We start from the raw sequence: 109160 nt of genomic DNA on the forward strand, positions 1-109160 counted from the left end.
GAGGCGGCGCGAGATCTCGGTCTTGCCGACGCCGGTCGGTCCGATCATCAGGATGTTCTTCGGCATCACCTCTTCGCGCATGTTGCCTTCGAGCTGCTGACGGCGCCAGCGGTTGCGCAACGCGATGGCCACGGCGCGCTTGGCGTCCTTCTGGCCGATGATGTAGCGGTCGAGTTCCGACACGATTTCACGGGGAGAAAAATGGGTCATCTACTGTACGATCGAACCTTGAGGGGAGGGAGACGGTCGAGAACCGATGTGGGGAGAGTAGGGCGGACGATCAAGCGGCGTATGTGCTGCCATCCCGCGCCGAACGTGATGATGAGCGCCCCGATGACCAGCAGGATGAGAGCGAAGGGCGGAATTCCCGTGCTGTTGGCCGTCGAGTTCACCAGGTAATAGATCCCGAGCGATCCGAAATAGGCGAGCGTGGGGACGAGCAGCGACCGGCGATCGATCGCCAGGGCGACATAGACGAAGCCGATGATGAGCAGCGTCAGCATGACCGTGGCACTCTCATCCGGCTCGGCCTGACCGAACGCGACGTCCTGGCCCGTCGCGAGGATGAAGAGAGGGTGGACGAGCATCGGCGCCGAGACAACGTGAAGCCAGAATGCGCAGTCCGACCAGCTGGTCCGTCGCTCCCGGTCATGGAGGTCGAGCGCCACTGCGATACCGAAAACGACGAGGCCGCACACGAGCGGCATGTAGAGCGAGGCGCGCAGGAGGTCGGGAACGTCCTCGATCCGCGGCGCAGCAACCGTACCGGCGGCGATGCCGTCGTAGAGGATCATTGCCGTCTGCAGGAAGGCGAGCAGCGTTGCCGATACCGCCACGACACCGGCGAGAATCGGGACCCGGAACCGCCAGAAATAGACGGCGGCCGCGGCGATGATGCCGCCGAACAGGAGATAGCCCGCCGGCGCGGCCGTCTGGCGCAGCGCGAGCACCTGCCAGAGCGATTCCGGCTGGCGGATCGGATAACGCTCCTGGATGAGGAGCCAGAGCACGACCGTCGTCGCGGCCATGAAAGCGAGGCTCAGCACTGTCGACGACAGCTTCATGCGGTGCTGCCGCGTCACGATCTCTGCTATTGCCCAGGCAAATGCGGCCGCCAGCGCGGCGATCCACAAGGTACGGCCTGCCAGCAGCGTCGACAGCATGAAATAGAAGCCGGCGGACAGGAGGACGATACCGACGGTGACGAACAGGTCGTTGCCGCCGCCGATCAGGCGCAAGTTCTCTTCGGGGTTGGCCTCGTCTTCTTCCTCCGCATGGAACCGGGAGCGGTCCATGGTCAGAAGCGTGTCGCGCTGTTCGCTGGTGATGACCCCGCCGGCCACCGCGCGTTCGAGTGTCTCGTGGCTGATCATCCGGTCTCGCCGCTCGCGACATGACGCATGATCAGGCTGTCGCCTGTCTTGCCGGCAAGTTCGGCAACCGGTCGGAAGCCGGCTTTCTCGTAGGCGCGAACAGCGCGGATGTTGTTCGGGTCGGGATCGATGATGATCTGGCTGAAGCCGGTGTCCCGCAATCTCGCGACGAAGGCGATCAGAGCCTCGGTACCGAGACCTTTGGAGAGGTCGCTGGCGCTGCCTATCGAAAGATCGACCCCGATCGTCTCGGCAGGCAGGTCGGCGAGCCAGGGGTTTTCCGCGAGCCAGGTTCCGTTCTGGTGGTGGCCGACGAACCAGTACTGGATGTAGCCGATGTCACGGTCGCCTTTGTAGAAGATGAAGGGCCTCGTGGTATCGCGCTCTTCCACCATATCCTGAATGTAGCCGAGTTCGATTTCCGGATCGCCCCACCATTCACGCCAGTGCGGTTCGCGCATCCATCGTCCCAGAAGCGGCAGATCGACGGACGCTACGGGCCGAAAGGAAATCATCGGCGGTCAGGCCGCATCCAGTATTTCGACCACCACGCTCGAATTGGTATAGACGCAGATGTCGGACGCGATCTGCATCGCCTTTCGCGCGATTTCCTCGGCATCCCTGTCGGTGTCCATCAAGGCACGAGCGGCGGCGAGTGCATAATTGCCGCCTGAGCCGATCGCCATCACCCCGTGCTCCGGCTCCAGCACGTCGCCAGTGCCTGTGAGCGCCAGCGTCACGTTCTTGTCGGCCACAAGCATCATGGCTTCGAGCCGGCGGAGGTAGCGGTCGGTTCGCCAGTCCTTGGCGAGCTCCACGCAAGCCCGCGTCAGCTGGTCGGGATACTGCTCCAGCTTGGTTTCCAGCCGTTCGAGCAGAGTAAAGGCGTCCGCGGTTGCGCCCGCGAAGCCGGCGATCACGTTGCCTTTGCCCAGCCGGCGCACCTTGCGGGCATTGCCCTTCATGATGGTCTGGCCGAGGCTGACCTGTCCGTCGCCGGCGATCACCACCTTGCCGCCCTTGCGCACGGTCACGATCGTCGTGGCGTGCATCGAATTCTCGTTTGCCATTGTCACTCCGGGAACGCGGACGACCTCCGCGTGCTGGGGAAGGATTACACTGATGACGCCTTATTTATGCGCGGCCCTGCCGATTGCAAACGCGGCATCGAGCGGGCTCGATTCCGCCGTGCGAACTGGCATTCGCCCGACCATGCTGTTAGAAGGCAGCCGCCAGCCGCTCGAGAGGATCAGGAGATGGATGCAGCCGCGACCGGACGCAAGGCGTCGGTGAGCCGCAAGACGAACGAGACGTCGATCGAGGTGACCGTCGATCTTGATGGCGCCGGCCGATACGATGTCGCGACGGGCGTCGGTTTTTTCGATCACATGCTCGAACAGCTCTCGCGCCACTCCCTGATCGACATGGTCGTCAAGGCCAAGGGCGACCTGCACATCGACGATCACCACACGGTCGAGGATACCGGCATTGCCCTCGGACAGGCGATCGCGCGGGCCCTCGGCGACCGGAAAGGGATCGCGCGGTACGCCTCGATCGACCTCGCGATGGACGAGACCCTAACCAGGGCCGCGGTGGACGTCTCGGGACGGCCCTTCCTCGTCTGGAACGTGTGCTTCTGCTCGCCGAAAATCGGCATGTTCGACACCGAGCTGGTACGCGAATTCTTCCAGGCGCTTGCGCAAAATGCCGGGATCACGATGCATGTGACGAACCACTACGGAGCGAACAACCACCATATCGCGGAGACCTGCTTCAAGGCGGTCGCCCGGGTGCTGCGCACGGCGATCGAAGCCGATACGCGCCAGGCGGGAACGGTGCCGTCCACCAAGGGTACGCTGAACGGATAGGAACCCGCCAGAATGGCTATCTATGTCGTCATGGAGCCGCCGCGCAGCCGGCCTGATTCCGATCCGGTCTACGTGCGGGACGGGTACTCGTTGTTCGCTTTCCTTCTGCCACTTGTCTGGCTGCTCTGGAACAGGCTCTGGATCGAAACGCTCGTCTTCCTCGCCATCACGCTTGGTCTCGGCTACCTCGGTGAACAGGCGGGTGCGGCGGAAGTCGCGGTCGCCGGCTTCTCGATCCTGCTTGCGATCTTCATCGGGATCGAGGGTGCTGTGTTTCGATTGTGGGCGATGCGCCGGCGCGGCTGGACGGAGTGGGGCGTGGTCGAGGCGCATGACCGCGAGGATGCCGAGGCACGCTACGTGAGCGAGAGCCTTGCGCCGGCCGAAAAGCCCGTCCTCGCCGTTCCCATGCGGCCCGGCGCGCCGCAGCCGCGCGGCACCGACACCGGCGCGCCCGAACTCGGACTGTTCGGCTATCCGGGAAGGAACTGACGGTGCGTGTCGCCATCATCGATTATGGATCGGGCAACCTCCGCTCCGCGACCAAAGCCTTCGAGCGCGCCGCGCGCGAGGCAGGGATTTCCGCCGAGATCGACCTGACCGACGATACGGAGCGGGTTCGCCGCGCCGATCGCATCGTACTGCCGGGCGTCGGCGCCTATGCCGACTGCGTGGCTGGCCTCCGCGCCGTGGCCGGCATGTGGGAAGCGATCGAGGAGGCGACCGGAAAAGGCGGAAAACCCTTTCTCGGGATCTGCGTCGGCATGCAGCTGATGTCGGAACGCGGGCTGGAGAAGACCGTCAGCCGCGGCTTCGGCTGGATCGCGGGCGACGTGAAGGAGATAGAGCCGACCGATCCGTCGCTCAAGATCCCGCAGATCGGCTGGAACACGATTCACGTGAAACATCCGCATCCGCTGTTCGACGGCATCCCGACCGGAGCGGACGGGCAGCACGCCTATTTCGTCCACTCCTACCATCTGGCGGCGAAGGACCCCGATGACGTGCTCGCGGTCACCGACTACGGCGGCGAGGTGACGGCAGCGGTGTCGCGCGGTAATCTCGCGGGCACGCAGTTCCATCCCGAGAAGAGCCAGATGCTCGGCCTGGCTCTGATTGCGAACTTTCTGAGGTGGAAGCCTTGATCCTCTTTCCGGCGATCGACCTGAAGGATGGCCAGTGCGTGCGCCTGAAGCTCGGCGACATGGCGACCGCGACCGTCTACAACGCCGACCCCGCGGCGCAGGCGAAAGCCTTCGAAGAGCAGGGCTTCGAATGGCTGCACGTCGTCGATCTCAATGGCGCCTTCGAAGGCCAGAGCGTCAACGGCGCGGCGGTCGAGGCGATTCTGAAGGCGACCAAAAACCCGGTGCAGCTTGGCGGCGGCATCCGCACGCTGGCCCACATCGAAGGCTGGCTCGAAAAAGGTCTCGCCAGGGTGATCCTGGGGACGGTCGCGGTTCGCGATCCGGACCTCGTCAGGGAAGCCTGCAGGCGCTTTCCCGGCAAGGTCGCCGTCGGCATCGACGCCAAAGGCGGCAAGGTGGCGGTCGAGGGCTGGGCCGAGGCCTCTTCGCTCGGCGTGATCGAACTGGCGAGGAAATTCGAAGGCGCCGGAGTGGCGGCCATCGTCTACACCGACATCGACCGCGACGGGGTGCTGACCGGCATCAACTGGGAATCGACGATCGAGCTCGCCGACGCCGTATCGATCCCCGTCATCGCCTCGGGCGGCCTCGCCTCGATCGCCGACATCGTGCGCATGACCATGCCGGACGCCGCGAAACTCGAAGGCGCGATCTCCGGCCGCGCGCTCTACGACGGGCGGATCGATCCGGCCGAGGCGCTGGCGATCCTGTCGGGCAATTCAAAGCCGCCGCGCGGCATGCTAGACTGAGAGCATGAACATCCAGTCGAGACTGCCGACCACACCGGACGAATTCCTGCGCTGGAACGAGGGGCGCGAGGGCAAGCGGGAATTCGTCGGGGGGAGGGTCGAAGAGATGATGGTTGGGGTCTCGAAGTACCACGCGGTTGTCGTTGCGCGGCTGATCCATCAGATCAATGTTCAACTCGGTCTCAAGGAATATGTGACGAGTTCCGCCGAGTTCGGCGTCGTCACCGCCGGCGGCGTCCGATACCCGGATGTCATGGTCGATCGAATGTCCGGCGCCGGAACCGATCTCGCTGCCAATGAGCCGCTGTTGATCGCGGAGGTGCTGTCGCCGTCCTCCTACACCCGCGATTTTGGCGAGAAAGTAATTGACTACGGTACCGTGGACTCGCTGCTTCATTATCTGGTCCTCTCCCAGGACGAGGCGCGTGTATGGGTATGGTCTAGGGAAGCGGATGGCATCTGGAGCGGACCGGCGCAGTATGCCGGACCAAAGGAGCGAATTCATATGGCGCGACTTAACCTCTCTATCGACATCGGCGACATCTATTCGGGCCTGTTTGACCCTTCATGACCCTCAAATCCCGCGTCATCCCCTGCCTGGACGTCAAGGACGGCCGTGTCGTCAAGGGCGTCAACTTTGTCGACCTCGTCGATGCCGGAGATCCAGTCGAGGCCGCCAAGGCGTATGACGCGGCGGGTGCCGACGAACTCTGCTTCCTCGATATCACCGCATCCTCCGACAATCGCGAGACGATTTTCGACGTCGTCGCCCGCACGGCGGAACAATGCTTCATGCCGCTCACCGTCGGCGGCGGTGTCCGCCAGATCGCCGACGTGCGCAAGTTGCTCCTGGCCGGGGCCGACAAGGTGTCGATCAACACCGCCGCGGTGAAGGACCCGGATTTCGTCGCCGCGGCGGCCGACAAGTTCGGCAACCAGTGCATCGTGGTGGCCATCGACGCCAAGAAGGTCTCGGCCGCCGGCGAGGCGGATCGCTGGGAAATCTTCACCCATGGCGGACGCACCCCGACGGGCATCGATGCGATCGAGTTCGCCCGCAAGGTCGTCGACCTCGGCGCCGGGGAGATCCTGCTCACCTCCATGGACCGCGACGGAACCAAGGCGGGCTACGACCTGCCGCTCACCCGCGCCGTCGCCGATGCGGTCCGCGTTCCGGTGATCGCCTCGGGCGGGGTCGGAAAGCTCGATCACCTGGTCGAAGGCATCCGCGACGGGCATGCGACGGCGGTTCTCGCCGCCTCGATCTTCCATTTCGGCACTTACACCATCGCCGCGGCGAAGGCGCATATGGCGGCGGCCGGGCTCGCCATGCGACTCGACTCGCCCGCCCAACCGCACTAAACGCCCGCCATGGCCGAATTTTCGCTCGCCGACCTCGAACGGACCATCCGGGAACGCGCCCTCTCGGGCGACGCGCAATCCTGGACCGCGAAGCTTTTCGCAGCGGGGATGGAGAAGGCCGCCAAGAAGATGGGCGAGGAGGCGGTGGAGACGGTGATTGCCGCCGTCGGCCGCGACCGGGACGGTCTCGTGTCGGAAAGTGCCGATCTCCTCTACCATTGGCTGGTGGTGCTCGCCGTCGCCGACATTCCGCTGTCGCAGGTACTGCAGGAACTCGAGCGCCGCACGGGCCAGTCCGGCGTGGCCGAGAAGGCCTCGCGGTCTACGGACCGGGCATGAGGATGGAGCGGTCGGTTCTCGATGAGGCGCCGGGGGCGATGGATCAGCTTGCGCCGAACCTGAGATACTCGCCCTATCGCATCTTCACGGCGGAGAGATGGGCCGGGTTCCGTGCCGACACCCCGCTGACGCTCAGCGAGGACGAGGTCCAGCGCCTGAGCTCCCTCAACGATCCCATCGATCTCGACGAAGTCGCGCGGGTCTACCTGTCTATGTCGCGCCTGCTGTCCGCCCATGTCGAAGCCTCGCAGCTGCTGTTTCGCCAGCGCCAGGTGTTCTTCAACGCCGACGACGCGGTGAAGACCCCGTTCATCATCGGCATCGCCGGGTCGGTCGCCGTCGGAAAGTCGGCCACCGCGCGTATCCTGAAGGAGCTGCTCGCCCGCTGGCCCTCCAGCCCGAAGGTGGATCTGGTGACGACGGACGGCTTCCTCTATCCCAACGAGGTGCTGCGCCGCGAGAACCTGATGGAACGCAAGGGGTTTCCCGACAGCTACGACGTCGGCGCGTTGCTGCGGTTTTTGTCCGGTATCAAGTCCGGGGAGCGAAACGTTCCCGCGCCGCTCTATTCGCACCTCACCTATGACGTGCTGCCCGGCGAATACGCGCTGATCGACCGGCCCGACATCCTGATCTTCGAGGGCATCAACGTGCTCCAGACACGCGAACTGCCCAAGGACGGGCGCGCGGTTCCCGTGGTGTCGGACTTCTTCGACTTCTCCATCTTTCTCGACGCCGACGAGAACCTGATCCACAAATGGTACATCGACCGCTTCATGCGGCTGAGGGAAACGGCGTTCCGCAACCCCGACTCCTTCTTTCACCGGTACTCCTCGCTCTCGGCCGATTCCGCCCGCGCGATCGCCGAAGGGTTGTGGAGCAACATCAACCTGAAGAACCTGCGCGAAAACATCCTGCCGACACGCCCGCGTGCCGACCTGATCCTGCGCAAGGGCGCCAACCACCGGGTCGAGGAAGTGGCGCTGCGCAAGCTCTGAGGCGAAAAAACCATACGTTCATGCGGGGCTTTCCCTTGTTTCGGCCCCGGCTCGACGGTGATCCGGGACGGACGGGGAGCCGGGTCGCATGACGTGACGGGTCAGCCCCCGGACCCTCGCCAACCCGAGCCAGCGCCTGCGACCGCCGTCCGCAAGTCATTGCGGGGAGGCGAGCGAGGCGGCGGATTTCTCGTCAAGGTTCAGGCTTCTGGCCGTCACGACGTGTCGGGCGCGGGCATCGCCGGCACCGTGCGTCCCGAGCGCGCAGGCGTGCGCGGCAGCAGCAGGGGGCGGGTTTCGACAGTGGCGAAACGCGCCCGGCGCCGGGCCAGCGCCAGCAGCGAACGAAGCATCCGAGCCAGCACCCTGAAATCGGCGGCGAGCCGCTTGGCGCGGTCTCCCGCGGGCGACCCCGCGATGGCCGCCGGCGCACCGGCCGGCAGGCCGATGACGAAGGATCGGGCGACGGCTTCGCCTTGCGTCAGGAAGACGAGGGCGGGCAGCTGGAGACACAAGGGCAGGCCGGCCGCGCGGTCGGCGAGACCGGCGAAGGAGACGAGCAGCGCCAGGATCTGCTCCAGAACATCGCCCTCCCTTCTCCAGTCCATCCGTCACGTCCTCCGGTGTTCGCGCAGAGATTGTCGCAAGTCCGGGAAGAGCGTGGATAAAAAAACTCTCGGCGGCGATCGATTGAGAGCGAGGCAGGGCCGCATCGCGGCCGCGATGCGGCGGGGGGAGTGCGGGGACGGTCTAAATCTGTCCCCGCGTGACGCGGCGCAGGGTGAGGTTGATGCGGCCCTCGTTCTTCAAAAGCATCGAGGTGCCGGGATAGATTCGGTCGACGCCGTGGAAGGCGAGCCGCCCTTCGCCGCCGAGCACCACCAGATCGCCGCTACCGAGCCGCACCGAGGCTGTCGGCGCGTTCCGCGCAGTTCCGCCAACTCTGAAGAGGCAGTCGTCGCCGAGCGACAGCGACACGACCGGCGCGCCGAGTTCCTGCTCGTCGCGATCCTGGTGCAGCCCCATCTTCGCATCGGCCGAATAGAAGTTCACGAGGCAGGCTTGGGGCAGCAGCGGGAAATTCGCGACGTCGTCCCAGATGTCGAGCAGCATCTTGGGGATCGCCGGCCACGCCTCGCCCGTCACCGGATGCGTCGCCTGATAGCGGTATCCGCGCTCCTTGTCGGTGACCCAGCCAAGCGCCCCGCAATTGGTCATGCGCACGCTCATCGGTTTTCCGGTGCGCGGCATCGCGGGGACGTAGAGCGGCGCCTGGGCGACGACGGCGCGGATCTCTTCGAGCAGCGCCTTCTGGGCCGATGCGTCGAGGTAGCCGGGATGAAGGTGCACACCGGGTGCGAGGGCCTGCACGCTTCGCTCCGTCAAGGAACATGGATATTCGTGGGCAGATGTGGCGCCGCCGCCGGCAGCGCAATCCGAAAACGGCGTTTGCGAATAAAAAAAAGTCGGCGGTCGCCCGCCGGCCCATGATCGCGCGGAACGCAGAACCTACTTGTCCACGCCGCCCCAGATTGCTTCCGCCGTCTTTACCACCAGCTCCAGCTTGCGCTTCTGGTCGTCCGCCGTGACCTTGTTGCCTTCCTCGGTGGAGGCGAAGCCGCATTGGGGGGCGATGCCGAGCTGGTCGAGGTCGGCGTATTGCGAGGCCGCCTCGAACTTGCGCTTCAGGTCCTCGATGTCCTCGAGCTCGCCGGTCTTGGTGGTGATGAAGCCGGGGAGCACGCGCTTGCTGCCCTTGGGGAGCAGGCGCAGCGGCTCCAGCCCGCCGGCGCGCTCGCTATCGTACTCCATGAAGTAGATGTCGACGCCGGTCTTGTTGAAGATCGCGTCGGCGGCGGGATCGTAGGCGCCCTCGGCGGCATAGGTCGAGACGAAATTGCCGCGGCACATGTGCATGCCGATGACCATGTCCTCGGGGCGGTCCTTGATCGCCTCGTGCATCATCCAGGCGTAGCGGTCGATCAGCCAGTCGGGATCGAAGCCTTCGGCCTTCTTTGCCTCCCGGTGCTTGGGGTCGCACAGATAGGCGAAGAAGATGTCGTCCATCTGAAGGTAGCGGCATCCGGCGTCGTAGAAGACCTTGACGGCCTTGGCGTAGGTCTTCGCGAGGTCGGCGAACAGCGCCTCGGCATCCTCCTGGTACTCCTTCGGATGGATGTCCGCCTTCGCGGTGCGGAAGTGGCAGCAGCTGGGGCCCGGGATCGAGATCTTCGGCGTCACCTTGGTGTTGGCCGCGACGAACTTGAAGTGCTCGATCATCGGATGGTCTTCGGGAAAATCGAGCTTGCCGGTGATGGTGGGGAAAATGGGGCGCAGCTTGACGCCGTGGAACTGGACGCCTTCCTCGCGCTCCTCGAGGTCGAGCCCGGTGAGGCCGCCCATGAAGTCGTAGTGCCAGAACGAGCGGCGGATCTCGCCGTCGGTCACGGCGAGCAGCCCGACTTCCTCCTGCAGCTTGATGGCGTCGCGGATCGCCTCGTCCTCGGCGGCCTTCAACTCCGCGGCATCGATGGACCGGTCGTCATAGAACTTCTTTCGCGCGTCCTTGACGGACTGCGGGCGCAAGAGGCTCCCCACATGGTCGGCGCGGTAGGGCGGCTTGGAAACGCTGGTGGAAGGCAATGTCTTCTTCTCCCTCATGGACAGGCTGGGTCGATGTACCGCATAGGCCCCGGCAGGCGCGGACTCAAGAGCCAGCCACGGCCCGATCGTCGCGCATTCCTGCGGGCGTCAACCATATGCGCGCGTCGGACGCCGACATGCCAACATGCCCACTGGCAACGCAAATGGTTTTATCGTATAACAATGCAGGACCAAGGGAGGAATTCCAATGAAAATGCTGAAATGCTCCATAGCCGCTGCCGTCGCGTTCGGCGCGATGACCGTGTCGACCTTCGCGCAGGACGTCACCTTGCGCTTCCACCAGATGCTGCCGCCGCAGGCGACCATCCCGGCCAAGGCGATCAAGCCGTGGGCGGAAAAGGTGATGAGCGAATCGGGCGGCCGCATCAAGGTCGAGCAGTTCGACGCCATGGCGCTCGGCGGCAAGCCGCCTGAACTCTACGACCAGGCCAAGGACGGCGCCGTAGACCTGATCTGGACCGTGATCGGCTACACGCCGGGCCGCTTCCCCACCACCGAGGCCTTCGAGCTTCCGTTCATGATGACCACGGGCGAGGCCACGTCGCGCGCTTTGCAGGAATACTGCGAAAAGAACTGCATGGACGAGTTCTCGGACGTGAAGGTGATCGCCTGGCACGCCCACGGACCCGGTCTCATCCACTCCAAGGACCCGGTCAACACGCTCGAGGACATGAACGGCCTCAAGATCCGTGGCGGTTCGCGCGTCATCAACCAGATGCTCGAAAAACTGGGCGCCACGCCCGTCGGCATGCCGGTTCCCGCCGTCTCGGAAGCCCTTTCCAAGGGCGTCATCACGGCGACGACCATTCCCTGGGAAGTGACACCGGCCCTCAAGGTCAGCGAACTGGTGAAGAACCACACCACGTTCTCGGGCAAGAACGGCCTCTACACCCAGACCTTCGTGGTGGCCATGAACAAGGCATCCTACGACGCCCTGCCGGATGATCTGAAGAAGGTCATCGACGACAATTCGGGCATGGAGACCGCCGCGTTCTTCGGTCGTGTCATGGACGAAGGCGATACCGCCGGCAAGGCGATCGCCGAGAAGCTCGGCAACAACATCATCGTGCTCGACGAAGCCGAGACGCAGCGCTGGAAGGATGCCGCCGAGCCGCTGATCGAAGGCTGGGAAGCCGAGATGGACGGCAAGGGCAAGGACGGCAAGGCCCTCGTCGAGGAAGCCCGCTCGCTGGTCGACAAGTATTCCGGCAACATGTAAGCCGCGAAAATACATTCCTGAACATCGACGGCCGCGGGAAACCGCGGCCGTTTCCGTTCCAGGGTCTTTCTCCCGCCGCCCTGCTCGGTGATAATCTCGCCCTGAACGGACTGCGGGAGGGAGCATGAAGCGTTCGACCGTGAACCGGATTCTTGCCGAAGCGGACGAGTTCATCCGCTCCTTCGGATACCGCCTGCCGCCGTTCGCCTACTGGTCGCCCGCCCAGATGAAGGCGCGCCGCGACGAAATCGTGGGGATCGTCGATGCGCGGCTCGGTTGGGACATCACCGATTACGGCAAGGGCGATTTCGAGCGGCTCGGCCTGTTTCTCTTCACCGTGCGCAACGGCAACGTGGCCGACCTGCAGCGCGGCCTTGGCATGCTTTATGCGGAAAAGATCATGATCTCCCGGCGCGACCAGCTCTCGCCGATGCACCGCCACGTCATCAAGGCCGAGGACATCGTCAACCGGGGCGGCGGCACGCTGGCGCTCGAGCTTTTCGCCTCCGCCCCCGACGGTTCGATCGACCGGGCCTCCGGCGTGACGGTGCCCACCGACGGGATCCTCCGGACGCTCCCGGCGGGCGGCGTGCTGACGCTCGCACCGGGTGAGAGCGTCACGCTGCTTCCGGGCGTGTGGCACGCCTTCTGGGCGGCTGAAAAGGACGTGCTGGTCGGCGAGGTCTCGACGGTGAACGACGATCTGACCGACAATGTCTTCGCCGAACCGCTCGAGCGGTTCTCCGGGATCGAGGAGGACGTCGAGCCGCTCCATCTGCTCGTCTCCGACTACGAGCGGTGGCTCGGCTGATCCCGTGGAGGATGCAAGGGAGGTAATAGCATGTCCGACATCGCCCATCTCGCGGCCGCCATCTTTCGCAAGGGCGCGGGCTGCGAGCGCGTTCTCGTCGCTATCGCCGGACCGCCGGGCGTCGGAAAGTCGACGCTTGCCGAGGCGCTGGTTCCCCTTTTGCCGGAAGGCACTGCCTGCGTGCTGCCGATGGACGCGTTCCACCTCGACAACAGCGTACTCCAGGCGCGCGGACTGATGGCCAGCAAGGGTGCGCCGGAAACGTTCGACTTCGGCGGATTTCACGCCACGCTGCGGCGCGTTCGTGACCGCGAAGCCGACGTCGTCATTCCGCTGTTCGACCGCGCCGGGGATTTTTCGCGCGCCGGCGCGGCGGTCGTCGGCGGCGCGGTGAAGTTCGTGCTGGTCGAGGGGAACTACCTGCTGTCGGACGAGGAGCCGTGGTCGCGGCTGGCGCCGGTGTTCGACTTTGCCGTCTTCCTCGACGTGGCCGAAGCCGAACTGGAGCGGCGGCTCATCGAGCGATGGCTCTCGCACGGCCACGGCCCGGAACAGGCGCGCGAGCGTGCCTTTTCCAACGATTTGCCCAATGCGCGTCGCGTTCTGGCACGCCGACGCGCCGCGGATATGGAATTGAAGTTCTAGGCGCGTCGCCATCGGACGCCGGACGGGCAGGGAGAACACATGAAAATAGGCTTCATCGGGCTTGGCAATGTCGGCGGCAAGCTCGCCGGATCGCTTCTGCGCAACGGCTTCGATCTGACGGTGCGCGACCTCGACCGGGCCGCTGCCACCCGCTTCCTGGAGGCGGGTGCTGCATGGGGCGAGAGCCCGCGCGCGATGGCGCAGGAATGCGACATGGTGATCACCTGCCTGCCCTCGCCGGCCGCGTCCGCGAAGGTGCTGGAAGCCGACGACGGCATCCTCGCCGGCCTCGGAGAGGGAAAAATCTGGTCGGAGATGTCGACCACCGACACGGCCGAGATCACGCGGCTGGCGGCGAAGGTCGAGGCGCTCGGCGCCGCTGCCATCGATTGCCCGGTTTCGGGCGGCGTGCACCGCGCGGCGACCGGCAATATCTCGATCTTCGCCGGCTGCGACCGCGCCGTGTTCGAGCGGGTCCTGCCGGTGCTGAAGGTGCTCGGCCGCCGCATCCTGCACACGGGGCCGGTCGGCACGGCCTCGACGCTGAAGGTCATGACCAACTATCTCGCCACCGCCAACCTTCTCACGCTGTGCGAGGCGCTGGTGACCATGAAGGCGGCAGGCATGGATCTCGCCACCACCTACGAGGCGATCAAAATATCGTCCGGCACGTCCTTCGTGCACGAGACGGAGAGCCAGCTGATCCTCTCCGGCTCGCGCGACGTCGACTTCTCGATGGACCTCGTGATGAAGGACATCGGCCTGTTCCAGACGATCGCGGAACGCAACGGCATTCCGCTGGAGATATCGCCGCTGATGATCGACATTTTTCGCGACGGACAGCGCCGCTACGGCGAACGGGCGAATTCGGACGACATCATCCGGCGGCTGGAGGAGGCGACGGGTCTTTCCATACTCGCTCCGGGCTTTCCGCAGGAACTGGTCGACGACGAACCCGAAGAACCGGGATACGAGGTCTTTCCGCCCGGTCGAGCGGCAGGAGCGGAGTGAGCGGCGGGTCTCCTATTCGAAGACGATGCGCGGAAAATAGAAGGACACGACCCAGTTCGGCGCGTCGACGATCTCGCTGATCCTGAGATCGCCGCAGACCGAGCAGAGCATGTAGGCCTCCTCCGGCGCCATGCCGCGCGTGGCGGCCAGAAGATCGATCATGCCCGAGACCGCGTTGCGCGCTGCCTCCATGAGGTCAGGCCCGACGCCCGTCGTCACCTCGTAGCCCGCGCCGTCGAGATGGCGCGTCACCGGGCCGGGCGTGGTGAAGCGCGGCATGGGCGGCGCCTTGCGCTTGATCAGGTCGAAGGTGAACGCGGCGTCCATGGCGCTTTCGATCGCCGTGCCGCAGATCTCGCCGTCGCCCTGTGCGGCATGCGTGTCGCCGACCGAAAACAGCGCGCCGCGAACCTCCACTGGCAGATAGAGCACTGTGCCGGCCGAGAGATCGCGTATGTCGAGATTGCCGCCGACCCGGCGCGGCGGAACGATCGAATGCAGTCCGGGTTGCGCGGGCGCAACGCCGATCGTGCCGGCGAACGGCTTCAGCGGAATGTGGGCGTGGCGGCCGAACATCGCGGGCTTGGCGGCTCGGCTGTCGTATTCCCACAGATGCAGGCGCGGATCGCTGAACTGGTCGGCGAGCAGGCCGAAGCCGGGGATGATCGCCGTCCAGCCGAAGCCGGACGGTTCGAAATTTCCGATCGTCACCTTGAGGCAGTCGCCCGGCTCCGCCCCGTCGATGAAGACCGGGCCGGTGACCGGATTGACCCGGTCGAAATCGAGCGCCTTCACGTCGGCGTCGACCGAGGCTGGCCCGAAATGTCCGTAAGCGGCATCGCGGCACTCGAAGCGTACCGACTCGCCGGGGGCGATCGTCATCGCCGGCGGAAGGGAGTTGTCCCATCCGCAATGGCAGCTTGCCGAATGGATCGTCCTGTGCCCCATCGCCACGGCGCGGTTCCTTCTGTCGCGGAGTTCGCTCGGCAAAGTGCCATTTTGCGCTGCCGAATGCACCCCTGGCAGCGCTGATTTTCAGGAGCCGGCAGGAGCTCCCGCGGCACCCCTCCCCCTTGAGGGGGGTGGTTGGGGGTGGGGGTCCACCCGAAGGGCGGAACGAGGAACAGGTTCGGTGGAGCTTGGCTCCAAAGCCGGAACGAAAATGCTCTTTCCCTCGCGCTTCGCGCGGACCCCCACCCTGGCCCTCCCCTCAAGGGGGAGGGACGATGGCGGGGCGGTTCGCGTCACACCTTCAAAGTCCGACTTGCCGCAGTCTCAGCCGAGAACGTCCTTTACGGCGTCCGCCGTCTTGCCGACGATTTCGTCGGCTTCGGCGCGGGTGAGGCAGAGGGGTGGGGCGAAGCCAAGGATGTCGCCTTGCGGCATGGCGCGGGCGATGACGCCTTTCTTCAGCAGCGCCGCGGCAACGGCGGGGCCGATCTTGCGCGCCGGGTCAAAGAAGGTCCGCTTGTCCTTGTCGTCGACGAACTCGACCGCGCACAGCATGCCTTCGCCGCGCACGTCGCCGACATTTGCGTGGCGGCCAAGCGCATCCTTCATCGCGCCGTTCAGGTAGGCGCCCGTCTCGCCGGCGTTCTTCACCAGGCCGAGGCTGTCGATCAGCTCGAGGTTGGCGACGCCGGCCGCGGCGCCGATCGGATGCGCGGAATAGGTCCAGCCGTGGCCGATCGGGCCGTTCTCGTCTGTGCCGCGCTCCAGCACCTCCCAGACCCTCTTCGAGATGATCGAGCCCGACAGCGGCGCATAGGCGGAGGTCAACCCCTTGGCGATGGTGATAATGTCGGCCTCGATGCCGAAATGGTCGGACCCGAACATGGTGCCCAGCCGTCCGAAGCCCGTCACGACCTCGTCGGCGATGAGCAGGATGTCGTGCTTCTTCAGAACGGTCTGGATGGCTTCCCAATAGCCCGCCGGCGGCGGGACGATGCCGCCCGTGCCGAGTACGGGCTCGCCGATGAAGGCGGCGATGGTGTCGGCGCCCTCGCGCTCGATGAGCGCCTCGAGTTCCGCCACGCAATGCGCAACGAAGTCGGCTTCGCTCATCGCCAGGTCGGGTCGGCGGTAGAAGTACGGCGCCTCGGTGTGCAGGATACGATCGAGCGGCAGGTCGAACTTGTCGTGGAAGAGCTTCAGCCCCGTCAGCGACCCGGTGACCAGGCCGGAGCCGTGATAGCCGCGCCAGCGCGATACGATCTTCTTCTTCTCAGGCCGCCCCAGGATGTTGTTGTAGTACCAGACGAGCTTGACGTTGGTCTCGTTGGCGTCGGATCCGCCGAGGCCGAAATAGACCTTGGACATGTTCTTCGGCGCCCGCTCCAGCACCATCTTCGCCAGCGTGACGGAGGCTTCCGTGCCGTGGCCGACGTAAGCGTGATAGTAGGCGAGTTCCTTGGCCTGCGCGGCGATCGCCTCGGCGATCTCGGGGCGGCCATAGCCGACGTTGACGCAGTAGAGGCCGGCAAAGGCGTCGAGCAGGCGGTTGCCGTCGCGGTCCTCGATGAACACGCCCTTGCCGCCGGTGACGATGCGGTTCGGCGTCTCGCCGCGCGCATGCTGGGCGAGGTGCGTCGAGGGATGGAAGAAATGGTCCCGGTCCCATTGGTCGATCAGGTCGTTCTTCAGCATGTTTTCTCTCCTGTTCGTTCGATGGCCGGTGCGCTCAGGCGGCGTCGCGGCGGATGTATTCGATGTCCGTATAGGCTTCCATGCCGTGGCGCGACCCCTCGCGCCCGAGCCCGGCCTGCTTGACGCCGCCGAACGGCACCGGCGCGCCGGTGATCCTGGTGCGGTTTACCGCAGACCAGCCGCGCGCCTTTCGCGAGCCCGTCGGCGACCTGCGCCACCTGCATTTCGACCGCCCGTTCGCTCGCCAGCGGTCCGATGTGTGGGTTGGAAAGCCCGGGGGCGCACGTTGCCGACGGGCTTGTAGGACGCCCGGACGGCCTCGTCCGTGTGGGCTACACTATTGGCATTGTCGGCTTGTTGTGCACAACATCAATCCCGCGAGCTACGCTGTCAACGGATTGTTCTTGCGATCCCTGCGAAAGCATCTGCTAGCCGGACATACGGTGAAGTAGACGTACACATGAAGGCGACCGCGGTCAGGGCGATCCCCGCACCGCTCGAGGAGGAAGCATGCCCGCTACACAATTGCCCTTCAGCACCGCCGAATACGACCGCCGCCTCGCCAAGGTGCGCGCCGCCATGGCAGCGAAGGAGATCGACGTCCTCTTCATCGAGGACCCGTCCAACATGGCGTGGCTGACCGGCTACGACGGCTGGTCCTTCTATGTGCACCAGGGGGTGATCGTCTTCCACGACGAGGACCCGATCTGGTGGGGCAGGGCGCAGGATGCCAACGGCGCGGTCCGCACCGTGTGGATGGCCGACGAGCGGGTGGCGAGCTACACGGACAACTACATCCAGTCGCCGAAGCTGCATCCCATGGAGACGCTCGCCGCGCTGATGCGCGAGCGCGGCTACGGCGGCAAGCGCATCGGCCTTGAACTCGAGAACTATTATTTCTCCGCCAAGGCCTATCTGGTCCTCAAGGACGAGCTGCCCGACGCCAGCCTCATCGACGCCACCGCGCTGGTGAACTGGCAGCGCACGGTAAAGTCGGACGAGGAGATCGTCTTCATGCGCCGCGCGGCGCGCATCTCCGAGAAGATCGTCGACGGCATCATGGAGCGCGTCGAGCCGGGCCTGAAGAAGAACGACCTCGTCGCCGAGATCTATGGCGACGCCATCCGCGGCGTCGATGACGACTGGGGCGAGTATCCGGCGATCGTCCCGCTGCTGCCGAGCGGCTCCGATGCTGCCGCGCCCCACCTGACCTGGGACGGTCGGCGCTTCGACGAGGGGTCGGCGACCTTCTTCGAGATCGCCGGCTGCTACCGCCGCTACCACGTTCCGTTCTGCCGCACGGTCTTCCTCGGAACGCCGCCGCAATACCTGCTCGAAGCCGAAAAAGCGCTGGCCGAGGGGCTGGAGGAAGGTCTCGAAGCCGCCCGCGCCGGCAACCGGGCGGGACAGGTGGCCGATGCGCTCTACAAATCGCTGGAAAAGGCCGGCATCAAGCGCGAAGGGCGCTGCGGCTACCCGATCGGCATCTCCTACCCGCCGGACTGGGGCGAACGGACGATCTCGTTCCGCACCGAGGACGACACGATCCTGGAGCCGGGCATGACCTTCCATTTCATGCCGGGCCTCTGGATGAGCGACTGGGGTCTGGAGATCACCGAAAGCATCCTGATCCGCGACACCGGCGCCGCCGAGTGCCTGTGCAACCGGCCGCGCAAGCTGTTCGTGAAGAACTGACCCGAATGACCACGCTGGCGCAAACCCGCGCGATCCTTTCCGACCTCATCGCCTTTTCGACCGTCTCGTCCGAGAGCAATCTGGAGCTGATCACCTACGTCGCGGATCTGCTGAGCAATGCCGGCGCCACGCTTTCGCTGTCGCGCAGCGAGAGCGGCACCAAGGCCAATCTCTTCGCCACCCTCGGACCCGCGGGCGACGGCGGCGTGATCCTGTCCGGCCACACCGACGTCGTTCCGGTGGCGGGCCAGGACTGGACAAGCGATCCCTTCGTCATGGGCGAGCGCGACGGCCTGCTCTTCGGCCGCGGAAGCTGCGACATGAAGGGCTTCATCGCCGCCGCGCTCGCCATGGCACCTCGGTTCGCCGCGGTGGAGCTGAAGCGCCCGCTGCATTTCGCCTTCACCCACGACGAGGAGGTGGGCTGCATGGGTGCGCGCACGCTGGTGGGCGAGATCGAGCGCATGGGCGTGAAGCCGTCGGTCGCCATCATCGGCGAGCCGACCTCCATGCGCGTCATCGAGGGACACAAGGGCTGCTACGAATACACCACCGAGTTCACCGGGCTCGAAGGCCATGCCTCGCGCCCGGAACTCGGGGTGAACGCGGTGGAATACGCCACGCGCTACATCAGCCGCCTGCTCGACCTGCGCGAGGCGCTGCAATCGCGCGCGCCGGCCGCAAGCCGTTTCACGCCGCCATGGACCACCCTGCAAGTCGGCCGCATCGCCGGCGGCGTCGCGCACAATGTCATTGCCGGCCAGTGCAGCGTCGACTGGGAGATGCGGCCGGTGCAGGCCGGCGATGCCGATTTCGTCAAGCGCGACATTGCGGACTATGTCGACACGGTCCTGAGGCCTGCCATGCATTCGGTCTCACCGCAGGCGGACATCGTCACCCGCACGATCGGCGAGGTGGCGGGCCTCGAGGTGGTGGACGAATCCGAAGCGCGCGACATCGTCTTCGAACTCACCGGTACCACCGAGGCGGACGTCGTCGCCTTCGGCACCGAGGCGGGGCTGTTCCAGGCGCTCGGCATGTCGGTCGTCGTCTGCGGTCCGGGCTCGATCGCGCAGGCGCACAAGCCGGATGAATACATCGCGCTCGACCAGCTTTCGGCCTGTCTCGACATGCTGGAGAGATTGTGCGTCAAGATGGCGGCTTGAGGGGGGAAAGGCCGAAGCAGATGGAGATCGCCCACCGCCTTGACGGGGAAGCATCGGAAGAGGGCGCGCGCGAACGCTTCGACCGGATCTACAGGACGCTCCGGACGCGCATCTGCATGCTCGACCATCCGCCGCTGGAGCGGCTGCGCGAGGAGGACCTGGCGGCCGAGTTCAACGTCAGCCGTACCCCGATCCGCCGCGTCCTGGTGAAGCTGGAGGCGGAAGGCCTGCTGAGATCCGTGCACGGCGTCGGCACCATCGTCACGGACATCGAGATCGACAGCCTGGAGCAGGTCTACCAGCTTCGGGTGGAACTGGCGGAACTGATCGGCAAGCTCTCGCCGGTCGTGCCCGGAGAGGCGCGGATGGCCGATTTCCGCGCCCTGCTCGCGCGTTGCGACGACCTCGTCCGCCAGCCCGATCCGCGCGAATTCGCCCGCACCAACATGGATTTCTTCCACCTGCTCAACGGACTGACCGCCAACGAGCCGCTGCGGGAGATCAGCGAGCGTCTCTACTACCAGACGAGCCGCATCTGGCTGAAAACCGCGTCGAGGTTCAGCCGGTTCACGGAAATGATCGAGGAAGAGATCCGCATCTTCCAGCGGGAGGTCGCCGATATCGTTGCCGCGATCGAGATCGGGGATCTGGAGGTGGTGGGTCACATCCGGCGCTCCCACATAGCGATGAGTTTCGCGCGCCTGCGCAAGCATGCAAGCGGTATTGCGCCGGCTAACGAATAGTCCCGGGGAGGGGTGGGGCCTCAGCCGCGCCGCTCTTCCAGCCAGCGCCAGAGATAGGGACCGAAGCCGGCCTCGACGTGGATGCGAGCGCGGTCCTCGGCCATGCGGTAGAGAATGGCGTTCACGCCGGCAAAGAGCAGGGCTGCCGAGGGACTTCCGGCGTCGAGATCGGCGCCCGTCGCCTCCGCGACCACGGCCCGCATCGACGGTCCTTCGATGTCGATCACGAAAAAGGCGTCACTGGCCGGACTGGCGGCCCAGCCCTCGTTCCAGCCAAGGGCAATGGCGAGGGGCTCGCTGGAGGCGAAAAGGGCGCGGTCGCGTGCGAGACGAACGAGGTACGGGTCGCCTGTCACGATGCTCCACAATCCGGCTTCGGCGGCGTCGGGCGCGTGGATTTGGCGCGCTTCCGCTAGATCGCCGCTGACCAGCACCTGCGACAGCATCGGCACCGGTCGCGCCGACCAGCCCTCCCTCGCGATGCCGGCCTTGCTCCAGTCGGGATAGGGCGTCCACTTGTCCGCTGCGTCGTAGCCGGCGCGGAAACCCTGAGGAGCCGGCACATTTTCCGCTCGCCTAGCCATTGATGCGCGCTCCTTCGGGATCGAAGGCGCAGACCGGCGCGATCGTTGCCTTCATCGTGACGCCGAGATGGAAGAGCTCGATCTCCTCGCCCATGCGAGACAGGCCGCGTTCGACCAGCGCGAGCGCGACGGGCCTGCCGAGCGAAGGGCTTTCGTAGCTCGAGGTGACGAAGCCGATGGAGCGGCGCCTCCCCTTGGCGGTCTCGACGGCATGGGCGCCCGTGGGAAGCGGCGGCGCGCCGTCGGGCACCGTCAGCCCGACGCCCTGCGGCCGATCCTCGCGCACCGCATTCTCCGTGAACAGCGAGCGCTTGCCGACGAACTCTCCCTTGCGCCGGTCGCGCGGACCCATGACGCCGAGGTCGTGCGGCATGGTCGTGCCGTCCGTGTCCTTGCCGGCGATGATGTAGCCCTTTTCGGCGCGCAGCATGAGCAGCGCCTCCGACCCGAGCGTGACCGCCTCAAGCGTCCGCCCCGCCTCCTGCATCGCGTCGTTGAGGGCCTTCGCGCGGGACGACGGCACGGAGACCTCGTAGGATCGGTCGCCGGTGAAAGAGACGCGGGCCACGCGCGCCGGACCGCCGGCGAAGCTTCCATCGGAAAAGCTCATGTGGGGCAGTGCCTCGTCCGACAGGTCGACGCCGAGCGACAGCGATGCGACCAGATCGCGCGAGCGCGGGCCGGTGGCCGTCAACGTTGCCCACTGCGGGGTGGAGTTGTGGATGAACACGCGGGCGCGGTCGAACCTGTCCTGCCGCCATTCCTCGAGCCGGGCGACCACGCCCGGCACGTGCCCCGAGGAGCACGAGACGACGTAATGCTCGTCCGAGACCTTGGAGACCACGCCGTCGTCGTAGATCACGCCGCTTTCGGTCAGCATGAAGCCGTAGCGGATGCGCCCTGGCTTCAGGGTAGAGATCGTCTGGTAGGAATTGTAGTCGACCAGCGCGCCGGCGTCCGGGCCGATGACCTCGATCTTGCCGAGCGGCGAGCCGTCGAGGATGCCGGCCGTCGCGCGCGCCTGCCGCGCTTCGCGGGCCACCTCGTCGGCGCCGGAACTCGTGCCGTACCAGGCGGGTCTTAGCCAGCCGCCATATTCGCGGAACACCGCGCCGGCGGCGCGATGCTCGTTTTCCAGCACCAGCCGGCGCACGGGATTGAAGAACTCGCCGCGCCGCCGCCCGGCCACAACGGTGAAGGGCACCGGCACGAAGGGCGGCCGATAGGTCGTGGTTCCGGTCTCGGCGATCGTCTGCCCGGTGATCGCGGCCATCGCGGCGAGCCCGTTCATGTTGGACGTCTTGCCCTGGTCGGTGGCCATGCCGAGCGTCGTGTAGCGCTTCAGATGCTCGACGGAGCGGAAATTCTCGCGCGCGGCGAGTTCGATGTCCTTGACGGTGACGTCGTTCTGGAAGTCGACCCATTGCCGCGCCTTGCCGGCGGGCGCCGGCCACGCCGGCTCGATCCCGTAGCGTTCGTCTTCGGTATCCGTCTTCGGCGCCTCGCCGTTCCCATCACCCGCCCGGTGCCCTTCGGCGACCACCTCCGACAGGGAAAACCGCCCGTTCGCGGCGCCGGCGACCACGATGCCGGCGACAGGGTCGCCGGGAACGAAGGCGGCGATGCTCTCGTCGAACCGCAGTTTCCCGCCGGCCTGGCAGAAGAGGTGCACCGTCGGCGTGAAGCCGCCCGAGACGAGGAGGCAGTCGGCCTCGATGCGCTCGCCGCCGACGGTCACGGCCTCCACGCCGCCGGTCCCGTGCACGGCTTCGATCCGCCCGCCCACCCGCACATCGGCTCCGGTCTCCGCCGACTGCCTCGTGTCTGCGACGATCACCGACGCGCCGGCCTCGCGCAGCGCGGCCGCCGCCGCATAGGCCATGTCGTTGTTTGTCGCGAGCACGATCCGTCCACCGACGAGCACGCCGTGGCGCCTCAGATAGACCAGGGCGGCTTCCGCCGACATGACCCCGGGGCGGTCGTTGTCGGGAAACACCAGCGGTCGCTCGATGGCCCCGGCGGCAAGCACGATCCGTTTCGCCCGCACGTGCCACAGCGCGTCAGGCGCCCCGGACCGGTGCTGCCACAGCGCGACGAGGTTGTGGTCGTAGACGCCGAAGGCGGTCGTGCTTGTAAGGACACTGTGGCCGGCAGCCGTCAGGTCTTTCGCCACCGCCTGTGCCCACTCCGTGCCGGAAAGTCCGTCGATCACGCCCCCGCGATGGTGCAGCGATCCGCCGAGCCGGTCCTGGTCGTCCACGAGCATCACGCGCTTCCCGGCCGCGGCAGCCGAACGGGCCGCCGCCAGCCCGGCCGGGCCGGCGCCGACGACGAGCAGGTCGCAATGGGCGCTGATCAGGGGACAGTCGGCCGGCGGCTCTGTCGCCGGGTCGAGCCGGCCGAGCCCCGCCATAGCGCGGATGCGCGGCTCGAACATGTGCCAGTCGGGCCACAGGAAAGTCTTGTAGTAGAAACCGGCAGGCAGGAATTGTCCGAACCGGTCGATCAGCGCGTTGCGGTCCCGCTCCGCGCCCGCTCCGGTGTTGACGGAGCGGACTTCCATTCCCTCGGCGAGAGTGTGTGTCGTGGCGCGCACATTCGGCGTGTGCACGCCGTCCAGCGCGACATCGACGACGGCATTGGGCTCCTCGCTCCAGGCACCAAAAATGCCGCGCGGGCGGTGATACTTGAAGCTACGCCCGACGACCCGCACCCCGTTGGCCAGCAGCGCCGAAGCGATCGTGTCGCCTTCGATGCCGGTCAGGGCCTTGTCGTCGAAGCTGAACCGCAGTTCGCGTGGCGGCGCGCCGGAAACGGCGATGCGCTTGCTGCTCACGATTCTGCTCCCAGCGCCGACGAACCGACCACTTCGTGCGTGACCGTATTCCGCTCCATCAGGAAAAACTCGCCGCAGGTCGTGTGCACCCAGATCTCCCGCGTCGGGCCCTTCGGGTTCTTCTTCAGGTGGAGATATTCGGCCCAGCGTTCCGCGCCGACCTCGCCCGCCGGCTCGGGCCGGGTCTTGCCGGCCTCGGCGGCGAAGTGGAACTCCGTCTCGTCGCGCGGGCCGCAGAAGGGACAGGGAAAACGCTGCATGACCCGCCCCTCAGTGCGCGATGCCGGAGCCGGCCGCCTCGTCGACCAGGCGCCCGGTGGCGAAGCGGTCGAGGTCGAAGGGGCGGCTGATCTCGTGATGCGAGCCGGTGGCGATCAGGTGCGCCATCAGCCAGCCACCGGCGGGAATGGACTTGAAGCCGCCGGTGCCCCAGCCGCAGTTGAGAAAGAGCCCCGGCAGCGGGGAGGGCCCGATGATCGGCGAGGAGTCCGGCACCACGTCGACGTTTCCGGCCCATTGCCTGAGCATCTTCAGTTGCCCGAAGGAAGGAAACATCTCCAGCATGCCCGACAGCACGGTGCGCTGCATCGGCGGGTTGCCCCGCTGGGCGTAGGAGGGCACGCGGTCGAGCCCGCCGCCGACCACGATCTCGCCCTTGTCGGATTGGAAGAGATAGGTGCCGGTGCCGAGATAGAGCACCACCGTGTCGAGGCATGGCTTCACCGGTTCCGACACCATCGCCTGCAGCGAATAGGACTGGATCGGCAGCGCGAAGCCGGCCTTGGCGGCCAGCACGCCGGAATGCCCGGCGACGGCGAGCCCAACCGCGCCGGCACGGATCGATCCACGGCTCGTCTCGACGCCGGCGCAGCGGCCGTTCTCGACGATGAAGCCGGTCACCTCGCAATTCTGGACGATGTCGACGCCAAAACCGTCGGCGGCGCGCGCATAGCCCCAGGCGACGGCGTCGTGGCGGGCGACGCCCGCGCGACCCTGCCACACGCCGCCGAAGACGGGATAGCGCGCCTTCGGTCCTCGGTTAAGCAGCGGCGCCTTGTCGAACACGGCGTCCGGGCCGAGCAGTTCGGCATCCGTGCCGTTGATCTGCATGGCGTTGACGATGCGCGCGGCGATTTCCATCTCGGCTTCGGAATGCGCCACGGTGACCACGCCGCGCTGTGAGAACATGATGTTGTAGTTCAGCTCCCGCCCCAGCCCCTCGTAGAGCTTCAGCGCGAAGTCGTAGAGCGCCACGCTTTCGGGATAGAAGTAGTTGGAGCGGATGGTGGTGGTGTTGCGGCCGGTGTTGCCGCCGCCGAGCCAGCCCTTCTCGATGACCGCGACGTTTCGCATGCCGTGGTTCTTCGCGAGATAATACGCGGTCGCCAGGCCGTGCCCGCCGCCGCCGATGATGACGGCATCGTATGCCGGCTTCGGATCGGGCGAGCGCCAGGCCGGCTGCCAGCCGGTATGGCCGCGCAGTCCTTCCCGGAACAGGTTGAAAGCCGAGTAGCGGCGCGTCAAGCAATGTCTCCCGTCGGCGACTTCGAAGAGCTCTCTGTCTACACGGCCTGCCGGCGCGGGCAAGCAGGGCGGCGCCGCGTCCTGCCGCTGGAACGACATGGCAAGCGGCCGGCAAACGCTGTAGATGAAAGGAAACGGCCGCACGATGGATGGCCGACGAAGGATCGCGGTTCAGGGAGGAACGAAGCCGATGAGCGCCACGCAGACCCTCGCACGCACGCTGCGCCTCGCCGACGAGGACAACATCGTCGTCGCGGCTGGCAGGATCGAGCCGGACACCGACATCGCGCCGGGGGTCGTCGCGCGCCAGCGCGTTCCCTTCGGCCACAAGATCGCCGCGCGGCCGATCGCCCTCGGCGAACCGGTGATGAAGTTCGGACAGATCATCGGCTTCGCCTCGAAGCCGATCGAGCCGGGCGACTGGGTGCACGAGCACAATGTCGAGATGCACGATTTCGCCCGCGACTACCGCTTCGCCGAGGCCGCGCGGCCCGAGAACATCTTGCCGGTCGAGGAACAGGCGACCTTCGAAGGCTTCCGCCGTGCCAACGGCCGGGCCGGCACGCGCAACTATGTCGGCATCCTGACCTCCGTGAACTGCTCGGCCTCCGTCGCCCGCTTCATGGCCGAGGCGGCGACGCGATCGGGCATGCTGGACGAATTCGAGAATGTCGACGGTGTCGTCTCCTTCACCCATGGCACCGGCTGCGGCATGGCGGGTTCCGGCGAGGGCTTCGAACTCCTCAAGCGCACGCAGTGGGGCTATTCCGCCAACCCTAATCTCGGCGGCGTGCTGCTCGTCGGGCTCGGCTGCGAGGTGTTCCAGATCGGCCGGATGAAGCAGCTTTATGGCATCGAGGAGAGCGAGACCTTCCGCACCATGACCATCCAGGAGAGCGGCGGCACGAGGAAGACTATCGAGCAGGGTCTGGAGCGCATCCGCGAGATGGTCGCCGCCGCAAACGCGGCGACGCGGGAGACGATCCCGGTTTCGGAACTGACGCTGGCGCTGCAATGCGGCGGGTCCGACGGTTACTCCGGCATCACGGCCAACCCGGCGCTCGGCGTCGCGGCCGACATTCTCGTGCACAATGGCGGCACCGCCATTCTTTCCGAGACCCCGGAGATCTATGGCGCCGAGCACCTTTTGACCCGGCGGGCGAAGAACCGTGAGGTCGGCGAGAAGCTGGTCGAGCGCATAAAGTGGTGGGAAGACTACACCGCGCGCAACGGCGGCGAGATGAACAACAATCCCTCGCCGGGCAACAAGGCTGGCGGGCTGACGACCATCCTCGAAAAATCGCTCGGCGCGGCCGCCAAGGGCGGCTCCACCACGCTCAATGCCGTCTACGAATATGCCGAGCCGGTGACGGAGAAGGGTTTCGTCTTCATGGACACGCCGGGTTACGATCCGGTCTCGGCGACGGGCCAGGTCGCGGGCGGTGCCAACATGCTTTGTTTCACGACGGGGCGCGGTTCCGCTTATGGCTGCAAGCCGGTGCCGTCGATCAAGCTCGCCACCAACACGCCGATGTACGAGCGCATGGTCGACGACATGGACATCAACTGCGGCGACATCCTGGAAGGGGTGTCGGTGCGCGAGAAGGGCGAGGCGATCTTCGCCGAAATCCTCGCCGTCGCCTCGGGCAAGCGGACGAAATCCGAAGAGCTCGGCTATGGCGATTCCGAGTTCGTGCCGTGGCAGATCGGCGCGGTGATGTAGAAGCCGGCTATCGCTTCCGGATGGCCTCGACGAGCGCGACGGCGGGCATGTAATCGTCCGGTGATACCCGCACGAAGCCGCCCTGCCGCTCCGCCTCGAGATATTCGTAGAGATCGGGCTCCGACGGCCTGAGCTCGACCAGGAAGTTGCGGAGCCTGGTCTTCAGGTCGCCCGGCAGGTCCTTGCGAACTGCGTGGGGGCCGAAGCGCAGCGTGTCGGACCTCCACGCGATCTCGACTTCCTGCGGATCCAGTCCCGCCGCCGTCAGGCGGCCGAGCGTGCCACTCGCGAGATCCGGCCCGCCCACGGCGCGGTCCACGACCCAGCCGACCAGTTCCTGCGTTTCGCCCGCGAGGAAGGCCTTTTCGGCTTCCGACGTGCTGGCGCCGCTCGTCGGAGCACTGGCCTCTTCGGCTCCCCAAAGGGACAGGACCCCCACATCGTCGCGCGGTCCGGAGGAGACTGTCGATGTCCCGGGTCCGCTCGCCCCCTTGCGCCTGATCAGGACCGCCTTCACCCCGCTCGCGCCGTCGCGCCCGGACGGCGCCACCAGCGGTTCGATGCATCCGCAGAGCTTCCAGGCGACCGCGTAGGCGCTGGCGGAGTAGATCGCGTAGTCGATGTCGGACCGGACCTGCGCCTCGATCAGCGTCGGAAAATCCGGCGCCGCGAAGACCGTCACCGGCATGCCGAGCGCCTGCGCATAGGCGCGCTCGATGGCCGAGGCACCTTCGATGGCCGGGCCGGCGCCCAGCATGCCGATCCGCAGGCCGGCGGGACGGGCGGTATCCTGCGCCCAGGTGGCCGAACACGCGCCGGCCGCGAAGGCCAGCGTTCCAGCCACGAGCGCGAACATCGCGCGAATCATGATCGCTCCTGCCTTGCCGGGTTTCGGCCGGACTATGCAGCCGCGGGCTTGCCGTTTGGTTTACGAATTGCCAATTGCCGGCTTCATTCCTATCTGTGCAGTCGTTTTTCCCTCCGGAAGCGGATTTTTCCCGATGGCCCGCGCCTTTCTTTTCGTCCTCGATTCCTTCGGCATCGGCGGTGCGCCCGATGCCAAGGCATTCGGCGATTTCGGCTCCGACACGCTCGGCCACATCGCCCGAGCCGCGGCGCGGGGCGAGGCGGATCGGCCGGGCCTGCGCGGCGGACCACTGAACCTTCCCAACATGCTGGCACTCGGCCTGGGCGAAGCCGCCGAACTCGCGTCCGGGTCCTATCCGGACGGCGTCGAGCGGACCGAGCCGAGAGGCTTCTTCGGAGCGGCGCAGGAGGTTTCAAGCGGCAAGGACACACCTTCCGGCCATTGGGAGATCGCTGGCGTGCCCGTGCCCTTCGACTGGGGCTATTTCCCCGACGAGACGCCGTCGTTTCCGAAGGACCTGACCGATACGATCATCGCGCAGGCGAAACTTCCCGGCATTCTGGGCAATTGTCATGCCTCCGGGACGGAAATCATCGCCAGGCTCGGCGAGGAACATGTCCGTACCGGCAAGCCGATCTGCTACACCTCGGCGGACTCGGTGTTCCAGATCGCCGCGCACGAGGAGCACTTCGGGCTCGAACGGCTCTACGAGCTGTGCGAGATCGTGCGGAAGCTCGTCGATCCGCTCAACATCGGGCGGGTGATCGCGCGGCCCTTCCTGGGCGAGACGGCGGCCGACTTCGAGCGCACTGCCAATCGACGCGACTATGCCGTGCCGCCCGCCGAGCCGACGCTGCTCGACCGGGTGACGGACGCCGGCCACAAAGTCATCGCGGTGGGCAAGATCGGCGACATCTTCGCTCACCAAGGTGTGTCGGAGGTGCGCAAGGCGGCGGGCAACATGGGGCTGTTCGACAAGGCGCTCGGCGCCATGGAAGACGCCAGCGACGGCGATCTCGTCTTCGCCAACTTCGTCGATTTCGATTCCCTGTTCGGTCACCGGCGCGACGTGGCTGGCTACGCGGCGGCACTGGAGGATTTCGACCGGCGGCTTCCCGAGGCGCTGGCGAAGCTGAAGGATGGCGACCTGCTGGTTCTGACCGCCGACCACGGCTGCGATCCGACCTGGAAGGGCACCGACCACACGCGCGAGCGCGTGCCGGTCCTCTGCTTCGGGCCGGGCTATGCGGACGGTCCGATCGGCGTGCGCCAGACCTTCGCCGACATCGGCGAAACCGTCGCCGCGCATCTCGGGCTGGCGCCCGGACCTCACGGTACCTCCTTCCTGCCCGAAACCCCTCGGCATGCCTGAGCTTCCCGAGGTCGAAACGGTCCGGCGCGGGCTCGCCCCGACGCTGGAAGGCGCGCGCATCCTTTCCGTCGAGCAACGCCGCCCGGACCTGCGCTTTCCCTTTCCGCCGGATTTCGTCGGCCGCCTCACGGGCCGCCGTGTGGAGGCGCTGTCGCGGCGGGCGAAATACCTCATCGCCCAACTCGACGACGGGCTGGGCCTCATCAGCCATCTCGGCATGTCCGGTTCCTGGCGCATCGAGGCGGGCGACACGGCCGTGGTTCCCGGCGAGTTCCTGTACGAGCGCTCCAAGGCGGCGGCGCACGACCACGTCGTGTTACACCTCGAGGAGCGAACGGGCGGGCTGAGCCGCATCGTCTTCAACGATCCGCGCCGCTTCGGCTTCATGCTGTTCGCCGAACCTGGTCATCTCCAGGACCACCCGCTGCTTGCGGATCTGGGCGTGGAGCCGACCGGCAACGAACTGAGCGGAGATCTGCTCGCCCGCCTCTTCCGCGACAAGCGCGCGCCGCTGAAGGCGGCGCTGCTCGACCAGCGGCTGATCGCAGGGCTCGGCAACATCTACGTCTGCGAGGCGCTCTGGCGCGCCGCGCTCTCGCCGCGCCGCCTGGCGGGCACGCTGGTGACGAAGAGCGGCGCGCCGACGAAGGCGGCGGATCGGCTGGCGACGGCGGTGCGGGAGGTGATCGCCGACGCGATCGAAGCCGGTGGCTCGTCGCTGCGCGACTACGTCCACGCCGACGGATCGCTGGGCTATTTCCAGCACTCCTTCGCCGTCTACGGGCGCGAGGGCGAGTCATGTCCCAAGCTCACCTGCAACGGCGTGATCCAGCGGATCGTGCAGTCCGGACGCTCGACCTTCTATTGCCCGGTCTGCCAGCGGTAGCTCACCACCACAGCCCGCCGCGGCGGATGCGCAGGCGCGGCGGGCCGTCGGGCTCGGCCAGCGGTCCGTCATGAGACGGGCTGTCGTGGCGCTCGGTCGGGACAGGATGATCCGCCGCCATGAGCGAGGCGATGCGATGATAATCGACCGGGCGGCGCGCCCGTCCCGCATCGGGTATGAAGCTGCGGCGCGGCCGGGGCGGCTGCGAGACCGCCTCCGCCAGATGCGACGGTTCCCGCAGGCCGCGCGCGGACTTCAGCGCCATCAGGCGCCGGATGCGCTCTTCGGTGATCGGGTGGCTGCGCAGCACGGAGGCGTCCGGCATTCGGCTGCCCGGCAGCACCAGGCCTTCCCAGATGCGGCGCTGCGCCCGCTCCAGCTTCAGGAGGGCGGAAGCGAGGCCGTCCGGATCGCCTGTGAGGATCGCGGCGTTGAGGTCGGCATCATACTCGCGCGTGCGCGACAGGGCGAGTTGCAGCAGCCCGCCGATCGTCGGCGACGCAATCAGGATCAGGACCGCTGGCCACGGCACCTGCGCCTCGTACCCGCCAGCGAAGCCGAGCACGTTCAGCACCAGGGTGAAAATGCCGACCGTCGACATGATCGAGGTGAAGCGCGACACCATGTCGGCGAAGGCCATGACCTTCACGTCCTCGTTGGCGATGTGGCTGATCTCGTGGGCCAGCACGCCGGCCAGTTCGCGCGCCGTCATGCGGCGTACCAGAGCGTCGGTCACCGCGATGGCGGATTCCTCGCGCCGGCCGACGGCGAAGGCGTTCATCAGTTTCGACGGCACGACGTGAAGCACGGGGACGGAAGGCAGATCGGCGCGGCGGGCCAGTTCCTCCACAAGCGCCACGCCTTCCGGAAACTCGCGGCGCGTGAGCGGACGCGCATTGTACATCGACAGCACCATTTTGGGGCTGACGCGGCGCACCATCCACATCGACACGGCGCCGAACACGAGCGCGTAGACCACGCCGGTGCCGCCGGCGAACACGAAGGCGGTGACGGCGAGCAGAAGCAGGCTCCCCGCGCCGAGCAGCCAGGTGTGCAGCGTGTTCATCGCGCGGTGGCGGCGCTGCTCGAAGAGGTCGAGATCGGGTGTCGCGTTCATGGAAGGGATATGGGGAGCAGGAACCGCTTTGCCGAGTGGGCGCCGGGCTGCCGGATATCGGAAGTGCGCGAGCCGCCGTTCTCTCTGCGTCGAAAACGCTGACAAAGCATTCCAAAGGCGCGCTTGCGCGACAAAAAACCTGTTCTTATATACGCCGCAACGCTTCTGAGCCGTGCCGGAATCGCATGGGGAGGGGGCGAAATCCTGAAGACAGGGGCTGCCGCATGGAACGCCGGTACGGGTCCTGACAGCCTGCTTAGCGGAGAGAAGAACATGGCTAAAGTAATCGGTATCGATCTCGGAACGACCAATTCCTGCGTCGCCGTCATGGACGGCAAGGACGCCAAGGTGATCGAGAATGCGGAAGGCGCGCGCACGACGCCCTCGATCGTCGCGTTCAGCGACAGCGACGAGCGCCTCGTCGGCCAGCCGGCCAAGCGCCAGGCGGTCACCAATCCCGAAGGCACCATCTTCGCGGTGAAGCGCCTCATCGGCCGCCGCTACGACGATCCGGTGACCGAGAAGGACAAGAAGCTGGTCCCCTACAAGATCGTCAAGGCGGACAACGGCGACGCGTGGGTCGAGGCCGCCGGCAGCAAGTATTCGCCCTCGCAGATTTCGGCGATGACGCTCCAGAAGATGAAGGAGACGGCTGAATCCTATCTCGGCGAGAAGGTCGAGAAGGCGGTCATCACCGTTCCCGCGTACTTCAACGACGCCCAGCGCCAAGCCACCAAGGACGCCGGCAAGATCGCCGGCCTCGAAGTGCTGCGCATCATCAACGAGCCGACCGCGGCCGCGCTCGCCTACGGCCTCGACAAGAAGAAGGCCGGCACCATCGCGGTCTACGACCTCGGCGGCGGCACCTTCGACATCTCCATCCTGGAGATCGGCGACGGCGTGTTCGAGGTGAAGTCGACCAATGGCGACACCTTCCTCGGCGGCGAGGACTTCGACATGCGGCTGGTCGGCTATCTCGCCGATGAGTTCAAGAAGGACCAGGGCATCGACCTGCGTTCCGACAAGCTCGCGCTGCAGCGCCTGAAGGAAGCGGCCGAAAAAGCCAAGATCGAGCTCTCCTCGTCCTCGCAGACCGAGATCAACCTGCCCTTCATCACGGCCGACCAGTCGGGTCCGAAGCACCTGACCATGAAGCTCACGCGCGCCAAGTTCGAGCAGCTCGTCGACGACCTGGTGCAGCGCACGATCGAGCCCTGCAAGGCGGCGCTGAAGGACGCGGGCGTCAAGGCCGCGGAGATCGACGAGGTCGTGCTCGTCGGCGGCATGACCCGCATGCCCAAGGTGCATGAGATCGTGAAGCAGTTCTTCGGCAAGGAGCCGCACAAGGGCGTGAACCCGGACGAAGTCGTGGCCATGGGCGCCGCGATCCAGGCCGGCGTGCTTCAGGGCGACGTCAAGGACGTCCTGCTGCTCGACGTCACCCCGCTGTCGCTCGGCATCGAGACGCTCGGCGGCGTGTTCACCCGCCTGATCGACCGCAACACGACGATCCCGACCAAGAAGTCGCAGACCTTCTCGACCGCCGAGGACAACCAGTCGGCGGTGACGATCCGCGTCTTCCAGGGCGAGCGCGAAATGGCGCAGGACAACAAGATGCTCGGCCAGTTCGACCTGGTGGGCATCCCGCCCGCGCCGCGCGGCGTGCCGCAGATCGAGGTCACCTTCGACATCGACGCCAACGGCATCGTCAACGTCTCGGCTAAGGACAAGGGCACCGGCAAGGAGCACCAGATCCGCATCCAGGCGTCCGGGGGTCTCTCGGACGACGAGATCGAGAAGATGGTCAAGGACGCCGAGGCCAATGCCGAGGGCGACAAGAAGCGCCGCGCGCTCGTCGAGGCGAAGAACCAGGGCGAGGCTCTGGTCCACTCCGCCGAGAAGTCGCTCAAGGACTATGGCGACAAAGTCTCCGAGGATGACCGAAACGCGATCTCCGAGGCCATTACCGCGCTGAAGACGGCGCTCGAGGGCGACGACCTGGAAGACATCCAGGCCAAGAGCACCGCGCTCGGCGAAGCGTCGATGAAGCTCGGCCAGGCGATGTACGAGGCCAGCCAGGCCGAGGCCGCGGAAGCCGACGCCAAGGCCGACGCTTCCAAGTCCGGCGAGGACGTGGTCGATGCGGACTTCGAGGAGATCGACGACGACGACAAGAAGAAGTCGGCCTGATCGCGATCAGCCTCGCCATTCGTTCAGAAAAGCCCGGCCGACGCCGGGCTTTTCGCGTTTCGGGCGCGGCTGTCCGTTAAGCTTAACGGAAGCTTAAGGTCGACCGCTGGCCGCTCCTTTCCTACACATCTCCCTGAGCTTACGAGTCGTGAAGCGAGGGGCCGAAACACATGCATTATCGCATCTTCGAGACATGGCGGCTGACCGCTGCGATCTTGATCATGCTGTGGCACTTCATGCGCTTCGCGCCTCCGGGAACGGAGGACATCAGCGCCTTCCTCTATCGGCTGATGCCGCTGATGGAGATGTTCTTCATGATCTCGGGTTTCCTGATCATGGAGCGCTACGGCGACGTGCTGCTGACGGAACCCGGCTCGTTCCGGCGCTATCTCATCCGCCGCATCGCGCGCTTCTATCCGCTCTATCTCGTGACGCTGGCCTTCTTCGTCGCCATTGCCTTCGCGGTCGATCTCGGCCTGGTGCATTCGGACAGCCCGGAGCGCTATGCCTGGAGCGCGCTGCCCGCCAACATCCTCCTCATGCATGCCTGGGGCTTAACCGACCTTTTGACCTTCAACTACGTGTCCTGGTCGATGTCGGCCGAGTGGTTCTGCTACCTGCTGCTGCCGGTGATCGTGCTCGCCTTCCGCTTCGGCGGCAAGCGGGGTCTGGCCGCGGTGGCGCTGGTCTCGATCGTGGCGCTGGAGGCGGCGACGGCGGCGGGCGTGATACCCTTCGAAAGCTGGCTCCGGGCCGACACCTGGGGTGCCTACAGGGCCTTCGCCGATTTCGCGCTGGGCGCGCTGGTCGCCATGGCGGTACGCGACAGCCGCTGGCGGCTGCGCAGCCACGTGCCGGGCTGGACCCTGTTTGCGATCTCGATCGTGGCGATGGCCACGTTGCAGCCGGCCTACGTCGTCGTGGCGCTGCTCGGCGCCGCGATGTACCTCGCGGCGCTGGCCGAGCGCTCGGAACCGGAAAACTCGAACTATCTCCGGTTCCTGCATCCGGTCGGCAAGGTGTCGCTCGGCATCTATCTCATCCACCCGGTGATCGAATCCCTCTTCATCGCGCTGCTGTGGAAGAAGCTGCTCGAACCGCTCGGGTTCGTGGATTTCTACGTCTACTGGTTCTTTCCGGCGCTGCTGGTGATTGCCGTCTCGATCCTGTCTGACCGCTACTTCGAAAGGCCGATGGCGAAGGTCATCAACAACCTGGCCGGCGGAGGCACCACCGCCCGCGTGGCCGAGACGTCTCCCGCGCGTGTGGTCTAGAACCGTCGAAACAGACCGCGGGAGATAAAAAAGCGGCGAAACGGAGGAAAAATTCCGTATCTGCGCCGCGCTGCTATGGCGCGACGTGCAAGCTGTCACTAAATCGTGGCCTGCGGGTCGCGACGCCGCGCATCCGATCTTTCTCTCGATTGCCAGGACACTCCGAGCACCATGAAGGCCGACTTTTACGAGACCTTGGGCGTACAGAAGGGCGCCGACGAAAAGGAACTCAAGGCGGCATTCCGCAAGCTGGCCATGCAGTGCCATCCGGACCGTAATCCCGGTGATGCGGATGCCGAGCGCAAGTTCAAGGAAATCAACGAGGCCTACGAGTTCCTCAAGGACCCGCAGAAACGCGCCGCTTACGACCGGTTCGGCCACGCGGCCTTCGAGCAGGGCGGCATGGGTGGTGGCGCGGGCTTCGCCGGCGCGGGCGGTTTCTCCGATATCTTCGAGGACATCTTCGGCGAGATGATGGGCGGCGGCCGACGCCGCTCCAGCGGCGGGCGCGAACGCGGCGCCGACCTCCGCTACAACATGGAAATCACGCTGGAGGAAGCCTTCTCCGGCAAGACGGCACAGATCCACGTGCCGAGTTCGGTGACCTGCACCGAGTGCTCCGGCTCCGGCGCGAAACCCGGCACGCAGCCCGTCACCTGCGCCATGTGCTCGGGCTCCGGCCGGGTGCGCGCCGCGCAGGGCTTCTTCTCCATCGAGAGGACCTGCCCGACCTGCCACGGTCGCGGCCAGATCATCAAGGATCCGTGCGAGAAGTGCGCCGGCCAGGGCCGCGTCACCGAGGAACGCTCGCTTTCGGTCAACATTCCGGCAGGCATCGAGGACGGCACGCGCATCAGGCTTACGGGCGAGGGCGAGGCGGGCATGCGCGGCGGCCCGTCCGGCGATCTCTACATCTTCCTCTCCGTCGCGCCGCACGAATTCTTCCAGCGCGAAGGCGAGAACCTCTACTGCACGGCGCCGATTTCCATGACCTCGGCGGCACTGGGCGGTTCCTTCGAGGTGGCGACGCTCGACGGCACCCAGACGCGCGTCAAGGTGCCGGAAGGCACGCAGAACGGCCGCAAGTTCCGCGTGAAGGGCAAGGGCATGCCCGTGCTGCGCCAGAATGCCGTGGGCGACCTCATCATCCAGGTTGCGGTGGAAACGCCTCAGAACCTGTCCAAGCGCCAGCGCGAACTGCTGCAGGAGTTCGAGGAGCTGTCGTCGAAGGAGAACAGCCCGCAGTCGAACGGGTTCTTCAACCGCATGAAGGACTTTTTCGAGTCGTTCGGAAACTGAACCGCCGGTGCACTCGCGCGTTCCTGAAATCGAAGAACGAAGGGAAGCCCGGGCGGTGTAAAAGCCCGAACCGGCTCCCTATATCCTGGCAGCAGGGGCAGCGCACAGGAGAACGCCAATGGCGCGCGAAAATGCAGTGCTGAAAGGCCTCGCCGGACGTTTCGACGACGAACTCCGGTTTTTCCGGGGCTGGCTGGACAAGCCGAAAGCCGTCGGGTCGATCATTCCAACGAGTTCCGTGACCGCCCGGCGCATGGCGTCGGTGATAGACCTTTCCTCCGGTCTCCCGGTGCTGGAACTGGGCCCCGGCACGGGCGTCATCACCAAAGCCATCCTGGATCGCGGCGTTGCGCCGGAGAACCTCTACTCGGTCGAATTCTCGCAGGATTTCGCCGCGCATGTGCGCAGGCTGTTTCCGAAGGTCAACGTCATCCAGGGCGACGCCTTCAACCTCAACGAGACGCTGGGCGACAAGAGGGACCTCGTCTTCGATGCCGTCGTCTCCGGTGTTCCGCTGCTGAATTTCCCCGTCCCCCAGCGCATTGCCTATCTGGAAGATCTGCTGTCCCGCATTCCCCTTGGAAGGCCGGTCGTCCAGCTGACCTATGGACCGCGCTCGCCCATCCCTCCGGGGCGCGGCAGCTACACGGTGGAGCATTTCGATTTCGTCATGCGCAACATTCCGCCGACGCGGCTGTGGATCTACCGCAGGCGGCCGCACGCATAGAGCGCGCCGCCTTTTCCGACCCTGCCCGGTCGGTGATCAGTTCTGCATCCAGTCGAGATAGTCGGCGAGCTCGTTGGCCCGCCGCGCGGTCGCCTGGTTGATGCAGGACGAGCCGATCGGGCTCGCGATCGTCCCGCCCTCGAAGAAGATACGCGGCCAGGCGCAGTTCGCGTCGCGGTAGGCGATCCACTTGCGCTGGGTCTCGCGCAAGGCGTCGAAGGCGGGTGTTTCGAGGCCGTCCTTCAGCGCGGCGTAGTGCGAATTGAGAAGCCCGTCCCAGACCGCGATCTCGCGGGCGTAGCAACCGACCATTCCGGCCGTTGCCTGGCCCTGCGGTTCCTCGAGGCAGGGGTCCGCCACCGTGCCGATACATTCGTCGCGGCTCGCAGGATCGTCCTGGCTCGAGGCATTGTAGTCCCGCACGCCTTCCAGGCAGGACTGGATCGCGATCTGGTCCTCCGGTAGGGGGTCGTCGGCGGCAGAGAGGCTGCCTGTCCCTGCGAGGAAGAGGCAGGCGGCCGCGACCGTAACCAATCTATGCATATCCGTTCTCCCGCTCGCGAATGCGGTTTCCTTGCCGGCCGCGAATCCCTATACACCGAAGCAGTTTCGCAAAGCGGACGGCCGATGACACCAAGAATTCTCGTCTTCGCTGGATCGAACCGGAGCGGCGCCTATTCCGGCAGGACCGCCGAAGCGGCGACCAGGGAACTGGCGATGCAGGGCGCCGAGGTGACCCGCATCTCGCTCGCCGACTATCCGCTGCCGATCATGGACGAGGATCTCGAGGAGGAGAAGGGCATCCCGGAGAACGCGGTGAAGCTCGCCCGGCTCTTCGCGGCGCACGACGCTCTCCTGATCTGCACGCCCGAATACAACGGCTCGATGCCGCCGCTGCTCAAGAACACGATCGACTGGGTGAGCCGCGTGAGCAAGGATGCGGGCAAGCCGCTGAAGCCCTACCCCGGCAGGGTGGTCGGCATCTGCTCGTCGTCGGCCGGTCATTTCGCCGGCATTCGGTCGGCAAACCACCTCCGGGCGGTGCTCTCGCACATCGGCATGGAGGTGATCGCGCCGCAGGTCTCCGTGCCGAACGGCGGCGACGCCTTCGACGAGGATGGTGAATTCCGGGACGAACGGCTGAGGAAGGGCATGGCGCGGCTCTGTAGCACCCTGATGCAGCACGCCAGGCTGCTTTCCACCAGGGTCGAGCCTTGATCGCCTACTATCTGACGCATCCGCAGGTGGATATGGAAACGGCGCGACCCGTGCCGCTGTGGCGCCTTTCTGCCATCGGCCGCGGTCGCGTGGAAGCCATGCGCGCGAAGCCCTGGCTCGGCACGCTGAGCCGCATCGTGGCAAGCGCGGAGACGAAGGCGGTCGAGGCGGCCGCGATCCTCGCCGCCCATCTCGGCATTCCGATGAATGTGGTGGAAGAGATGGGCGAGAACGACCGTTCCTCGACCGGCTTTCTCGAGCCCGCCGCCTTCGAGGCCGCGGCCGACCGGTTCTTCGCCGAGCCCGAAGCGAGCTGGAACGGCTGGGAACGCGCGGTCGATGCTTCCCGGCGCATCGTCAGGGCGGTGGACGGCGCGCTGCGGGATCATGATCCGGAACGGCCCATCTTGTTCGTCGGCCATGGAGCGGTGGGGTCGCTCCTGAAAGCGAGCCTGGCGGGGCGTCCGATCTCCCGCGTCGAGGACCAGCCTGCCGGCGGGGGCAACATCTTCGCCTTCCGGCTTTCCAATCGCCAGCTCCTGTGCGACTGGACGCCGATGGAAGAATTCGAGGGAGTACGCGGATGACGGAGCCAGGCAAAGCCAGCGACCGGCTGATCGTCGGCCTCGATCTGCCGAGCGTCGATGCGGCGCAAAAGATCGTTCGTGACCTGGACGGCGTCTGCACCTTCTACAAGGTCGGGTACCGCCTCGCCTTCGCCGGCGGGCTGGAATTCGCGCGCGATCTCGCGGCCGAGGGCAAGAAGGTCTTCCTCGACCTGAAACTCCTCGACATCGACAACACGGTGGCCGAGGGGGTGGAGAGCATCGTCAAGCTCGGCGTGACGATGCTGACGCTGCATGCCTATCCAAAGGCGATGCGCGCGGCGGTGGAAGCGGCCAGGGGCAGCGACCTTTGCCTGCTCGGTGTGACGGTGCTCACCTCCATGGACCAGCAGGATCTCGTCGAGGCCGGCTACCAGTACGAACCCCACGCGCTCGTGATGCGCCGCGCCGAGCAGGCGCGCGCAGCCGGCATGGGTGGCGTCGTCTGTGCCGCGAGCGAAGCCCATGCCGTTCGCGGCATCGTCGGTTCCGACATGGCCGTGGTCACGCCGGGCATCCGGCCGGCAGGTGCGGCCCATGGCGACCAGAAGCGCGTGATGACGCCCGCCGCGGCGATCCGCGCGGGATCGAGTCATCTCGTCGTCGCCCGCCCCATCGTGGCCGCGCCCGACCCGCGCGCCGCCGCGCAATCGATACTGGATGAAATGGCAACGGCCGCCTGAGGCCGGGAGGAGGAAGAATGCCCAAAGCCTACTGGATTGCCCATGTCGACGTGCGCGACCCCGAGCGGTACAAGGATTACGTGGCGACCGCCAAGCCGGCCTTCGAGAAGTACGGCGCGAATTTCCTGGCGCGTGGCGGCACCTACGAAGCCATGGAAGGCCGCGGGCGCGGCCGCAACGTGGTGATCGAGTTTCCCTCGCTGCAGGCGGCGCGCGACTGCTACAACTCGGCCGAATACCAGGCGGCCAAGGCGATCCGCCAGACGGTGGCCGACGCCGAGATGGTCATCGTGGAGGGCTACGAAGGCTGACCCATCCGGTAGCCTGCCGGCTGCGCCCCGCGCGGCCGGACGACATCGAGGCGCTGATCGAAGCCGAGACGGCGGCTGCGAAGCTCTTCGGCGAGCACGGCTACCCGCAACTCGCGGAGGAGGCGCCGCCGTCGCCGGCAGCTTTAGAGGAGTCTCTCGATCGGCACGACGTCATCGTCGCCGCCGATGATGCCGACCGCGCGATCGGCTATGCGATGGCGCTCGTGATCGGCGACACCTACTGGCTGTGCGAGCTCTCCGTTCACCCGGCGCATGGGCGCCGTGGCGTCGGGACGGCGCTGCTGTCGGCATTCCTGGACGCAGCCCGCCGGTGCGGCTGCCGCCGGGCGGGGCTGTCGACCTTTCGGCGCGTTCCCTTCAATGCGCCTTTTTATGCGCGGCACGGGTTCGTCGAATCCGGCGCCGATGAAGCGGATTCGGCCCTGCGGGATCGGTTCCAGCGGGAGGTTCCCGATGGCATCGACCCTTCCGAGCGCGTCATGATGCTTCGAGTGCTTTGATAATCCTGCGCAATTGCTCGCTCCCGGGCAACGAATCCTCTTCTATTGCATTGCAGCAGAATACCGGTACCGTACCGTTCACAACTCATTAGCCGAACGGCGCGAAGCTGGGCGGTCCGGGCGGGAAGGGTAAGACATGTTCTATCAGCTCTACGCGTTGAGTCATGCTGCGGCGCAGCCCTACCGCGCCTTCGCCGACGCAGCGCGGCTGTTCTATTCGAACCCGCTCAATCCCCTCTCGCACACGCCTTTCGGTCGCACCGCCGCGGCGATGGCGGAACTGTTCGAGCGGACGACCCGCCGCTATGGGAAGCCGGAATTCGGTCTGACGTCGACGGTAGTGGACTGGAAGCAGGTGAAGGTCTCCGAGGAAATCGTCTGGAGCCGTCCCTTCTGCGACCTGATCCACTTCGAACGGGCCATACCGGCCGGCCGGCGCCCCGACCCCAAGCTCCTGATCGTGGCACCCATGTCGGGGCACTACGCCACGCTGTTGCGCGGCACGGTGGAAGCCATGCTTCCCCATGCGGACGTCTACATCACCGACTGGGCGGATGCCCGCATGGTGCCGCTGTCGGAGGGTCGCTTCGACCTCGACGACTATATCGACTACGTCATCGACATGCTGCACGAGCTTGGCCCGAACGTGCACGTCATGGGCGTGTGCCAGCCGGCGGTGCCCGTCATCGCGGCGGTGGCGCTGATGGAAGCGCGCGGCGATCCGATGTCGCCCTCGACCATGACGCTGATGGGCGGTCCGATCGACACGCGCAAGAACCCAACCGCGGTCAATTTGCTGGCCGAGGAGAAGGGCATCGAGTGGTTCCGAAAGAACGTCATCATGCAGGTGCCGTGGCCGGAACCCGGTTTCATGCGCGACGTCTATCCAGGCTTCCTGCAGCTTTCCGGGTTCATGAGCATGAACCTCGACCGGCACATCATCGCCCACAAGGACTTCTTCATGCACTTGGTCAAGCATGACGGGGACTCGGCCGAGAAGCACCGCGACTTCTACGACGAGTATCTTGCCGTGATGGACCTGACGGCGGAGTTCTATCTCCAGACGGTGGAAACTGTCTTCGTCAACCACGATCTGCCGAAAGGCACGATGAAGCACCGGGGAGAGCCGGTCGACCTGACCGCGATTCGCTCGGTCGCCCTGATGACCGTCGAGGGCGAAAACGACGACATTTCGGGCCTCGGGCAGACGAAGGCCGCCCAGACCCTGTGCGTCAACATCCCGGCCGACTATCGCGTGCACTACATGCAGCCCGCGGTCGGGCACTACGGCGTCTTCAACGGCTCCCGCTTCCGTTCCGAGATCGTGCCGCGCATCGCCGACTTCATCACCAGCTACGGCAAGGAAAGCCGCACGGCCATCCGTCCCCGGCTCGTGAAATCGGACAAAGCCAAGGCGCAGAACTGATTCTTGATTTCGGATGGAAGCGATCTGCGTCCATCCGAAACGAGACAGGCCGGGTAGTCTATGTCAGGCGATGACGCGCCGGCTGCGCCGGAACGCCTGAAATCCCGCGATCACGAACAGCAGGAGAACCACCGCCTGAACCGCTGCGAAGGGCGGTTCGGAGCCGGTCGGTGCCAGCAAGTGGAGCGGGCCGATCTTCAGGAACGACTGAACGACCAGCACGAAAACGTTGAGATAGAGCGCGAATAGCGCCGTGACGATGAAGACCGGGCGCCAGACTCCGGCGAGATGGTACCGGTAGTATGCGGCGAGCGCCACGGCGAGGAGCGCGGTCGATAGGAGACCGAAGGCAACGGCAGGCGTGATGGTGCTGAATGGCAGGAGAAAGCCGGTCAGCGTGGTCAGGGTTGTGGTGGCGAGGAAGACGTGCGTCCAGCGGACGTTCGCCGGGCGGCCAAGCAAGCCCGCCAGCCAGACGAGCCCGCTGACGATAGCGACGAGGCTCAGCGCGACGTGAGCGACCGTGAATGCGAAAAGGCCAATGTTCATTGCAACCTCCGCGTCGAGACCCCTTAGTGGGACCTCCAACGGGGAAGAAAACGCCTGCTTCGCAGAATTGTAAATCCCGATTTCGCACCGCAGCGAAGATTCGCGCCAGCGAACCTTCGCGGCCGGTGAAAACCGTCAGTGCGTCGCGTTCGCGGCCGAAGGCGCGGGACGCATGCCCGGACGGGGAGCGCGCGGCTTCTTCTTGGGGCTTGCGATGATCCCTTCGCGCTGAGCCAGCTTGCGGGCCGCCTTGCGCGACCGCCGGACAGCTTCCGCCTTTTCGCGGGCACGCTTCTCGGATGGCTTCTCATAGGATCTGCGGGCTTTCATTTCTCGGAAGACGCCTTCCCGCTGCATCTTCTTCTTGAGCACCTTGAGTGCCTGGTCGACGTTGTTGTCTCTCACATGTACTTGCAATGTTCTTCCTTCATCTGTGCGCCGGCTCCATGCCGGCGGCGTGAGGCGGGAACGAAAGGCCCATTCCCGAAACGGCGGTAGTATCCCAACCGGATCGGGAATGACACCCTGCGCGGCGATTTTGTTTCCTTAACGGATGGCGCGCCCGTTGGATGCACGGCCTCCAGTGACCGAAAGTTGCGTGCCGCGCCTTATTCTCACGTATTTAATTCAAATTTTACCCTGTTCAACGGAGGCTTCTGAAGTTCCTCGCGGAAGCCGGAACCATGCCGGGACAGACTGGTTGTCCTCGCAACAGTAAGATCGAGACCTGGAGAAGAAACATGGCTTCACGAGAAAGCCACGACAAAGAGGAGGCGGCCCGCTTGCTGACGCGCGAACTGCGTTCCAAGCAAAATGCACGCTTTCTGCGGGGATTGCCCGCGTTCCAACTTCGCGACGGCCTGCCAGACAAGATGCAGGGTCTTCTCGACCAGCTCGAGCAGACGGAGCGGACGTATGGCGGCGGCAATCAGGCCGGCGCGCTCGGCGCCGCCCATTTCCCTGAACGCTGACACCCGTGTCGTTGCGCGAGACACCGAGACGATCATGCGGCGCGCCGAACGGCGCTTCAGAGGCTCGCCTCGGGTATCGGACCGAGCGGCACAAGCGGCGCGGGGATTGCGTTCGTCTTCTCGGCGGCCTTGCAAAGATCGGCGATGACGCAGCTTTGGCACTCCGGCTTGCGCGCCTTGCAAACGTAGCGTCCGTGCAGAATCAGCCAGTGATGCGCGTGGCGCATATATTCGACCGGGATCACCGCCAGTAACCCGGCCTCGACCTCCTCCGGGGTCTTGCCCGGCGCCAGCCCCAAGCGATTTCCGATCCTGAAGATATGCGTGTCGACGGCCATGGTCGGTTGTCCGAACGCCATGTTGAGCACGACGTTCGCCGTCTTCCGTCCGACGCCTGGAAGTTTGACGAGGAGGTCCCGGTCGCCGGGCACCTCGCCTGCGTGGTCGCGGATCAGCGCCTGCGACAACGCGATGACGTTTTTCGCCTTGTTGCGCCAGAGCCCGATGGTGCGGATGTGCTCGCCCACCCTCTCCTCGCCCAGTTCCAGCATCCGTTCCGGCGTGTCGGCGACGGAAAAGAGCGCGCGCGTCGCCTTGTTGACGCCGGCATCCGTCGACTGTGCCGAAAGCACGACGGCGACGAGCAGGGTGAACGGGTTCACGTGCTCCAGTTCGCCCTGCGGCTCCGGCCGCTGGACGGCGAAGCGGCGGAAAATCTCGCGGACTTCATCGGGCGAATAGGCGCACTTTCGCCGTCTCTTCGCGGAGGGTCGTTTCGCCGTGCGGGGTGCGGCGTTTTTGGTCTTGGGCTTTTGCATCCGCCCTCTATAATTCCCTGTCATGCACGAAACAAACGCCGCGGACGAGCCGATTTTCAGCGCGCTGCTGACGCCGCACCGTTCGCTCGGCCCCAGGGGTTTCGCCATCCTCATGGGCATCATCGGCACCATCTCGTTCTCGATCGGCCTTCTTTTCTGGTCCATCGGCGCCTGGCCGATCGTCGGCTTCTTCGGGCTCGACGTGCTCCTCATCTACGGCGCGTTCCGGATGAACTATCGCGCTGCGCGTGCCCGCGAGGAGGTAAGTGTTTCGCGCACGCGGCTCGACATCCGCAAGTTCGCGCCGTCGGGGCGCAGCGAGTCGCATCAGTTCAACCCGTTCTGGGCGAAATTCGCGGTGTCGCGCCATGAGGAAATCGGCATCACGCGGATGGCCGTCGAGGGTCAGGGCCGCAATGTCACGATCGGCAGCTTCCTCAATCCGGACGACCGCGAAAGCTTCGCGACCGCCTTCGGCCGCGCGCTCGCGACGGCGAAGGCCGGCTGATCTCTGATCCGGCAAGTTTCGGGTGGAGAGGGTTTCCGGTTCGCGCGATAGTCGCGGCCAAGGAGACACCGCCATGAACGCCCAGACCGCAATCCTCCAGAAAGACGTCACGCCCGCTCCGCACGCCGCCGATTTCGGCGACTACGAGGTCGTGCGCAAGGTGATCGAGAAGATCAGCCGCGACTACCGCGACCAGCCGTCGCTGGAAGAGCTCGCCGATGCCGTCGGCGAAACGCCCACGGGCTTGCAAAAGCTGTTCACGCGCTGGGCGGGGTTGTCACCGAAGGCCTTCCTCCAGGCGGTCACGCTCGACCACGCGCGGCGGCTTCTCGACGAAGGCCTGCCGCTGCTCGAAACCTCGTTCGAACTCGGCATGTCCGGTCCCGGGCGCCTGCACGACCTCTTCGTCACGCACGAGGCCATGTCGCCGGGGGACTACAAGTCGCGCGGCGCGGGGCTGACGATCCGCTACGGCTACCACGTCTCGCCCTTCGGCATCGCGCTGGTCATGGCCACCGACCGGGGCCTGGCCGGGCTCGCCTTCTGCGACGCGGGCGAGGAGAAGGCCGCCTTCGCCGACATGTCGGGACGCTGGCCGAACGCCACCTATGTCGAGGACCTGTCGGCCACGGCGCCCTATGCCGCCCGCATCTTCGAACCGTCCCGCTGGCGTGGCGAGGAACCGCTAAGGGTGGTGCTGATCGGCACCGATTTCCAGGTACGGGTCTGGGAGGCGCTGCTCGACATTCCCATGGGGCGGGCCAAGCCCTATTCGCGCATCGCCGCCGAGATCGGCGCGCCGAAGGCGAGCCGCGCCGTGGGCGCCGCGATCGGCGCCAATCCCGTGTCCTTCGTCGTGCCATGCCATCGGGCGGTCGGAAAATCCGGCGCGCTGACCGGCTACCATTGGGGCCTGACGCGCAAGCGCGCCATTCTGGGATGGGAAGCGGGCCGGATCGCGGGATAGCGCCACGACAGCGTTCAATCCGCCGTGCAAATCGTCTAGCGTACCTACCGAACCATCGGGAGGACGTTCGTGGTCATCGTCATCGGCTCCATCAATCTCGACCTCATCACCACCGTCGACCGGCTTCCCAATCCGGGAGAGACGGTCGGCGGCGACCGATTCTCGACCGCTCCGGGCGGCAAGGGGGCCAACCAGGCACTCGCCGCCGCGCGCGCCGGCGCGGAGGTCCGCATGATCGGCTCGGTCGGAAGCGACGCCTTCGCCGAGGAGGCGCTGGCGCTGCTTCGCGCCGGCGGCGTCGACCTGTCCAGCGTCCACGTCTCCCATGCGGCCACCGGCGTGGCGCTCATCCTGGTCGGCGCCGACGGTGAGAACATGATTGCCGTCGCGCCCGGCGCCAATGCCGCCGTGCTGCCGGGCGACGTCGGCAAGGCTATGATGGAGAAGGGCGACGTCGTGCTCCTCCAGCACGAGATTCCGCTCTCTACCGTCGAAGCCGCGCTTCGGGCTGCCCGCAAGGCCGGCGCCGTGTCGATCCTGAACACGGCCCCCTTCCGCGCCGAGGCGGTTCCCCTGCTCGCCGAGGCCGACATCGTCGTCGCCAACGAGACGGAGTTTGACCGCTATGCCGAGGCGCTCGGACTTTCCGGCGCCGACCGCGTGGCGAAAATGCGCGCGTTTGCCGGCACCACCGAGAGGACGATCGTGGTGACGCTGGGCGGCGAGGGCGCCGTCGCCGCCTCGCCGGGTGCCGAGCTTTCGGTGCCCTCGATCACCATCGAGCCCGTCGACACCGTCGGGGCGGGCGACACGTTCTGCGGCTATCTCGGCGCGGGTCTGGACGAAGGGATCGGCTTGAACGCCGCGCTGCAGCGCGCCGCGGTCGCCGGAGCGCTCGCCTGCCTCAAACCCGGCGCCCAGCCGGCAATCCCGGTGCGAGCCGATGTGCTGGAGGCCTTGAAGGGCGCGGAGTAGAGATCCGGAGGCGGCGCCGGACTCAGAGACGCCCGAGCCGCTCCGTCAAAAGCGCGAAGAAGCCGTCGGAATCGACGTCGCGCATCACCGTGGCGTTCTTCTCTCGTCCGGTGACGCCCCACCAGTCGACCACCGTCATGCCCATGGTGAGTTCGGAAGCGGTCTCGATCGCGACATTGCAGTGGCGGCCGCCGAAGAGTTCGGGACGGATCAGATAGGCGATCACGCATGGGTCGTGCAGCGGTCCGCCGTCGCTGCCGTACTTCTCCTCGTCGTAGCGCTCGAAGAACTCCAGCAGCTCCGCCGTTGCGGTGCCGACCCGCGTGCCGAGCGCGCGGAAGGCTTCCACCCTCTTTGCGGTGGTCAGCGCCTTGTGGGTGACGTCGAGCGGCATCACGACCAGCGGTATTCCGGCGTTGAAGACGACCTCCGCCGCGTGGGGGTCGACATGGATGTTGAATTCCGCCGCCGGCGTGACATTGCCGCCTTCGAAGAAGCCGCCCCCCATCAGGACGAGCTCGCGGACGCGCGGCGCGATCTGTGGCGCGCGATTGAGAGCTGCGGCGATGTTGGTGAGCGGCCCGAGCGTGCAGAGCGTGACGGCCTTCTCGTCCTCGGCAAGCAGCGTCTCGACGATGAAGTCGACCGCGTGCTTCTCCTGGAGCGGCATTGCAGGCTCGGGAAGCTCCGGACCGTCGAGGCCAGTGCGCCCGTGGATGTGCTCGGCCGTGACGAGCCCGCGCACCAGCGGCCGCACGCAGCCGGCGAAGACCCTGGTCTCCGGCCTGCCGGCAAGTTCGCAGATCTTGCGCGCGTTCTTCTCCGTCAACGCTAGCGGAACGTTGCCCGCGACAGCGGTGATGCCGAGCACGTCCAGCTCGGGACTGGCCAGCGCGAGCAGGATCGCGACGGCGTCGTCCTGGCCGGGATCGGTGTCGATGATGATCTTGCGCGGGGTACCCATGGCCTGCTCCTGCAACCGCTTGAACTTAACGAAGCGCCGGACCATATCAGTGGCACGCGGGAGAATGCCATCCGGGTTTTCCCGCTTTCCACGTCGCTCTTAGGAGGACTGACAGACCATGTCGCGCATGACGCCTTTTTCGAGCCCGCTTCTGCTCGGGTTCGATGCAATGGAAAAGACGCTCGAACGCGTCGCCAAGTCCGGGGACGGTTATCCACCCTACAACATCGAACGGCTGCGCGGGACCAACGCCGATGGTGAGCGGTTGCGCATCACGCTGGCCGTGGCCGGTTTCTCCGAAGACGACCTCGAGGTCACGACCGAGGAGAACCAGCTCGTGATCCGCGGCAAGCAGACGGACGACGCCGAGCGGGAGTACCTGCACCGGGGCATCGCCGCGCGGCAGTTCCAGCGCTCCTTCGTGCTCGCCGATGGCATGCGCGTGGTGGGAGCGGAACTGAAGAACGGGCTCCTTTCCGTCGATCTGGACCGTCCGCAGCCCGAAAGGCTGGTACGGAAAATAAACATATCGGTGAAAGACTGATCGGAACCCTTAGCTCGAACGCGGGTTGGCATCCTGGCAGCCCTCGGCAAGGAGGCTTGAAATGACTGAACAAGAACGGAATTCCACGATGACGGCGGACCAGTTCGCCCACCTCGGAGAAGGCGCTCTCGCCTATCTCAAGAAGGTGAAGAGCGAGGAACTGAAGGGCCGCTTCCCTGGCATGCCCGAGATCGCTCCGGGCCTGGAACTCTGGGCGCTCTTCGCGGCCAATGGCCAGCCGATCCTCCTGACGGACGAGCGCGACAGCGCGCTGGGAGCCGCCATGCAGAACGATCTCACCGCCGTCAGCATTCACTGACGCCGACGATCCCTCTACCGCCCCCCGCTCAGGCTGCGTGCGAAGCGGGGGTCGACGCGAGGAAGGTGTGGATCGCCGCCGCATCCTTTGTGCCGCGGATTTTCGCCACCATTTCGGAATCCCTCAAGACCCGCGCGATGCGCGACAGGGCCTTGAGGTGGTCGGCGCCCGCGCCTTCCGGCGCAAGCAGCAGAAACACGATATCGACCGGCTGATCGTCGAGCGCCTCGAACTCCACCGGATGGTCCAGCCTCGCGAAGACGCCGGTGATCTCCTTCACACCTGGCAGCTTGCCGTGCGGGATGGCGATGCCGTTGCCGACCCCGGTCGATCCGAGCCGCTCGCGCTGCAGGATGGTGTCGAAGATCTCGCGCTCGGCAATCCCGGTGATCTCGCTCGCCTTCTCGGCCATCAGCTGCAGGAGCTGTTTCTTGGAATTGGCCTTCAAGGCCGGCATGATCGCCGGAACCTCGATCAGATCGCTCAGATCCATTGCTTCGCGTCCTTGATTTGTGCCACCGCGGGGCCGTCCCCAACAGGCCGGGCAATGCGATGAGGCTCTAGGATCAGTTCGATGCCACGGCGGATGGATCGATCCAGCCGATGTTCCCGTCGGCGCGCCGGTAGACGATGTTGACCGTGTCCGTCGCTGCGTTGCGGAAAACGTAGACCGGGCTGTCCTTGGTGTCGAGTTCGATGACGGCGGAGGCCACGCTCATGGTCTTGAGCACGAGCGAGGTCTCGGCGACGACGGTCGGCGCGTAGTCTTCCGCGACTTCGTCCTCCTCATCGGCCACCGCGGCGACGATCCTGTAGGGGATATCGGTCCAGACCGCCTCTTCCGGCGATGCGGCCTGGTGCGACTTGAGGCGGCGCTTGTAGCGGCGCAGGCGCTTCTCGATGCGTTCGGCCGCGGCGTCGAAGGCAAGCTGGGGATCCAGCGCCTGTCCCTCGGCCTGGAGCGCCATTCCGGTATCCAGGTGAATCATGCAGTCGGCCGAGAAGCGCGATCCGGACTTTTCCACCGTAACGTGGCCGGAGAACCCTCCATCGAAATATTTCGAGATCGCTTCCTCGATCCTCTGATCGATTCGGGTGCGGAACGCCTCACCCATTTCCATCTGCTTGCCGGATATGCGCAGGCCCATCTCGAAACCGACCTTTCCTGCCGTGGTGTGTGACGCTACCGAGTTTATACCTGCGATCGCACGGCACAAGCAGGTGCGGCGACGTAACGCCAGGTACCGGCGCGAGTTCCGATGTGATCGGACGGCGCAGCACGCCGGTCCGCGGGTGGGCGGCTTCTAGGAACTTCGATTTGCTTTGTCAACGCGAAGCCGGCGCCGCGTGGATTTCCGCTGCGGCATGGGCGCGGCCGCCCACGCGACAACGGGAGCATCTCTCCCGAAAGTGGGAACCGGTTTGGCCAGAAAGACATGCGCCGGGATGCATCAGGCGCAGGAGCGGATCGGAGATCGCGAGGCGTTTCTAGATCGCGCCGGCCATCGCGCGCTTTTCCCGCCGCCGCTGCACCGAGGACGGAATGTTCATGCCCTCCCGGTACTTGGCGACCGTTCGGCGGGCGATGTCGATCCCGCTTTTCTTCAGGATGTCGACGATCGCGTCGTCGGAGAGCACGTCGGAAGCTCTTTCCTCGTCGATCATCTGGCGTATGCGGTGGCGGACGGACTGGGCGGAATGCGCGTCGCCGCCTTCCGCGGACGCGATCGCAGCGGTGAAGAAGAAGCGCAGTTCGAAGACGCCGCGTGGCGTCTGCATGTATTTGTTTGCGGTCACGCGGCTGACCGTCGATTCGTGCATCTGGATGGCCTCGGCCACCGTCTTCAGGTTGAGCGGACGCAGATGCCTTATGCCGTTCATCAGGAAGGCGTCCTGCTGCCTAACGATCTCCGAGGCGACCTTGACGATCGTGCGGGCGCGCTGGTCGAGGCTGCGCGTCAGCCAGCTGGCGCTCTGCACGCAGTCGGACAGGAACTCCTTGTCGGCCGAAGACCGCGCCCCTGCGGAGACCCGCGCCAGATAGGTCTGGTCGACGAGAACTCGCGGCAGGGTCTCCGGATTGAGCTCCACGGCCCATGTGCCGTCCGGAGCCGCACGGACGATCACGTCGGGAACGATCGTCTCGGCCCCCTGTCCGGCGAAGCCCGCTCCGGGCTTCGGATCGAGTGCCCTGATCTCGCCCAGCATATCGATCAGGTCGCCCTCGTCGACTCCGCAAAGCCGCCGGAGCGCGGCGAAATCGCGCCGCGCCAGGAGATCGAGGTTGTCGAGGAGCGCCCGCATGGCGGGGTCGAGCCGGTTCAGGCGCTTCAGCTGGATCGCCAGGCATTCCGAGAGGCTGCGCGCGAACAGGCCGGGCGGATCGAAGTTCTGGCAGGCGGCGAGCACCGTTTCCAGGATGGAAGCCTCCACCCCGAGACGGGCCGCCAGTTCCGCCGGATCGTCTCGGAGATAGCCGGAATCGTCCAGGGAATCGGCCAGTTCGGATGCGATGATACGGTGCAACGGTTCGGTGAAGCCGAAGGCGATCTGCTCGGTCAGTGAATCGCGCAGCGTGACCGCCGCGGCAGCGATGTCCTCCAGATCGAAGCCCTCGCCGGCGGACCCGCCCGATCCCATGGCTGATTTCCATGTCAGGGAAAGGTCGGGGCTGAGCCGGTCGCGGATGCCCGGATCGTCCGGGTAGAGATTTTCGAGGGACGAATCCAGGCGGTCGGAGAGCCGTTCGGCATTGTGGTCGAGATCGGAGGCGAACCACTCGGTCTCGCCGTCCGCCTCGCGCTCGGGGGTCGGTTCTGCCTCGGGCTCCGGCCGGTCGTCCTCGTCGGCGCGACGTTCGAGAAGCGGATTGCGTTCGATCTCGTCGTCGATGAAGCGCTCGAGTTCGGCATGCGTGAACTGGAGCAGTCGGATCGACTGCATCAGCTGCGGCGTCATTACGAGCGCCTGCGATTGCCGCAGTTGAAGTTTCGCTGCGAGCGCCATACTGATTTACCCTGTACCCCACACCCGGTCCTTGCGGACCAACCGTCCAGCCGCATTAGAAACTGGCCCGGCTTTTGCTTGTCAAGGCCAAGCTATCAGGCGGCGCTTACCGAACGGTTTCAGGGGACGATCAAAAGGCAGGTGACGGAGGCGGAGGAGGGCCCGTCAGAGCGAGAAGGCCTCGCCGAGATACAGGCGCCGCACGTCCGGATTGCTGATGATGTCGTGGGCCCGGCCATGCGTGAGCACCTGGCCGGCATGCAGGATGTAGGCCCGGTCGATAAGCCCCAGCGTCTCGCGAACGTTGTGGTCGGTGATCAGGACGCCGATGCCGCGCGCGGTCAGGTGGCGCACGAGCTGCTGGATGTCGGACACCGCGATGGGGTCGATGCCGGCGAAGGGCTCGTCGAGCAGCATGAAGCTCGGGTTGGATGCCAGCGCCCTGGCGATCTCGAGACGCCGCCTCTCGCCGCCCGACAACGCGATGGCCGGAGACTTGCGCAGGTGCGAGATGTGGAACTCCTCCATCAGCTCGTCCAGCTTCTCCTCGCGCCGCTTGCGGTTCTTCTCGACGACCTCGAGTACCGCGCGGATGTTCTGCTCGACCGTCAGGCCGCGGAAGATCGAGGCCTCCTGCGGCAGATAGCCGATGCCGAGGCGCGCGCGCCGGTACATCGGCATCGTGGTGACGTCGAAACCGTCAATTTCGATCGTCCCCTCGTCGACCGGCACGAGCCCGGTGACCATGTAGAAGCAGGTGGTCTTGCCGGCGCCGTTGGGTCCGAGAAGGCCCACTGCCTCGCCGGCGCGCACGCCGATGGAGACACCACTCACCACCGCGCGGCCGCGATAGCTCTTGGACAGCCCGCGCGCGATCAGCGTGCCCTTCAACTTGTCGCGGTCGGGCTTCGCCGGCGAAGCCGGCGCGGCGGCAGCGGCGCTGACGGTCTTGCGCGAGAAGAACGACACTCCGGGCCGCCCTACTGCGACCGCGAGCTCGGCTGCAGGAGCATCTTGACCCGGCCCGAGCCTTCCTTCTTGCCGCACCCGTCGAGAGTGGCCTCTCCGGTGCTCATCAGCACTGTCAGCTTGCAACCGACGATGACGTTTGGGCCATCGGAAAGAACGACTTCCTTGCCGGACATGGTCAGGGTATCGGTCGCCATGTCGAAAGCCGCCTGGTCGGAGGTCGCCACCTGGGTCTGGGTCTTGACGTAGACTTTCCCGTCCACCTCGATCCGCTCGATGCTCTGCATGGAGTCGCCGGGAGCCGCCTGCTCGTTCCCATCGCCGGACTTGGCGTAGAAGACCTTCATCCGCGTCGACTTGAGCAGCGTCTCCCCCTGCATCACGTTGACGTTGCCGGTGAAGATCGCGAGGCCGTCGGCGTCGCGAACCTCCAGCTTGTCGCTCTCGATCTGGATCGGCTGATCGCCGGAGAGCTTCAGTCCCGTAAAGCGGCTCTCGCCCTGGGCCATGGCGGCCGAGCAGCCGATCGCGACCGCGAAGAGCGCGGCAAGGGCGCAGAAAAGGCGCGTCATCCTAGTTCCCCGATTTCCCGGCGCCGTCCGCCGTCTCTTCACTCTTGGCTTCGCGCGGTTCGATCTTCATCCGGACCCTATCCTCAAAGAGGAAAACATCGCCTCTTTCAAGCACCTGGAACCTGTCCGAGGTGATGCGCGAGCCCCCCTGGACGATTTCCACCGGATCGGAGGTCTTTAGCTCCCCCGCCTCCATGTCGATGAAGGCGGACTTGAACTTCGCCGTCAGGCCGTCGGAGGTGGTGAACGTCGCGGGCGTGTCGATGTCCAGCGTCTGACCCGCATCGTCGTAGAGCCCGCCATCGGCACTGATGACCGCCCAGGTGTCCGAAGAGAGCGGCACCTTGGCGTCGATCCCCTCGAGCTTGATGGCGCCCGTGAGGGAGAGATCCTGGATGGCCCGCTTGGCCTTCATCGAATAAGGAAGATTTTCCTTCGTGTAGCCGTTCATGGTCGGATTGGCCATGACCAGCTTGCCGTCCGAAATGCCCGACCCGACGAAGTCGACCGAGATGCCCGTGGGGGACAGGACGTAGGAATAGATCGCGAAGGCCGAGGCGAGCAGGATCGCAAGGGCGGGCAGCAGGATCTTGAACAGCCGCACCCTGCGCGAGTGGCGCAGAGCTCCGGCGAAGGCGGTTTCGCGGCCTTGCGACGACGTATCCGCGGCTCCGCCATGCGGGCTCGGTCGATACTGAGCGTAGTGGGCCGTGTCGGTTGCCATGTCGTGCCGGGCGAGCCTCATGGTTCCGTTGCCGCGGCAACGGTCGAATTGTCGGACGCATTCGGTCCGGCTACAGGCCCCATTGCACTGCAATATGGTGATTTTTGGATTAATCGCAATCCTGAGCGGCCCCTGAGCGAGATAGGCGCAATCGAAGACAGGCGGGTGGTGGGCGCCAGCGGCGTTTCCAATCGTCTCGGGAAGCGCTAGAAGCGGCAGACCACTCCATTGTTCCCCGCGAGGAAACCCATGGCGCTTCGTGCCGACGACATCATCGACCGCCGCCGTCTCCGGCGCAAGCTCACCTTCTGGCGCGTGGCGACGCTGCTCGTCGCCGCGATCGCCATTGCCGTCTTCGCCTATTGGGCTTTCGGCGACACGGTGCCGGGAACAGGCCGCAACCACATCGCCCAAGTGAGCATCGAGGGCACGATCGTCGAGGACGAGGAGCTGATCGACCGGCTGGAAAGCATCGGGAAGTCCGAGGCCGTCAAGGGTGTCATCCTGACCATCGATTCCCCGGGCGGCACCACCGCCGGCGGCGAGGCGATCTTCGAAGCGGTCCGGAGCCTGGCGGAAAAGAAACCGGTGACGGCCCAGGTCGGCACGCTGGCCGCGTCGGCCGGCTACATGATCGCCAGCGCGACCGATCATATCGTGGCGCGCAAGTCCTCCATCGTCGGGTCGATCGGCGTCCTCGTCCAGTATCCCGATCTGACGGGACTGATGGAAAAGCTCGGCATCGGCCTCGAATCCATCAAGTCCTCGCCGCTCAAGGCCGAACCGTCGCCGTTCAATCCGACGACCGAGCCGGAGCGCCAGATGATCCGCGCCATGATCCTCGATTCCTACGACTGGTTCGTCGGGCTGGTGACCGAACGGCGTCCGCTGTCGCGCGAGGAGGTGCTGGCGCTGGCCGACGGCTCCGTCTTCACCGGCCGGCAGGCGCTGAAGCTGAAACTGGTGGATGCGGTCGGAGGTGAGGACGTCGCGATCGAGTGGCTCAAGGAGCAGGGGGTCGATCCCGGCCTCGAAGTCATCGAATGGAAGAAGAAGGGAAGCGGAAACTTCCTCCTGGCGCAGTCGATGATGCGCGCGATCGCCGGCGCGATCGGCCTGCCGTCCTCCGGCGGCGACCTCATCCGCGACCTCGGTGGCGATCGTATCTTCCTTGACGGTCTGCTGTCGCTCTGGCAACCTGAAACGGCTGCCGGGCGCGATTGATAATGCCAGCGGAAACAAGGATTTCGCGGCACGAGAGGAATCCTGCCAATGATAAAATCGGAGCTGGTCCAGAGCATCGCCAACCGCAATCCGCATCTTTTCCTGCGTGACGTGGAAAACATCGTCAACGCGATCTTCGAGGAGATCACGGAAGCACTCGCGGAGGGCAACCGGGTGGAACTGCGCGGCTTCGGCGCCTTCTCGGTCAAGAACCGTCCGGCCAGGACCGGGCGCAACCCGAGGACCGGCGAGTCCGTTGAGGTCGAGGAAAAGTGGATCCCCTTTTTCAAGACGGGGAAAGAACTTCGCGAACGGCTCAACATGAAGTAGCCGAGGCTGCGTCCTCGGCAGGAAGATACGGATAGCGAATGCTCAATCGGGTCGTTCTCATCGTCATCGTCGTCCCCATCGCGGTCATCCTGATCGCGCTGGCCGTCGCAAATCGGCAGATGACCGCCTTCACCCTCGATCCGTTCAATCCGGGCAACATGGCGCTGACGATCCAGTTGCCGCTGTTCGTCATGCTGTTCCTGGCGTTGATCGCCGGGATGGTCATCGGCGGCCTCGCCACATGGATGCGGCAGGGTCGTTACCGCAAGGAAGCGCGCGTGCAGCGTCGCGAGGTGAAGAACCTCCTGAACCAGCAGCGCGTGACCCCGACCGGCGAGGCGCAGCGCACGACCGCTTCCGGAACCGCCGTGGCGCCCGTGCCGCGTGCCTGAGCGCGCGTCACGCATCGGGGGCTTTCCATGCGCATGATCGACACCGGCGCGGTCGACCGCGCTCTTGATTTTTCTTCTCTCGTCGAGACCCTTCGCGACACCTTCCGGGATGGCGCGATCCAGCCGGTGCGCCACCACCACACGATCGAACGGCCAGACGGCGCCGCCTCCACACTGCTGCTCATGCCCGCCTGGAGCGACTTCGAGCGTGCCGGCACGTCTGACGGCGGCTTCGTCGGGGTGAAGATCGTCACCGTCTCCCCCGACAACAACGCGATCGGCAAGCCCGCGGTGATGGGGCTCTATCTGCTGCTCGACGGCAGGACCGGCGAACCGCGTGCGCTCATCGACGGCCAGCGGCTAACGCAATGGCGCACGGCTTGCGCGTCGGCGCTCGCCGCGAGCTACCTTGCGCGCCAGGACGCCTCGCGGCTGCTCGTGATCGGCGCGGGCGCGCTCGCCCCTTTCCTGGCGAAGGCGCATTCGGCGGTCAGGCCGATCCGGGAAATCCGCATCTGGAACCGGACGCCGGCCAACGCGGCGAAGGTCGCGGAGGCGCTGGCGGCCGACGGATTGAACGCCGCCGTGGCCACCGATCTCGCCGGAGAGATCGGCAGCGCCGACATCGTCTCGTCCGCCACCATTTCGACCGACCCCCTGATCGAGGGTCGTTTTCTCAGACCCGGCACGCATGTCGACCTCGTCGGCGGCTTCACGCCGGCGATGCGCGAGGCGGACGACGAGGCGATCCGGCGCGCACGCGTCTTCGTCGACACGATGGCCGGCGCCACCAAGGAAGCGGGAGACATCGTCCAGCCGCTCGCCTCGGGCGCCCTGCTGAAGGAGGCGATCGCCGCGGACCTCTTCGGCCTGACGCGGGGCGAGAAGAATGGCCGGGAGAACCGCGACGAGATTACGCTCTTCAAGTCCGTCGGCGCCGCGCTGGAGGACCTCGCAGCTGGCATAGCGGTCTACCGGGCGGTCGATGGACCGGCGGGACCGGATCGCTGAACACACACCGCGTTGCGCCGGTTGCGGCGCTATGGCAGAAGCCAGCGATGTTTCCAGTCGAGGCAATGCCGTGAAGCCCCCGCGCGAAAAGCGCCGCGACGCGCGGCCCCGGCCGCATGCCGCCGGCCGGGATCGCCGTCCGCCGCGCGATCCGTCGCAACAGAAGGGTCCGGCCGGTGCCCCGGCCACCACGCCACCCGTGTCCCAAGCGGCGCGGAATCCCACCCCGCGTCCAAGACGCTCCGGTGCGCTGCCTGCCGAGACGGTTCCGCTCATTCTCGAAGTCACCCCGAACGAGGACTACGCGCTGCTTGATTCCGGCGGCGGCGAGAAGCTGGAGCAGTACGGCCCCTACCGCATCGTGCGGCCGGAGGGGCAGGCGATCTGGTCCCGCGCGCTTCCGGACGCCGACTGGAACGACGTCGACGCGATTTTCACCGGCGATACCGACGAGGAAGGCATGGGCCGCTGGCGCTTCCCCAAGGAAGCCCTCGGCGAGACCTGGCCGATGCGGCATGACGGCATCGACTATCTCGGCCGCTTCACTTCGTTCCGGCATGTCGGCGTCTTCCCCGAGCAGGCCTCGCACTGGCGCCAGATGGAAGCGCTGATCCGGGGCGCCGGACGGCCGGTCAAGGTGCTGAATCTCTTCGGCTATACCGGCATCGCCTCCCTGGTGGCCGCGCGCGCGGGTGCGGAGGTCACCCATGTCGATGCCTCGAAGAAGGCGATCGGCTGGGCGCGCGAGAATCAGGAGGTCGCCCGGCTGGGCGACAGGCCGATCCGCTGGATCTGCGAGGACGCCAAGAAGTTCGCCGAGCGCGAGGAACGTCGCGGCAGCCGCTACGACATCGTGCTCCTCGATCCCCCGGCTTACGGGCGTGGGCCGAAGGGCGAGGTCTGGCAGCTCTTCGAGGACCTGCCCGACATGGTGGCGCTCGCCCGCTCCATCCTGACCGACCGGCCGCTGGCGGTGGTGCTGACGGCCTACTCGATCCGGGCATCCTTCTTCGCCATCCACGCCCTGATGCGTGACGGCTTCGCCGGCATGGGCGGACGTGTGGAATCGGGCGAACTCGTCATCCGCGAGAAAGCGGCGGGACGCGCGCTCTCCACGTCACTGTTTTCGCGTTGGGTGGCCGCATGAGTTCCGGGCATCACGGCGGGCATCGCGTCGGACAGGTGAAGGAGGTCACCAGCCTCGCCAATCCGATCGTGAAGGACATCAAGGCGCTGGCGCTGAAAAAGTTTCGCGACCAGCAGAACGCCTTCGTCGCCGAGGGCCTGAAGCTCGTCATCGACGCGCTCGATCTCGGCTGGACCATCCGCACCCTCGTCTTTTCGAAGTCCGGCATCGGCAATCCGGCGGTCGAGAAGATCGCCGCGCGCACCGTGGCGTCGGGCGGGCTGGTGCTCGAGGTCAACGACAAGGTGATCTCCGCCATCACCCGCCGCGACAATCCGCAGATGGTGGTCGGCGTCTTCGAGCAGCGCTGGATGGCGCTGGCGGAGGTGAAACCCTCGGGGCAGGACGTCTGGGTGGCGCTCGACCGGGTCCGCGATCCCGGCAATCTCGGCACGGTCATCCGCACCGTGGATGCTGTCGGCGCAAAGGGCGTGATCCTCGTCGGCGAAACTACCGACCCCTATGCCATCGAGACCGTCCGGGCGACGATGGGCTCGATCTTCGCGGTACCCGTCGCGCGGACATCCCTGCAAGGGTTCCTGGCCTGGCGTCAGGGCTTCAAGGGCATAGTCGCCGGGACCCACCTCAAGGGCTCCGTCGACTACCGCAGCGTGGACTATTCCGGCCGGCCCGTGGCGCTTCTCATGGGCAACGAGCAGCAGGGACTGCCGGAGGAACTCGCCGCCGCCTGCGACCGCCTGCTGCGCATCCCCCAGGCCGGACGCGCCGATTCGCTCAATCTCGCCGTCGCGACCGGCGTGATGCTATACGAGGTGCGCCGTTCGGCCATGTCGCTCGAGGCGGACGGCACATGAGACGACCTTTCCTGCTCGTGGGGATCGCGATCGTGCCGGTGGGGCTCGACCAGCTGATCAAGTATCTGGTCGAGACGGGCATGGAGATGCACGAGCGGATCGAGCTCTTGCCGGTACTGTCGCTCTTCCGCATCCACAACACCGGCATCGCCTTTTCGATGTTCTCCGGGTCGGGCAACCTGTTCCTGGTCGTTATGGCCGCCGCCGTGATGGGCTTCGTGACATGGCTCGCGTCGCGCACGGAGCCGCACCAGACCATCGCCCGGATCGGGTTCGCGCTGGTTCTGGCGGGCGCGGCCGGAAACCTGATCGACCGCGCGGTGCTCGGCTATGTGGTGGACTACATCCTCTTCCATGTCGGGACCTGGTCGTTCGCGGTCTTCAACCTGGCCGACGCTTTCATCACGGTCGGCGCCATCCTGGTCGTGATCGAGGAACTGCTCGCCTGGTGGCGGCCGGCGGAACGAAGCCCAGACGACCTGCCTCCGGGCGGTTGACGGCGTTCCGCCACGGAAGCACAGTCGACCTTAGGAAACGAAATTGGGAAACGACATGCCGGAAACGTTCAGGGCTCTCCTCGTCTCGCGCGACGAAAACAAGAAGCAGTCGGTCGCCGTTGCCGAGATGACGGAAGCCGATCTGATGGAGGGCGACGTCACGGTCGCCGTCGAGGCGACGACGGTGAACTACAAGGACGGACTGGCGATTACCGGCATGGCGCCCGTGGTCCGGCGTTTTCCGCTCGTGCCTGGCATCGATTTCGCCGGCACGGTGGTCAAATCCTCGCATGCCGACTGGCGCGAGGGCGACCAGGTGATCCTCAACGGATGGGGCGTCGGCGAGACGCATCATGGCGCCTATGCAGGGCTCGCGCGGGTCAAGGGCGACTGGCTGGTGCGGCTTCCGCCGCAGATCACGCCCTTCGAGGCCATGGCGATCGGCACTGCGGGCTATACGGCGATGCTCTGCGTCATGGCGCTCGAACGGCACGGCATCGTGCCGGAGCGCGGTCCGGTCATCGTAACCGGCGCCGCCGGCGGCGTCGGATCGGTGGCGATCGCCATCCTGTCCCGGCTCGGTTTCCACGTCATCGCGTCGACGGGGCGCACGTCGGAGGAAGACTACCTTCTGGACCTCGGTGCGGCGGAAGTGATCGCGCGTGACGAACTGTCGGGACCGGCCCGACCGCTCGGCCGCGAGCGCTGGGCCGGCGGGGTGGATGCCGTCGGCAGCCATACGCTCGCCAATGTCCTGTCGATGACGTCCTATGGCGGCGCGGTTGCGGCCTGCGGGCTCGCCGGCGGCATGGACCTTCCGGCGAGCGTGGCACCCTTCATCCTGCGCGGGGTCTCGCTTCTCGGCATCGATTCCGTCATGGCGCCTCACAGCCTGCGCCAGGAGGCCTGGGGCCGGCTCGCGCGGGACCTCGACCGCGCCCGGCTGGCGGCGCTCTCGACCACCATCGGTTTCGGCGGCATCGTCGATGCCGCGCATGCCATCGTCGAGGGCAGGATACGAGGTCGCGTGGTCGTCGACATGGCGAAATGACCGTTATCGCTAAAGTTTTAGCGGGCTCCCCAAAGCTTCTCTAATCCGTTTTTGCCTAGGGTCCGGACATGACGTCGGACCCGGAGACCGTGAGATTCAGGGCGAACCGTCCCGCAGCCACGATCGGCGCGGGAGCGACCGCCCCTGCGCGCTCGCCGGCCTCCTTGCAGCGGCTGCGCGACCGCTTCGCGATCGGCGATCTCGTCATGCTGATCGCGATCCTCGTCCTGACGGGCTACTCCTTTCTCAGTGGCGCGCCGGGTCTCCTGAGCTACGGCCTGCTGCTGACCGGGCTCGCCGGCCTCGTCCTGCTCATGCGCATCCTGATCGAGGACCGGCGCGAGATGCGCCTGTCCGTGAAGGCGGCCGAGCGCAACCGCGAGGAGATCGAAAGCCTCGCCGACCGTATGTGGGAACTGCGCGAGAGCGAGGAGCGCTTCCGCGGGCTCATCGACGCGCTGGGCGACCTGGTGGTGCATCGCGACCGCGACGGCCGGATCGTCGATACAAATCGCGTCTTCGCCGAGATGTTCGACCGGCACCCCCGCGATCTCGCCGGGCGGACGCTGGAGGAGCTCGGTGTCGAGGTGGGCGTTGTTCCGGATGCGGCCTTCGCCGACGGAGAGCACCTGACCTCGGCCGACGTATCGATCCAGACCGCGTCGGGCGTGCGCTGGTTCTCCTGGATCGAACTGTCCGTGCGCGATGAGGCGACCGGCACCGTGTCGCACCGGACCATCGCGCGCGACATCACGGGACGCAAGCGCGCCGAGGCCGCCCTGATCGCCGCGCGCGAACGGGCCGAATTCGCCAGCCAGGCGAAATCCCGGTTCCTGGCGACCGTCAGCCACGAGATCCGGACGCCCATGAACGGCATCATGGGGATGGCGAAGCTGCTCGCAGACACGGAACTGACCCCCGAGCAGCGCACCTATGTCGGCGCCGTCTCGACCTCCGCCAACGCGCTGCTTGCCCTGATCGAAGATCTGCTCGACTTCTCCAAGATCGAGGCCGGACGTTTCGAGCTCGAGCCGCAGTCCATCTCGCCTCGCGAGCTGGTCGAGAACGTGGTCGAACTGATGGCAGCGCGCGCCTTCTCCAAGAACATCGGACTGGGCTGCCATATCGATCCGGACGTGCCCGCGATGATCGAGGCCGATCCGGGACGCTTGCGGCAGATCATGCTGAACCTCGTGGGCAATGCCGTGAAGTTCACCGAGGAAGGCGGCGTGCTGGTCACCGTCACCGCCAGCCGCGACGACGAGTCGCCGGCCCTGCGCTTCGGCATCGTCGACAGCGGCCCCGGCCTCACTCCCGGCGAGATCGGCCGCATTTTTCGCGAGTTCGAACAGGCCGACGGAACCTCCACCCGCAAACATGGCGGGGCCGGGCTGGGACTGGCGATCTCCAAGCGCATAGCCGACGCCATGAAGGGCCGCATCGTCGTCGAGAGCGAAATCGGCAAGGGATCCCAGTTCACCTTCGAACTGCCATTGCCGGAGCAGACGCCGGTATCGACGGAAAGACGTGCCGCGCTGCGCGGGAACTCGATCCTCATCGTCTCCGAGAACGTCGTGGAGGCGGAAGCCATGGCCATGACGCTGCGCGGCAATGGCGGCGTGGTGCGGGTCTCGCGTTCGCTGGGAGACGCGGAACTCCTCGTTTCGGAAGGCAGGACCGAGTTCGCCGCGATCCTGATCGACGCCGCCCTGGAGACCGTGGATGGCTCGGCGCTCTCGCGCCTGCGCAAGCACGCGCATGGTGAGTTCCAGGCCGTCATCCTCATCGCGCCGACCGACCGCGGCAAGCTGTTCCAGTATCGCAGCGCAGGCTACTCCACCTTCCTCGCGCGGCCGGTGCGTGGTGCGACCATGCTGCGCATCCTCACCAAGGGGTTCGTCGAACCGCCGGCGCATGGATCGGTACACAGCCTGCGCACGCGCCGCCCCAGCGGCCACCTCGCGCGCGACAAGGCCATGAGCGTGCTCATTGCCGAGGACAACGAGATCAATGCCCTGATGACCCGTGCGGTGCTGGAAAAGAGGGGTTACCGGGTGACCCATGTCGCCGACGGCAAGTCCGCCGTCGACGCTGTGATCGCCTCGCGTAACGGGGCCACGATCGATGTCGTTCTGATGGACCTCCACATGCCGATCATGGACGGGCTCGACGCCATCGCCCTGATCCGCAAGCACGAGGAGGAGAAAGGCCTGCCGGCCATCCCCATCATGGTGCTTTCGGCCGACAGCCAGGAAAGCACGCGGCACACCGTGCTCGCCCACGGCGCTACCGGATTCGTGACGAAACCGCTCGATCCGCACGCGCTCGTGGAAGCCGTCCAGCACCAGGCTGCCGCCTGAGCCGGCAAGTTCGGCCCGGGCCGAACGTTGCGGCCAACCCCCTGTCATCCTATTGTAGCACTGAGGTCGTATCGCCCGCGAACTCTGGCGACGAGGGAGAATCACATGTCGGCAGCCATGTTTCCGCAGTGCGTCCCGTCTTCCTCCAACCCCTTAGCAGTCGACGAAGTATCGGGAAGGTCGGCACTTCTCGGACGGCTTGGCTCGATGGAGGTGAGGCTTGCGCGCAACGCCTCCGAAATCGCCGCCGCTCAGGAAATCCGTTTCCGCGTGTTCTATGACGAGCTCGGCGCCAAGCGCCAGTACGTGCATGCGCTGGAACAGCGCGACGCCGACCGCTTCGACGCGATCTGCGACCATCTCCTGGTCTTCGACACTGCAATCGGCGGACCGGACCACCGCCAGATCGTCGGCACCTACCGCCTGCTGCGCCAGGACGGCGTGTCGCGGGCCGGCGGCTTCTATTCCGACGGGGAGTTCGAACTCGAGGCGCTGATGGCGCGCCATGCCGACCGGCGCTTCCTCGAACTCGGCCGCTCCTGCGTCCTGCCCGAATACCGGTCAAAGCGGACGGTGGAACTGCTGTGGCAGGGCATCTGGGCCTACTGCCGCAGGCACGATGTCGACGTGATGACCGGCTGCGCCTCCTTCCCAGGCACCATTCCGGCGAGCCACGCCGAGGCGCTCACCTTCCTCGCCCACAATGCCCGCGCCGACCGCGAGTGGGACGTGCGCGCGGTCGCAACCCGCTACCGGTCGATGGACCTGATGCCCATCGAGGCAGTGGACATGCGATCCGCGCTCGCGGCGATGCCGCCGCTGATCAAGGGCTATCTGAGGCTGGGGGCGCGCTTCGGCGACGGATGCGTGGTCGACCAGGATTTCGGTACGACCGACGTTTTCGTGGTGCTTCCCACCGAGTGGATATCCGGCCGCTACCTCAACTATTACGGCGCCGACGCCCAGCGCTTCGCGGCCTGACCGGCTACCGCCCCGGGCGGCTGTTGATCCAGGTCAAGGCGGCGAGGACCACGCTCCGCCATCGATGAGGACATCATCGATGGAGGATCATGACATGCCTACCGAAACACTGTTCGTCGTCACCGGCGTGCTCGCCGCATTTGCCTTTTTCAGCGCCATCGTGATCTTCGGCGACCTGACGTGGAACCGCACCACCAAAGGCGCGGGCGGGAAGAAACTGGGCTAGCACAAGGGCTGCGGCGCCGGCTAATCGGCGACCGGCCGCCCGAGCGTGTCGGCTACGGTCGCGCCGCGTTCACCCATGGGCTTGGGATCGCCCGTGGTCGAATCCCGCGCCGTCTGGTGTTCCATCTCGGCGTTGATCTCGGCGCCGACGATGAGGATCACCACCGAAATCCACGCCCAAAGCATGAAGCCGATCACCGCGCCGAGCGAACCGTAGGTGGCGTTGTAGTTGGCGAAGTTCTGCAGGTAGTAGGAAAATCCGATGGAGGCGACGATCCAGACGACCGTCGCCAGGCCGCTTCCCCATGAGATCCAGCGCCATTTGGCGGTCTCCCTGCTCGGGCCGTAGCGGTAGAGCAGCGAGACGCCGAACACGATCAGCACCAGCATGAGCGCCCAGCGCCCGACGGCGATCAGCTGCTCGGAAAACTGGCTGAGATTGACGATGGACAGTATCGCCGGGATGACGCCGACGACGGCGATCATGAGAATCCCCATGACCATGGCCCCGAGGGTGAAGGTGAAGGCGACGAGGTTGAGCCAGACGAAGGAGCGCTTTTCGTTCTCCTCGTAAGCGACGTTGAGAGCCTCGAAGAGCGTCTTGACCCCGTTGTTGGCGCTCCAGAACGAAATCAGGAAGGCGAAGATGAAGCTGAAGCTCAGCGCGCTGCTGTCCTGGGTCACCAGGCTCTCCAACTGGTTCTGGATCAGCTCCATGCCCCCGGAAGGAAGCACCCCTCCGAGGAACGCGACCTGCTCGGCAATGTTGGATGGATCGGCCACGAAGCCATAGAGTGACACGAACGCGGCCATCGCCGGAAACAGGGCCAGGAGCAGATAGAAAGCGGCGCCGGCGGCGATCAGCGTCACCCGGTCTTCCGTGATCTCGCTCCATACGCGCCAGAGGATATCCTTCCAGCCCTTGGAGGGAATCTGGGACGGCCACTCTGCTTCGCGTCCACGCCCTGCTTCATTGTCGGCGTCAGCCTTCGACATGCCTTTGCTCCCTCAAGCCCTCGACTTGGAGGAAACAACCGTTCGCGGGTGAGGTTCCGTAGGGTGCGACGGGTCAGCCCCGCTTGCGATCCGGCTTCCCGGCTCGGTCAGAGGTGACGTCCCCCTGCCAATCCGTCTCGCCATTCGAGCGTGGCTCCAGATCGACGGACTTGATGTCGTCCTCGTCGAGCGCGCCGACATCCGGCAAAGAACCCGTCGCGGGTGCGGTCGGCTTTCGCTGTCCCCGCTCGGCTTCCTTAGAAACCTGGTTTTTCTCGTTCGTCATTCGCATTCTCCGGCGATTGCCTCGGTTCGAAGGGGAACCCTCGCGCGCAAGAGTTTGTTCCCCCGACAGGCGAAGGCGAACCTGCCCTTGCCGGAAGGCAACGGAGGCCATGATGAGTTCCTATCTGAAGAGCCTGGCGGCCGAGTTCCTGCCCGAGTGGTTGAAGGCCAGGCGGGAAGGCAAGGACGCGGCGCCGGTGGCCGTCGTCGCGCCGGAGCCTGCTCCCTCGCGGGCTGCCGACGACGCACACAAAAAACCGCGCCAGGAGTAGGTTTTTCGCTGCAATGCCAGCGTGGAACCTTCCGCGCGCAAGTCGAGTTGGTTTCCCAACCCCCAATTTCGTGGAGCGGCTCCAATGGAATTCTCGAATTATCTGTGGCTGTTTACGGTCGGGCTCGGCCCGTTCATCCTGGCGGCCTTCTTCATCTGGGCGTTGCTGCGCAGGCGCCGTCTTTCGGCCAGCGAGAAGGCGCGGAGCCATCGCGGGACCGAAGAGGTCTATCGCGAACAATCGTAACCGCGAATGAAAGAGGCGGCTCGCTGGAGCCGCCTCGTCGTCATTCACGGTACTTTGCCGATCAGTCGATCGTGTGCTCGGCATCGGAGACTGGCTGTTCGGGCGCGATGGCGACACCGTAGATTTCGGCAATCCACCATGCGCCCATCGCCAGAATGATACCCGCGATGAGCACGATCAGCACCGGCACGCCCTTGCGTCCCTGACGTGCCTTCGTTTCCGGAACCTTCGGTGCGGCCATGGTTTTTCCTTTCGTGATGATGGTCTCGGGCGAATCTTCCGATCCATCCCCTTCGGCGCGATCACGCAGCCGGCGATAGAACGCTGCGATACTTCCGAAAGGCAACGTGCGGAATGGCGACCTTGTTCCAACGAGGCTCCGCGGCACGCGAAATCCGACGCCCCGGCGGATCGCCAGGGCAGATAGGAATTCATCTCTCGCTGCACAAACGGACCAACCCATGGGCAGCCAAATCATTGAGCCGGGGGATGGAGCGACACTTTCGTCGCTCGCCCCAAGTGCCCCGCTAACCGGACCGGCATTACCAATCCCCGCGCTCGGCGCGGGGGCAATCTCGATCAGACGGACGTAGACAGCAGGCTGGTCGTCGACGCCTCGCCGAGCTCCGCCAGAAGTGCGGTGCGCGAGCGGCTGAGCCGGCTTTTCACCGTGCCGATGTCGCAATTGCAGATCCGGGCGGCATCCTTGTAGCTTGTGCCCATGAGACCGACGAGGAGGACGACTTCCTTCTGCGGCTCCGGCAAGCGCTCGATGGCGCGGCGCATTTCGCCTGCGCGCACGGTCCATTCCTGGCTCGGAGCGCAGGCAGGCGCGGCAGACACGCAATCCTCGGAGCCCGGCGCCTCCCGGGTGGTCACGACGACCCGATTGTAGAACGAGTTGCGCATGATCGTGAACAGCCAGGATTTCAGCCGCGTGCCGGGCTGGAAACTGTCGAGCTTGGCGATGGCCTTGGTGAGGGTTTCCTGGACGAGATCGTCGGCGTCGTTCTGATCCCTGCAGAAGGTTCGGGCAAAGGCGCGAAGCGCCGGGATGAGATCGACCACTTCCTGCGGATCCGTCGTCGTTCTTGCCTCCGGTTGAATGTCCATTTTCGACTCCGGCAATAGAAGGTTCTCGCAGAGGTGGAACTTCGAAATCCGCTGCGGGTTCCACCCGTTCTCACGCTTCCGTGATTCGTGCCGCTACATGGTGGTGGAACCTCTCCCTTTTCCAAACAGGGCCTCGGCGATCTCATGCAGCTTGAGCGGCTTGCGACACAGCACGAAACCGGGATAGCGGCGCGCTTCCAGACCGGGGTCGAACCCTGAGGCGAAGACGAAGGGCACGCCCTGATCCATCAGCAGATCGGCGACGGGGAAGACGGTTTCGCCCTTAATATTGACGTCGAGGATGGCGCCGTCGATGGGCGCGTCCACGTCGATCATCCGGATGGCGCTGGAGACGTCGCTGGCGGGGCCGACAACCTCTACCCCGAAGCGCTCCAGTTCTTCCCGGATGTCCTCCGCGAGAAAGTATTCGTCTTCGACGATGAGGATGCGGCGGCCCGCGAACAGGCTCGCTGTCTTCGCAGCCATGATCTCGCTCATTTTTCCGACGGGCAGGGTCCGCAACTCGTTCGCGTCGAAACCGAAACCGGAACTGTTTGTTCCGCTTAAAAAAGCTCCTTCCGAAGCGGTCGAAGCCGGCAGTGCCCAGGATGGAAGTTCCGCCGGTGAGCAGAATCCCGCGAGAATGACCCCATCCCTACGAAGGTTTCGCGATGGTAAGTGCAGGTTCATTTTTCCTTGCAATCGCTCTCGGATACGCCCAGATGCGCATCAGGGACGGTTAACAAATGTTAAGGCAAGGGAATGGGCACTTACCGGCCAAATGATTCCGACGAGGCGTTGCCTGTAGAGATCGGAAAGATCCTCGATGACATCGAGCGGGAGCCTGTTCCCGACAGGTTGCTCGACCTCGCCCTTCAGCTTCAGTCCGCGTTGCAGACGAAGCGAACGATGGGTGCCCGGAAGAAGGCGGCGCAACACGCCTGATCGCGCATCTGCGGTTACTCTTCGAACCGACTTTTTTGCCGGACCATGTCTCCGGTCATCTGCGCCTCTGCCGCGTCGTCGGGCAGCGCTTCGTCGGGGTTCTGGTACGGGTTGTCCTGATCCTCCTCCAGCGATTCCAGCCCTTCGGAGGGATCGGGCGCCATGTCGTCCTGCAACAGAATGACGGGTTCCTGAGCCGCGCGGTCTTCCGTCTGGGTCGCGGCGGCGTGGAGGAGCATGACCCGGGCCTTGGCCACGAGTTCGCCCTCGCGCCCCGTCACGCTCTCGGTGTTTCCGGCGATCGTCACCGTGATGTCGTCACCGTCGGCGCCGATGAACTTCACCTCCGACGAGGCATCCCCTTCGGAAGCCGGCCGGATCCTTATGTCGAGTACCTGCATGTCGCTTCTCCTTGTCGGCGGGGAAACGCCGGGCTCGGCGATTCGTTCTCCCGGTGGCGCGGCGGAACAAAGGATTCGTACGGCTGTTGGTCAACTGAAGGAGACAGTTCGATGATGCGACGCGTGTTTCGTCTGGTGCCCAATGCCGAGGCCGACGATCCGAACTGGGACCGTGCCCCCTCCCACGGCATCGTCGTGGTGCGGGCCGATTCCGTGGCGGATGCGCGCATCGTCGCCAGCCAGGCCGAGGCCGATTTCCCCGACGACGAGGCAAAGCCGGAGCACGGGGTTACCACCGGCTTCGCCAGCGCGTTCCGCGACGAAAAGCTCTACAACGTCTTCGAGGACGACAGCGGCCGTTTCGCCGCGGCGGGCGAGCGGTGCGTGCTCGACGGCAGGATATCGCCGAAGTTCATCAAGCCCATCGATTCGCGCTGATAGGAACGGCTGACCAGATCACACATGCGAAAAAGCCGGCCCCGCGTGGGCCGGCCCGTTTCATTTCTTCAGTGGGCTGCTGACGAGCCCTGGCTTGTCGCCGGCTCAGGGTTTCCCGCGGGTCGCGCCCTTGTTGAGGTCGGTGCGTGCACGCACGTCCTTGTCCATCTTGCGGAAGCTTTCCTCGATGTCCTGATCGGGCTCCCGCTTGCCCCCAGGCATGTCCTGCCGCTCGTTGCGCACGTTGGCCTGATCGTTCCCCTGGAGCTTGTTACGACCCATCTTGTCCTGCGCCAGATCGGTTTCGCGAAGATCCTCCGGCTTGATGTTGCGATCGTCGGCCATGATCGGACTCCTTTCCTTTGAAGGTCGAACGGCGGAGGACTGCGAGAGTTCCGGGGCAGCCCGAGGCGCTTTCGACGATCAGGTGCCGAGGAGGACGACCGGCACATTCCGCAGCAACTCGCCTGCCTCCAAAGACTTGCCTGCCTCGCAGGATTGCCCGGAGAGAAGGTTGCGCAACGGCTTGCCGGAGAGGGATTCCGGCAGGTCCACCACGGTCTCCCGCCACCATTCCGGATCGAAGGCGAGACCGTTCCTCGGCGCGTCGAGGATCAGTCGCGGAACGGCCCCGACGAGCGCATCGCCGCCATCCTGCCGCGCGAAGGCGACGAGATTTTCGCCGCGAGGGCCGCTCGTCCGAAGGGGCACGTAACTTCCCTTCTCGAACAGGGCTCCTCGCTCGGCGCGGATCGCCAGGACGCGCGCGATCAGCTTCTGCTTGGCGTGCGCCAGGTTCCGGGGAAGGGTCTCGAAGGTGTCGGCGCCGCCGCCGAGGCTGCGCTGCAGCGCTTCGAAATCGATCGGTCGCCGGTTATCGGGATCGACCAGGCTGAGGTCGACCCCCTCGGATCCCTGGTAGATGTCGGGCACGCCGGGCGCAGTCAGCTTCAACAGGGTCTGCGCGAGACTGTAGACCCGGCCGGCTGCGACGAATGGTTCAAGCGTTTCGGCGAAGTCGTCCAGGAACACGCCATTGTCCGGCGACAGGAGCCGGCTAGCGTAGTCCTTCACCGCGCTTTCGTATGGCTCGTCGATCTGCGTCCAGTTCGTCCGGAGCTTCGCTTCTCGCAGCGATTTTTCCAGGTAAGGCATGACGCGGTCGGCCAGCGACCGCAGCATCCCGGCATCCGGGCGGGTAGCATCCTTGGGCCAGATGCCGGCCAGCGCCTGATAGACCAGCCATTCCACCGTCGGCTCCGGCGCCGGACCGCCTTCGGACGCACGGATCATCGAGGCGTGTTGCCGGCGCCACCGCGCCACCCCGTCGCTCCAGCGTTGCGGCGCTTCGCCGAGCGCATAGAGCCGGGCGCGGGCGTCCTCGCCGCGCTTGGTGTCGTGCGTGGCCGTGCCGAGCAGGCTGTGGTCGCCCCGCTGTGCCGCGGCTTCCATGCGTGCATGAAACCGCTCCGGACCGCCGGGCGGATGCAGCGGGTCGCCGCCGACCTCGTTGAGCGCGATCATCGGGTTGTAGCGATAGAAGAAGGTGTCCTCGACCGCCTTGGCCATCACGGGACCAGTAAGCTGCTGGAACTTCGCGCGGAACACCGACGCCTCGCCGTCCATATCGCTGTCGCCGTTCAGGATCGCCACGACCGTTTCCAGCGCCGCGGCCTCGCCGCCGGCATCGACGGTGGCCTTCTTCGCGGCCTCCTCGAGGATCTTTCGGTCGGTCTCGCCGAGACCTCCGGTGCCGCCATAGGTGCGATAGACGGGGAAGGCGACGACCAGTTCGCCGATCGCCCGCTTGAAATCGGCTTCCGCCGGCCCGCCGCCGCCCGTTCCGGCGATCGCCGCCGCGCGCCGCGCGAGCGAATCCAGTTCTCCCTCGAAATTTCGGTAGATCATCTCCGAGCGCGCCTTGCGGACCATCTCGTCGGGCGCGACCGGTTTCTGTGCAAGGTCGCGGTAGGCGTCGGACAACGCATCGCTGCCGCCGGCATCGGCGAAGAGGTCGGCGACCGATGCGATGAACTCGTAGCCGGTCGTCCCGTCGACCGGCCATTCGGGCGGCAGAACCTCCTCGCCTTCGAGGATCTTTTCGACCACGAGATACCTGTCCGGCCCGATTTCGCGGCGCAGGCGCTGGAGGTAGCCGGTCGGATCGGCGAGCCCGTCGATATGGTCGATGCGCAGGCCGTCCACGGCGCCGTCGCGCACGAGCTGGAGCGTGAGCCGGTGCACGTCGTCGAACACCGCGTCGACCTCGACCCGCACCCCGGCGAGCCCGGTGATCTCGAAGAAGCGGCGATAGCTCAGGCGACGCCGCGCTTCCTGCCAGTGAATGAGCTCCCAGGGCTGCTCGGCATGCACCTGCTCGATAAAGCCGGGGTCCTTCGACGCACGCGCGAGCTCCGCAACGAAGTCGCCGTCCTCGAGACAACGCCGAACCTCGGCATGAAAGTCCTCATCGGCATCCGGCGCGGCACGGCCGGCGATCTCCACGATCTTGCGCGCCGCCGGGGTCTCGAAGCGCGACAGGACCTCCTCGTAGGAGCAAGGGTGGATGGGCAGCACCATGTCGCCGAGGGCAAGCCCGAGCCAGCCGCGCTGGCGATCGACATCGAGCCGGACGTCTCCACCGGCGATTGCCTCCTCGTAGGGCCGGCCGAGCAGCGGCAGGGTGAGCTTGGTGCTCCAGTCGATGTCGAAATGCGCCGCGAACGGGCTCTGCTCGCCCCACTCAACCACGCTGCGCCACCACGGGTTCTCGACCGCGGCGGCCATGTGGTTGGGCACGATGTCGAGGAGGAGTTTCAGGCCCTCGGCCTTCAGAGCCGCGACCAGCCGGTCGAATCCCGCGCGCCCGCCCAGACCGGGATCGATCTCGTTGTGATCGGCAACGTCGTAGCCATGCGTCGAGCCGCGCGCCGCTGTGAAGATCGGCGAGGCATAGAGGTGGGAGACGCCGAGCCGCCGCAGGTACGGCGCGAGCGCGGCAGCCCCGTCGAAATCCATGCCTTCGCGGAACTGGATGCGGTAGGTGGCGCGCGGAATGCTCATGCGTGTCTCGGCCTGGTCTGCGAAACCGCTTCGGTGATGGTGCGGAAGAGGTCGCTGCGTGAAAGGTCCTCGAGCGGGACCGGGGCCTTGAAGCGCCAGTTCGGGTAGCTCTCCACGGTGCCGGGAACGTTGGTCGGCCGGTCCTCGCCGGTCAGGTCGGCCAGCCGCACGGCGGTCAGATGGCTCGGCGTGAGCGCGAGGAAGCGGTGCATCGCCGCCCAGAAGGCGAGCGGCAGGTCGGCCTCGGGGTTCTCGATGGAGCGGGCGAATAGCGCGATCTCGTCGTCGCTCGCCGCGCCCGCGTCCCGCAGGGCCTCCATGATCGCTGTCCGCTCGATCGCGCGCTCGCGGGCCTGGTCGTGCGCCATCTGCTCATCGATCGCGCCGATGCCCTGGCGCAGCCGGATGTCGTCGCCACGCCACCAGGCGCGGAGCGGCGGCAGGTCGTGCGTCGACAGGCAGGCGATGGAGAGCGGCGGATAGTCCTTCGGGCGTATGAAATCCCGGTCCTTCTTCTCGAAATAGGCGATGCGGTAGGAAAGGACGTTCCATTCCTCCATCTTGTCGCGGAAGCCGGGCGGCACGACGCCGAGATCCTCGCCGATGACGATGGTGCGCCGCTCGTGCGAGAGGTTGGCAAGCGTGCGCATCAACTGCTCGAACGGAAAGTCGACATATTCGCCTTCGGCCGGAGGGCGACCTTCGGGGATGAAGAAGAGGCGCTGCAGCGCCATGGCATGGTCGATCCTGACGGCACCCGCATGGCGCATCGAAGCCTCGATCGATGCAGCGAAGGCCGCGCATCCCGTCTCGGCTAGGACGTGCGGCGACAACGGCGTCAGCCCCCAGTCCTGGCCATAGGCGCTGAACCAGTCCGGCGGCGCGCCGACCGACTTGCCGATGACGTAGGCGTTCTGGTCCGTCCATGTCGCCGACCCGTCGGGCGCTTCGCCGACGGCGAAGTCCAGATAGAGGCCGACGCGCATGCCGGCCCGACGCGCGATGCCGGCCGCCTGCGCGAGCTGCTCTTCGCACAGCCATTGCAGCCAGCAGTGAAAGTCGATCTCGTCGGCGTGATCGCGCGCGTAGTCGTCCACCGCGCCAGTCTCGGGATGGCGATACTCCTGCGGCCATTGGAGCCAGCCGCTGGCGAAGCCGCGCGAGGCCATCTCCATGGACAGCGCCTCGAACAGGGCGTGAAGCCTGAGCGGCTCGCCGTTCTCCTCGCAATAGAGGCGGAAAGCCTCGCGGGACTTCGGGGACTGCGTTTCCGCCCGGTCGGTCCAGATCCGGCGCAGCACCGCCATCTTCAGTGCGGCGACCTCGCGATAATCGACGATGTCGGTCTCGCGCAGGTTTCGCGTCTTGGCCGAGACGGCATCGGAGGGAACGTAGCCCTCCACCTCGTCCACGGCGATGTAGATGGGATTGAGGAAGCGCCGGCTGGAGGGCGAAAAGGGGCTGCACCTGTCCGGATCGGCCATGAACAGCGCGTGGAGCGGGTTCAGTCCGACGAAGTCGGCGCCTGCTTCCGCCGCTATGTCGCAGGCCGTCATCAGGTCGCAGAAATCGCCGATACCCCAGTTGCGGTTCGATCTCACCTCGTAGAGCTGGAGCGCCATGCCCCAGATCGGCTGGGCATCCAGCCAGGACGGCAGGAAACATCGAGACGCGCCACCCCGAACCTGTTCGGAGACCGTCGTGACCTTGTCGATTGTCATGCGGGAGAGGTTCTTCTGTTGCGGGTTCAGCCGTGCGGGTTCGACAACAGACTCGCTGAAAACCGCCCGTTCTTCAACTTGGGACGGGCACGAATGTTCCGGGCCGCCAAAAAGGCACTCGAAATCGTCTCGTTGGACATTTGAGTTCTAGAGAGCATTCCCACTGATGCGGCTACCGCCGCGAACGCGATTGTCCTTTTCGCGCCGGCATCTGTCCCCGTGAGGCGGGTACAACGCTGCTCTACCAATGTTCGCGAAACGGTGCGCCGCGGTCAGCGACGTGTGCAGTGCAAAATCGACCGGTGATCCTTGCGGCAGGATCGTGTAGGGTTTCCGGACCAGACGGAGAAACAGAGGGGGCTCGACGGGAAAGCGATCCCGACGCCGTTCGCATCGCGGTGGTCGCGGCAGGCCGGACGGCCGGTTGCAGTTCCCGGCAATCGCAACATGGATTCTTTTTATCCCCTTCCCGCATGGGCCGTCGTTGCCGGCCTCGTCGTCATCGCGATCGGGCTCACCTGGGCGTTCCGGGTCTTCATCCTGCGCTGGATCCTGCGCCTCTTTCAGCCCAAAAGCCTCTTCCTGAACCGCTTGATCACGAGCCTCCGCGGCCCGCTCAGCCTGGCGCTCGTTATCATCGTTCTGTCGATCGCCTCGAACCTCGCGCCCATCTCCGACCGCGAGGTGGCGATCATCCGCCACATCCTCCTGGTCGGTTTCATCCTGCTCGCGGCATGGACCATACGGGTCGCGCTCGACCTCTGGCTGCGCCTCCATCTGAGGCGCTTCAAGCTGGACACGGCGGACAATCTGCTGGCGCGCAAGCATGTCACGCAGATGCGTATCCTGCTGCGTGTCGCCGATACGCTGATCGTGGTGATCGCGCTCGCCGCCGTGCTCATGACCTTCGAGGGGGTACGGCAGTACGGCGTCAGCCTGCTCGCCTCGGCGGGCGCGGCCGGCATCGTCGTCGGCCTGGCGCTGCAGCCGCTGCTGAAGAACATCTTCGCCGGTATCCAGCTCGCCATCACGCAGCCTATACGGATCGACGACGCGGTGATCGTCGAGGGTGAATGGGGAAACATCGAGGAAATCTCGTCGACCTATGTCGTGGTGCGGATATGGGACAAGCGCCGCCTCATCGTGCCGCTCTCCTATTTCATCGAGAAGCCCTTCCAGAACTGGACGCGCGAGGAATCGACGCTGCTGGGTACCGTTCTGATCTACTTGGATTACTCGACCCCGGTCGACGAACTGCGCACGGAGGTGGAGCGGATCGTACGGAACTCCCGCCACTGGGACGGCGACACGATCGTCGTCCAGGTCACCGATTTCCGCGAGCAGGTGATGGAGGTGCGGGTGCTGGCCAGCGCGAGAAACGCCGGCATCGCCTTCGATCTGCGCTGCGAGATCCGCGAGAATCTGGTGTCATGGATGCAGAAGACGCATCCGAACGCGCTCCCGCAGTTCCGCATCAGGGATCTGTCCCCAAAGGGGAGCGACGCTCCCGAGAAGGACGAACGGCAGGTGTCCGCAACGGATCAGGTTACGAAATGAAGTCGACTTATCTTTAGATGGGCAACTGCTTCAGGCGGTCGGATCCAAGCGTGTGCCTTGGTGGAGTGGATTCCACACCTCGCCCACATGCCGGCCTACAACACCTCCGCCGAGGAGACCGCCAGGGTTCTCGATACAAAATACGGGCGCTGATACCAGCGCCCGTATTTCGCAAAATCACATATTGACCTTGGCGTGATCGCCCATGGCGGGGCGGGTGTTCGATATCGCGGCGGCGGCCATCTTGATGTAGCTGACGGCCGTACCCGGGCTGTCCCAGTACTGCGCGTCCTTCGGGTTAACCTTCAGGACGCGGATGGACGGGTCTTCCGCATTGTCCCACCATGCCTTGGCGGGCGTCGACCACAGTTCCTTGATCTTGGCGCGGTCGTTGCTGACGACCGCGGCGCCGCTGACCGAGACGTAGTTCTGGCCGCTCGAATCGGCGAATGCCAGGCATACGTTGGGTCGGCGCGCGATCTCCTCGTCCTTGTGGCTGTCCACGTCCGTCAGGAAATAGACCGAGTGCTCGTTTCGATCGACATAGGCGGCCATGGGGCGGGAGCGGATCTCCTGGCCGTCATGGGTGGCGAGCATGCAGAACCCGATTTTCTCCATCAGGTCCCAGACCCGCTTGACGTCGTCTTCGTGCGCCATTTTGCAAACTCCATTGGGTTGGCTTGAGAGTGTCGTCCAACCCGGCGAAGGCACGAAAGTTCCGTAGAGCCGGACGCAACTCCGGCCACACGAGCGAAGATTTTGAGGGACGAGAGCCGCGCCCGAATCAACTCAGGCGGCGGTGCGGGTTTCGATTTCGTCCTTCGGCTTCCTCTGTTCGTTCTCGAACTCGAAATCGAAGCTGACGTTGCAGTTCTTCGCAATGGCCGCCCAGGCGATGCGGTTTGCAAGCTCCTGATCGCTCACGCGCGCCTCCGGCGCAAACAAGCGCACGAGAGCGACGGCGTCGCGGATCGACACGAGCGATCCGATCTTCGCTCCTGCGAGATGCTGTTCTATGGCAATGTCGATGGTCAGGGGCGTGTAAGTGGACATCAGCGGCCCTCCTGTATCCATCCTCGATCCATGCGCCTCCACCCGCATTAACTTTTGGTACATATCCGGAGATATTTCGTGCATCCCGGCTCCGGCTTGTCCCCGAAACCGGGACGCCGCGGCGACGGCATCAGGAACAATGGGCCGCATGCCTTCGTTCGGTGATCAAAGCCAAGGAGGCAAGCATGCACGCCGACAACAAGAGCCCGCACGAGGCAGCCAGACCCGAATTCCAGGAAACCACGAAGGTCGACACGCGTCACGAGCGCACCGGCGCGGAACCGGATGCAGCGGAGCTACGCGATCCGGAAGAAGTCTGGAAGGACGACGAGCGGACGCCGCGACAGGATGGCGCCAAAAGCACCGGTGCACCCGGAAGGGTCGCCGATGCCGGCGACATCGGATTGGGCGCGACGACCCCCTACTCGACCGAAGTCCAGGCCGACTCGCTTGCGCGTCAGACGGTGCGTGGCGGTGGGGCACAGAAGCCCGAAAAGCCGGAGCGCTGAGGATGTTCGCGAGGATGAAGACGGTCAGGCCGTCCGGAAGGGCGGCCGCCGTCATCTTCGCCGCAACCCTGCTTTCTGTCGGTAGTGGTTATTCTCAGGAAAACGGCGATCTCTCCTCGCTGAGAGAACGGGCACTCGAATTGGTCAACGAGACTCGGCAGGAGCAGGGGCTTGAGGCACTCGACCTGACGCCTCCCCTGAACGAAGCCGCGATCGCGCATGCCCGGGACATGCTGGACCGGGACTACTACTCCCACGTCTCCCCCGAGGGCGAAACCGTGAGGGACCGGTTCATGGAGCATGACGGCAGCCGCTGGAAGCTGGTGGCCGAAAACATCGCCCGCTGCAGCGGCTGCATGGCGCCAGCCGATCTCGAGAGGGTGGAGCAGTTCCAGGAAGGCTGGATGAACAGCCCCGGCCATCGCGAGAACATCCTGACCGAAGGCCTGGACGGTTTCGGCTTCGGCATCGCCGGCGAGGGCGACCAGATCTATGCCGTACAGACGTTTTCCGGTGCCGGCTCTTCGCGTGGCACCGGTCCGGACGAAGAGGCGGTCGAGATTCCCGATGGCGAACAGGTGAGCATCGCCGTTGCCGCGATCAACAGGGCACGGAAACGCGCAGAGGTCGACGAGGTGTCGTCTTCCGCGGCGCTCGATGCTGTCGCCGGGGAACTGCTCGTGCGTGACGGTGGCGGCGAACGGCTGGTGCGCGAAACGAACGATCTCTTCGGCCTGCTTCCAGAGGATTCCTCGGGCGACTGGCGCTCCCTGCGCATCGTGGCGGCCGGCTGCGGCGGCTGCGGAACTCTCGAGACGGCGGCGGACGTGCGCAGCTTCGTCCAGCAGTGGCTGGACAACCCGCAATACGAGCAGACGCTGCTGGCCCAGACCACCGATGCCCTGGGCTTCGCAATGTATGCCGGCGGAGACGGGCGCAAGGTGGCGATCGCGGTGGCCGGCTCCCACCGCTGACAATTTGCCGCTTGCGGTTGGCCAGCCTCGTCTGCCCCCACGAACCTTCGTACTGGAGATACCAAAAATGGCTGACCTCAAAGCCTTCGCGCTGAACTGCTCGCTGAAATCGGGCGCCGAACAGGAAAGCTCGTCCACGGACAAGATGATCGACGACATCTTCGCCGCGCTCGCGAAACACGGCGTCGTAGGGGAGACGGTGCGGGCGGTGGACCAGAACATCCTGCCGGGTGTGCTTTCCGACATGGGACAGGGCGACGACTGGCCGCGCCTGCGAGAGAAGATCGTGCAGAGCGACATCTTCATCCTCGGGACGCCGATCTGGCTCGGGCAACCCTCGTCGGTCGCCAAGCGCGTTCTGGAACGGATGGACGCCTTCCTCGGCGAGACCGACGACAAGGGCCGCATGCCGGCCGCCGGCAAGGTGGCGATCGTCGCTGTCGTGGGCAACGAGGACGGGGCGCATCATTGCCATGCCGCCTGTTTCCAGGCGCTGAACGACGTCGGCTTCACCATCCCGGCCAATGCCGGCTGCTACTGGGTGGGCGAGGCCATGCAGTCGAAGGACTACAAGGATCTCGACGAGATCCCGGAAAGCATCGATCAGACGATCAAGATGGCCGCCTCCGACGCGGCGCACCTGGCGCGGCTCCTGAAGGATAGCAACTACCCCGGCCTCTGAGGCCGGAGCCTTCCGGCACCTCGCCGTACCCTTTCGGGTTTCATCCGGTCAGATGAACAGCAGGACGATCGAGACACCGTAGAGAATGAGGACGCCGGTGCTCTCGAAGCCGATGCCGCCGACGCCGCTCTTCTCCCGGCGGATCATGCCCAGCAACAGCACCGCCGTCATCAGCATGGCGATGAGCGCGGTGGTGCGGTCGCCGCCGCTCATCTCCGCATAGATCGAACCGTCGTAGAAGAAGTCGGCGGCGGAGAGGAACATCACCTCGAAGGAATTGCCGCCGATCACGTCGCCGACCGCGAGGCTGACCGCGCCGATGCGCACGGCGGCGATTGCCGTCACCAGTTCCGGCAGCGAGTTGGCGACGGCGGCGAAGACGGTTCCCACCGCGTTTTCCGACAGGCCGGTCTTGTCGACCAGCGCGATGCTCGATTCGCCGATCAGGTAGCCGGCCGCAGCGGTCGCGGCGGCGAGCCCGATGAACTGGAGCCACAGCGAGCGGTCGGAGTGTTTCCGGTTTTCCTCGGCTTCCGGTTCCGACACCGGATCGCGCGTCTCGTCCGTCTGAACCGGCTCCCACATCGGCTCGTCCTTGATCCGGGTGAGCAGCCGCAGGCCGGCGGCATAGCCGAGCAGGATTGCGATCGAAGCGGGATGGACACCCCAGATGGTGAAGGGCGGCTGGGCGTTCGCCAGAAGTGGGATCGAGAGCAGTGCGACGAGCAGGACGCCCTGGCCGAGGCCGGTGACGCTCGCCGCGGCGTGCTCCAGATTCGCCCGCCGGTAGAAGATGTCTGCGACCGCTATGAAGGCTGTCTGCGCGGTGAGGCCGCCCAGCGCATTGCCGATCGCCAGTTCCGGCGCATCCTGCGCGGCGGTCGAGATGGAGGTGATTGCGCCGGGAAGCGAGGTGGCCGCGCCGACGAAGAGCGCTCCCGCGATCACCTCGCCCATTCCGGTGCGGTCTGCGAGCTTGTCGGCGACACCCGAAAGCCGCACACCCGCCAGCCCGATCACCGCCGCCGATCCGGCAAAGACCGCGATGACGATCCAGAGCGAATATTGTGCGAGATCGATCACAAGGCCGGCTTCCGCCGACGCTTGCTGTTCCATACCTGTCCCGGCCGATCGGGATCTGCTGTCATGGTCCGGCTACCCCTCGGGTTCCGATCGCGGGAAAGATGCATCGAGGACCAGAACAGAGGCATGCGGCCTGTGTTCCCGCCGAAGGCCGGGACCGGCGAAGCATCGCGGTGCCGACACCGCGCCTTCCGCGCGCGGCGTGCCCGTGACGGACCCGTCAGCTGCGCGAGGCGAAACTCACGTTCACGCGGAAAGTGAACGAAATTTCATGAGCATAGCCGGAACGATGCCCCCTACGCCCCGTTGATGCGGACGAAGCGAGGCTTCGACCGTAAGGGACAACGATAACTCCCGAAAGAGGAGATGAATTCATGAATAAGATCCTTACCACGTTCTCCGCTGCACTATTGTCCGTATCGATGGCGGCACCGCTCGCGGCTGCCCCGATCGCCAAGCCGGCGGCACCCGAAGCTGGGACTCTGCTGCAGGACGTCCAGTACCGGAACTGGCGTGACTCGTCCGAGTACCGGCCGCGCGGCGGTAAAAACTACGGCCGCCATGATCGCGGGCGGTTCGAGCGTCGCGGAAACTCGGCCTACTATCATGGCCATCGCGGCTATCGCCAGCAGCGTCCGGGCTACCGCGAGTACAACGGCTTCTGGTTCCCGGCTGCCGCCTTCCTGGCGGGCTCGCTGATCACCGGCGCAATTACGGCTGACCGTAACCGAGGCGGTAACGCGCATGTCGAATGGTGCCACGACCGCTACCGGTCCTATCGCGCCTCGGACAACACGTTCCAGCCGTACAACGGTCCGCGCCAGCAGTGTTACTCGCCTTACAGCTGATCGGCGACATAAGAAGACCTCCAGGGAACCCCGCTTCGGCGGGGTTTTCTTTTGCGTGTCTTCAACTGACAGGCGACAGGGAGGAATGGCGTCGCGGTTCGGCCTGATCGCAGTTCCGCAACGCCAAGGCGTTCGCGAGAAAGCCCGATGCCGGAGGTGGAGTGAAGCCCCGCCCGACGAGCGCTGCCGCGAGCGGAGCCTGTTCCACGGCGCTCCCCACGCCAATCTCTCGAGAAAACCTATCGCCCCTGCGTGCAGGCGGTGACCACCAAGGCCGTCACGCCGGACCACACGATGGCGAACTCAGAAAGCAGGGCGGTGACCCAGGCGATCCGGTCGTACGCCCGGCGGTCCTCCATCGCGCGTGTCAGGCCCAGCATCCGGGCAAAAGGCGACTGGACGACGAGGAATGCCAGCACGACCACGCCGGGTACGATTGAGGCGGCATAGACGAGCCACTCGCCCGTGGCCGGCGTGCCGCCCTGGCTGCAGGCCAACGTGTGGCCGCCATAGATCACCGCAAGCTGCAGCGCCCACAGGATCGGGCCGAAGAGGATGTAGACCAGCGTGCCGACCGTGGACGGCTTCGGGTTGGGCGTGAGGAGTTCGTCCAGCCTGTCCATGTCAAATCACCATCCGCGGGAAGCCATGGATCAGCACGAGCCCGAACAGCGCCTGCCCGGCCGCGTAGTAGTAGAGCAGGGCGCCGTTGTCGAAGCTGACGCGCCGCTCGCGGTCCAGCCTGCCGGCGAAGTAGCGCGCCACCGCGAAGCCGCCCATGATCAGCAGCGCAAGGGCGAGCTGCGCGTTGACGACGCTCTGCATGTAGACCATCGCGCCATACGAGTTCGCGGTCGGTGTCAGACCGGTCTGCCAGTGGGCGTAGATCTCCAGCGCCACGGCGGCGGCAAGCAACAGTGGACCGAGCGCATTGAGGACCGGCATCAGGAGTTGGCGCTCGCCGGGCTTCGGCAGGAGTCTGCCGGCCCCCCACATGCACAGCGTGCCGAGGACGATCAGCGCGGCATCGGCGAGCGGCCACAACCAGTCCGGTACTTCGGGAGAGGCGCGGCCCGCCCAGAACTCGGGCGAAACGACCCAGAGGTAGAGATAGGAGAAGACGTAGGCGATGTAGAGCGAGGAGGCGACCAGCATCAGCACGATCATCGCCCACCAGGAATGCGAACTCGGACCCGACATGTAGGTCGGGACCTTGAGCCCGGCGCCGATCTCGACCTCGCCCTTGCCCGGGCCCGGATCGAGGCCCCAGGTCCAGTAGATCATCGCACCGACGGCGATCACGGCACAGATCGCCGCCGGGATGACCAGCTTGATGGTCAGGAGGAGAAAGAAGCTGGCCGTGAACACCGCCGCGACGAAGGGCGACCAGCCGGGACCCGGCATCTGGATGATGTATTGCGGCTTGCCCTCGATCGCCGAGGTGACGATGGTCTCGCGCCCCCCGGTCGGCGCGTTCGGCAGGAAGTGGCGGCCTTCCTGCACTTCCTGCGGCAGCGTCGGATGATCCCACAACGGTTCGCGGCTGTCGATCAGCGGCACGCTGCGCGCCGAATACACGTCGTTGGGCAGCCATTCCAGCGTGCCGGCGTTCCACGGATTGTCCGGGCCGCCCTCGCCGGCGCGGAAATTGCGGAAGAGGTCGATCACGAAGATCGCGACGCCGGCGGCGAAGATGTAGGCGCCCACGGTTGAGATCATGTTCAGCCAGTCCCAGCCGAGACCGGACTCGTATGTCCAGACCCGTCGCGGCATGCCGCGCAGGCCGGTGATGTGCATGGGGAAGAACGCGACGTTGAAGCCGACGAACATCAGCCAGAACACCCAGCGCCCGAGCCGTTCGGACAGCTGGCGCTTCGCCACCATCGGCGTCCAGTAGTAGAAGGTGGCAAACAGCGGGAAGACCATCCCGCCGATCAGCACGTAGTGGAAATGCGCGACCACGAAGTAGGTGTCGTGCACTTGGAAGTCGAGCGGCACCAGCGCGACCATGATGCCGGTGAGGCCGCCGACCGTGAAGATGAAGATGAAGCCCAGCACGAAGAGCGAGGGCGTGTTGATGCGGAACCGCCCCTTGCTCCCCGCGATCGTGGCGATCCAGGAGAATATCTGGATCCCCGACGGGACCGCGACCGCCATGCTCGCCGCCGAGAAGAAGGCGAGGCTGAGCGACGGAATGCCCGTCGTGAACATGTGGTGGACCCACAGGCCGAAGGAAAAGAAGCCGGTGGCGATGAGCGCGACGACGATCAGATTGTAGCCGATCAGCGGACGCTGGGCCATCGTCGGCACGATCATGGAGACCAGCCCCGCCGCCGGCAGGAAGATGATGTAGACCTCCGGGTGGCCGAAGAACCAGAAGAGATGCTGCCACAGCACCGGGTCGCCGCCCTTGTCCGCGGTGAAGAACGGCCAGCCGAAGGAGCGCTCGATCTCGAGCAGCATGGTACCGAGGATGACGGCCGGGAAGGCGAACATGATCATCGCGGCGAAGATCAGCATCGCCCAGCCGAAGATCGGCATCTTGGAGAGCGACATGCCGGGTGGCCGTGTGCGCAGCGCACCGACGACGATCTCGATCGCGCCGGCGATCGCCGAGATCTCGATGAAGCCGATGCCGAGCAGCCAGAAGTCGGCATTGTCGCCGGGCGAGTATTCCTTCAGCGTCAGCGGCGTGTACATGAACCAGCCGCCCTTGGGGGCGAGGTCGTAGAGCACGGTTGAGAAGAAGACGGTGCCGCCAACGACATAGGCCCAGATGGCGAAGGCGCTGAGCCGCGGGAACGGCAGGTCGCGCGCCGCCAGCATCTGCGGCAGCAGCATCACGCCGAGCGCCTCCACCGCCGGCACCGCGAAGAGGAACATCATCGTGGTGCCGTGGACGGTGAAGATCTGGTTGTAGAGGTCCTGGCTCAGGAAGTCGTTTTCGGGAACGGCGAGTTGCGTTCGCATCAGCAGCGCGAGAATACCGGCGGCGATAAAGAAGGCGAAGGCCGCGCCGATATAGAGCAGGCCGATGACGGTGTTGTTGACCGCCGTGACCAGCCTGAAACCCTTGGGCATGGCCCAGATTCGCAGGAGCTCGTCGACCTCCTCCTTGGGCCGGTTTCCCTCGTTCGGGAGCTTTCTTTCGGTGGTCTCGGTCATGTGTCCGGCCGCAATGTAAAGAGGATGGCGACGCCGCCCGCGTAGGCAATCATGACGAGCAGCGAATCGTAACCCATGCGCAGGATCGTCTTGTCCCGGCGCTCGGCGATCCCGGCCATGAAGATGGCGGTGAGCACCACGGCCAGCAGCGCGCCGAAGACCGCGAAATCGCCGACGCGGTTCAGCACCGGCTCGGGATCGGTGTCGAGCAGGTCGACCGCGAACAGCAGCGCGACGTTGATGATGTTGGTGCCGAGAATGTCGGAGATCGCCATGGTGTAGAGCCGGCGCCGGGCGGCCGTGATGGCCGTGCTGAGCTCGGGCAGCGAGGTGGCGAAGGCGACGAGCACGAAGCCGACGAAACTCTGCCCCAGTCCGCTCTGCTGTGCGATCGCGTCGCCGCTCCTGGCCAGCACGAAGCCGGCCACGAGGATGATCGACGCCACCGCGGCGGTCTTGAGCAGCAGTGTCCTGAGGCTGTCGTCCTCGGCATCGGACGCCTCCTCGCGTTCGGATTGCTCGCGGATCAGCGGCGTATCGACCTCGCCGCCGCGGGCCGCGAGCCATGGCCGCTTTCCCTGCGCCTTCGACAGCATCCAGACGCCGGCAATGTACCCCAACAGGCATCCCCAGGCCCAAAGGCCGATGCCGAAGAACGGCACGTCGCCCGCGACCATCGCACCGGCCGCGAAGCTGATCAGGATGACGTTCAGCGTGCCTTCGAGCAGGACGGTCGGATCGGGGACGACCGACGTCAGCGCGTCGCGGCCGGTGAAGAGATCGACGACCGCCAGAAGCGCCACCTGGAGCGCGATGCTGCCGAACAGGTTGTTGACGGCAAGCTGCGCATCGCCGGAGATCGATGCGGTCGCGGTGACGCCGATCTCCGGCAGCGAAGTGACCCCAGCCAGCAGGATGATGCCCATGACCGCCTGTCCGGCACCGGTGATGCGGCTGATCGCGTCCGCATAGCCCGTGAGCCTCGCGCCCGCGAACCACACCGCGACCGCGGCGGCGGAGAACAGCCCGATGTTGATGGGGAGGCTGAACTGGGCGAAATCGAGCATGGTCTACTCCAGGCTCTCGAGATAGGCAGCCACCGCGTTGAGTTCCTCCGGCTCGAAGATGCGGTATTCGGGCATCAGATTGTCTGGCTTGATGTGCTGGTTCTCCACGATCCAGGCGGCGATGGCCGCCTTGCCGTTGGGCAGGGCCGCCGCCGCGAGCGAGTGGCGGCTGCCGAGATGCGTCAGGTCGGGACCGATGACGCCGTTCGCCTTGGTGCCGCGGATCGAATGGCAGGCGCCGCAGCCGTTTCGCATGAAGACCTCCTGCCCGCGGATCTCCTGCTCGCTCTCCGGGGGACGGGCGTCGGATGCCTCGTGCGCCAGCCAGTCGTCATATTCCTCCTCCGGCAGCACCTCGACGTAGAAGGCCATGAGCGCGTGCGCGCCTCCGCAATATTCGGCGCACTGGCCCCGGCTGAGGCCCGGCTCCGTCGCCTCCAGCGTCAGGACGTTGCTGCGGCCGGGGATCATGTCCAGCTTGCCGGCAAGCCGCGGTACCCAGAAACTGTGGATCACATTGTCGGATTCCAGTCGTATCGCGATCGGGCGCCCGGCGGGGATCCGCAGTTCGTTGGCGGTGGTCACCGGCTCGCCATCGGGGCCGGTGTAGACGACCTCCCACCACCAGCGCTTGCCGACGACCGTGATGCCCGGCGCTTCCGCTTCCCGGGCGCGCAAGTCTCCCGAGCGCAAGACGATCAGCCCGTAGATGAAGACGCCGGTCAGCACGGCGACCGGAAAGACGATGCCGCCGCCCCAGACGATCCAGTCACGGTCGAGGCGCGCCCGCCAGCGGGGCGTGCCGTACATCGCCACGGCAACCAGAACCACCACCAGCCCGGTGACAAAGGCGCTGATGCCGGTGATCGTCCAGAACAGGAGATCGACCTCGATCGCTTCCTCGCCGCTCGGCATCAGCGCTGACTGGACGCCGGCGCAGCCGCTCGTCGCCATCGCCATGGCTAGGAGGAGAAGGCGTGCGGCGAAATTCTTCATCGGCCTTCTCCCGCCAGGACGCCTTTCGCGCCGATCGCCGCTCCCGCCGGCAGAGAAGCGATGTAGGCGGCGACGTCCTCCATCTGCGCCTCGTCCATGTGGCGGGCGACGTTGTGCATGATCTCGGCATAAGGCGACTGGGCTCGAACACCGTCATGGAAGAGCTGCAACTGGACCTTGATGTATCTCGCGGACAGCCCGGTCAGACGCGGAAACTGGTCGGATCTGTCGCCCGAATGGCAGGAGGCGCAGGGTGGGACGCGTTCCTTCGGTACGCCGTGCAGGGCAATCTCGCGCCCGCGTTCGATGCTTTCCGCGTCCGGTGTCCTCTGGACGGGACGGTCGGCCGGTCGGGCTTGAGAAAAATGCGCTGCAAGTTCGGCGATGGTCTCGGCGTCGAGACCCGTGGCGACCGTCTCCATCATGCCGCTCTGGCGCTGGTTCAGCCGGTACTCCTCCATCGTCCGGCGCAGATAGGCGGCGTTCTGGCCCGCGAGCGCCGGTACGAGACCGTCGACGGGGCGTGCGCCAGCCTCGCCGTGGCAGGTCGCACAGTAGCGCAGGAGACCTTCGCGAGTTGGCTCGAAGCCGACACCGAAATCGAGACCATGCTGCGGGCCGAAGGTCCCTCCGGTCTGGCCGGTCATCGCCGCGAACTCCGCCGGGCTGGTTTCAGGAAGGTGTTCCAGATAGGCGACGAGCGGCCATACCTCGTCTTCACGACCCTCGCCCGGCCAGGCCGGCATTCCGGTGAACTTGAACCCGTTCTGGACGATCCAGAAGAGTTCCGACGTGTCGAAGTCGTCGCGCACGTGATCGAGCGGCGGCGGCGTCGGGTACATCCGTTGCACTGCCGCCGAGCCGTCCCGCACGGGGCTTCCATGGCAAGGCGCGCAGCCGGTCGCGAAGTGGTTCGCTCCCAACCGGATGAGGTCTGGATCGGTGAGGTCGGGAGCCTCGGGTCCGCCGCGGCTGTGAAAGGCGATCGAGCGCCACAGGACCACCTTGATGACGTACTCCGTGATGGAGAAATGTCTCACGGATGCCGCGACGTTGTAGACGCCGGAGAGCACGAACCCCGCGGCGCCCATAATGCCGATGGCCGTGAAGACGATCAGGTAGAATGCTGTCCGTTGCGCCTTGAATTTCTTCGGTCGCCACATGGTCAGGCCGGACCGTCATGCCAGGCGGGGGCTTTTTCGGTCTCGGACAGCCATCGCGCCACGATCACCACCGCCGCGCCGATGTAGCTGAACGTGTATGCGGTGAGCATCAACAGGCCTGCGAGATGCTGGTCTTCCAGCGCCGAGCCGTCGGGCTGGATGCTGCTCGATGCGATATAGCCGGCGTAAAGCGGCCGCGGCGCAAAGGTGAACAGCGCGCCGAGAAGGCAGGACAGCTTGGCGGTGACGAGAAGCCCGCTCAGCGCGCCCCAGGGGCGCGTGCCGATCGCGCCCACCACGGCGGCCCAGAACAGAACGGAAGCGGCGAAGAGCGAGAAATGCATGGCGAGCAGGGCGGATGGGATTTCCGCGGCGAATGCCAGGCCCGCCGGGAGGTGCCAGACCCACATAAGAACGATCTGAAGCACGACGGCCACGCCGAGAAACCTCGACGGCGAGACCCGATGCATGAACGAGACCCGGTGCATGAAAAAGCCGCGCCCCGCGAGAACCGCGGCGGGCGCGACGACGTTCATCGCCAAGATGTGCTTCAGCATGTGTTCGGTCAACATGCCGCCTGTTCCCTCATCGCTCGTGGAACAGGCCGCGGCGCGGTTTGTTCCGGGTGCAGAGACATTCTCGAACCAACGAGGGATCGAGCCGGTTTGGAGCGAACAAATCCCGCCCTGAAGGGTTGTCCCCACAAGGGGCTGTCGCTGCAGCATACGCAAAAAGAAGTGCGGGGCCTACCGAGACAGTCCCACCCCGCCACCACAGATACGGGAGAGTAGAATGAAACGTCTTTTGATGGCCGGCGCCAGTATTCTGGCAATCGGCATGACGCCAGCGATGGCCCAGAAAGCCGCCGGCGACCACAAGGGCACGACCGCCCAGTTGCAGATGAACTGCCCTGACTATACGGCCGAAGCGACCGGTCTGCGAAGCGAGGACATTCTCGACGCGATCGACGATGCCGGCCGCAAGGATGGATCGGTCCGCGATGCGATGGGCGATCCGCCCGTCAATCCGGGTGCGAGTGCCGATGTCGCACGGGCGAACGATGACGACCGGCAGCCTTCGGAGTGGCATCGCACGGGCGACAGGAACTGGAATGCCCAGGCTTCGCAGGAACGCAGCTTCAAGGATCTCGCGGAACTGCTTCCGATCCCCGACGTGTCCGACGAGGAGGTCGAGACCCGCGACCGGATGAATGACGGTCAGGATCGCACCGCCAGCACCGGCGGAATGCAGGAAGATTTCAGCGACATCATCGAAGAGGGCGAACAGGTCCCCGATGACATCGAGAAGTTCCAGGACAACAGGAAATGGAACCTCGGGGCAGGTCCCGGACAGGAGACGGTGAACCGCCAGGATCGAACCGACCGCAATGGCCGCTCCGCCGCCCGCGACCGCGACGAAGACACCGGCCGGCAGGCACGTGATCGCGACGCGATGCAGGGCGACAGTCAGGCCTCGCGCGACGAGACCTCGGATCGCCAGACCGCACGCGAGGAGCGCCGCGCCGAACTCGCGAGGCGTGCCCTGCGTACGGCGCGCTACGCGGTTCCGGATGCGCGTTTCAGCACCTACGAGTTCGAGATCGAGGACGGCAGGCGCGTGATCGAGATCGCCGGACGGAATCTCGAGAACGGGCGCCGCGTCGAGGTCGACGTGCTGCCGAACGGCCGCATCCATTCGATCGACCAGGCGGTTCCGCTCGATGCCGTTCCGGAATCGGTGCGCAGCGTCGTACGCAGCGAACTCGGTCGTTTCCGCGTCGCCCATACGACCCGCAGCCTGACGCGTGACCTCGACATCTACTACGAGTTCGCCGGCTTCTCGCAGGCCGGACGGCCGCTCGCGGTCAAGATCAGGGCGGATGGCCAGGACATGTCGGTTCGGTACATCGACCAGAGCTAGTCGCGCCACAAGCGACACCTTTCCGAACGCGGCCCGGCCTCGATAGCCGGGCCGCTTTCGTTTCCGGGGGTTGGAGGATGACGGATCGCCGAAACTTGCCTTCGGTGCCGTCATTGGCTACCCGAACCGGGATGTCGAACTCGTTCCGCCTCGTCCTTGCAATCTTTCTGTCGGCGATCCTCACCTTCGGCTCGTGGTCGCTCGCGGGCGCCCAGGTTCTGCCGGGCACCGCAGCCCCCGCAGAGGAGGGCGCGGCCGGTACCGGCATCGACCCGGCTCTTGCCGAAGCCCTCGTCCAGGCGTTGGAGGATCCGGCAACGCGGGCAGCGCTGATCGAGTACTTGCGCGGCGCGGCCGGGGCGTCGAGACCCGCCGACACCGAACCAGCGCCCGCCGCGCCGACCCTTTCGCTGGCACAGCGCATCGGCGCCTACACGCAGGGTGCGGCCGAAGCGGCGTCGGCGGTCGGCATCCAGATCGTCCGTTCCGTCTACGGCCTCGCCGGGCTCCTGGAAGGCACGACCACGATCGGCTGGGAAGCCTTCGGTTCACTCGTGCTGCGGGTGATCCTCGTCGCGGCGGCGGCCTTTGCGATCTTCTATCTGCTGCGGCTCCTTGCCCGGCGACCCTTCGCATCGCTGGAGCGGCGTTCGGCAAGGGTCGGGACCGTCGGACGACTGGTCTATCGTCTGGCCGGCGGACTGATCGATCTCGCCATCATTCTCGTCTCATGGGCCGCGGGCTACGGCATCGCGCTCTTCACCGGCGCCGAGATGGGTCGCATGCAGGTCCAGATTGCCTATTTCCTCAATGCCTTCCTCGTCGTGGAGGCCACCAAGGTTGCGCTGCGTTTCCTGCTTGCGCCGCGGTATGGCGGGCTGCGCGTCCTGCCGATCAGCGACACCGAGGCGAACTTCTGGTATTTCTGGTGCGCGCGGCTGATCGGCTTCCTCGGCTACGGCATCCTTTTCTTCGTTTCCTTCACCAATTCCACCCTGTCCTTCGCGGCGGGCCGCGGCCTGCGCATGGTGATCCAGATCACCGCGGCCGTGATGGCGATCGTCATCATCCTGCAGAAGAAGAACAAGGTCGGCGAAGCCATCCGCGACTACGGCGAGGGCCTTCCCGGCATTTCTTCGCGCCGCGCCCTCCAACTCGTGGGGGGTGTCTGGCACATCTTTGCCATCTTCTACGTCGTGGCTCTGTTCCTCGTCTCCGTCACCCGGCCCGACCGCGCGATGGAATACATGCTCGTCTCGACAGCGCAGACGCTTGTCGCGATCGCGGCTGCGGCGCTGGTCATGGCGGTCATTCGCCGCGCGATCACCGGGGGCATGCGATTGCCGGAAGACCTGAAGGCGCGCCTGCCGTTGCTCGAGCGCCAGCTGAATCACTACGTGCCGACGATCCTGAAGATCGTCCGGTTCATCATCCTCATGATCCTGCTGCTCGCTGTGGTCGACATCTGGGAGTTGGTGGACGTCGTGGAATGGGCTGCCAGCGATACCGGATCATCGGTCATCGGCGGGTTGTTCGGTGCGTTCCTGACGATCCTGATCGCTCTGGTGCTGTGGCTGGCCGTCTCGTCGTGGATCGATTACCGCCTCAACCCATCCTTCGGAACGGTGCCGACGGCGCGGGAGCGCACGCTGCTGGCGCTGTTCCGCAACGCGGCGCTGGTCACCTTGATCGTGCTCGGACTGATGCTCGCCCTGTCGCAGATCGGCGTCAACATCGGACCGCTGATCGCCGGCGCGGGCGTCGCCGGCCTCGCCATCGGCTTCGGCGCCCAGAAGCTGGTGCAGGACATCATCACCGGCGTGTTCATCCAGTTCGAGAACGCCATGAACGAGGGCGACGTCGTCACCGTGGGCAGCACGACGGGCGTCGTCGAGAAGCTCACCGTCCGCTCCGTCGGCCTGCGCAGCGTCGACGGCAATTATCATATCGTGCCGTTCTCGTCGGTCGACACCGTCACCAACTTCATGCGCGGCTTCTCCTACCACGTGGCCGACATCGGGGTGGCCTATCGCGAGGACATCAAGGAGGTTAAGCGCCTGCTCGGCGTCGCCTTCGAACGCCTGCGGGAGGGCGAGCACAAGGACGTCATCATCGGAGATCTGGAGATGTTCGGCGTCAACGAACTCGGCGATTCCGCCGTCGTCGTGCGCGTGCGCATCAAGACGCTGCCGGGCTCGCAATGGGCCGTCGGTCGCGCCTACAACGAGGTGGTGAAGGAAGTGCTCGACGAGGCCGGCGTCGAGATCCCCTTCCCGCACCTCACCGTCTACATGGGCGAAGGAAAGGACGGCACAGCGCCGCCCTTGCGCGTCCGCTCCTCGCCGGGCGCGAAGAGCGAGCCGGAACGGCTGGTGGAAGCGATCGAGGATCCCGACCCGCAGGCCTGACCGGTCAGCTTCCCGCGTTGTAGGCGGCGATCGCGGCCATGTTGACGATATCGCTGTCCTTGGCGTTCAGGCTGACGATCTGGACCGGTTTGTTGAGCCCCACCAGCAGCGGACCGAGCACCATCGAGCCGCCGAGTTCCTGAAGCATCTTCGTCGCGATCGATGCGGAGTGGAAGGCCGGCATGACCAGCACGTTCGCGGGACCCGACAGCCGGCAGAACGGATACTGTCGCATCAGCTTGGCGTTCAGCGCCACGTCCGCCGCCATCTCGCCGTCGTATTCGAAGTCGACCCGGCGCTTGTCGAGGATCTTGACCGCTTCCATGACCCGCTCGGACCGTTCGCCGGGCGGATGCCCGAAGGTCGAATAGGCGAGCATCGCCACGCGCGGCTCGTAGCCCATGCGCCGCGCGAAGTTCGCCGCCTCTTCCGCGATGTCGGCGATCTGCTCCGAATTCGGCATGTCGTGCACCGCCGTGTCCGCCACGATGACGGTTCGCCCGCGCGCGAGCACGATCGAGGCACCGATCACCCGATGGCCGGGCTTGGCGTCGATGACGCGGCGGATGTCGTCGAGCGCGGTCGAATAGTTGCGCGTGACGCCGGTCACCATGGCGTCGGCGTCGCCGAGCGCCACCATGGTGGCGGCGAAATGGTTGCGGTCGTTGTTGATCAGACGCTGACAGTCGCGGAAGAGGTAGCCCTTGCGCTGCATCCGCTCGTAGAGATGGTCGGCATAGACGGCGTTGCGCCGCGACAGGCGGGCATTGATGATCTCGATGCCCGGCTTGTTCAGGTCGACGCCGGCATTGCGCGCGGTCTCCTTGATCTGCTCCTCGCGGCCGAGAAGGATCGCGGTGCCGAGCCGCTGGTTCACGTAGGAGACGGCGGCGCGCATGACCTGCTCCTCCTCGCCCTCGGCGAAGACGACGCGCCGCGGCTGGCGCCGCACGCGGTCGTAGATGCGCTGCAGCGTCGACGCGATCGGGTCGCGGCGGGCCGACAGTTCCTGCGCGTACTTCTCCATGTCGAGGATCGGCCGGCGCGCCACGCCGGTGTCCATCGCGGCCTTCGCCACCGCCACCGGAATGGCGGAGATCAGGCGCGGGTCGAAGGGAACCGGGATGATGTAGTTGCGGCCGAACTTGGGTCGGTTGCCCTGGTAGGCGGCGGCGACGTCGTCCGGCACGTCCTGGCGCGCAAGTGCCGCCAGAGCTTCGGCCGCTGCCACCTTCATGGCGTCGTTGATGGTGGTGGCGCGCACGTCCAGCGCGCCCCGGAAGATGTAGGGGAAGCCCAGAACGTTGTTGACCTGGTTGGGATAGTCGGAGCGGCCCGTCGCCATGATGGCGTCGGTTCGGATCTCCGCGACTTCCTCCGGCGTGATCTCGGGATCGGGATTGGCCATGGCGAAGATGACCGGGTCCTTGGCCATGGACTGGACCATGGCGGGCGTCAACGCGCCCTTCGCCGAAAGCCCGAAGAAGATGTCGGCCCCGTCGAGCGCATCGGCCAGCGTGCGCTTGTCGGTCTTCACCGCATGCGCCGACTTCCACTGGTTCATGCCCTCTTCACGGCCTTGGTAGACGACGCCCTTGGTGTCGCACAGGATGACGTTCTGGGGCGAGAAGCCCATCGCCTTGACGAGCTCGATGCAGGCGATGCCGGCGGCGCCCGCGCCGTTGCACACGAGCTTCGCCGTTTTCATGTCGCGCCCGGTGATCTCCAGCGCGTTGATCAGGCCGGCGGCGGAGATGATGGCCGTGCCATGCTGGTCGTCGTGGAAGACCGGGATGTCCATCAATTCGCGCAGCCGCTGCTCGATGATGAAGCACTCCGGCGCCTTGATGTCCTCGAGATTGATGCCGCCGAAGGAAGGCCCGAGGAAGCGCACGCAGTTGACGAACTCGTCCGCGTCCTCGGTGTCGACCTCGAGGTCGATGGAGTCCACATCCGCGAAGCGCTTGAACAGCACCGCCTTGCCTTCCATTACCGGCTTGGAGGCGAGCGCGCCGAGATTGCCGAGGCCGAGGATCGCCGTGCCGTTGGAGATGACCGCCACCATGTTGCCGCGCGTGGTGTAGTCGAAGGCGCGGCTGGGGTCCTCCGCGATCGCCTTGACCGGCACGGCCACGCCCGGGGAATAGGCGAGTGACAGGTCGCGCTGGGTCGCCATCGGCTTGGTCGGGTTGATCTCCAGCTTGCCGGGCCGGCCCATGGAATGGAATTCCAGCGCCTCCTGAGCGCTGACCGACGGTCCCTGTTCGCTGGTGTCCTTGACCGGCATAGGCTTGTCCCCTCCCAGGCCGCGCCATTGCGGCGCGTGCATGCTTCTTTTGTGGAGCACCCCGATTAAGGCTACACTTCGCCTCTGTAAATCGCCAAGCAGGAACGAGCGCACGCTTTCGTGCCAACCGCTCACAGCCGACGGCCCGCCCCTTGAACCAGGAACGCCCGATCCGACCCGACCCCGCCTCGGCCCCGACGCCGATGATGGAGCAGTTCATCGAGATCAAGTCGGCCAACCCGGACTCGCTTCTGTTCTACCGCATGGGCGACTTCTACGAGCTGTTCTTCGAGGATGCGGAGGTGGCGAGCCGGGCGCTCGGCATCACGCTCACCAAGCGTGGCAAGCATCTCGGCCAGGACATCCCGATGTGCGGCGTGCCGGTGCATTCGGCCGACGACTACCTGCAGAAGCTGATCGGGCTCGGCCACCGCGTCGCCGTCTGCGAGCAGATCGAAGACCCCGCCGAGGCGAAGAAGCGCGGCGCCAAGTCGGTGGTGAAGCGCGACGTGGTGCGGCTCGTCACCCCGGGCACCATTACCGAGGAGAAGCTGCTCGCGCCGTCCGAATCCAACTACCTGATGGCGCTCGGCCGCGTTCGCGGCGAGGAGGATCTGGCGCTCGCCTGGATCGACATCTCGACAGGGTCCTTCCTCGTCGCCGGCACGACGCGCGATCGGCTGCTCGCCGACATCATGCGCATCGACCCGCGCGAGCTGATTACGGCGGAACCGGTCTTCCACGATCCCGAATTCCGCGCGGTGTTCGACGTACTCGGCCGCGCCGTCACACCGCTGCCGCCGAGCCTGTTCGATTCCGCCGCCTGTGCGGAGCGGGCCGGCCGGTTCTACGGCGTCTCGACGCTCGACGGCTTCGGGCTTTTCTCGCGCGCCGAGCTCTCGGCGATCGGCGCGGCGATCGGCTATGTCGAGCGCACGCAGAAAGCCGAGCGCCCGCCGCTCACGCCGCCAACCCGCCAGGACGGCGCGGCCACGCTCTTCATCGACCCCGCCACGCGCGCCCATCTCGAGTTGGTGAAGACGCTCTCGGGCAGCCGCAGCGGTACGCTCTTCGAGGCCATCGACCGGACGCTGACGGGCGGCGGCGCGCGGCTGCTCGCCGAGCGCCTCACCTCGCCCTCCACCGATCCGGACGAAATCGGCCGACGCCTGGACTCGGTCTCCTTCTTCCGCGCCGAACGGTCGCTCGGCGACGGCGTGCGCGCCGCGCTGAAGGGCACGCCCGACATGCTGCGCGCGCTCTCCCGGCTGGCGCTCAACCGCGGCGGCCCGCGCGATCTCGGCGCGCTGCGCGCGGGAATGGAGGCGGCGGCCGACGTCGCCGCTCTCTTCGAAGGCCTGGCCCTTCCCGAGGAGACAGCGGACGCGGTGGCGGGGCTCCGCTCCCTCCCACGATCGTTTGCGGAGCATCTGGGCGCCGCGCTTGCCGACGACATACCGCTTCTCAAGCGCGACGGCGGTTTCGTGCGCGCCGGCTATAATGCCGAACTCGACGAAATGCGCGGCCTCCGCGACCAGGCCCGGCGGGTCATCGCGGAGATGGAAGCCGCGCTGATCTCGGAGACCGGCATTCGGTCTCTGAAGATCCGCCACAACAACGTGCTCGGCTACTACATCGAGGTGACGTCGAACCACCAGGCGATAATGATGGGCTCGGACTCGGCGAAAGCGCGCTTCATCCATCGCCAGACCATGGCCAACGCCATGCGCTTCACCACGACGGAACTCGCAGGGCTGGAAACGAAGATCGCCAACGCCGCCGAACGCGCCCTGGCGATCGAACTCGAGATATTCGATGCGCTCGTCGCCGAAGCGGTCGCGTCTGCCGAGGCGTTGCGAACCGCCGCGGCGGCGCTTGCCACGCTCGACGTGTCGGCCGCTCTCGCGGTGCTCGCCGAAGAGGAGGACTACTGCCGCCCGGGCGTCGACCGGAGCCTCGAATTCCGGGTCGTCTGCGGCCGCCATCCGGTGGTGGAGCAGGCGCTGCGGCGGCAGGCTGCCGAACCTTTCGTCGCCAACGACTGCGATCTCTCTCCCGCGGAGGGATCGAAGCATGGCGCCATCTGGCTCCTGACCGGCCCGAACATGGGCGGCAAGTCGACCTTCCTGCGCCAGAACGCACTGATCGCGGTGATGGCCCAGATGGGCAGCCATGTGCCGGCGGAGAGCGCGCACATCGGCATCGTCGACCGGCTGTTCTCGCGCGTCGGCGCGTCGGACGACCTGGCACGCGGGCGCTCGACCTTCATGGTCGAGATGGTCGAGACGGCGGCGATCCTCAACCAGGCCAGCGAGCGCTCGCTGGTTATCCTCGACGAGATCGGCCGCGGTACCGCAACCTTCGACGGCCTGTCGATCGCCTGGGCGGCGGTCGAATACCTACACGAGCAAAACCTCTGCCGCGCCATCTTCGCCACCCACTTCCACGAGATGACGGCGCTGGCGGAGAAGCTGCCGCGCCTTTCGAACGTCACCATGCGGGTGAAGGAATGGGAAGGCGACGTCGTCTTCCTGCACGAGGTGGGCAAGGGCGCCGCCGACCGCTCCTACGGCGTGCAGGTGGCGCGCCTCGCCGGCCTGCCCGACGCGGTGGTGGCGCGGGCGCGCGAGGTGCTGGAACAGCTCGAGCAGGAACAGGTTTCCGGCAAGACGAGCCGCCTGATCGACGACCTGCCGCTCTTCTCAGCCGCCGTCCGGCGCGAGGAAAAAAAGCCGGCTAAGAACGACGCTTTGACGGAGGCCCTTACCGCACTTCATCCAGACGAGATGACGCCCAGGGAGGCGCTGGAGGCGATCTACCGGCTCAAGGTACTCGCCGGCGGAAAGCCGTAGCCGGAAGCTGAACGACAGCGGCGCGAAGCCGCTACTCCGCCTTCGCGGCCTCGAACGCCTCGACCAGCACCTCGCGGTCGCCGATATGGTTGGCGAGGATCAGGATCAGCCGGGCATTGATGGCGTCGCTCTCGTCCTTCGACCGGCCTTCGTGCAACGCCAGCAGGTCGGCGTAGAAGTCGTCCGGCCGCGGAATGTTCGGTGTGGTCACTAGCTTTGCCATTCGAACCCCTCAGCCCCTTCCGAGCGACTTGAGCAGAGCGGCGGCTACTTCGGCTTCGTCGAATGTCGTCCACCGGGCAACAACGTGCTGGTCCGGCCGCAACAGGTAGACTGCGCCGGATGCCTCGCCCAGGAAGCGCTCTTTCAGCATTCCCTCCGGATCGTCCTCTGGCGAGAGTGCGAGGCATTCCACCGCGATGCCGTCCGCCTCCAGCCCTTTCGGCGCGTCGATGTCGATGGTGAGCAGCTGGAACCGGCCGCCGACTCGGTCCATCAGCCATCCGCCTGCAACGGGCGCATCCGGCAGCGGCGTTCCGGGGCGGGTGCGGGCGGGAAGGCCGTCTGCATCGGGTCCGTTAAGCGCCGAACCGTCATAGGCGCAAGGCACCGAAAGCCGGCCGGAATTGACGAGCGGCCGCGCGAAGGCGAACTTTTCCGAGAGATCGAGCACCGCATTGCGGAACAGCCGGCTGGTGTCCGACTTGGGCGTGATGAAGTCCGTCGAGCGGGACGAGTTCAGGATGTTCTCGTCGGCCCCGTGTAGGCGCTCGGCATCGTAGGTGTCGAGCAGGCTCTCGGGTGCTGTGCCGTCCATCACCAGCTTCAGCTTCCAGACCAGATTGTCGGCGTCCTGGATGCCCGAGTTCGCCCCGCGCGCACCGAAGGGCGACACCTGGTGCGCGGAATCGCCGGCAAAGAGAACGCGGCCATGGCGAAAACTCTCCATGCGTCGGCACTGGAAGGTATAGATGGAGACCCACTCCAGCTCGAAAGAGACGTCCTCGCCGAGCATCGCCTTCAGGCGCGGGACGACGTTTTCCGGCTGCTTCTCCTTCTCCTTGTCGATGTTCCAGCCGAGCTGGAGATCGATGCGCCAGACTCCGTCCGGCTGCTTGTGGAGCAGGGCGGATTGTCCCTTGTTGAAGGGAGGATCGAACCAGAACCAGCGCTCGGTCGGAAAATCCGCATCCATGCGCACGTCGGCGATCAGGAAATTGTCCTCGAAGACGCGGCCGACGAAATCGAGGCCCAGCCTGGCCCGGATTGGCGAGTTGGCGCCGTCGCAGGCGATCAGCCAGTCGGCTTCCAGAGCATAGGGTCCGTCCGGCGTATCGACGGTGAGCGCGACATGATCATTTGCCGGCGAAACATCGATGACGCGACTGCGGCCGCGAATCTCGATCGGCTTCCCCTCGGCGGCGAGTTTGTTCACGCGCTCGACGAGGTATTGCTCCAGATAATACTGCTGGAGATTGATGAAGGCGGGGCGCTTGTGGCCTGCCTCGGGCAGAAGGTTGAATTCGTAGACCTGCCGCTCGCCGAAGAACACCTTGCCGAGGTTCCAGGTGACGCCCTTCGCCACCAGCGAGGGATCGACGCCGAGCCGGTCGAGAATCTCGAGCGTGCGCTTGGAAAAGCAGATGGCGCGCGAGCCGAACGAGACCTTGTCGTTCTCGTCGAGCACGACGACCGGAACGCCCTGCATGGCGAGATCGATCGCGGCGGCGAGCCCCACAGGTCCCGCCCCGACGACAATCGCCGGATGGCGCACCGTCGTCGCCGCATCCTGATCGGCGGAGCGCCTGTAGGGATAGAGCGGCGTTTCGAAGATGCGTGTCATCGGAATGCTGCTGGCAAGGCGGCGGCCCGTTTGTAGCGGAACCGGGAATGACGTAGATTGGAGGACCACAGGATGCGCGCGATGAACGAGCACACACGGTCCGGCAAGGCGATCAGGGTGACGGTGGAAGAGGCGGAGGCCCGGATTGCCGAACTGTTGCGCCGCGCCGAAGCCGGCGAGCGTGTCGAGGTCGTGCGTGACGGAAAGCCGGTGGTAGAACTGGCGGCGGCCGAAGAGGCGCCTGCGCGATGCAGTATCCGTGGTGCGATGAAGGACGAAATTTGGATAGCGCCCGATTTTGACGACCTCGGTCCCGAATGGGATGAGTATTTGAGTTGAGCGCGAACGGCCTTCTCATCGATACGCACGTGCTGCTTTGGGAACTGATGGACAGTCCGCGTCTGTCGCCCGACCACAGACGGGCGTTGGATAGCGATGTTCCAAAGTTCGTCAGCGCTGCCACCATATGGGAAATTGCGATCAAATCCGCGATCGGCAAGCTCAGAATGCCCAACCGGCTTCTGGAAGTCCTCGCGGAGAGCGATATCGAAGGGCTCCTGATCCGGGCCGAACACGCCATGCAATGCGCGCTTCTGCCGCGCCACCACGGCGATCCGTTCGACCGCATGCTGATCGCCCAGGCGCGCCTCGAAGGCCTGACGATCCTCACCATCGATCGCGCCTTCCGCGATTATGACGTCGCCGTTGTCTGACAGCCGACCCAACTCCCATCTCCTCCCCGAAACCCCTAGTCCTGCAGCCGCTCCCACATCTCCCTGTCGCGCTCCGCCGTCCAGATGCGCGGCGTGTCGATGCCGAGTGCCTCGTCGTAGGCGCGGGCGACGTTGAACGGCAGGCAGTGCTCGTAGATGGCGTAGGAGGAGAATTTCGGATCGCAGACGGCGCGGCATGCGTCCCAGGCTTCCTTCAGCGAGCCGCCGCCCTGGGCAACGCGCGCGATCGGGCGATAAGTCGATTCCAGGAAGTCGGACGTCTTGTCCAGCGCGTCGTTGACCTTGTCCTCGCCCACCAGCGCGTCGCCGCGGCCGGGCGCGATGGCGTCCAACCCGTAGGAGCGGATCATATCCAGCGTTTCGGGCCAGTCCGAGAAATGCGCGTCGCCGCAGTAGCAGGCCGAGTGGTACTCCACGAGATCGCCGGTGAACATCACGTTCGCGTCCGGCACGTGGGCGACGATGTCGCCGGCCGTATGGCCTCGCCCGAGGAATTCCAGGTCGACGCGGCGCTTGCCGAGATAGAGCGTCATGGAATCGCCGAAGGTCAGCGTCGGCCAGGTAAGCCCCGGGATCGACTCGTGCCCTTGGAAGAGGCGCGGAAAGCGGGCGAACTCCGAATCCCAGTCCTCCTGCCCGCGCTCGACGACCATCGAGCGAGCGGTCTGGGACATGATCGTCTCGGATGCGCCATAGGCCGAGGCGCCTAGCACCCGCACCGCATGATAGTGCGTCAGAACGACGTACTTCACCGGCTTGTCGGTGACGCCGCGGATCTTCTCGATCACCTTGTTGGCGAGCCGCGGCGTCGCCTGCGCGTCGACGATCATGACCGAGTCGTCGCCAATGATCACGCCGGTGTTGGGATCGCCCTCCGCCGTAAAGGCCCACAGGTCGCGGCCGACTTCGGTGAAGGTGATCTTTTTTTCGGTCATGTCACCGGCTGATGCGAAGCTCTTGGCCATGTTTATTCCTTGTGTTCAATCCGGTCGGGCCTCCTTCGAGGCTCGCCCTTCGATTTCTATGCCTGATAACACAGGCCCCGGGCAGGCTCGCACTCGAGGATGAGGAAGCCAACGCCCTCGTTTCGTGCGTTTCCAGCCATAAGCATCGGTCGAAGCGCCCACCCGCGGCCCTCATCCTGAGGCACGAGGGAAAGGAGCCTCGAAGGATCAGCTCCAGTCGCCCTCGGGCGTCCCGTTGAAGCGCTTTTTCAGCCCGCTCCAGCAGTCGATGTAGTTGTCCTGCAAGGTATCGAGTTCGGCGGCGTATCGCGTCAGGAGCTGCGGGAAGCGCGTCTCGAACATGAAGGCCATGGTGTTCTCGAGCTTCACCGGCTTCAGGTCCGCGCGCGACGCCTTCTCGAAGCCGTCCGCGTCCGGCCCGTGCGCCAGCATCATGTTGTGCAGGCTCATGCCGCCCGGCACGAAACCCTCCTCCTTGGCGTCGTACTTGCCGTGGATCAGCCCCATGAACTCGCTCATGATGTTTCGGTGGTACCAGGGCGGGCGAAACGTGTTCTCGGCCACCATCCAGCGCGGCGGGAAGATCACGAAGTCGATGTTGGCGGTGCCCTCCTCGCCCGAGGGCGCCGTCAGAACCGTGAAGATCGACGGATCGGGATGGTCGAACAGGATGGCGCCGACCGGCGAGAAGGTGGAGAGATCGTATTTGTAGGGCGCGTAGTTGCCGTGCCAGGCCACCACGTCGAGCGGCGAATGATCGATTTCGGTGACGTGGAAGCCGCCGCACCATTTCACGGTCAGGCGGCAGGGCGTCTCCTTCTCCTCGAACCAGGCGACCGGCGTCTTGAAGTCGCGCGGGTTCGCCAGGCAGTTGGCGCCGATCGGTCCGCGGTCCGGCAGCGTGAATTTCGCGCCGTAGTTCTCGCAGACGTAGCCGCGCGCCTCGCCGTCCATCAGCTCGACCTTGAAGGTGAGGCCGCGCGGCAGGAGGCAGACCTCGCCCGGCGCGACCTCCATCACCCCCATTTCGGTGAGGAAGCGCAGTCCGCCGACCTGCGGCACCACCAGCATCTCGCCGTCTGAGTTGAAGAAATGGTCGTCCACCATGTCGGTATTGGCCACGTAGACATGCGCGGCCATGCCCGCCTGCCCGAACACGTCTCCGGCGGTGGTGACCGTCCGCATGCCGGCGATGAAATCCGTCGGCTCCGAGGCGATCGGCACCGGGTTCCAGCGGAGCTGCCCGAGCGGCAGGTCATGATCGCCCGGATTGGGTGCCGATTTCCAGTGCGGATAGCTCGCCGCCGAGAAGCGGCCGTGATGTTTCACGCTGGGGCGGATACGGTAGAGCCACGAGCGCTCGTTGGTGCCGCGCGGCGCGGTGAAGGGCGAGCCCGAGAGCTGTTCAGCATAGAGCCCGTAGGCCGGACGCTGCGGCGAGTTCATGCCTTGCGGCAGCGCGCCGGGCAGGGATTCCGTCTCGAAATCATTGCCGAAGCCCGGCATGTAGGAATAGGCCAAAGGTCGCCTCCCTTCTGGATGGTCGCGGCGAATTCGTTGCGTTCGTAACCATTGAAAATGTAACTATCAACGGCTCCGGCAAGTACGGACCCTCTACCGGCCCCGTCAGGCGCCGTCGATCTCCGCCTGCAGCGCCTCCATGTGCAGCGCGGCTGCCTTGCCGGCGGCCTCCTCGATCGCGCGGTAACGCCGCACCACCGCCGTTCCGGCCGGCGTCAGCTCCGCGCCGCCGCCGCGCCTGCCGCCGGCCTGGGTGGAGACCAGCGGCTTTCCGAAGATCCTGTTGCTCTCCTCCACGAGGTCCCAGGCGCGTTTGTAGGACATGCCGACGGCTCGGGCGGCGGCCGAGATCGATCCCATGGCCTCGATCTGCTCGAGCAGGGCGATCTTGCCGGGCCCGACTCGCCCGTCGGGATCGAGGTCGATGCGAAGGCTGAGTGACGGCATGTCCGATATTCGTCCGGTTCGGGGTCATTGTATCGTTCGGGCAGCGATCGGGCAAAACGATCCCGTTCAGCCCTCGGCGACGCGCCGGGTGCTGGCGGTGTCGAAGCTGACCGTCTTCACCACCGCGAAGACCGGCTGACCGACCGTGAGGCCGAGCACGTGGACCGACTGCCGCGTGATGCGGGCCAGGATGGACTGTCCGCCGCAGTCGACCGAAACGTCGAAGAGCGAGGCGCCGGAAGCGTTAAGCGCCGTGACGGTGCCGGGGATGACGTTCAGCGCGCTCAGTCCCCTCGGCGGTTCCGTCGCGATCATCACGTCGCGCGCCCTGATCCGCACGCGCACGACGTCGCCGGGACGAATCGCGTCGGTTCGCGGTATGCGGATTTCGCCGGCGGGCGAGCGCAGAAGGGTCATGGCGAAGCTCTCGTCGTGCCCGGCCACCGTCATCTCCAGCACGCTGCCGCCCTCGCCGCGCTGGTCTTCGGGCAAAAGGTCGAGCCGCTGGAGGACGTCGTTCAGCGGCCCGGCGGCGGCAACCCTGCCGTTCTCCAGCACCACCATGTCGGTCGCGAGCCGCGCCACTTCGGCCACCGAGTGGCTCACCAGCACGATCGGGATCCGCAGTTCGTCGCGCAGGCGTTCGATGTAGGGCATGATCTCGGCCTTGCGCGCCTCGTCGAGCGAAGCCAACGGCTCGTCCATGAGGATCAGGCGCGGGCTGGCGAGCAGCGCCCGGCCGATGGCGACGCGCTGCTTTTCGCCGCCCGAAAGCCCGTCCGGCTTGCGGTCGAGCAGATGACCGATGCCCAGGAGGTCGACCACCTTGCCGAACTCCGCGTAGCGATCCTTCGGCGGTGTGAGGCGGCGTCCATAGTCGAGATTGCGCCGCACGCTCATGTGCGGAAACAGCCGCGCATCCTGGAAGACGTAGCCGATGCGCCGCTTGTGGACCGGCACGTAGACATTCGCCGCCGTATCGACCAGAACCCGCCCGTCGACCACGATCCGCCCCTCGTTAGGCCGGATTAGCCCAGCGACGATGTTGACCAGTGACGTCTTGCCCGAACCCGAAGGGCCGAACAGCGCCGTCAGCCGGCCTTCGCTCTCGAAGGCCGCATCGATCCCGAAACCGCCGAGACGGTGCCGGACGTCGACCGAGATCGTCACGCGCCGCCCGTTGCGCGCGCCGCGCGTCTGGCGAGCCATTCGGAGAGGATCAGCGCGCCCATCGCGATGGCGATCGAGACGATGGTCAGGCGCATCGCGCCCGCCTCGCCGCCGGGAATCTGCAGGAAGGTGTAGATCGCCGAAGGCAGCGTCTGCGTCTCGCCGGGAATGTTCAAGACGAAGGTGATGGTGGCGCCGAACTCGCCCATGGCCTTGGCGAAGGAGAGGATCATGCCGGCGATGATGCCCGGCAGGCTGAGCGGCAGCGTGATGGTGGCGAGCACCCTCAACCGGCTGGCGCCGAGCGTTCCCGCGGCCTGCTCCAAGCGCCGGTCCACCGCTTCGATGGAAAGCCGGATCGCGCGCACCATCAGCGGAAAGCCCATGATCGCGCAGGCCAGCGCGGCACCGGTCCAGCGGAAGGCGAAGACGATGCCGAACTGCTCCTCCAGGAAGCCGCCGATCGGGCCGCGCCTGCCGAAGCCCAGCAAGAGCAGGTATCCGGTGACCACCGGTGGCAGGATCAGCGGCAGGTGGACGATGCCGTCGACGAGCGACTTGCCCCGGAAGTCGCGCCGCGCCAGCAAGAGCGCGACGGCGATGCCGAAGGGCAGGCTTGCCAGCATCGCCCAGGTCGCGACCTTGAGGGACAGCCGCACCGCGCTCCACTCGTCGGGACTGAGGTTCAGCCAATCCATGAGGGCCGGGTTCAGTTCGATTCCACCGGGCCGAGCCAGGTGAATCCCTGCTCTTCGAAGGAAGCGTGGGCGGCGGGCGAGGAAAGAAATTCCATCAGGTCCGCGGCGGCCGGGTTTTCCATCCCGGCGACCCTGGCGACCGGATAGCGGATCGGCGGATGCGAATCCTCGGGGAACCTGTCGAGGATGCGTACGTCCGCTTCGGCCGCGGCATCGGTCTCATAGACGATGCCGAGCGGCGCTTCGCCGGCCGCCACCAGCGCCAGAGCGGCGCGGACATTGTCGGCTTGCGCGACGCGGCCGGACACCGAGCCCCAGACACCCAGTGTCTCCAGCGACGCCTTGCCGTATTTCCCGGCCGGCACGGCGTCGACGTTCGCCATGGCGAGTCGGCCGTCGCCGAGGACGCCCGCGAGGTCGAACCCGGGCGCAATCTTTGCCTCGGCCGTGGAACCGACGGGAGCGACGAGCACGAGCCGGTTTCCCAGAAGCACGCGCTCGCTCTCCTTCACCGTCAGCCCCTTGGCCGAAAGATATCCCATCCAGTCGAGATCGGCGGAGATGAAGATATCGGCCGGCGCTCCCTGCTCGATCTGCTTCGCCAGCGTGGACGAGCCGGCATAGGAAACCGCCGCCGTCTTCCCGGTCCGGGCCTCCCACTCCTCGACGATCTCGTCGACCGCGTTCTTCAGGCTCGCCGCCGCGAACACCACCACCTTTTCCTGCGCCATGGAGATCGCCGGCATCGCGATCGACAGCGAAGCCGTCGCCAGGACGAGCGCGGCCAATGCGCGAAGGGCAGACGACAGGAAAGCGGGCAAGGCGCATCTCCGACAAGACGTGCGGCGCGAGGCGCAGCGATATGTTCATACAAACATAACGCTCGGCTGCTGACAAGCCGGGCGGCAACCGACGATTCTTAGGGAAACGAGAAGTTCCGGAAGTCGCGTTCGCGCTGGAATCAGCAGCTCACCGCGATCGTGCAGCGCCAGGCATCCTTGGTGGCGACAGTATAGGGGCGAGGGGTTGTGCCGCGATCCTGGCACTGGAGCGTCTTGGCCTGGGAGACGGGGACGCCGACGCGCAGCGGCACCGCGAACTTGCCGTTCGCCAGGACGTAGATGACGCCGTGTTTTTCGTAGTAGGCGACGGCCTGGTCGCAGGTCATCTGGTCGGCCAGCGCCTGGGCCGAGGCGGGCGCGGTGGCGATCGGAAGGGCAAGCAGGGCGAGCAGGAGTCCAAGCGATTTCATTGCGGGTGCCTGTATGTTCCCGGCCGGGACCGTATCGCGCCACGCACGGCGATCAAGCACAATCTCGCGCCTTGCACGCTCCGGACGACATGCCAGGCACCGGCGGATTGAGGCGCGCGGGATTGCCTACTGCTCCTCCAGACGGAGCCCCAGATAGGTCTCGTCGAAGCCCGCGAAGGCCACGAGCGAGGGCCAGTTGCTGATCCGGATTTCGGCGCCCTGCCAGCTCATCAGCCCGGTGGCGCGCAGTTCCTGGAGGGCGCGGTTGGTGTGGACCACGGACAGGCCCGCGAGGTCGGCGATCTCCGCCTGCGTGACGGGAAACTCGAACTGGAAGTCGCGGGCGCCGCCGGCGCGCTCCAGGCGCCGGTACATCTCGCAAACGAGGTGGGCGATGCGCCGCACCGGATCCTTGCGCCCCATGCACACGATCCACGTCCTCTGCAGCGCGCCCTCCCGCGCGATCGAGGCCGCGAAGACCGCGCCCAGGTGCGGGTGGTCCGCCGTCACCCGCTTCAGGTGCTCGTGCTTGACCAGCGCGACCTGGCACTCGGTCAGCGCCACCACGCCGTGATCCAGCACCTTCAGGAAGAGCCCGTGGAGGTCGAAGAAGTCGCCCGGAACGTGGATCGCGGTGAGCTGGCGGTCGCCATTGGCAAGGTAGCGCACGTTGGCCGTGAAGCCCCGGAGGAGAACGCAGCTCTCGGTCGGCCGGTGCCCTTCGGGAATGATCTCGGCGCCGTCCTGGAAGGATTGCTGCCGCCAGGGGAGACCGGCGAGAGCCTGACGCTCGGGCTCGGACATCGTATCGAGTCGATCCAGCACCGCCAGCAACGATGCAGGAATTGCACTTTCCATCTTGCCTCCACCCGGAAGGGGCTCAGTCCGACCGGGTCGGATTGAACCGCGTCTAGGCGGATTCGAAAGCGCGTGCGTTCAAAAATGATAAGGCGCGCGAAAGTACCGCTGCGAAAGGAGTTGACGCGATGTCAATCCTCCGGCGAACGGCCGATGGAGAGAGCAGCGGAGCCTCAGCCCCGCAGCACGCCGCCGGTCTGCTTCCTGACGTTCTCGACGATGCGCCCGGCCAGCGCCTCGAAATCCTCGTCCGTCAGCGTCTTGTCGACGGGCTGGATCGAGACCTCGATGGCGACCGATTTCTTGCCTTCGCCGAGCGCGGTTCCCTCGAAGATGTCGAACACCGAAACGCCGGTGATCAGCTTCTTGTCGGCCCCGAGCGCTGCGCGCGTCACCGTCCCGGCTTCGACGCCGCGGTCGACCACGAAGGCGAAATCGCGCCGCACCGCCTGGAAGGGCGAAAGGTCGAGCCGGGGCTTGGTGCGCGTCGGCTTCGCCTTTGGCTCGGGAACGGCATCGACGAAGACCTCGAAGCCGCAGAGCGGACCCGAAACGTCGAGCGCCTCCAGCGTCCGGGGGTGGAACTCGCCGAATGTGCCAAGCACGACCTTCGGTCCGAGCTTGATGGTTCCGGACCGTCCCGGATGGTACCAGGCCGGGCCCCCGGCCTCGACCTGCAGCTTGTCCACCGGCGCGCCGCAGGCTTCCAGCGCCGCGAGGGCGTCGGCCTTGGCATCGAACACGCCGACGGATGGCGCATTGCCGGACCAGGCGCGGCCGGAGCCTTCCATGCGCGCGGTTCCCCGGCGCACGCCGGCCGCCACGCGCCGCTGATCGTTAGGGCCGGCGCCCTCGTAGGTTCCGGACACCTCGAACAACGCCACGTCGGCGAAGCCGCGGTCGGTATTGCGTTGCGCCGCGGCCAGAAGCCCGGGCAGCAGCGACGGCCGCATGTCCGACATGTCGGCCGCGATCGGGTTTGCGAGCTTCAGCGATGCCTGACCACCGCCGAACAGCTCGGCATGTTTCGCCGGTATGAACGACCAGGTGACCGCTTCCATCATGTCGCGCACGGCAAGTGCCCGGCGCGCCGAGCGGGTGCGCAGCTGCAGCGTGGTCAGGATCTTGCCGCTCACAGCCTCGTCGCTCGCCAAAGGCTGCGGCGCGATCTTCTCCACCCCATGGATGCGCATGACCTCCTCGACGAGATCCGCCTTACCCTCCACGTCAGGACGCCAGGACGGCACCGTCACGTCTAAAACCTCTCCCTCGCCCCGTGTCGCGAAGCCGAGGCGGTTCAGGATTTCGATGCTGGCTTCGCGCGGAACGTCCAGCCCGGTCAGGCGCCTCACCTCGGGAACCGGGAAGGAAATCGTCTTCCCCTCGTGCCCGGCATAGCCCACGACTTCCTCCCGGGAGGCTTCGCCGCCGCAGATTTCGAGCACCATGCGGGTGGCGAGTTCCAGTCCGGCAACCATGAATTCCGGATCGACGCCGCGCTCGAAACGGTAGCGCGCATCGGTGACGATGCCGAGTTCGCGGCCGGTGCGCGCGATGTTGAGCGGGTTCCACAGTGCCGATTCGATCAGCACGTCCGTCGTGGTCTCATCGCAGCCCGAATGCTCGCCGCCCATGATGCCGGCGATCGACTCCACGCCGTTCTCGTCGGCGATGACGCACATTTCCGGGGAGAGTTCGTATTCGAACGTGTCGAGCGCCAGCACCTTCTCGCCTTCGCGGGCACGCCGAACGGTAAGGTCGCCCTTCACCTTCGCCGCGTCGAAGACGTGCAGCGGGCGCCCGCGATCGAAGGTGATGTAGTTGGTGATGTCGACCAGCGCGTTGATGGGCCGAAGGCCGATCGCCATCAGCCGCTGCTGCATCCACTTCGGCGACGCACCGTTGCTGACACCGCGCACGAGGCGCAGCGCGAAGCCGGGGCACAGATCCGGCGCCTCGATCGTCACCTTGACGGGACATTCGCCCGCGCCCCCGACCGGCTCCACCGCGCCGGACTTGAGCGTGCCGAGTCCCGCGGCCGCGAGGTCGCGCGCAATGCCGTACACGCCGGTGGCGTCCGGCCGGTTCGGCGTCAGGTTGATCTCGATCACCGGGTCGTCGAGCTTCGCCCACGAAGCGAAGGACTGGCCGACCGGCGCGTCCTGCGGCAGGTCGATGATGCCGTCATGCTCGTCCGACAGCATAAGCTCGCGCTCCGAGCACATCATGCCGTGGCTCTCCACGCCGCGGATCTTGCCGACCGACAGCGTCACGTCGATCCCGGGCACATAGGTGCCGGGCGCGGCGAAAGCCCCGACGAGGCCGGCGCGCGCATTGGGCGCGCCGCAGACCACCTGGATCGGCTTGCCGTCGCCGGTGTCGACCGAAAGCACCCGCAGCTTGTCGGCATCGGGATGCTTTTCGGCTGTCAGCACTTTCGCGATGACGAACGGCTTCAGCGCGCTCTTGTCGTCGACATGCTCGACCTCGAGCCCGATCATCGTCAGCCGCTCGCAGATCTCGTCGAGCGATGCCTCGGTTTCGAGGTGGTCCTTCAGCCAGGAGAGGGTGAGTTTCATTTTCGTGGTTTCCAACTGGTCGCGCGAGGCGACCGATACAGATCGGCCGGACGCGAGTCTACCGTCAGGAGCGTGTCAGTTCGGGAAGCTCAAGCTGCCCGCCGAGGCTGCCGGGCGCCGGGCGCTTTCCGCCCGAGCAGGAGAGCCTTGACGGAAACGCCTTCGTCCATCGCCGGCCACCAGATGCCGCTGTATTCCAGTTCGACGCGGTCTCGCGCGGTCACCGATGCTGCGAGCAGGAATGGGTACCACCAGAGCGTCGTCCGGATCTGACGCCCATCCGCTAGCGTGACGTAGAGAAACTCGTCGTCGCAGCGTGCAGCAACCGGCCTAGCCTCGTCGGTCTCAAACTCCGGAGAACTCATTCCACGCTCCGATCCAGGCGTCCCTGTGGTCGGACACGACAGTCATCAAGTCCCGTATCTAGCGGTCATTGTAACCGCGCCGATACTCGATCTCCAAGCTCCGAAGCTTTCGCAGCCTTGCCGTCCTTCATGATGTGCATATGCGGCGGCTCCGGCATGTCAGAGGCATTAAACCGGAACTTGTGATCCTGACACACGAGCAATGTCTGCTGCATGCCAGAACCATCCCGGGCTTCCGTTCCCGCCCCCTAAGAGTCGGCAGGCCTCTCCACACTCGATCCGACATGGCGCGGCAAGCCGTCGGGCATGTGGACGTAGCGGAGCTGTTCGCGCACGTAGGCGTGCAGGGTGGGCTTGTAGTTCGCGGGTTCGTCCATGGCGCCCAGCATGAACCAGACCTGGTTCTCCAGCCGTTCGTCGACATAGGCGATCGGCGTGCCGCAATTGCCGCAGAAGCTGCGGCTGGCCGCTCCGTTCTCGAAAACCTTCGGCGCCTCGCCGGAAAACGACACCGCGTCGGCGCGAAAGCCGACGAAGGCCGAGACCGGCGCACCGCTCGCGCGGCGGCAGTCGTCGCAATGGCAATAGCTGACGTGATGCGGCTCGGCAGAGGCTTCGAAGCGCACGGCGCCGCAGCGGCACCCGCCGGTATGGGAAACGGTCATGATCGATCCACCAAGTGATCAACTCGGTTGCGTGTGCGCCGGCTGGCGCAGAGGCCGGTCACTTCGACCGCGCGATATCGCCTCCCGCACCTCGTTACCCGACCGGATTCGCGGCCTTGTAGCGGATCGGTACTCTGGCTTCAAGAATGGCGCGGCTGGCCGGGTCCGTTCGCGGTAGCGAGCAGGAGAGTGGGCACCTGAGTTACGATTACGGAAGTGCGGCGTGCACCTTTCCGACCCGGTCGCAGGATGTTCGCCTTCTCGAAGGACGCTGTCGCTTCGCGCCGCCGGGTGCAGGCGTATCGTGCCTTCTCAGCAGTCCCCGCAGGGGATCTCCTGGCTCATGCGCGGGCGCAGGTGGTAGGTCTCGTCCATCTGGATGTCGTCGAAGGCCGACGCCAGGCCCAGGGTCTTCTGCTCCGACGAACTCCAGGTGAGAACGGGTTTGTAGTCCAGTTTC

119 protein-coding genes and 1 pseudogene (2 of these 120 only partly in view) are annotated in these 109160 nt (G+C 65.8%); 59 read left to right on the top strand and 61 right to left on the bottom strand.

The annotated features are described in order from the left end of the window. The 4 genes in view from hslU to hslV are tightly spaced (at most 60 nt apart) and all read right to left on the bottom strand, a layout consistent with a single transcriptional unit that may run on beyond the window. A protein-coding gene (hslU, locus tag BSQ44_RS01985; RefSeq protein WP_072601699.1) for an ATP-dependent protease ATPase subunit HslU crosses the window boundary here: on the bottom strand, positions 1–210 show its 5' end (the start). Its footprint begins 1092 nt before the window's first position; only the first 210 of its 1302 coding nucleotides appear in the window; it begins with the start codon at positions 208–210; its stop codon lies beyond the left edge, outside the window. Continuing rightward, positions 207–1373: a hypothetical protein gene (locus tag BSQ44_RS01990; RefSeq protein ID WP_072601700.1), complete on the bottom strand. Its 1167-nt coding sequence runs from the start codon at positions 1371–1373 to the stop codon at positions 207–209. Before BSQ44_RS01990 ends, hslU begins: the two co-directional genes overlap by 4 nt. Continuing rightward, positions 1370–1834 carry a GNAT family N-acetyltransferase gene (locus BSQ44_RS01995; protein ID WP_235633324.1) on the bottom strand — a complete coding sequence of 155 codons (465 nt, stop codon included), beginning with the start codon at positions 1832–1834 and terminating at the stop codon, positions 1370–1372. The genes BSQ44_RS01990 and BSQ44_RS01995 overlap by 4 nt, the downstream gene beginning before the upstream one ends. A 60-nt stretch (positions 1835–1894) precedes the next feature. Further along, positions 1895–2443 carry an ATP-dependent protease subunit HslV gene (gene hslV / locus BSQ44_RS02000; protein WP_072601702.1) on the bottom strand — a complete coding sequence of 183 codons (549 nt, stop codon included), beginning with the start codon at positions 2441–2443 and terminating at the stop codon, positions 1895–1897. A 186-nt stretch (positions 2444–2629) separates the two neighbouring features. Between hslV and hisB the strand changes: the two genes are divergently transcribed. Genes hisB through coaA form a run of 8 tightly spaced genes read left to right on the top strand, consistent with a single transcriptional unit; the run spans position 2630 to position 7837 of the window. Continuing rightward, positions 2630–3241, top strand: coding sequence for an imidazoleglycerol-phosphate dehydratase HisB (gene hisB / locus BSQ44_RS02005; RefSeq protein WP_072601703.1), 612 nt, complete (start codon positions 2630–2632; stop codon positions 3239–3241). A 12-nt stretch (positions 3242–3253) separates the two neighbouring features. Beyond that, complete coding sequence (locus BSQ44_RS02010; RefSeq protein WP_072601704.1) at positions 3254–3733, top strand: DUF2628 domain-containing protein; 480 nt, start codon at positions 3254–3256, stop codon at positions 3731–3733. A gap of 2 nt (positions 3734–3735) precedes the next feature. After that, positions 3736–4386, top strand: coding sequence for an imidazole glycerol phosphate synthase subunit HisH (gene hisH / locus BSQ44_RS02015; protein ID WP_072601705.1), 651 nt, complete (start codon positions 3736–3738; stop codon positions 4384–4386). Further along, on the top strand, positions 4383–5138 hold the full coding sequence (gene hisA, locus BSQ44_RS02020; protein ID WP_072601706.1) for a 1-(5-phosphoribosyl)-5-[(5-phosphoribosylamino)methylideneamino]imidazole-4-carboxamide isomerase: 756 nt from the start codon (positions 4383–4385) through the stop codon (positions 5136–5138). Before hisH ends, hisA begins: the two co-directional genes overlap by 4 nt. Positions 5139–5142: 4 nt before the next feature. Then, positions 5143–5709 carry a Uma2 family endonuclease gene (locus BSQ44_RS02025; protein WP_072601707.1) on the top strand — a complete coding sequence of 189 codons (567 nt, stop codon included), beginning with the start codon at positions 5143–5145 and terminating at the stop codon, positions 5707–5709. Then, positions 5706–6500 carry an imidazole glycerol phosphate synthase subunit HisF gene (hisF, locus tag BSQ44_RS02030; protein ID WP_072601708.1) on the top strand — a complete coding sequence of 265 codons (795 nt, stop codon included), beginning with the start codon at positions 5706–5708 and terminating at the stop codon, positions 6498–6500. Before BSQ44_RS02025 ends, hisF begins: the two co-directional genes overlap by 4 nt. A 9-nt stretch (positions 6501–6509) precedes the next feature. Beyond that, positions 6510–6839, top strand: coding sequence for a phosphoribosyl-ATP diphosphatase (locus tag BSQ44_RS02035; RefSeq protein WP_072601709.1), 330 nt, complete (start codon positions 6510–6512; stop codon positions 6837–6839). A gap of 38 nt (positions 6840–6877) precedes the next feature. After that, the gene (gene coaA, locus BSQ44_RS02040; protein ID WP_072607797.1) at positions 6878–7837 is read left to right on the top strand and encodes a type I pantothenate kinase; all 960 of its coding nucleotides are present in this window, start codon (positions 6878–6880) and stop codon (positions 7835–7837) included. 215 nt (positions 7838–8052) lie between these two features. Here the strand turns inward: coaA and BSQ44_RS02045 are convergent, their stop codons facing one another. The 3 genes from BSQ44_RS02045 to BSQ44_RS02055 all read right to left on the bottom strand — a co-directional run bounded on the left by BSQ44_RS02045 (position 8053) and on the right by BSQ44_RS02055 (position 10480). Continuing rightward, positions 8053–8445, bottom strand: a complete 393-nt coding sequence (locus tag BSQ44_RS02045) for a hypothetical protein (RefSeq protein ID WP_072601710.1) — start codon at positions 8443–8445, stop codon at positions 8053–8055. 142 nt (positions 8446–8587) lie between these two features. Then, entirely contained in the window at positions 8588–9208 is a 621-nt protein-coding gene (locus tag BSQ44_RS02050) for an alpha-ketoglutarate-dependent dioxygenase AlkB family protein (RefSeq protein ID WP_072601711.1), read from the bottom strand. Positions 9209–9346: 138 nt separating this feature from the next. Continuing rightward, complete coding sequence (locus BSQ44_RS02055; RefSeq protein WP_235633325.1) at positions 9347–10480, bottom strand: 5-methyltetrahydropteroyltriglutamate--homocysteine S-methyltransferase; 1134 nt, start codon at positions 10478–10480, stop codon at positions 9347–9349. 208 nt (positions 10481–10688) lie between these two features. Here BSQ44_RS02055 and BSQ44_RS02060 point away from each other — a divergent pair, with 208 nt between their 5' ends. From BSQ44_RS02060 to BSQ44_RS02075, 4 genes are all read left to right on the top strand, one after another. Then, entirely contained in the window at positions 10689–11720 is a 1032-nt protein-coding gene (locus BSQ44_RS02060) for a TRAP transporter substrate-binding protein (RefSeq protein ID WP_072601713.1), read from the top strand. Positions 11721–11844: 124 nt separating this feature from the next. Beyond that, positions 11845–12531 carry a D-lyxose/D-mannose family sugar isomerase gene (locus BSQ44_RS02065; protein ID WP_072601714.1) on the top strand — a complete coding sequence of 229 codons (687 nt, stop codon included), beginning with the start codon at positions 11845–11847 and terminating at the stop codon, positions 12529–12531. Between the two features lie 30 nt (positions 12532–12561). After that, complete coding sequence (locus tag BSQ44_RS02070) at positions 12562–13176, top strand: nucleoside/nucleotide kinase family protein (protein WP_072601715.1); 615 nt, start codon at positions 12562–12564, stop codon at positions 13174–13176. Positions 13177–13215: 39 nt separating this feature from the next. Then, complete coding sequence (locus BSQ44_RS02075; protein ID WP_072601716.1) at positions 13216–14187, top strand: NAD(P)-dependent oxidoreductase; 972 nt, start codon at positions 13216–13218, stop codon at positions 14185–14187. 12 nt (positions 14188–14199) lie between these two features. On the opposite strand, the gene BSQ44_RS02080 is transcribed toward BSQ44_RS02075, so the two are convergent. The 3 genes and pseudogenes from BSQ44_RS02080 to BSQ44_RS26470 form a co-directional block, all read right to left on the bottom strand. Then, positions 14200–15135, bottom strand: a complete 936-nt coding sequence (locus BSQ44_RS02080) for an acetamidase/formamidase family protein (RefSeq protein ID WP_072601717.1) — start codon at positions 15133–15135, stop codon at positions 14200–14202. A 327-nt stretch (positions 15136–15462) separates the two neighbouring features. Beyond that, positions 15463–16833: an aspartate aminotransferase family protein gene (locus BSQ44_RS02085; RefSeq protein ID WP_072601718.1), complete on the bottom strand. Its 1371-nt coding sequence runs from the start codon at positions 16831–16833 to the stop codon at positions 15463–15465. Between the two features lie 34 nt (positions 16834–16867). Further along, a pseudogene (locus BSQ44_RS26470) lies at positions 16868–17014 on the bottom strand (aldehyde dehydrogenase family protein); the annotation flags it as partial. Between the two features lie 329 nt (positions 17015–17343). On the opposite strand from BSQ44_RS26470, the gene BSQ44_RS02095 reads away from it, so the two are divergent. From BSQ44_RS02095 to BSQ44_RS02105, 3 genes are read left to right on the top strand one after another with little or no spacing between them, the layout of a single operon-like run. Continuing rightward, positions 17344–18528 (top strand): M24 family metallopeptidase, encoded by a 1185-nt coding sequence (locus BSQ44_RS02095; protein WP_072601719.1) that lies wholly within the window; start codon positions 17344–17346, stop codon positions 18526–18528. Between the two features lie 5 nt (positions 18529–18533). Then, positions 18534–19694, top strand: coding sequence for an acetylornithine deacetylase (gene argE, locus BSQ44_RS02100; protein WP_072601720.1), 1161 nt, complete (start codon positions 18534–18536; stop codon positions 19692–19694). A gap of 20 nt (positions 19695–19714) precedes the next feature. After that, positions 19715–20437 carry a GntR family transcriptional regulator gene (locus BSQ44_RS02105; RefSeq protein WP_072601721.1) on the top strand — a complete coding sequence of 241 codons (723 nt, stop codon included), beginning with the start codon at positions 19715–19717 and terminating at the stop codon, positions 20435–20437. A gap of 20 nt (positions 20438–20457) precedes the next feature. Here the strand turns inward: BSQ44_RS02105 and BSQ44_RS02110 are convergent, their stop codons facing one another. From BSQ44_RS02110 to BSQ44_RS02125, 4 genes are read right to left on the bottom strand one after another with little or no spacing between them, the layout of a single operon-like run. Next, complete coding sequence (locus BSQ44_RS02110; protein WP_072601722.1) at positions 20458–21021, bottom strand: aminomethyltransferase family protein; 564 nt, start codon at positions 21019–21021, stop codon at positions 20458–20460. Beyond that, the gene (locus tag BSQ44_RS02115) at positions 21014–23857 is read right to left on the bottom strand and encodes a sarcosine oxidase subunit alpha family protein (RefSeq protein ID WP_072601723.1); all 2844 of its coding nucleotides are present in this window, start codon (positions 23855–23857) and stop codon (positions 21014–21016) included. The genes BSQ44_RS02110 and BSQ44_RS02115 overlap by 8 nt, the downstream gene beginning before the upstream one ends. Next, positions 23854–24117, bottom strand: coding sequence for a sarcosine oxidase subunit delta (locus BSQ44_RS02120; RefSeq protein WP_072601724.1), 264 nt, complete (start codon positions 24115–24117; stop codon positions 23854–23856). Before BSQ44_RS02120 ends, BSQ44_RS02115 begins: the two co-directional genes overlap by 4 nt. Before the next feature lie 10 nt (positions 24118–24127). Continuing rightward, positions 24128–25381: a sarcosine oxidase subunit beta family protein gene (locus tag BSQ44_RS02125; protein WP_072601725.1), complete on the bottom strand. Its 1254-nt coding sequence runs from the start codon at positions 25379–25381 to the stop codon at positions 24128–24130. Positions 25382–25571: 190 nt separating this feature from the next. Here BSQ44_RS02125 and BSQ44_RS02130 point away from each other — a divergent pair, with 190 nt between their 5' ends. After that, positions 25572–27104, top strand: coding sequence for a UxaA family hydrolase (locus BSQ44_RS02130; protein WP_072601726.1), 1533 nt, complete (start codon positions 25572–25574; stop codon positions 27102–27104). Between the two features lie 7 nt (positions 27105–27111). Here the strand turns inward: BSQ44_RS02130 and BSQ44_RS02135 are convergent, their stop codons facing one another. Beyond that, positions 27112–27972, bottom strand: a complete 861-nt coding sequence (locus tag BSQ44_RS02135) for a PhnD/SsuA/transferrin family substrate-binding protein (RefSeq protein ID WP_072601727.1) — start codon at positions 27970–27972, stop codon at positions 27112–27114. Between the two features lie 133 nt (positions 27973–28105). Here BSQ44_RS02135 and BSQ44_RS02140 point away from each other — a divergent pair, with 133 nt between their 5' ends. Both BSQ44_RS02140 and mutM read left to right on the top strand, forming a co-directional pair. Next, positions 28106–29344 carry a phosphopentomutase gene (locus tag BSQ44_RS02140; protein ID WP_072601728.1) on the top strand — a complete coding sequence of 413 codons (1239 nt, stop codon included), beginning with the start codon at positions 28106–28108 and terminating at the stop codon, positions 29342–29344. After that, the gene (mutM, locus tag BSQ44_RS02145; RefSeq protein WP_072601729.1) at positions 29337–30230 is read left to right on the top strand and encodes a bifunctional DNA-formamidopyrimidine glycosylase/DNA-(apurinic or apyrimidinic site) lyase; all 894 of its coding nucleotides are present in this window, start codon (positions 29337–29339) and stop codon (positions 30228–30230) included. The genes BSQ44_RS02140 and mutM overlap by 8 nt, the downstream gene beginning before the upstream one ends. 1 nt (position 30231) lies before the next feature. Here mutM and BSQ44_RS02150 read toward each other — a convergent pair whose 3' ends face one another. Beyond that, a complete protein-coding gene (locus BSQ44_RS02150; protein WP_072601730.1) occupies positions 30232–31347 on the bottom strand; it encodes a zinc metalloprotease HtpX in 1116 nt (371 codons plus the stop codon). Positions 31348–31620: 273 nt separating this feature from the next. Between BSQ44_RS02150 and dnaK the strand changes: the two genes are divergently transcribed. The 4 genes from dnaK to pmtA all read left to right on the top strand — a co-directional run bounded on the left by dnaK (position 31621) and on the right by pmtA (position 36837). Further along, complete coding sequence (dnaK, locus tag BSQ44_RS02155; RefSeq protein ID WP_072601731.1) at positions 31621–33537, top strand: molecular chaperone DnaK; 1917 nt, start codon at positions 31621–31623, stop codon at positions 33535–33537. Between the two features lie 170 nt (positions 33538–33707). Further along, positions 33708–34811 (top strand): acyltransferase family protein, encoded by a 1104-nt coding sequence (locus BSQ44_RS02160; protein WP_072601732.1) that lies wholly within the window; start codon positions 33708–33710, stop codon positions 34809–34811. 171 nt (positions 34812–34982) lie between these two features. Further along, complete coding sequence (gene dnaJ, locus BSQ44_RS02165) at positions 34983–36110, top strand: molecular chaperone DnaJ (RefSeq protein ID WP_072601733.1); 1128 nt, start codon at positions 34983–34985, stop codon at positions 36108–36110. A 118-nt stretch (positions 36111–36228) separates the two neighbouring features. Then, positions 36229–36837: a phospholipid N-methyltransferase PmtA gene (gene pmtA, locus BSQ44_RS02170; RefSeq protein ID WP_072601734.1), complete on the top strand. Its 609-nt coding sequence runs from the start codon at positions 36229–36231 to the stop codon at positions 36835–36837. Between the two features lie 36 nt (positions 36838–36873). On the opposite strand, the gene BSQ44_RS02175 is transcribed toward pmtA, so the two are convergent. Further along, entirely contained in the window at positions 36874–37380 is a 507-nt protein-coding gene (locus tag BSQ44_RS02175) for a lysozyme inhibitor LprI family protein (protein ID WP_083534358.1), read from the bottom strand. Between the two features lie 84 nt (positions 37381–37464). Here BSQ44_RS02175 and BSQ44_RS02180 point away from each other — a divergent pair, with 84 nt between their 5' ends. The 6 genes from BSQ44_RS02180 to BSQ44_RS02205 all read left to right on the top strand — a co-directional run bounded on the left by BSQ44_RS02180 (position 37465) and on the right by BSQ44_RS02205 (position 41601). Then, entirely contained in the window at positions 37465–38055 is a 591-nt protein-coding gene (locus BSQ44_RS02180; protein ID WP_072601736.1) for an NADPH-dependent FMN reductase, read from the top strand. Beyond that, positions 38052–38642, top strand: a complete 591-nt coding sequence (locus BSQ44_RS02185; RefSeq protein WP_114579910.1) for a histidine phosphatase family protein — start codon at positions 38052–38054, stop codon at positions 38640–38642. The genes BSQ44_RS02180 and BSQ44_RS02185 overlap by 4 nt, the downstream gene beginning before the upstream one ends. Beyond that, entirely contained in the window at positions 38639–39343 is a 705-nt protein-coding gene (gene pyrF / locus BSQ44_RS02190) for an orotidine-5'-phosphate decarboxylase (RefSeq protein WP_072601737.1), read from the top strand. The genes BSQ44_RS02185 and pyrF overlap by 4 nt, the downstream gene beginning before the upstream one ends. 17 nt (positions 39344–39360) lie before the next feature. Continuing rightward, on the top strand, positions 39361–39654 hold the full coding sequence (locus BSQ44_RS27385) for a DUF1330 domain-containing protein (RefSeq protein ID WP_072601738.1): 294 nt from the start codon (positions 39361–39363) through the stop codon (positions 39652–39654). A 20-nt stretch (positions 39655–39674) separates the two neighbouring features. Continuing rightward, the gene (locus BSQ44_RS27390) at positions 39675–40175 is read left to right on the top strand and encodes a GNAT family N-acetyltransferase (protein ID WP_235633399.1); all 501 of its coding nucleotides are present in this window, start codon (positions 39675–39677) and stop codon (positions 40173–40175) included. Positions 40176–40311: 136 nt separating this feature from the next. Beyond that, positions 40312–41601: a polyhydroxyalkanoate depolymerase gene (locus BSQ44_RS02205; protein WP_072601739.1), complete on the top strand. Its 1290-nt coding sequence runs from the start codon at positions 40312–40314 to the stop codon at positions 41599–41601. A 63-nt stretch (positions 41602–41664) separates the two neighbouring features. On the opposite strand, the gene BSQ44_RS02210 is transcribed toward BSQ44_RS02205, so the two are convergent. Then, a complete protein-coding gene (locus BSQ44_RS02210) occupies positions 41665–42150 on the bottom strand; it encodes a hypothetical protein (RefSeq protein WP_072601740.1) in 486 nt (161 codons plus the stop codon). 135 nt (positions 42151–42285) lie between these two features. Then, positions 42286–42567, bottom strand: a complete 282-nt coding sequence (rpsU, locus tag BSQ44_RS02215; RefSeq protein WP_072601741.1) for a 30S ribosomal protein S21 — start codon at positions 42565–42567, stop codon at positions 42286–42288. A gap of 323 nt (positions 42568–42890) precedes the next feature. On the opposite strand from rpsU, the gene BSQ44_RS02220 reads away from it, so the two are divergent. Next, on the top strand, positions 42891–43121 hold the full coding sequence (locus tag BSQ44_RS02220; protein WP_072601742.1) for a hypothetical protein: 231 nt from the start codon (positions 42891–42893) through the stop codon (positions 43119–43121). A 56-nt stretch (positions 43122–43177) separates the two neighbouring features. Here the strand turns inward: BSQ44_RS02220 and nth are convergent, their stop codons facing one another. Further along, complete coding sequence (gene nth / locus BSQ44_RS02225) at positions 43178–43939, bottom strand: endonuclease III (RefSeq protein WP_072601743.1); 762 nt, start codon at positions 43937–43939, stop codon at positions 43178–43180. Positions 43940–43961: 22 nt separating this feature from the next. On the opposite strand from nth, the gene BSQ44_RS02230 reads away from it, so the two are divergent. From BSQ44_RS02230 to BSQ44_RS02240, 3 genes are all read left to right on the top strand, one after another. Then, on the top strand, positions 43962–44447 hold the full coding sequence (locus tag BSQ44_RS02230; RefSeq protein ID WP_072601744.1) for a DUF2244 domain-containing protein: 486 nt from the start codon (positions 43962–43964) through the stop codon (positions 44445–44447). A gap of 73 nt (positions 44448–44520) precedes the next feature. Next, entirely contained in the window at positions 44521–45414 is an 894-nt protein-coding gene (locus BSQ44_RS02235) for a methylated-DNA--[protein]-cysteine S-methyltransferase (protein ID WP_072601745.1), read from the top strand. 69 nt (positions 45415–45483) lie between these two features. After that, entirely contained in the window at positions 45484–46389 is a 906-nt protein-coding gene (locus BSQ44_RS02240; RefSeq protein ID WP_072601746.1) for a ribokinase, read from the top strand. A 22-nt stretch (positions 46390–46411) separates the two neighbouring features. Here the strand turns inward: BSQ44_RS02240 and BSQ44_RS02245 are convergent, their stop codons facing one another. Further along, the gene (locus BSQ44_RS02245; protein ID WP_072607800.1) at positions 46412–47353 is read right to left on the bottom strand and encodes a nucleoside hydrolase; all 942 of its coding nucleotides are present in this window, start codon (positions 47351–47353) and stop codon (positions 46412–46414) included. 118 nt (positions 47354–47471) lie between these two features. Here BSQ44_RS02245 and BSQ44_RS02250 point away from each other — a divergent pair, with 118 nt between their 5' ends. Both BSQ44_RS02250 and BSQ44_RS02255 read left to right on the top strand, forming a co-directional pair. Next, complete coding sequence (locus tag BSQ44_RS02250) at positions 47472–47897, top strand: Hsp20 family protein (protein WP_072601747.1); 426 nt, start codon at positions 47472–47474, stop codon at positions 47895–47897. A gap of 61 nt (positions 47898–47958) precedes the next feature. After that, positions 47959–48216, top strand: coding sequence for a BQ00720 family protein (locus BSQ44_RS02255; RefSeq protein ID WP_072601748.1), 258 nt, complete (start codon positions 47959–47961; stop codon positions 48214–48216). A gap of 28 nt (positions 48217–48244) precedes the next feature. Here BSQ44_RS02255 and ptsN read toward each other — a convergent pair whose 3' ends face one another. From ptsN to lptC, 6 genes are all read right to left on the bottom strand, one after another. After that, positions 48245–48709, bottom strand: coding sequence for a PTS IIA-like nitrogen regulatory protein PtsN (gene ptsN, locus BSQ44_RS02260; protein WP_072601749.1), 465 nt, complete (start codon positions 48707–48709; stop codon positions 48245–48247). Between the two features lie 73 nt (positions 48710–48782). Beyond that, positions 48783–49364 (bottom strand): ribosome hibernation-promoting factor, HPF/YfiA family, encoded by a 582-nt coding sequence (gene hpf / locus BSQ44_RS02265; protein ID WP_072601750.1) that lies wholly within the window; start codon positions 49362–49364, stop codon positions 48783–48785. Positions 49365–49704: 340 nt separating this feature from the next. Continuing rightward, a complete protein-coding gene (rpoN, locus tag BSQ44_RS02270; RefSeq protein ID WP_072601751.1) occupies positions 49705–51222 on the bottom strand; it encodes an RNA polymerase factor sigma-54 in 1518 nt (505 codons plus the stop codon). Between the two features lie 165 nt (positions 51223–51387). Next, positions 51388–52191: an LPS export ABC transporter ATP-binding protein gene (lptB, locus tag BSQ44_RS02275; protein WP_072601752.1), complete on the bottom strand. Its 804-nt coding sequence runs from the start codon at positions 52189–52191 to the stop codon at positions 51388–51390. An 11-nt stretch (positions 52192–52202) separates the two neighbouring features. Continuing rightward, positions 52203–52763, bottom strand: coding sequence for an LptA/OstA family protein (locus tag BSQ44_RS02280; RefSeq protein WP_072601753.1), 561 nt, complete (start codon positions 52761–52763; stop codon positions 52203–52205). 1 nt (position 52764) lies between these two features. Next, on the bottom strand, positions 52765–53508 hold the full coding sequence (gene lptC / locus BSQ44_RS02285; protein ID WP_083534364.1) for an LPS export ABC transporter periplasmic protein LptC: 744 nt from the start codon (positions 53506–53508) through the stop codon (positions 52765–52767). Between the two features lie 228 nt (positions 53509–53736). Here lptC and sppA point away from each other — a divergent pair, with 228 nt between their 5' ends. From sppA to BSQ44_RS27745, 11 genes are all read left to right on the top strand, one after another. Then, positions 53737–54711 (top strand): signal peptide peptidase SppA, encoded by a 975-nt coding sequence (sppA, locus tag BSQ44_RS02290; RefSeq protein WP_072601754.1) that lies wholly within the window; start codon positions 53737–53739, stop codon positions 54709–54711. Between the two features lie 48 nt (positions 54712–54759). Further along, the gene (locus BSQ44_RS02295) at positions 54760–55041 is read left to right on the top strand and encodes an integration host factor subunit beta (protein ID WP_072601755.1); all 282 of its coding nucleotides are present in this window, start codon (positions 54760–54762) and stop codon (positions 55039–55041) included. A 38-nt stretch (positions 55042–55079) separates the two neighbouring features. Next, positions 55080–55433, top strand: coding sequence for a LapA family protein (locus tag BSQ44_RS02300; RefSeq protein ID WP_072601756.1), 354 nt, complete (start codon positions 55080–55082; stop codon positions 55431–55433). Positions 55434–55460: 27 nt separating this feature from the next. Further along, positions 55461–56444: a bifunctional Delta(1)-pyrroline-2-carboxylate/Delta(1)-piperideine-2-carboxylate reductase gene (gene lhpI, locus BSQ44_RS02305; protein WP_072601757.1), complete on the top strand. Its 984-nt coding sequence runs from the start codon at positions 55461–55463 to the stop codon at positions 56442–56444. Between the two features lie 70 nt (positions 56445–56514). Further along, positions 56515–57591 carry a class I SAM-dependent rRNA methyltransferase gene (locus tag BSQ44_RS02310; RefSeq protein WP_072601758.1) on the top strand — a complete coding sequence of 359 codons (1077 nt, stop codon included), beginning with the start codon at positions 56515–56517 and terminating at the stop codon, positions 57589–57591. Beyond that, complete coding sequence (locus BSQ44_RS02315; RefSeq protein WP_072607802.1) at positions 57588–58445, top strand: TrmH family RNA methyltransferase; 858 nt, start codon at positions 57588–57590, stop codon at positions 58443–58445. The genes BSQ44_RS02310 and BSQ44_RS02315 overlap by 4 nt, the downstream gene beginning before the upstream one ends. Next, positions 58442–58942 (top strand): signal peptidase II, encoded by a 501-nt coding sequence (lspA, locus tag BSQ44_RS02320; protein WP_072601759.1) that lies wholly within the window; start codon positions 58442–58444, stop codon positions 58940–58942. Before BSQ44_RS02315 ends, lspA begins: the two co-directional genes overlap by 4 nt. Before the next feature lie 55 nt (positions 58943–58997). Continuing rightward, positions 58998–59993 (top strand): acrylyl-CoA reductase (NADPH), encoded by a 996-nt coding sequence (gene acuI / locus BSQ44_RS02325; protein ID WP_072607803.1) that lies wholly within the window; start codon positions 58998–59000, stop codon positions 59991–59993. Between the two features lie 68 nt (positions 59994–60061). After that, the gene (locus BSQ44_RS02330; RefSeq protein WP_083534368.1) at positions 60062–62353 is read left to right on the top strand and encodes a response regulator; all 2292 of its coding nucleotides are present in this window, start codon (positions 60062–60064) and stop codon (positions 62351–62353) included. A 117-nt stretch (positions 62354–62470) separates the two neighbouring features. After that, positions 62471–63334, top strand: a complete 864-nt coding sequence (gene olsB, locus BSQ44_RS02335) for a l-ornithine N(alpha)-acyltransferase (protein ID WP_072607805.1) — start codon at positions 62471–62473, stop codon at positions 63332–63334. Between the two features lie 94 nt (positions 63335–63428). Next, entirely contained in the window at positions 63429–63560 is a 132-nt protein-coding gene (locus BSQ44_RS27745; RefSeq protein ID WP_256381707.1) for a hypothetical protein, read from the top strand. A gap of 20 nt (positions 63561–63580) precedes the next feature. Here the strand turns inward: BSQ44_RS27745 and BSQ44_RS02340 are convergent, their stop codons facing one another. Together BSQ44_RS02340 and BSQ44_RS02345 are read right to left on the bottom strand one after the other, a co-directional pair. Then, on the bottom strand, positions 63581–64555 hold the full coding sequence (locus tag BSQ44_RS02340; RefSeq protein WP_072601760.1) for a YihY/virulence factor BrkB family protein: 975 nt from the start codon (positions 64553–64555) through the stop codon (positions 63581–63583). Positions 64556–64628: 73 nt separating this feature from the next. After that, on the bottom strand, positions 64629–64841 hold the full coding sequence (locus tag BSQ44_RS02345) for a hypothetical protein (protein WP_072601761.1): 213 nt from the start codon (positions 64839–64841) through the stop codon (positions 64629–64631). Between the two features lie 109 nt (positions 64842–64950). Here BSQ44_RS02345 and BSQ44_RS26730 point away from each other — a divergent pair, with 109 nt between their 5' ends. Then, positions 64951–65112, top strand: coding sequence for a hypothetical protein (locus BSQ44_RS26730; RefSeq protein WP_157894488.1), 162 nt, complete (start codon positions 64951–64953; stop codon positions 65110–65112). Positions 65113–65196: 84 nt separating this feature from the next. Further along, positions 65197–65358 carry a hypothetical protein gene (locus BSQ44_RS26735; RefSeq protein ID WP_157894489.1) on the top strand — a complete coding sequence of 54 codons (162 nt, stop codon included), beginning with the start codon at positions 65197–65199 and terminating at the stop codon, positions 65356–65358. A 61-nt stretch (positions 65359–65419) separates the two neighbouring features. On the opposite strand, the gene BSQ44_RS02350 is transcribed toward BSQ44_RS26735, so the two are convergent. The 3 genes from BSQ44_RS02350 to BSQ44_RS02360 form a co-directional block, all read right to left on the bottom strand. Then, complete coding sequence (locus BSQ44_RS02350; RefSeq protein WP_072607806.1) at positions 65420–65599, bottom strand: hypothetical protein; 180 nt, start codon at positions 65597–65599, stop codon at positions 65420–65422. Between the two features lie 338 nt (positions 65600–65937). Beyond that, entirely contained in the window at positions 65938–66471 is a 534-nt protein-coding gene (locus BSQ44_RS02355; RefSeq protein ID WP_072601762.1) for a sigma-70 family RNA polymerase sigma factor, read from the bottom strand. A 93-nt stretch (positions 66472–66564) separates the two neighbouring features. Further along, entirely contained in the window at positions 66565–67161 is a 597-nt protein-coding gene (locus tag BSQ44_RS02360) for a response regulator (protein WP_235633326.1), read from the bottom strand. Positions 67162–67233: 72 nt separating this feature from the next. Between BSQ44_RS02360 and BSQ44_RS27135 the strand changes: the two genes are divergently transcribed. After that, complete coding sequence (locus BSQ44_RS27135) at positions 67234–67416, top strand: hypothetical protein (RefSeq protein WP_072601763.1); 183 nt, start codon at positions 67234–67236, stop codon at positions 67414–67416. Between the two features lie 14 nt (positions 67417–67430). On the opposite strand, the gene BSQ44_RS02370 is transcribed toward BSQ44_RS27135, so the two are convergent. Further along, a complete protein-coding gene (locus BSQ44_RS02370) occupies positions 67431–67817 on the bottom strand; it encodes a hypothetical protein (protein ID WP_072601764.1) in 387 nt (128 codons plus the stop codon). Positions 67818–67928: 111 nt separating this feature from the next. On the opposite strand from BSQ44_RS02370, the gene BSQ44_RS02375 reads away from it, so the two are divergent. After that, complete coding sequence (locus BSQ44_RS02375; protein WP_072601765.1) at positions 67929–68255, top strand: hypothetical protein; 327 nt, start codon at positions 67929–67931, stop codon at positions 68253–68255. Between the two features lie 105 nt (positions 68256–68360). On the opposite strand, the gene BSQ44_RS02380 is transcribed toward BSQ44_RS02375, so the two are convergent. The 3 genes from BSQ44_RS02380 to malQ all read right to left on the bottom strand — a co-directional run bounded on the left by BSQ44_RS02380 (position 68361) and on the right by malQ (position 73039). Next, complete coding sequence (locus BSQ44_RS02380; protein ID WP_072601766.1) at positions 68361–68600, bottom strand: hypothetical protein; 240 nt, start codon at positions 68598–68600, stop codon at positions 68361–68363. Positions 68601–68678: 78 nt separating this feature from the next. After that, entirely contained in the window at positions 68679–71318 is a 2640-nt protein-coding gene (gene treY, locus BSQ44_RS02385; protein WP_072601767.1) for a malto-oligosyltrehalose synthase, read from the bottom strand. Beyond that, positions 71315–73039 (bottom strand): 4-alpha-glucanotransferase, encoded by a 1725-nt coding sequence (gene malQ, locus BSQ44_RS02390; RefSeq protein WP_072601768.1) that lies wholly within the window; start codon positions 73037–73039, stop codon positions 71315–71317. Before malQ ends, treY begins: the two co-directional genes overlap by 4 nt. A 447-nt stretch (positions 73040–73486) precedes the next feature. Between malQ and BSQ44_RS02395 the strand changes: the two genes are divergently transcribed. Then, positions 73487–74596, top strand: a complete 1110-nt coding sequence (locus BSQ44_RS02395; RefSeq protein WP_072601769.1) for a mechanosensitive ion channel family protein — start codon at positions 73487–73489, stop codon at positions 74594–74596. A gap of 177 nt (positions 74597–74773) precedes the next feature. Here BSQ44_RS02395 and BSQ44_RS02400 read toward each other — a convergent pair whose 3' ends face one another. Together BSQ44_RS02400 and BSQ44_RS02405 are read right to left on the bottom strand one after the other, a co-directional pair. Then, a complete protein-coding gene (locus tag BSQ44_RS02400; RefSeq protein WP_072601770.1) occupies positions 74774–75253 on the bottom strand; it encodes a pyridoxamine 5'-phosphate oxidase family protein in 480 nt (159 codons plus the stop codon). A 132-nt stretch (positions 75254–75385) separates the two neighbouring features. Further along, positions 75386–75649: a hypothetical protein gene (locus BSQ44_RS02405; RefSeq protein ID WP_072601771.1), complete on the bottom strand. Its 264-nt coding sequence runs from the start codon at positions 75647–75649 to the stop codon at positions 75386–75388. 185 nt (positions 75650–75834) lie between these two features. Between BSQ44_RS02405 and BSQ44_RS26740 the strand changes: the two genes are divergently transcribed. The 3 genes from BSQ44_RS26740 (at position 75835) to BSQ44_RS02420 (ending at position 77814) form a co-directional block, all read left to right on the top strand. Beyond that, the gene (locus tag BSQ44_RS26740) at positions 75835–76158 is read left to right on the top strand and encodes a hypothetical protein (RefSeq protein ID WP_157894490.1); all 324 of its coding nucleotides are present in this window, start codon (positions 75835–75837) and stop codon (positions 76156–76158) included. Positions 76159–76172: 14 nt separating this feature from the next. After that, complete coding sequence (locus BSQ44_RS02415) at positions 76173–77132, top strand: CAP domain-containing protein (protein ID WP_157894491.1); 960 nt, start codon at positions 76173–76175, stop codon at positions 77130–77132. A gap of 67 nt (positions 77133–77199) precedes the next feature. Continuing rightward, complete coding sequence (locus BSQ44_RS02420) at positions 77200–77814, top strand: flavodoxin family protein (protein WP_072601774.1); 615 nt, start codon at positions 77200–77202, stop codon at positions 77812–77814. A gap of 48 nt (positions 77815–77862) precedes the next feature. Here BSQ44_RS02420 and BSQ44_RS02425 read toward each other — a convergent pair whose 3' ends face one another. Further along, positions 77863–78930: a sodium:calcium antiporter gene (locus BSQ44_RS02425; protein WP_114579911.1), complete on the bottom strand. Its 1068-nt coding sequence runs from the start codon at positions 78928–78930 to the stop codon at positions 77863–77865. Positions 78931–79271: 341 nt separating this feature from the next. Between BSQ44_RS02425 and BSQ44_RS02430 the strand changes: the two genes are divergently transcribed. Then, entirely contained in the window at positions 79272–79745 is a 474-nt protein-coding gene (locus BSQ44_RS02430) for a BA14K family protein (protein ID WP_072601775.1), read from the top strand. A gap of 239 nt (positions 79746–79984) precedes the next feature. Here the strand turns inward: BSQ44_RS02430 and BSQ44_RS02435 are convergent, their stop codons facing one another. Genes BSQ44_RS02435 through BSQ44_RS02460 form a run of 6 tightly spaced genes read right to left on the bottom strand, consistent with a single transcriptional unit; the run spans position 79985 to position 86708 of the window. Continuing rightward, on the bottom strand, positions 79985–80368 hold the full coding sequence (locus BSQ44_RS02435; RefSeq protein ID WP_072601776.1) for a hypothetical protein: 384 nt from the start codon (positions 80366–80368) through the stop codon (positions 79985–79987). A 1-nt stretch (position 80369) separates the two neighbouring features. After that, the gene (gene ctaD, locus BSQ44_RS02440) at positions 80370–82910 is read right to left on the bottom strand and encodes a cytochrome c oxidase subunit I (RefSeq protein WP_072601777.1); all 2541 of its coding nucleotides are present in this window, start codon (positions 82908–82910) and stop codon (positions 80370–80372) included. Then, positions 82907–83977 carry a sodium:calcium antiporter gene (locus tag BSQ44_RS02445; RefSeq protein ID WP_072601778.1) on the bottom strand — a complete coding sequence of 357 codons (1071 nt, stop codon included), beginning with the start codon at positions 83975–83977 and terminating at the stop codon, positions 82907–82909. Before BSQ44_RS02445 ends, ctaD begins: the two co-directional genes overlap by 4 nt. Before the next feature lie 3 nt (positions 83978–83980). Then, a complete protein-coding gene (locus BSQ44_RS02450) occupies positions 83981–84973 on the bottom strand; it encodes a cytochrome c oxidase subunit II (RefSeq protein ID WP_072601779.1) in 993 nt (330 codons plus the stop codon). Further along, complete coding sequence (locus BSQ44_RS02455) at positions 84970–86136, bottom strand: c-type cytochrome (RefSeq protein ID WP_083534373.1); 1167 nt, start codon at positions 86134–86136, stop codon at positions 84970–84972. The genes BSQ44_RS02450 and BSQ44_RS02455 overlap by 4 nt, the downstream gene beginning before the upstream one ends. A 2-nt stretch (positions 86137–86138) precedes the next feature. Further along, positions 86139–86708 (bottom strand): cytochrome c oxidase assembly protein, encoded by a 570-nt coding sequence (locus BSQ44_RS02460; protein WP_072601780.1) that lies wholly within the window; start codon positions 86706–86708, stop codon positions 86139–86141. Positions 86709–86928: 220 nt separating this feature from the next. Here BSQ44_RS02460 and BSQ44_RS02465 point away from each other — a divergent pair, with 220 nt between their 5' ends. Together BSQ44_RS02465 and BSQ44_RS02470 are read left to right on the top strand one after the other, a co-directional pair. Beyond that, positions 86929–88056: a hypothetical protein gene (locus BSQ44_RS02465; protein ID WP_072601781.1), complete on the top strand. Its 1128-nt coding sequence runs from the start codon at positions 86929–86931 to the stop codon at positions 88054–88056. A gap of 113 nt (positions 88057–88169) precedes the next feature. Continuing rightward, positions 88170–90464, top strand: coding sequence for a mechanosensitive ion channel domain-containing protein (locus BSQ44_RS02470; protein WP_157894492.1), 2295 nt, complete (start codon positions 88170–88172; stop codon positions 90462–90464). A 4-nt stretch (positions 90465–90468) separates the two neighbouring features. On the opposite strand, the gene BSQ44_RS02475 is transcribed toward BSQ44_RS02470, so the two are convergent. Beyond that, on the bottom strand, positions 90469–92751 hold the full coding sequence (locus BSQ44_RS02475) for an NADP-dependent malic enzyme (RefSeq protein WP_072601783.1): 2283 nt from the start codon (positions 92749–92751) through the stop codon (positions 90469–90471). Positions 92752–92954: 203 nt separating this feature from the next. Here BSQ44_RS02475 and mutS point away from each other — a divergent pair, with 203 nt between their 5' ends. Next, positions 92955–95603 carry a DNA mismatch repair protein MutS gene (gene mutS / locus BSQ44_RS02480; RefSeq protein WP_083534937.1) on the top strand — a complete coding sequence of 883 codons (2649 nt, stop codon included), beginning with the start codon at positions 92955–92957 and terminating at the stop codon, positions 95601–95603. 31 nt (positions 95604–95634) lie between these two features. Here mutS and BSQ44_RS02485 read toward each other — a convergent pair whose 3' ends face one another. Together BSQ44_RS02485 and BSQ44_RS02490 are read right to left on the bottom strand one after the other, a co-directional pair. Beyond that, positions 95635–95826 carry a DUF2783 domain-containing protein gene (locus tag BSQ44_RS02485; protein ID WP_072601785.1) on the bottom strand — a complete coding sequence of 64 codons (192 nt, stop codon included), beginning with the start codon at positions 95824–95826 and terminating at the stop codon, positions 95635–95637. Positions 95827–95835: 9 nt separating this feature from the next. Continuing rightward, complete coding sequence (locus BSQ44_RS02490; RefSeq protein WP_072601786.1) at positions 95836–97446, bottom strand: FAD-dependent oxidoreductase; 1611 nt, start codon at positions 97444–97446, stop codon at positions 95836–95838. 72 nt (positions 97447–97518) lie between these two features. Between BSQ44_RS02490 and BSQ44_RS02495 the strand changes: the two genes are divergently transcribed. Together BSQ44_RS02495 and BSQ44_RS02500 are read left to right on the top strand one after the other, a co-directional pair. Then, the gene (locus BSQ44_RS02495; RefSeq protein ID WP_235633327.1) at positions 97519–97785 is read left to right on the top strand and encodes a type II toxin-antitoxin system Phd/YefM family antitoxin; all 267 of its coding nucleotides are present in this window, start codon (positions 97519–97521) and stop codon (positions 97783–97785) included. Beyond that, positions 97782–98159 (top strand): type II toxin-antitoxin system VapC family toxin, encoded by a 378-nt coding sequence (locus BSQ44_RS02500; protein WP_072601787.1) that lies wholly within the window; start codon positions 97782–97784, stop codon positions 98157–98159. Before BSQ44_RS02495 ends, BSQ44_RS02500 begins: the two co-directional genes overlap by 4 nt. Positions 98160–98194: 35 nt before the next feature. Here BSQ44_RS02500 and BSQ44_RS02505 read toward each other — a convergent pair whose 3' ends face one another. From BSQ44_RS02505 to BSQ44_RS02565, 13 genes are all read right to left on the bottom strand, one after another. After that, positions 98195–99145 (bottom strand): MBL fold metallo-hydrolase, encoded by a 951-nt coding sequence (locus tag BSQ44_RS02505; protein WP_072601788.1) that lies wholly within the window; start codon positions 99143–99145, stop codon positions 98195–98197. Between the two features lie 207 nt (positions 99146–99352). Further along, the gene (hmgA, locus tag BSQ44_RS02510; protein ID WP_072601789.1) at positions 99353–100666 is read right to left on the bottom strand and encodes a homogentisate 1,2-dioxygenase; all 1314 of its coding nucleotides are present in this window, start codon (positions 100664–100666) and stop codon (positions 99353–99355) included. A 105-nt stretch (positions 100667–100771) separates the two neighbouring features. After that, positions 100772–101113 (bottom strand): winged helix-turn-helix domain-containing protein, encoded by a 342-nt coding sequence (locus tag BSQ44_RS02515; protein ID WP_072601790.1) that lies wholly within the window; start codon positions 101111–101113, stop codon positions 100772–100774. A gap of 66 nt (positions 101114–101179) precedes the next feature. Beyond that, entirely contained in the window at positions 101180–102283 is a 1104-nt protein-coding gene (gene modC, locus BSQ44_RS02520; RefSeq protein WP_072607811.1) for a molybdenum ABC transporter ATP-binding protein, read from the bottom strand. Then, complete coding sequence (modB, locus tag BSQ44_RS02525) at positions 102280–102981, bottom strand: molybdate ABC transporter permease subunit (RefSeq protein WP_072601791.1); 702 nt, start codon at positions 102979–102981, stop codon at positions 102280–102282. Before modB ends, modC begins: the two co-directional genes overlap by 4 nt. Before the next feature lie 11 nt (positions 102982–102992). Continuing rightward, a complete protein-coding gene (gene modA, locus BSQ44_RS02530; RefSeq protein ID WP_083534938.1) occupies positions 102993–103727 on the bottom strand; it encodes a molybdate ABC transporter substrate-binding protein in 735 nt (244 codons plus the stop codon). Between the two features lie 215 nt (positions 103728–103942). Beyond that, positions 103943–104233 (bottom strand): hypothetical protein, encoded by a 291-nt coding sequence (locus BSQ44_RS02535; RefSeq protein ID WP_072601792.1) that lies wholly within the window; start codon positions 104231–104233, stop codon positions 103943–103945. 126 nt (positions 104234–104359) lie between these two features. Further along, positions 104360–105091: a Crp/Fnr family transcriptional regulator gene (locus BSQ44_RS02540; protein WP_072601793.1), complete on the bottom strand. Its 732-nt coding sequence runs from the start codon at positions 105089–105091 to the stop codon at positions 104360–104362. 173 nt (positions 105092–105264) lie between these two features. Beyond that, complete coding sequence (pheT, locus tag BSQ44_RS02545; RefSeq protein WP_072601794.1) at positions 105265–107670, bottom strand: phenylalanine--tRNA ligase subunit beta; 2406 nt, start codon at positions 107668–107670, stop codon at positions 105265–105267. Between the two features lie 89 nt (positions 107671–107759). Then, positions 107760–108035, bottom strand: coding sequence for a DUF2442 domain-containing protein (locus BSQ44_RS02550; protein WP_072601795.1), 276 nt, complete (start codon positions 108033–108035; stop codon positions 107760–107762). A gap of 65 nt (positions 108036–108100) precedes the next feature. Further along, the gene (locus BSQ44_RS26745) at positions 108101–108250 is read right to left on the bottom strand and encodes a DUF4160 domain-containing protein (protein WP_157894493.1); all 150 of its coding nucleotides are present in this window, start codon (positions 108248–108250) and stop codon (positions 108101–108103) included. Positions 108251–108283: 33 nt separating this feature from the next. Continuing rightward, positions 108284–108700 (bottom strand): GFA family protein, encoded by a 417-nt coding sequence (locus BSQ44_RS02560; RefSeq protein ID WP_072601796.1) that lies wholly within the window; start codon positions 108698–108700, stop codon positions 108284–108286. Positions 108701–109012: 312 nt separating this feature from the next. After that, on the bottom strand, positions 109013–109160 hold the end of the coding sequence (locus BSQ44_RS02565; protein WP_072601797.1) for a TadE/TadG family type IV pilus assembly protein. It continues 479 nt past the right edge of the window; only the last 148 of its 627 coding nucleotides appear in the window; the start codon falls outside the window, past its right edge; the stop codon is at positions 109013–109015.

It is taken from the genome of Aquibium oceanicum (genome assembly GCF_001889605.1).
Taxonomy (GTDB): domain Bacteria; phylum Pseudomonadota; class Alphaproteobacteria; order Rhizobiales; family Rhizobiaceae; genus Aquibium; species Aquibium oceanicum.

Bases quoted from the DNA above. Each gene is read 5' to 3' on its own strand.
- sppA (WP_072601754.1), top strand. From the start codon at position 53,737: ATGGCGCTTCGTGCCGACGACATCATCGACCGCCGCCGTCTCCGGCGC.
- BSQ44_RS02450 (WP_072601779.1), bottom strand. From the start codon at position 84,973: ATGAAGAATTTCGCCGCACGCCTTCTCCTCCTAGCCATGGCGATGGCG.
- BSQ44_RS02375 (WP_072601765.1), top strand. From the start codon at position 67,929: ATGATGCGACGCGTGTTTCGTCTGGTGCCCAATGCCGAGGCCGACGAT.
- BSQ44_RS02110 (WP_072601722.1), bottom strand. From the start codon at position 21,021: ATGGCTAGGCGAGCGGAAAATGTGCCGGCTCCTCAGGGTTTCCGCGCC.
- BSQ44_RS02080 (WP_072601717.1), bottom strand. From the start codon at position 15,135: ATGGGGCACAGGACGATCCATTCGGCAAGCTGCCATTGCGGATGGGAC.
- lhpI (WP_072601757.1), top strand. From the start codon at position 55,461: ATGCGCATGATCGACACCGGCGCGGTCGACCGCGCTCTTGATTTTTCT.
- BSQ44_RS02245 (WP_072607800.1), bottom strand. From the start codon at position 47,353: ATGGGTACCCCGCGCAAGATCATCATCGACACCGATCCCGGCCAGGAC.
- BSQ44_RS02230 (WP_072601744.1), top strand. From the start codon at position 43,962: ATGCACGAAACAAACGCCGCGGACGAGCCGATTTTCAGCGCGCTGCTG.
- BSQ44_RS02355 (WP_072601762.1), bottom strand. From the start codon at position 66,471: ATGGACATTCAACCGGAGGCAAGAACGACGACGGATCCGCAGGAAGTG.
- BSQ44_RS02150 (WP_072601730.1), bottom strand. From the start codon at position 31,347: ATGAACGCGACACCCGATCTCGACCTCTTCGAGCAGCGCCGCCACCGC.
- malQ (WP_072601768.1), bottom strand. From the start codon at position 73,039: ATGACAATCGACAAGGTCACGACGGTCTCCGAACAGGTTCGGGGTGGC.
- BSQ44_RS26730 (WP_157894488.1), top strand. From the start codon at position 64,951: ATGATGAGTTCCTATCTGAAGAGCCTGGCGGCCGAGTTCCTGCCCGAG.
- BSQ44_RS02340 (WP_072601760.1), bottom strand. From the start codon at position 64,555: ATGTCGAAGGCTGACGCCGACAATGAAGCAGGGCGTGGACGCGAAGCA.
- BSQ44_RS02505 (WP_072601788.1), bottom strand. From the start codon at position 99,145: ATGGCCAAGAGCTTCGCATCAGCCGGTGACATGACCGAAAAAAAGATC.
- pheT (WP_072601794.1), bottom strand. From the start codon at position 107,670: ATGAAACTCACCCTCTCCTGGCTGAAGGACCACCTCGAAACCGAGGCA.
- BSQ44_RS02210 (WP_072601740.1), bottom strand. From the start codon at position 42,150: ATGAACATTGGCCTTTTCGCATTCACGGTCGCTCACGTCGCGCTGAGC.
- BSQ44_RS02435 (WP_072601776.1), bottom strand. From the start codon at position 80,368: ATGGACAGGCTGGACGAACTCCTCACGCCCAACCCGAAGCCGTCCACG.
- BSQ44_RS02235 (WP_072601745.1), top strand. From the start codon at position 44,521: ATGAACGCCCAGACCGCAATCCTCCAGAAAGACGTCACGCCCGCTCCG.
- mutM (WP_072601729.1), top strand. From the start codon at position 29,337: ATGCCTGAGCTTCCCGAGGTCGAAACGGTCCGGCGCGGGCTCGCCCCG.
- BSQ44_RS02070 (WP_072601715.1), top strand. From the start codon at position 12,562: ATGTCCGACATCGCCCATCTCGCGGCCGCCATCTTTCGCAAGGGCGCG.
- BSQ44_RS02420 (WP_072601774.1), top strand. From the start codon at position 77,200: ATGGCTGACCTCAAAGCCTTCGCGCTGAACTGCTCGCTGAAATCGGGC.
- lptC (WP_083534364.1), bottom strand. From the start codon at position 53,508: ATGAGGCTCGCCCGGCACGACATGGCAACCGACACGGCCCACTACGCT.
- hslV (WP_072601702.1), bottom strand. From the start codon at position 2,443: ATGGCAAACGAGAATTCGATGCACGCCACGACGATCGTGACCGTGCGC.
- BSQ44_RS02455 (WP_083534373.1), bottom strand. From the start codon at position 86,136: ATGTGGCGACCGAAGAAATTCAAGGCGCAACGGACAGCATTCTACCTG.
- dnaK (WP_072601731.1), top strand. From the start codon at position 31,621: ATGGCTAAAGTAATCGGTATCGATCTCGGAACGACCAATTCCTGCGTC.
- coaA (WP_072607797.1), top strand. From the start codon at position 6,878: ATGGATCAGCTTGCGCCGAACCTGAGATACTCGCCCTATCGCATCTTC.
- BSQ44_RS02485 (WP_072601785.1), bottom strand. From the start codon at position 95,826: ATGGCAAAGCTAGTGACCACACCGAACATTCCGCGGCCGGACGACTTC.
- BSQ44_RS02075 (WP_072601716.1), top strand. From the start codon at position 13,216: ATGAAAATAGGCTTCATCGGGCTTGGCAATGTCGGCGGCAAGCTCGCC.
- modB (WP_072601791.1), bottom strand. From the start codon at position 102,981: ATGGATTGGCTGAACCTCAGTCCCGACGAGTGGAGCGCGGTGCGGCTG.
- BSQ44_RS02010 (WP_072601704.1), top strand. From the start codon at position 3,254: ATGGCTATCTATGTCGTCATGGAGCCGCCGCGCAGCCGGCCTGATTCC.
- BSQ44_RS02445 (WP_072601778.1), bottom strand. From the start codon at position 83,977: ATGCTCGATTTCGCCCAGTTCAGCCTCCCCATCAACATCGGGCTGTTC.
- BSQ44_RS02430 (WP_072601775.1), top strand. From the start codon at position 79,272: ATGAATAAGATCCTTACCACGTTCTCCGCTGCACTATTGTCCGTATCG.
- BSQ44_RS02550 (WP_072601795.1), bottom strand. From the start codon at position 108,035: ATGAGTTCTCCGGAGTTTGAGACCGACGAGGCTAGGCCGGTTGCTGCA.
- BSQ44_RS02495 (WP_235633327.1), top strand. From the start codon at position 97,519: ATGCGCGCGATGAACGAGCACACACGGTCCGGCAAGGCGATCAGGGTG.
- BSQ44_RS02295 (WP_072601755.1), top strand. From the start codon at position 54,760: ATGATAAAATCGGAGCTGGTCCAGAGCATCGCCAACCGCAATCCGCAT.
- BSQ44_RS02085 (WP_072601718.1), bottom strand. From the start codon at position 16,833: ATGCTGAAGAACGACCTGATCGACCAATGGGACCGGGACCATTTCTTC.
- BSQ44_RS02465 (WP_072601781.1), top strand. From the start codon at position 86,929: ATGAAACGTCTTTTGATGGCCGGCGCCAGTATTCTGGCAATCGGCATG.
- BSQ44_RS02250 (WP_072601747.1), top strand. From the start codon at position 47,472: ATGTCGCGCATGACGCCTTTTTCGAGCCCGCTTCTGCTCGGGTTCGAT.
- BSQ44_RS02130 (WP_072601726.1), top strand. From the start codon at position 25,572: ATGAGCGCCACGCAGACCCTCGCACGCACGCTGCGCCTCGCCGACGAG.
- BSQ44_RS02280 (WP_072601753.1), bottom strand. From the start codon at position 52,763: ATGACGCGCCTTTTCTGCGCCCTTGCCGCGCTCTTCGCGGTCGCGATC.
- BSQ44_RS02060 (WP_072601713.1), top strand. From the start codon at position 10,689: ATGAAAATGCTGAAATGCTCCATAGCCGCTGCCGTCGCGTTCGGCGCG.
- BSQ44_RS02175 (WP_083534358.1), bottom strand. From the start codon at position 37,380: ATGCATAGATTGGTTACGGTCGCGGCCGCCTGCCTCTTCCTCGCAGGG.
- BSQ44_RS02255 (WP_072601748.1), top strand. From the start codon at position 47,959: ATGACTGAACAAGAACGGAATTCCACGATGACGGCGGACCAGTTCGCC.
- BSQ44_RS26745 (WP_157894493.1), bottom strand. From the start codon at position 108,250: ATGCAGCAGACATTGCTCGTGTGTCAGGATCACAAGTTCCGGTTTAAT.
- BSQ44_RS02370 (WP_072601764.1), bottom strand. From the start codon at position 67,817: ATGCAGGTACTCGACATAAGGATCCGGCCGGCTTCCGAAGGGGATGCC.
- olsB (WP_072607805.1), top strand. From the start codon at position 62,471: ATGTTTCCGCAGTGCGTCCCGTCTTCCTCCAACCCCTTAGCAGTCGAC.
- rpoN (WP_072601751.1), bottom strand. From the start codon at position 51,222: ATGGCGCTCGCAGCGAAACTTCAACTGCGGCAATCGCAGGCGCTCGTA.
- mutS (WP_083534937.1), top strand. From the start codon at position 92,955: ATGATGGAGCAGTTCATCGAGATCAAGTCGGCCAACCCGGACTCGCTT.
- BSQ44_RS02425 (WP_114579911.1), bottom strand. From the start codon at position 78,930: ATGGAACAGCAAGCGTCGGCGGAAGCCGGCCTTGTGATCGATCTCGCA.
- BSQ44_RS02025 (WP_072601707.1), top strand. From the start codon at position 5,143: ATGAACATCCAGTCGAGACTGCCGACCACACCGGACGAATTCCTGCGC.
- dnaJ (WP_072601733.1), top strand. From the start codon at position 34,983: ATGAAGGCCGACTTTTACGAGACCTTGGGCGTACAGAAGGGCGCCGAC.
- BSQ44_RS02415 (WP_157894491.1), top strand. From the start codon at position 76,173: ATGAAGACGGTCAGGCCGTCCGGAAGGGCGGCCGCCGTCATCTTCGCC.
- BSQ44_RS02380 (WP_072601766.1), bottom strand. From the start codon at position 68,600: ATGGCCGACGATCGCAACATCAAGCCGGAGGATCTTCGCGAAACCGAT.
- BSQ44_RS02045 (WP_072601710.1), bottom strand. From the start codon at position 8,445: ATGGACTGGAGAAGGGAGGGCGATGTTCTGGAGCAGATCCTGGCGCTG.
- BSQ44_RS02140 (WP_072601728.1), top strand. From the start codon at position 28,106: ATGGCCCGCGCCTTTCTTTTCGTCCTCGATTCCTTCGGCATCGGCGGT.
- ptsN (WP_072601749.1), bottom strand. From the start codon at position 48,709: ATGGATCTGAGCGATCTGATCGAGGTTCCGGCGATCATGCCGGCCTTG.
- BSQ44_RS02395 (WP_072601769.1), top strand. From the start codon at position 73,487: ATGGATTCTTTTTATCCCCTTCCCGCATGGGCCGTCGTTGCCGGCCTC.
- hisB (WP_072601703.1), top strand. From the start codon at position 2,630: ATGGATGCAGCCGCGACCGGACGCAAGGCGTCGGTGAGCCGCAAGACG.
- nth (WP_072601743.1), bottom strand. From the start codon at position 43,939: ATGCAAAAGCCCAAGACCAAAAACGCCGCACCCCGCACGGCGAAACGA.
- BSQ44_RS02300 (WP_072601756.1), top strand. From the start codon at position 55,080: ATGCTCAATCGGGTCGTTCTCATCGTCATCGTCGTCCCCATCGCGGTC.
- treY (WP_072601767.1), bottom strand. From the start codon at position 71,318: ATGAGCATTCCGCGCGCCACCTACCGCATCCAGTTCCGCGAAGGCATG.
- BSQ44_RS02330 (WP_083534368.1), top strand. From the start codon at position 60,062: ATGACGTCGGACCCGGAGACCGTGAGATTCAGGGCGAACCGTCCCGCA.
- BSQ44_RS02490 (WP_072601786.1), bottom strand. From the start codon at position 97,446: ATGACACGCATCTTCGAAACGCCGCTCTATCCCTACAGGCGCTCCGCC.
- BSQ44_RS02205 (WP_072601739.1), top strand. From the start codon at position 40,312: ATGTTCTATCAGCTCTACGCGTTGAGTCATGCTGCGGCGCAGCCCTAC.
- acuI (WP_072607803.1), top strand. From the start codon at position 58,998: ATGCCGGAAACGTTCAGGGCTCTCCTCGTCTCGCGCGACGAAAACAAG.
- BSQ44_RS27135 (WP_072601763.1), top strand. From the start codon at position 67,234: ATGGGCACTTACCGGCCAAATGATTCCGACGAGGCGTTGCCTGTAGAG.
- BSQ44_RS02360 (WP_235633326.1), bottom strand. From the start codon at position 67,161: ATGAACCTGCACTTACCATCGCGAAACCTTCGTAGGGATGGGGTCATT.
- hpf (WP_072601750.1), bottom strand. From the start codon at position 49,364: ATGGGCCTGCGCATATCCGGCAAGCAGATGGAAATGGGTGAGGCGTTC.
- BSQ44_RS02160 (WP_072601732.1), top strand. From the start codon at position 33,708: ATGCATTATCGCATCTTCGAGACATGGCGGCTGACCGCTGCGATCTTG.
- BSQ44_RS02065 (WP_072601714.1), top strand. From the start codon at position 11,845: ATGAAGCGTTCGACCGTGAACCGGATTCTTGCCGAAGCGGACGAGTTC.
- pyrF (WP_072601737.1), top strand. From the start codon at position 38,639: ATGACGGAGCCAGGCAAAGCCAGCGACCGGCTGATCGTCGGCCTCGAT.
- ctaD (WP_072601777.1), bottom strand. From the start codon at position 82,910: ATGACCGAGACCACCGAAAGAAAGCTCCCGAACGAGGGAAACCGGCCC.
- BSQ44_RS02105 (WP_072601721.1), top strand. From the start codon at position 19,715: ATGGAGATCGCCCACCGCCTTGACGGGGAAGCATCGGAAGAGGGCGCG.
- BSQ44_RS27385 (WP_072601738.1), top strand. From the start codon at position 39,361: ATGCCCAAAGCCTACTGGATTGCCCATGTCGACGTGCGCGACCCCGAG.
- BSQ44_RS01995 (WP_235633324.1), bottom strand. From the start codon at position 1,834: ATGCGCGAACCGCACTGGCGTGAATGGTGGGGCGATCCGGAAATCGAA.
- BSQ44_RS27745 (WP_256381707.1), top strand. From the start codon at position 63,429: ATGCCTACCGAAACACTGTTCGTCGTCACCGGCGTGCTCGCCGCATTT.
- BSQ44_RS02135 (WP_072601727.1), bottom strand. From the start codon at position 27,972: ATGATTCGCGCGATGTTCGCGCTCGTGGCTGGAACGCTGGCCTTCGCG.
- BSQ44_RS02515 (WP_072601790.1), bottom strand. From the start codon at position 101,113: ATGCCGTCACTCAGCCTTCGCATCGACCTCGATCCCGACGGGCGAGTC.
- argE (WP_072601720.1), top strand. From the start codon at position 18,534: ATGACCACGCTGGCGCAAACCCGCGCGATCCTTTCCGACCTCATCGCC.
- BSQ44_RS26740 (WP_157894490.1), top strand. From the start codon at position 75,835: ATGCACGCCGACAACAAGAGCCCGCACGAGGCAGCCAGACCCGAATTC.
- BSQ44_RS26735 (WP_157894489.1), top strand. From the start codon at position 65,197: ATGGAATTCTCGAATTATCTGTGGCTGTTTACGGTCGGGCTCGGCCCG.
- BSQ44_RS02475 (WP_072601783.1), bottom strand. From the start codon at position 92,751: ATGCCGGTCAAGGACACCAGCGAACAGGGACCGTCGGTCAGCGCTCAG.
- modA (WP_083534938.1), bottom strand. From the start codon at position 103,727: ATGCCGGCGATCTCCATGGCGCAGGAAAAGGTGGTGGTGTTCGCGGCG.
- hisF (WP_072601708.1), top strand. From the start codon at position 5,706: ATGACCCTCAAATCCCGCGTCATCCCCTGCCTGGACGTCAAGGACGGC.
- BSQ44_RS02120 (WP_072601724.1), bottom strand. From the start codon at position 24,117: ATGCAGCGTTTTCCCTGTCCCTTCTGCGGCCCGCGCGACGAGACGGAG.
- BSQ44_RS02560 (WP_072601796.1), bottom strand. From the start codon at position 108,700: ATGACCGTTTCCCATACCGGCGGGTGCCGCTGCGGCGCCGTGCGCTTC.
- pmtA (WP_072601734.1), top strand. From the start codon at position 36,229: ATGGCGCGCGAAAATGCAGTGCTGAAAGGCCTCGCCGGACGTTTCGAC.
- BSQ44_RS02405 (WP_072601771.1), bottom strand. From the start codon at position 75,649: ATGTCCACTTACACGCCCCTGACCATCGACATTGCCATAGAACAGCAT.
- BSQ44_RS02345 (WP_072601761.1), bottom strand. From the start codon at position 64,841: ATGACGAACGAGAAAAACCAGGTTTCTAAGGAAGCCGAGCGGGGACAG.
- BSQ44_RS02220 (WP_072601742.1), top strand. From the start codon at position 42,891: ATGGCTTCACGAGAAAGCCACGACAAAGAGGAGGCGGCCCGCTTGCTG.
- lspA (WP_072601759.1), top strand. From the start codon at position 58,442: ATGAGACGACCTTTCCTGCTCGTGGGGATCGCGATCGTGCCGGTGGGG.
- BSQ44_RS02535 (WP_072601792.1), bottom strand. From the start codon at position 104,233: ATGAAATCGCTTGGACTCCTGCTCGCCCTGCTTGCCCTTCCGATCGCC.
- BSQ44_RS02180 (WP_072601736.1), top strand. From the start codon at position 37,465: ATGACACCAAGAATTCTCGTCTTCGCTGGATCGAACCGGAGCGGCGCC.
- BSQ44_RS02460 (WP_072601780.1), bottom strand. From the start codon at position 86,708: ATGTTGACCGAACACATGCTGAAGCACATCTTGGCGATGAACGTCGTC.
- BSQ44_RS02035 (WP_072601709.1), top strand. From the start codon at position 6,510: ATGGCCGAATTTTCGCTCGCCGACCTCGAACGGACCATCCGGGAACGC.
- BSQ44_RS02540 (WP_072601793.1), bottom strand. From the start codon at position 105,091: ATGGAAAGTGCAATTCCTGCATCGTTGCTGGCGGTGCTGGATCGACTC.
- BSQ44_RS02095 (WP_072601719.1), top strand. From the start codon at position 17,344: ATGCCCGCTACACAATTGCCCTTCAGCACCGCCGAATACGACCGCCGC.
- BSQ44_RS02400 (WP_072601770.1), bottom strand. From the start codon at position 75,253: ATGGCGCACGAAGACGACGTCAAGCGGGTCTGGGACCTGATGGAGAAA.
- BSQ44_RS01990 (WP_072601700.1), bottom strand. From the start codon at position 1,373: ATGATCAGCCACGAGACACTCGAACGCGCGGTGGCCGGCGGGGTCATC.
- BSQ44_RS02350 (WP_072607806.1), bottom strand. From the start codon at position 65,599: ATGGCCGCACCGAAGGTTCCGGAAACGAAGGCACGTCAGGGACGCAAG.
- BSQ44_RS02315 (WP_072607802.1), top strand. From the start codon at position 57,588: ATGAGTTCCGGGCATCACGGCGGGCATCGCGTCGGACAGGTGAAGGAG.